77 protein-coding genes, 1 other RNA gene and 1 pseudogene (1 of these 79 running past the window's edge) are annotated in these 115343 nt (G+C 59.6%); 45 read left to right on the top strand and 34 right to left on the bottom strand.

Annotated elements, in window-relative coordinates; translation table 11 throughout:
- Positions 1-132 precede the first annotated feature (132 nt).
- The 3 genes from NTD86_RS16960 to NTD86_RS16970 are packed head-to-tail and all read right to left on the bottom strand — an operon-like array spanning position 133 to position 23997.
- Complete coding sequence (locus NTD86_RS16960) at positions 133-1095, bottom strand: alpha/beta hydrolase (RefSeq protein WP_262203891.1); 963 nt, start codon at positions 1093-1095, stop codon at positions 133-135.
- Positions 1096-1147: 52 nt separating this feature from the next.
- Positions 1148-12940: a non-ribosomal peptide synthetase gene (locus tag NTD86_RS16965; protein WP_262203892.1), complete on the bottom strand. Its 11793-nt coding sequence runs from the start codon at positions 12938-12940 to the stop codon at positions 1148-1150.
- Positions 12940-23997: a non-ribosomal peptide synthase/polyketide synthase gene (locus NTD86_RS16970; protein ID WP_262203893.1), complete on the bottom strand. Its 11058-nt coding sequence runs from the start codon at positions 23995-23997 to the stop codon at positions 12940-12942. Before NTD86_RS16970 ends, NTD86_RS16965 begins: the two co-directional genes overlap by 1 nt.
- A gap of 182 nt (positions 23998-24179) precedes the next feature.
- Here NTD86_RS16970 and NTD86_RS16975 point away from each other — a divergent pair, with 182 nt between their 5' ends.
- The 9 genes from NTD86_RS16975 to NTD86_RS17015 all read left to right on the top strand — a co-directional run bounded on the left by NTD86_RS16975 (position 24180) and on the right by NTD86_RS17015 (position 31445).
- On the top strand, positions 24180-25127 hold the full coding sequence (locus tag NTD86_RS16975; RefSeq protein ID WP_262203895.1) for a siderophore-interacting protein: 948 nt from the start codon (positions 24180-24182) through the stop codon (positions 25125-25127).
- Positions 25128-25287: 160 nt separating this feature from the next.
- Positions 25288-26499, top strand: a complete 1212-nt coding sequence (locus NTD86_RS16980; RefSeq protein ID WP_262203896.1) for a PepSY-associated TM helix domain-containing protein — start codon at positions 25288-25290, stop codon at positions 26497-26499.
- Positions 26496-27038, top strand: a complete 543-nt coding sequence (locus tag NTD86_RS16985; protein ID WP_262203898.1) for a thiamine pyrophosphate-binding protein — start codon at positions 26496-26498, stop codon at positions 27036-27038. Before NTD86_RS16980 ends, NTD86_RS16985 begins: the two co-directional genes overlap by 4 nt.
- Positions 27035-27373, top strand: a complete 339-nt coding sequence (locus NTD86_RS16990; RefSeq protein WP_410016989.1) for a hypothetical protein — start codon at positions 27035-27037, stop codon at positions 27371-27373. The genes NTD86_RS16985 and NTD86_RS16990 overlap by 4 nt, the downstream gene beginning before the upstream one ends.
- Entirely contained in the window at positions 27370-27924 is a 555-nt protein-coding gene (locus NTD86_RS16995) for a DUF6162 family protein (RefSeq protein ID WP_262203900.1), read from the top strand. The genes NTD86_RS16990 and NTD86_RS16995 overlap by 4 nt, the downstream gene beginning before the upstream one ends.
- 34 nt (positions 27925-27958) lie before the next feature.
- The gene (locus NTD86_RS17000; protein ID WP_262203901.1) at positions 27959-28903 is read left to right on the top strand and encodes a metal ABC transporter substrate-binding protein; all 945 of its coding nucleotides are present in this window, start codon (positions 27959-27961) and stop codon (positions 28901-28903) included.
- The gene (locus NTD86_RS17005; RefSeq protein ID WP_262203902.1) at positions 28900-29655 is read left to right on the top strand and encodes a metal ABC transporter ATP-binding protein; all 756 of its coding nucleotides are present in this window, start codon (positions 28900-28902) and stop codon (positions 29653-29655) included. The genes NTD86_RS17000 and NTD86_RS17005 overlap by 4 nt, the downstream gene beginning before the upstream one ends.
- Positions 29652-30551 carry a metal ABC transporter permease gene (locus NTD86_RS17010; protein WP_262203903.1) on the top strand — a complete coding sequence of 300 codons (900 nt, stop codon included), beginning with the start codon at positions 29652-29654 and terminating at the stop codon, positions 30549-30551. The genes NTD86_RS17005 and NTD86_RS17010 overlap by 4 nt, the downstream gene beginning before the upstream one ends.
- Positions 30552-31445, top strand: a complete 894-nt coding sequence (locus tag NTD86_RS17015) for a metal ABC transporter solute-binding protein, Zn/Mn family (RefSeq protein WP_262203904.1) — start codon at positions 30552-30554, stop codon at positions 31443-31445.
- Between the two features lie 167 nt (positions 31446-31612).
- Here NTD86_RS17015 and NTD86_RS17020 read toward each other — a convergent pair whose 3' ends face one another.
- From NTD86_RS17020 to NTD86_RS17040, 5 genes are all read right to left on the bottom strand, one after another.
- Complete coding sequence (locus NTD86_RS17020; protein WP_048389352.1) at positions 31613-31834, bottom strand: MbtH family protein; 222 nt, start codon at positions 31832-31834, stop codon at positions 31613-31615.
- Positions 31835-31890: 56 nt separating this feature from the next.
- On the bottom strand, positions 31891-33282 hold the full coding sequence (locus tag NTD86_RS17025; protein WP_262203905.1) for an aspartate aminotransferase family protein: 1392 nt from the start codon (positions 33280-33282) through the stop codon (positions 31891-31893).
- A gap of 109 nt (positions 33283-33391) precedes the next feature.
- On the bottom strand, positions 33392-34807 hold the full coding sequence (gene cycA / locus NTD86_RS17030) for a D-serine/D-alanine/glycine transporter (RefSeq protein WP_262203906.1): 1416 nt from the start codon (positions 34805-34807) through the stop codon (positions 33392-33394).
- 262 nt (positions 34808-35069) lie between these two features.
- Complete coding sequence (locus NTD86_RS17035) at positions 35070-36395, bottom strand: ATP-binding protein (protein WP_262203908.1); 1326 nt, start codon at positions 36393-36395, stop codon at positions 35070-35072.
- Positions 36392-37069 (bottom strand): response regulator, encoded by a 678-nt coding sequence (locus NTD86_RS17040; RefSeq protein ID WP_262203909.1) that lies wholly within the window; start codon positions 37067-37069, stop codon positions 36392-36394. Before NTD86_RS17040 ends, NTD86_RS17035 begins: the two co-directional genes overlap by 4 nt.
- Positions 37070-37269: 200 nt before the next feature.
- Here NTD86_RS17040 and dsbD point away from each other — a divergent pair, with 200 nt between their 5' ends.
- The 3 genes from dsbD to dsbG are packed head-to-tail and all read left to right on the top strand — an operon-like array spanning position 37270 to position 40637.
- Positions 37270-39012, top strand: a complete 1743-nt coding sequence (gene dsbD, locus NTD86_RS17045; RefSeq protein WP_262203910.1) for a protein-disulfide reductase DsbD — start codon at positions 37270-37272, stop codon at positions 39010-39012.
- Positions 39013-39885 carry a TlpA family protein disulfide reductase gene (locus tag NTD86_RS17050; RefSeq protein ID WP_262203912.1) on the top strand — a complete coding sequence of 291 codons (873 nt, stop codon included), beginning with the start codon at positions 39013-39015 and terminating at the stop codon, positions 39883-39885.
- A complete protein-coding gene (gene dsbG / locus NTD86_RS17055) occupies positions 39864-40637 on the top strand; it encodes a thiol:disulfide interchange protein DsbG (RefSeq protein ID WP_262203913.1) in 774 nt (257 codons plus the stop codon). The genes NTD86_RS17050 and dsbG overlap by 22 nt, the downstream gene beginning before the upstream one ends.
- Before the next feature lie 277 nt (positions 40638-40914).
- Here the strand turns inward: dsbG and NTD86_RS17060 are convergent, their stop codons facing one another.
- Together NTD86_RS17060 and NTD86_RS17065 are read right to left on the bottom strand one after the other, a co-directional pair.
- On the bottom strand, positions 40915-53895 hold the full coding sequence (locus tag NTD86_RS17060; RefSeq protein ID WP_262203915.1) for a non-ribosomal peptide synthetase: 12981 nt from the start codon (positions 53893-53895) through the stop codon (positions 40915-40917).
- A 69-nt stretch (positions 53896-53964) separates the two neighbouring features.
- A complete protein-coding gene (locus tag NTD86_RS17065) occupies positions 53965-54714 on the bottom strand; it encodes a thioesterase II family protein (RefSeq protein WP_262203916.1) in 750 nt (249 codons plus the stop codon).
- A 322-nt stretch (positions 54715-55036) separates the two neighbouring features.
- Between NTD86_RS17065 and NTD86_RS17070 the strand changes: the two genes are divergently transcribed.
- Positions 55037-55585, top strand: coding sequence for an RNA polymerase factor sigma-70 (locus NTD86_RS17070; protein ID WP_262203917.1), 549 nt, complete (start codon positions 55037-55039; stop codon positions 55583-55585).
- 45 nt (positions 55586-55630) lie between these two features.
- Here NTD86_RS17070 and NTD86_RS17075 read toward each other — a convergent pair.
- Both NTD86_RS17075 and NTD86_RS17080 read right to left on the bottom strand, forming a co-directional pair.
- Positions 55631-56197, bottom strand: a pseudogene (locus tag NTD86_RS17075) (GNAT family N-acetyltransferase); the annotation flags it as partial.
- Positions 56198-56275: 78 nt separating this feature from the next.
- Positions 56276-57052, bottom strand: a complete 777-nt coding sequence (locus NTD86_RS17080) for a substrate-binding periplasmic protein (protein ID WP_262203918.1) — start codon at positions 57050-57052, stop codon at positions 56276-56278.
- Between the two features lie 210 nt (positions 57053-57262).
- Between NTD86_RS17080 and NTD86_RS17085 the strand changes: the two genes are divergently transcribed.
- Together NTD86_RS17085 and NTD86_RS17090 are read left to right on the top strand one after the other, a co-directional pair.
- Entirely contained in the window at positions 57263-57805 is a 543-nt protein-coding gene (locus NTD86_RS17085; RefSeq protein WP_262203919.1) for an exonuclease domain-containing protein, read from the top strand.
- A gap of 90 nt (positions 57806-57895) precedes the next feature.
- The gene (locus NTD86_RS17090; protein ID WP_048368843.1) at positions 57896-58177 is read left to right on the top strand and encodes a pyrimidine/purine nucleoside phosphorylase; all 282 of its coding nucleotides are present in this window, start codon (positions 57896-57898) and stop codon (positions 58175-58177) included.
- A 74-nt stretch (positions 58178-58251) separates the two neighbouring features.
- On the opposite strand, the gene NTD86_RS17095 is transcribed toward NTD86_RS17090, so the two are convergent.
- The gene (locus NTD86_RS17095; protein WP_262203921.1) at positions 58252-60009 is read right to left on the bottom strand and encodes an ABC transporter transmembrane domain-containing protein; all 1758 of its coding nucleotides are present in this window, start codon (positions 60007-60009) and stop codon (positions 58252-58254) included.
- 263 nt (positions 60010-60272) lie between these two features.
- Here NTD86_RS17095 and NTD86_RS17100 point away from each other — a divergent pair, with 263 nt between their 5' ends.
- The gene (locus NTD86_RS17100; protein WP_262203923.1) at positions 60273-60443 is read left to right on the top strand and encodes a PA1571 family protein; all 171 of its coding nucleotides are present in this window, start codon (positions 60273-60275) and stop codon (positions 60441-60443) included.
- A 67-nt stretch (positions 60444-60510) separates the two neighbouring features.
- Here NTD86_RS17100 and pdxB read toward each other — a convergent pair whose 3' ends face one another.
- Genes pdxB through rlmM form a run of 3 tightly spaced genes read right to left on the bottom strand, consistent with a single transcriptional unit; the run spans position 60511 to position 63050 of the window.
- Positions 60511-61653: a 4-phosphoerythronate dehydrogenase PdxB gene (gene pdxB, locus NTD86_RS17105; protein ID WP_262203924.1), complete on the bottom strand. Its 1143-nt coding sequence runs from the start codon at positions 61651-61653 to the stop codon at positions 60511-60513.
- 57 nt (positions 61654-61710) lie between these two features.
- Entirely contained in the window at positions 61711-61959 is a 249-nt protein-coding gene (gene tusA / locus NTD86_RS17110; protein WP_262203925.1) for a sulfurtransferase TusA, read from the bottom strand.
- Between the two features lie 14 nt (positions 61960-61973).
- Entirely contained in the window at positions 61974-63050 is a 1077-nt protein-coding gene (rlmM, locus tag NTD86_RS17115; protein WP_262203926.1) for a 23S rRNA (cytidine(2498)-2'-O)-methyltransferase RlmM, read from the bottom strand.
- A 215-nt stretch (positions 63051-63265) separates the two neighbouring features.
- On the opposite strand from rlmM, the gene acnA reads away from it, so the two are divergent.
- From acnA to NTD86_RS17130, 3 genes are all read left to right on the top strand, one after another.
- Complete coding sequence (gene acnA, locus NTD86_RS17120; RefSeq protein ID WP_262203928.1) at positions 63266-66007, top strand: aconitate hydratase AcnA; 2742 nt, start codon at positions 63266-63268, stop codon at positions 66005-66007.
- Positions 66008-66135: 128 nt separating this feature from the next.
- Positions 66136-66927 carry a CPBP family intramembrane glutamic endopeptidase gene (locus tag NTD86_RS17125; RefSeq protein WP_262203929.1) on the top strand — a complete coding sequence of 264 codons (792 nt, stop codon included), beginning with the start codon at positions 66136-66138 and terminating at the stop codon, positions 66925-66927.
- A 114-nt stretch (positions 66928-67041) separates the two neighbouring features.
- Complete coding sequence (locus NTD86_RS17130) at positions 67042-68607, top strand: methyl-accepting chemotaxis protein (RefSeq protein ID WP_262203930.1); 1566 nt, start codon at positions 67042-67044, stop codon at positions 68605-68607.
- 63 nt (positions 68608-68670) lie between these two features.
- Here the strand turns inward: NTD86_RS17130 and NTD86_RS17135 are convergent, their stop codons facing one another.
- Positions 68671-69357, bottom strand: coding sequence for an alpha/beta family hydrolase (locus tag NTD86_RS17135; protein ID WP_262203932.1), 687 nt, complete (start codon positions 69355-69357; stop codon positions 68671-68673).
- A 72-nt stretch (positions 69358-69429) separates the two neighbouring features.
- Between NTD86_RS17135 and ccoN (NTD86_RS17140) the strand changes: the two genes are divergently transcribed.
- From ccoN (NTD86_RS17140) to hemN, 16 genes are all read left to right on the top strand, one after another.
- Positions 69430-70854 (top strand): cytochrome-c oxidase, cbb3-type subunit I, encoded by a 1425-nt coding sequence (gene ccoN, locus NTD86_RS17140; protein WP_262203933.1) that lies wholly within the window; start codon positions 69430-69432, stop codon positions 70852-70854.
- A gap of 10 nt (positions 70855-70864) precedes the next feature.
- The gene (ccoO, locus tag NTD86_RS17145; protein ID WP_262203934.1) at positions 70865-71473 is read left to right on the top strand and encodes a cytochrome-c oxidase, cbb3-type subunit II; all 609 of its coding nucleotides are present in this window, start codon (positions 70865-70867) and stop codon (positions 71471-71473) included.
- Positions 71474-71488: 15 nt separating this feature from the next.
- Entirely contained in the window at positions 71489-71683 is a 195-nt protein-coding gene (locus tag NTD86_RS17150) for a cbb3-type cytochrome oxidase subunit 3 (RefSeq protein WP_262204117.1), read from the top strand.
- Positions 71676-72614 (top strand): cytochrome-c oxidase, cbb3-type subunit III, encoded by a 939-nt coding sequence (gene ccoP, locus NTD86_RS17155; protein WP_262203935.1) that lies wholly within the window; start codon positions 71676-71678, stop codon positions 72612-72614. Before NTD86_RS17150 ends, ccoP (NTD86_RS17155) begins: the two co-directional genes overlap by 8 nt.
- Positions 72615-72911: 297 nt before the next feature.
- Positions 72912-74354, top strand: a complete 1443-nt coding sequence (gene ccoN, locus NTD86_RS17160) for a cytochrome-c oxidase, cbb3-type subunit I (protein WP_262203937.1) — start codon at positions 72912-72914, stop codon at positions 74352-74354.
- A 2-nt stretch (positions 74355-74356) separates the two neighbouring features.
- Entirely contained in the window at positions 74357-74965 is a 609-nt protein-coding gene (gene ccoO, locus NTD86_RS17165; RefSeq protein WP_410016990.1) for a cytochrome-c oxidase, cbb3-type subunit II, read from the top strand.
- Between the two features lie 5 nt (positions 74966-74970).
- A complete protein-coding gene (locus NTD86_RS17170) occupies positions 74971-75162 on the top strand; it encodes a cbb3-type cytochrome oxidase subunit 3 (protein WP_262203940.1) in 192 nt (63 codons plus the stop codon).
- Positions 75159-76136, top strand: a complete 978-nt coding sequence (gene ccoP / locus NTD86_RS17175; protein ID WP_262203941.1) for a cytochrome-c oxidase, cbb3-type subunit III — start codon at positions 75159-75161, stop codon at positions 76134-76136. Before NTD86_RS17170 ends, ccoP (NTD86_RS17175) begins: the two co-directional genes overlap by 4 nt.
- A gap of 116 nt (positions 76137-76252) precedes the next feature.
- On the top strand, positions 76253-76504 hold the full coding sequence (locus tag NTD86_RS17180) for a type II toxin-antitoxin system Phd/YefM family antitoxin (RefSeq protein ID WP_262203942.1): 252 nt from the start codon (positions 76253-76255) through the stop codon (positions 76502-76504).
- Positions 76504-76914, top strand: coding sequence for a type II toxin-antitoxin system VapC family toxin (locus tag NTD86_RS17185; protein WP_262203943.1), 411 nt, complete (start codon positions 76504-76506; stop codon positions 76912-76914). Before NTD86_RS17180 ends, NTD86_RS17185 begins: the two co-directional genes overlap by 1 nt.
- A 213-nt stretch (positions 76915-77127) precedes the next feature.
- A complete protein-coding gene (gene ccoG, locus NTD86_RS17190; RefSeq protein WP_262203944.1) occupies positions 77128-78543 on the top strand; it encodes a cytochrome c oxidase accessory protein CcoG in 1416 nt (471 codons plus the stop codon).
- A gap of 12 nt (positions 78544-78555) precedes the next feature.
- Positions 78556-79095 (top strand): FixH family protein, encoded by a 540-nt coding sequence (locus NTD86_RS17195; RefSeq protein ID WP_262203945.1) that lies wholly within the window; start codon positions 78556-78558, stop codon positions 79093-79095.
- A gap of 65 nt (positions 79096-79160) precedes the next feature.
- Positions 79161-81611 carry a heavy metal translocating P-type ATPase gene (locus tag NTD86_RS17200; RefSeq protein WP_262203947.1) on the top strand — a complete coding sequence of 817 codons (2451 nt, stop codon included), beginning with the start codon at positions 79161-79163 and terminating at the stop codon, positions 81609-81611.
- 19 nt (positions 81612-81630) lie between these two features.
- Complete coding sequence (gene ccoS, locus NTD86_RS17205) at positions 81631-81861, top strand: cbb3-type cytochrome oxidase assembly protein CcoS (protein ID WP_262203949.1); 231 nt, start codon at positions 81631-81633, stop codon at positions 81859-81861.
- Entirely contained in the window at positions 81854-82537 is a 684-nt protein-coding gene (locus NTD86_RS17210; RefSeq protein WP_262203950.1) for a sulfite exporter TauE/SafE family protein, read from the top strand. Before ccoS ends, NTD86_RS17210 begins: the two co-directional genes overlap by 8 nt.
- Before the next feature lie 118 nt (positions 82538-82655).
- A complete protein-coding gene (hemN, locus tag NTD86_RS17215) occupies positions 82656-84038 on the top strand; it encodes an oxygen-independent coproporphyrinogen III oxidase (protein ID WP_262203951.1) in 1383 nt (460 codons plus the stop codon).
- A gap of 6 nt (positions 84039-84044) precedes the next feature.
- Here the strand turns inward: hemN and NTD86_RS17220 are convergent, their stop codons facing one another.
- Positions 84045-84530 carry a hypothetical protein gene (locus NTD86_RS17220; RefSeq protein WP_262203953.1) on the bottom strand — a complete coding sequence of 162 codons (486 nt, stop codon included), beginning with the start codon at positions 84528-84530 and terminating at the stop codon, positions 84045-84047.
- 150 nt (positions 84531-84680) lie between these two features.
- Between NTD86_RS17220 and fnr the strand changes: the two genes are divergently transcribed.
- Together fnr and NTD86_RS17230 are read left to right on the top strand one after the other, a co-directional pair.
- Positions 84681-85415 (top strand): fumarate/nitrate reduction transcriptional regulator Fnr, encoded by a 735-nt coding sequence (gene fnr / locus NTD86_RS17225; protein ID WP_262203955.1) that lies wholly within the window; start codon positions 84681-84683, stop codon positions 85413-85415.
- A 56-nt stretch (positions 85416-85471) separates the two neighbouring features.
- Complete coding sequence (locus NTD86_RS17230; protein WP_262203956.1) at positions 85472-86014, top strand: adenine phosphoribosyltransferase; 543 nt, start codon at positions 85472-85474, stop codon at positions 86012-86014.
- A gap of 78 nt (positions 86015-86092) precedes the next feature.
- Here the strand turns inward: NTD86_RS17230 and recR are convergent, their stop codons facing one another.
- The 8 genes from recR to NTD86_RS17270 all read right to left on the bottom strand — a co-directional run bounded on the left by recR (position 86093) and on the right by NTD86_RS17270 (position 97586).
- Positions 86093-86695: a recombination mediator RecR gene (gene recR / locus NTD86_RS17235; protein ID WP_055101314.1), complete on the bottom strand. Its 603-nt coding sequence runs from the start codon at positions 86693-86695 to the stop codon at positions 86093-86095.
- A 118-nt stretch (positions 86696-86813) separates the two neighbouring features.
- A complete protein-coding gene (locus NTD86_RS17240; RefSeq protein ID WP_262203957.1) occupies positions 86814-87152 on the bottom strand; it encodes a YbaB/EbfC family nucleoid-associated protein in 339 nt (112 codons plus the stop codon).
- A 75-nt stretch (positions 87153-87227) separates the two neighbouring features.
- On the bottom strand, positions 87228-89288 hold the full coding sequence (dnaX, locus tag NTD86_RS17245) for a DNA polymerase III subunit gamma/tau (protein ID WP_262203958.1): 2061 nt from the start codon (positions 89286-89288) through the stop codon (positions 87228-87230).
- Between the two features lie 225 nt (positions 89289-89513).
- An RNA gene (ffs, locus tag NTD86_RS17250) (signal recognition particle sRNA small type) lies at positions 89514-89610 on the bottom strand.
- A gap of 238 nt (positions 89611-89848) precedes the next feature.
- Positions 89849-92206: an NAD-dependent DNA ligase LigA gene (gene ligA / locus NTD86_RS17255; protein WP_262203959.1), complete on the bottom strand. Its 2358-nt coding sequence runs from the start codon at positions 92204-92206 to the stop codon at positions 89849-89851.
- 95 nt (positions 92207-92301) lie between these two features.
- Positions 92302-93177: a cell division protein ZipA gene (zipA, locus tag NTD86_RS17260; RefSeq protein WP_262203961.1), complete on the bottom strand. Its 876-nt coding sequence runs from the start codon at positions 93175-93177 to the stop codon at positions 92302-92304.
- A 258-nt stretch (positions 93178-93435) separates the two neighbouring features.
- On the bottom strand, positions 93436-96924 hold the full coding sequence (gene smc, locus NTD86_RS17265; protein WP_262203963.1) for a chromosome segregation protein SMC: 3489 nt from the start codon (positions 96922-96924) through the stop codon (positions 93436-93438).
- A 2-nt stretch (positions 96925-96926) separates the two neighbouring features.
- A complete protein-coding gene (locus tag NTD86_RS17270) occupies positions 96927-97586 on the bottom strand; it encodes a GntR family transcriptional regulator (RefSeq protein ID WP_262203964.1) in 660 nt (219 codons plus the stop codon).
- A gap of 219 nt (positions 97587-97805) precedes the next feature.
- On the opposite strand from NTD86_RS17270, the gene xdhA reads away from it, so the two are divergent.
- Genes xdhA through guaD form a run of 4 tightly spaced genes read left to right on the top strand, consistent with a single transcriptional unit; the run spans position 97806 to position 103860 of the window.
- Positions 97806-99260, top strand: a complete 1455-nt coding sequence (gene xdhA, locus NTD86_RS17275) for a xanthine dehydrogenase small subunit (protein ID WP_262203966.1) — start codon at positions 97806-97808, stop codon at positions 99258-99260.
- On the top strand, positions 99253-101694 hold the full coding sequence (xdhB, locus tag NTD86_RS17280) for a xanthine dehydrogenase molybdopterin binding subunit (protein ID WP_262203968.1): 2442 nt from the start codon (positions 99253-99255) through the stop codon (positions 101692-101694). The genes xdhA and xdhB overlap by 8 nt, the downstream gene beginning before the upstream one ends.
- Entirely contained in the window at positions 101687-102541 is an 855-nt protein-coding gene (gene xdhC / locus NTD86_RS17285) for a xanthine dehydrogenase accessory protein XdhC (RefSeq protein WP_262203969.1), read from the top strand. The genes xdhB and xdhC overlap by 8 nt, the downstream gene beginning before the upstream one ends.
- A gap of 8 nt (positions 102542-102549) precedes the next feature.
- On the top strand, positions 102550-103860 hold the full coding sequence (gene guaD / locus NTD86_RS17290; protein ID WP_262203971.1) for a guanine deaminase: 1311 nt from the start codon (positions 102550-102552) through the stop codon (positions 103858-103860).
- A gap of 87 nt (positions 103861-103947) precedes the next feature.
- On the opposite strand, the gene NTD86_RS17295 is transcribed toward guaD, so the two are convergent.
- A complete protein-coding gene (locus NTD86_RS17295; protein WP_262203973.1) occupies positions 103948-104700 on the bottom strand; it encodes a GntR family transcriptional regulator in 753 nt (250 codons plus the stop codon).
- Between the two features lie 256 nt (positions 104701-104956).
- Here NTD86_RS17295 and NTD86_RS17300 point away from each other — a divergent pair, with 256 nt between their 5' ends.
- On the top strand, positions 104957-106147 hold the full coding sequence (locus tag NTD86_RS17300; protein ID WP_262203974.1) for a benzoate/H(+) symporter BenE family transporter: 1191 nt from the start codon (positions 104957-104959) through the stop codon (positions 106145-106147).
- A 65-nt stretch (positions 106148-106212) separates the two neighbouring features.
- Here NTD86_RS17300 and NTD86_RS17305 read toward each other — a convergent pair whose 3' ends face one another.
- On the bottom strand, positions 106213-106974 hold the full coding sequence (locus tag NTD86_RS17305) for an SDR family oxidoreductase (RefSeq protein WP_262203976.1): 762 nt from the start codon (positions 106972-106974) through the stop codon (positions 106213-106215).
- A gap of 193 nt (positions 106975-107167) precedes the next feature.
- On the opposite strand from NTD86_RS17305, the gene NTD86_RS17310 reads away from it, so the two are divergent.
- Positions 107168-108172 carry an NADP-dependent oxidoreductase gene (locus tag NTD86_RS17310; protein ID WP_262203978.1) on the top strand — a complete coding sequence of 335 codons (1005 nt, stop codon included), beginning with the start codon at positions 107168-107170 and terminating at the stop codon, positions 108170-108172.
- A gap of 46 nt (positions 108173-108218) precedes the next feature.
- Here NTD86_RS17310 and pyrF read toward each other — a convergent pair whose 3' ends face one another.
- On the bottom strand, positions 108219-108917 hold the full coding sequence (pyrF, locus tag NTD86_RS17315; RefSeq protein WP_262204118.1) for an orotidine-5'-phosphate decarboxylase: 699 nt from the start codon (positions 108915-108917) through the stop codon (positions 108219-108221).
- Between the two features lie 231 nt (positions 108918-109148).
- Between pyrF and NTD86_RS17320 the strand changes: the two genes are divergently transcribed.
- Positions 109149-109316: a DUF2897 family protein gene (locus NTD86_RS17320; protein WP_262203980.1), complete on the top strand. Its 168-nt coding sequence runs from the start codon at positions 109149-109151 to the stop codon at positions 109314-109316.
- 135 nt (positions 109317-109451) lie between these two features.
- Complete coding sequence (locus NTD86_RS17325; RefSeq protein WP_262203982.1) at positions 109452-110009, top strand: TetR/AcrR family transcriptional regulator; 558 nt, start codon at positions 109452-109454, stop codon at positions 110007-110009.
- A gap of 60 nt (positions 110010-110069) precedes the next feature.
- Here the strand turns inward: NTD86_RS17325 and NTD86_RS17330 are convergent, their stop codons facing one another.
- From NTD86_RS17330 to NTD86_RS17350, 5 genes are all read right to left on the bottom strand, one after another.
- Positions 110070-110399: a ComEA family DNA-binding protein gene (locus tag NTD86_RS17330; protein WP_262203983.1), complete on the bottom strand. Its 330-nt coding sequence runs from the start codon at positions 110397-110399 to the stop codon at positions 110070-110072.
- A gap of 112 nt (positions 110400-110511) precedes the next feature.
- On the bottom strand, positions 110512-112506 hold the full coding sequence (locus NTD86_RS17335) for a nucleoside-diphosphate sugar epimerase/dehydratase (protein WP_262203985.1): 1995 nt from the start codon (positions 112504-112506) through the stop codon (positions 110512-110514).
- 94 nt (positions 112507-112600) lie between these two features.
- Positions 112601-113611, bottom strand: a complete 1011-nt coding sequence (locus NTD86_RS17340) for an MraY family glycosyltransferase (RefSeq protein ID WP_262203987.1) — start codon at positions 113609-113611, stop codon at positions 112601-112603.
- 45 nt (positions 113612-113656) lie between these two features.
- Entirely contained in the window at positions 113657-114616 is a 960-nt protein-coding gene (locus NTD86_RS17345; RefSeq protein ID WP_262203988.1) for an NAD-dependent epimerase/dehydratase family protein, read from the bottom strand.
- Positions 114613-115343, bottom strand: the 3' portion of a protein-coding gene (locus NTD86_RS17350; protein ID WP_262203989.1) for a glycosyltransferase family 4 protein. The gene runs 385 nt beyond the window's last position; only the last 731 of its 1116 coding nucleotides appear in the window; its start codon lies beyond the right edge, outside the window — the gene reads right to left on this strand; its stop codon occupies positions 114613-114615. The genes NTD86_RS17345 and NTD86_RS17350 overlap by 4 nt, the downstream gene beginning before the upstream one ends.

Here is a 115343-nt window from a genome sequence, read left to right on the forward strand (position 1 = left end):
GCGTCGGGTAGCAAACGGATATCTTCAGCATCCCCCAATCAGTTCCCTCTCCCTCGGGAGAGGGCTAGGGTGAGGGGGCTCTTGGCACACAACCCAGATCAAAAGATCGCAGCCTGCGTCAGTACCAACTGGTTATTCTCCCAGCCGTTCATTCAACCACCCCGCCACCTGCGCATGTATACGCGGCACTTGCTCCAGCAAGCCGCTCATGCGCATGAAGTCATGGGTCATGCCCGGCTCTTTGAGTAACAGCACCTCGTTACCCGCCTGTTCCAGCTTTTGGGCATACGCCAAACCTTCGTCAAACAACGGATCGTAGCCGGCCAGGTACACCAGCGCCGGGGCCAATCCGCTGACATCGGTTGCCAGCATCGGTGAAATCCGCCAGTCACGCAGTGTCTCTTCGTTCTGGGCGTAATGCCGGTAAAACCAATCCATGGTGGCGGTTTCGAGCAGGTAGCCCTCGGCATACCGCTGATGGGAATCGCGCTTGCAACTGCCATCCGTTACCGGGTACAGCAACACTTGCGCACGCGGCACGATGGCGACTTCCTGCGGCTCGCGTACCGCCAGAATCGACAGCACCGTGCTTAACGTTCCGCCCGCACTGTCCCCGGCAAACGCGACCCGCGTTGCATCCAGACCATGCACGTTGCCCGCGTGCAACACCCAGTTCACGGCATCGCAGGCGTCATGCACAGCCGTGGGAAACACCCACTCAGGGGCCAGTCGATAACTCACTGCCAACACCGCAAAATCCCCGGCAGCGGCCAAGCGGCGGCACAGCGAGTCATGGCTGTCGAGACTGCCGATCACATAGCCCCCGCCATGCAAATACACCACCACAGGCAGCGGCCCGACCTCCAGCCCGGGGCGACGATAAAGCCGCCCCGACAGACTGAAGCCATCACGCGCCGGAATCCGCACCCCGTAACTGTCCACCGTCACCCCTGGCTCATCCAGCACGCTGGCGCTTTGCTCGAACTCAATGCGGGCCTGGGCCGGGGTCAAGGTATGCATCGGCTGGCTCTTGCCGGTCAGGCGGCTGAATTCAGCCAGTTCTAAAAATGCTTCCAGTTCAGGTAATACCGACATTTCCATTTCCCTCAAAACCACTATCACCGCGCGCTCTTGACCAGCCGACCGATCAGGCCAGATCAAGTTGCACAGCCAGGATTTCATCCAGTTGCGCCAGCCATGCCGGGTGACGCAACACTTCATAATGACCGCCACTCAACACCGTATGGCTGGCACCTGCACCCACCTGCGCCGCATGCACGCGGCGCTCATCGTCACGCCCATCCACCCACCAGTGATGCGCCTGCACCCAGGTGCGCGGCAAGCTGTGCTGGGCCAACGCCAAGTGCTTGAGACGTGCACCCACGGCGAAGATCTGGCTCAGTTCTGCCGCCCCCAACACGCCATGCTCATTGCTAACCAATGCCGCTTCAATCACCTGCTCGGCGCTGTGCTGTTCATCCGCCATCAGCATTTGCGCCTCGGCCTGCGTCACACCCAACACAAAACGCAAAAAATCCTGCAGATCTTCGCGCCCGTCACTGGCTTGCGCCGTGCCTGCCACATAACTGTCCACCAGGCCAGCAAAGGCCACTTCTTGCCCCTGGGCCTCCAGCTCTTGCGCCACCAGCAAGGTCAACGCACCGCCCAACGACCAGCCGAGCAGGTGATACGGGCCGTGCGCCTGTTGCTGGCGAATGCGCTGGGCGTAGGCCAGGGCCATGGCCTGCAATGAATCGTCCTGCCAGCTCGGCTCCAGCAACATCCGGCACTGCAGGCCAAACACGCTGCGCCGCCCGTCCCATCGGCGGGCCAGCGGCTCATAGTCGAAGACCGTGCCAAAGCCCGCGTGCAGGCAGAACAGCGGCGGTACGTCATGGACCCGGCTGTTCAGCGCCAGCAGTGGGTCGGGCGCATGGGCCTTGTCTTGCGCCTCATAACCGCTCAGCTCGGCAATGCACGGCTTTTGCATCAGGTCGCGCAGTTTGAGGTTGAACCCCAGTTGCGGCTGGTTGCGCACCTGCGAGATGACTTTCAACACCTGCAATGAATCGCCGCCCAATTCAAAGAAGTTATCGTCGATACCCACCTGCTCCAGCCCCAGCACGTTTTGCCAGATGCTCACCAAGGCGTGTTCCAGCGCGTTGCGCGGCGCCCGATAGTGCCCCTGGGCGAGTTGTGGCTCAGGTAATGCCCGACGATCCAGCTTGCCGTTGGCCGACAACGGCAAGCACGGCATTGCCACGATGTGTGTGGGCACCATGTAATCAGGCAGTTGCGCCTGCAACTGCGCTTTCAACTCACGCTCCAGCCCTTGATTGACCGCAACCACCACGTAACCCACCAACTGCTTGCCACTGGCGCATTCGATCACCGTGACAACCGCTTCCTGCACGCCTTCGCACTGGCGTAGCCGCGCTTCGATTTCCCCCAGTTCGATGCGGAAACCGCGGATTTTCACTTGCTGGTCCAGGCGGCCCAGGTAGTCGATCACACCGTCTTCGCGTTGGCGCACCAGATCGCCGGTGCGGTACATCCGGCCGCCCCCGGCAACGAACGGGTCCGGCACGAAGCGCTCGGCACTCAAGCCGGGCTGCTGATGGTAGCCGCGCGCCAGACACTCGCCTCCCAGGTACAACTCGCCACTGACGCCCACCGGCAACGGGTTCATGTCTGCATCCAGCACATACACCCCGCGCCCGGCCACGCTGCGGCCAATCGGTGCGTAGGCGGCGTCACAGCACTGGGAAGCCTCGGCACGCCAGAGTAAAGGCGTGACCACGGTTTCCGTCGGGCCGTAGCCATTGACCAGACGCTGCGGCTGCAAGGCACGCTTGACCAGTTCAAAGCTGGCATCCGGCACCGCATCGCCGCCAAAACAGTAGGTGTGCACCGCGGGTGGCGGCCCTTGGGTCAACGCCACTTCGGCCAGTTGTTGCAGATAAGCCGGCGGGAAGCACGCCACATTCACCTGTTGCTGATGCAAGACCTGCAAGGTCTGCTCGGGTGTCCACAACTGATCGCCACGAATCACCAGGCTGCCGCCGGCCAACAACACGCTGAGCCAGCGCTCTTGCGCACCGTCGAAAGCGAACGACATGAAGTGCAATTCACGGCTCTGCGGGCCCAGTTCATACAGCTCAATAATGCCCTGACAATGCCGCGCAATCGGCTCGCGGGCCACAGCAACGCCTTTAGGCTGCCCGGTCGAGCCCGAGGTATAGATCACATACGCCAGATGTCCGGGCAACACAGGCACTTCACGGGGTACGCCTGGGTCCTGCGCCCATTGGTCCAGTAGCAAGCGCGGTGTGGATGCCGTAAACGCCACGCGCTGATCCACATCGCTGTGGCACACCAACAGGCTCGCACCCGAATCAGCCAGCATAAAGTTCAGCCGTTGCGCCGGATAATCCAGGTCCAACGGTAAGTACGCCGCGCCCGTTTTGAGCACCGCTAAAAACGTCACAATCGTTTGTTCAGAGCGCGGCAGCGCCACCGCCACAATCTGTTCCGGGCCAATGCCGCGCGCCTGCAACTGGCACGCCAGCGCATTGGCCAAATGTTCCAGCCCGCCATAGGTCAACTCACGACCCTCACAGCTCAGCGCCCTGGCCTGGGGTTGACGCTGCACCTGTTGGTTAAAGCGCTGGAGCAAATCAAGCATCGGCCGTGGCGCCTGCGCCCGCTCCACATGGGCTGTCGGCAAGCCGATCTCACCGATCAAGCGCTCAGCAGCCTCAGGCAAATGCGCCAGCAAGCCTTCAAGCTGGGCGCGGATACGCTCAACCGAGACGGCGTCAAAGCGTTCGCGCAAGTACAAATACTCCACTTCCAGCCCGTGCTCGGTGGCGCTGACCATCAAGTCCATCGGGAAGTTGGTCACCCCGCCGCTGCCAACCTCGGCAAACTTCAACTCGCCCTCCTGTTCGCCACGCAAGGCGCGGTCTACCGGATGGTTTTCAAACACGATGATGCTGTCGAACAAGCCTTGCCCGCCCTGCCCGGCCCAGCGTTGAATGTCCGCCAGCGGGGTGTGCTCAAAGTCGCGGATCGCCAGGTTGTAGTCCTGTAACTGACGCAGCCAGTCACCCAGCGATTGGCAGGAATCAAGAGTCTGGATCACCGGCAAGGTATTGATGAACAGCCCCAGCATGTCCTGTGCCCCGGCCAATTGCGTTGGCCGCCCCGCCACGGTGGCGCCGAAGGCCACGCTGCGCTGCCCCGTGTGGCGCTGCAACAGCAGCAACCAGGCCGCTTGAATCAGCGTGTTCAACGTCACGCGCTGGGCGCTGGCAAACCGCTGCAGACGCAAGGTCGCCTCGCTGTCCAGATAGCTGTAGAGCACACCATGGCCGTGGCCCTGGGTGTTGGCGGCATTGGCCAAAATCGTCGGTGCCTGCAACGCTTGCAAGCGCTCGCGCCAGAACCCCTGCGCCGCCGCCGCGTCCTGACGCTGCAACCAACTGACATAGTCGGCATAGCGACCGTTCAACGCGGGCAGCGCTTGATACCCGTACACGCGCAGCATTTCACCCAGTAGGCGCGAGGCACTCCAGCCATCGAGCAGCAAGTGGTGGTAAGTCCAGATCATCTGGAACCGGGACTCGCTCAGGCGCACCAGGGTAAAACGCATCAGCGGCGGGCTGCTCAGATCAAAACCACGCGCCTGATCCTGCGCCGCCAGCGCTTGCAAGGCGGCCTCAGGGGCGACCTGCTCACGCCAGTCCAGCTCGACAATCGGCAGCTCGACCTGCCGATACACGGCCTGCAACGGGTCGGCCAGACCGTCGCGCCACATAAAGGCGGTTCGCAGCACTTCATGGCGTTCCAGCAAGGTTTGCCAAGCCGCACGAAAGCGCTCGACCTGCAAACCGTCGACCGCCACGCTCAATTGGTTGACGTACAGATTGAGCTCCGGCGACTCGACACAATGGAACAACATGCCCTGTTGCATCGGTGACAGCGGGTACAGATCCTCCAGCGCAGTGCGATCAACGCTGAGCGAGCCAGGCACGTGAGCAAAGGCCGGGGTGTTGAGCGGCGCCGCTGCTGGCGCTTCAGCGCTGGTGGCCAGCGCCGCCAGGGCGCGTATGGTTTGCGCAGTGAACAATTGCTTGGGCGTAAAGGCCAAGCCACTCGCCCCCGCCCGGCTCACCGCCTGCAACGAGATGATCGAATCGCCGCCCAATTCAAAGAAGTTTTCGGTGACGCCAATCGCCTCAAGCCCCAGCAACTCTTGCCAGATAGCCACCAGCAACTGCTCCGCCGGGGTGCTGGGAGGCACTCGCTCTGCAACGTGCCGGCTCGCCTCAGGTGCGGGCAGCGCCCGACGGTCCAGCTTGCCGTTCGGGGTCAACGGCAACGCCGCCAGACACAGCACATGGGCGGGCAGCATATGCGCTGGCAAGCGGCTGCGCAGATGGGCCATCAATGCTTCGCGCAGCGCCGCCTCATTCGCCAACGGATCGCGGGCCACCACATAGCCCACCAACTGACGGCTGGCCGGGCCTTCGCGGTCCACCACCCAGGCCTCGCGCACGCTGTCGTGCTCAAGCAAACAAGCTTCAATCTCGCCCAATTCGATGCGGAAACCGCGAATCTTCACTTGCTGGTCGATCCGCCCCAGGTACTCAACCACGCCGTCTTCGCGCAATCGCGCCAGATCGCCACTGCGATACAGCCGCGCGCCCGGAACAAACGGGTCGGGCACAAAGCGTTCAGCGGTCAGGGCCGGGCGCTGGTGATAACCGCGGGCAATGCCTTCGCCGCCCAGGTACAACTCCCCCGCCACGCCCACCGGCAGTGGCTGCAAACTGGCATCCAGCACATAGGCGGTGCGCGCCCCCACCGGGCGCCCGATCGGCAGGAACGCCGAGTCGAACTCGGTGCCAGGGTACGCACACCAGATCAGCGGGGTGATCACGGTTTCGGTCGGGCCGTAACCGTTGATAATGCGCGGCGGTTGCAGCACCCGCTGCACTTCATCAAAGGCATGTTTGGGCATGCCTTCGCCGCCTACGGTATAGGAGCGAATCGGCAAGAGGCGCCCGGCTTCACCGATAAAGTCAGCGATCTGCAGCAAATAGCTCGGGGTAAAGCAGGCGATGGTAATGCCGTGTCGCTTGATCTCTTCACACGTGCGCTGCGCGCTCCAGACCTCATCGTCACGGGGCATCAGTGCCGAACCGAACACCAGCGGGGTGAGCCAGCGCTCGTGGGCCCCGTCAAAACTGATCGAGGCGAATTGCAGCTCGCGGTCGTCCGGGGTCATACCGTACAGCGCACCAATGGCCAGACAATGCATGGCCAACGGGCCGTGGGCCACACTCACGCCCTTGGGCTGCCCGGTCGAGCCCGAGGTGTAAATCAGGTACGCGAGGTTATGTGCATCGGTCAGATTGACCGGGTTGCTGACGGGCTGATAACTGACGTCTTCGCGGTCCAGTTCCAGCACCGGCAAGCCGTCTAAGTGCGGCACGCGTTGGCGCAGCCACGACTGGCAGAGCAACAGCTCAATACCGCTGTCGTGCATCAAATAGCTCAAACGCTCGGCCGGGTAAGCCGGGTCCAGCGGCACGTAGGCGCCCCCGGCCTTGAGGATCGCCAGCAGGCCGATAATCATCTGCGCCGAGCGCTCCACGGCCAGGCCGACCCGTACTTCGGGGCCGATCCCCAGCGCCCGCAAGCGATGGGCCAGACGGTTGGCGCGCTGGTTGAGGTCTGCGTAGGTGAAGGTGCTGGTGTCAAAGATCAGCGCGGTGGCGTCCGGGCGAGTGGCCGCCTGCGCTTCGATCAACTGATGCACACCCTGTTGCGTCGCCGCACACGGCGGCGGATTCCAGTCGTGCAAGAGCTGTGTGTGCTCGGCCGCGCTCAACAACGGCAGCTCGCCCAGTGCGCGGTGCGGTGCGGCAACCATGGCTTGCAGCAACACCGCCAGATGCTCACCCATGCGCGCAATGGCGGCCGGAGCGAAATGGCTGAGCATAAAGCTCCAGGTCAGGCTCAGTTGGCCTTCGCTGACCGCCGCCAGCGTGAGCGGGTAGTTTGTACGCTCGTGGTTATCTGGCACGGCGAAGCTCAAACCCTCGGGCGCCCCTTGCTGCAAGGCCTCGCTGATCGGGAAGTTTTCAAACACCAGCAAGCTGTCGAACAACGGCTCACCGGGCCGTCCGGCCCAGCGTTGTATGTCACTCAGGGCAGTGAACTCATGCTCGCGCAGCGCCAGGTTGTGTGCCTGCAACCGGCGCAACCACTGTGCAACGCTCTCTGCCGCCTGGGGCTGGGTAATCACCGGCAAGGTATTGATAAACAACCCGAGCTGGTGCTCTGCCCCCGGTAAATCCACCGGCCGCCCGGCCACGGTAGCGCCAAACACCACCGTCGACTGCCCGCTGTAACGCTGCAGCAACAGCGCCCAGGCGCCCTGCACCAGGGTGTTGAGGGTCACCCCCTGCTGACGGGCAAATGCGTTGAATGCCTGGCTGCTGGCGGCATCGAACACCTGTCGATGGTCGGCGTAATCACAGCTGCTTGAAGGCCCGTGCGCCAGGCTCTGCGCCAGCAAGGTCGGGTTGTCCAGTGTCGCCAGTTGGGCACGCCAAAAGGCTTCATCGGCCTGGCTATCCTGGGCGTACAACCAGCCGATGTAGTCCGCAAAGCGGCCCTGCACCGGGGCCACTTCATCACCGGCATAGCGCTGCAAGACCTCGCCGAGCAGCAATGCATTGCTCCAGCCATCCAGTAATAAATGATGATGGGTGTAGATCAGTTGCTGGCGTTGCTCATCCAGGCGCACCAGCGCCAAACGCAGCAACGGCGGTTGTGCAGGGTCGAACTGCAAGCGCTCGCTGCGAGCCAGCAACTCAAGTTCGACCGCCTGGTCGGCACGCCCACGCCAGTCGAGCACGGTCAGCGGTAATTGCAGCGAGCGTTGCACCCACTGCACCGGCTCACGGGCGTCCTGCGGCCAGGCAAAGCCCGTGCGTAAAATCGGGTGGGCATCCAGCGTTGCCTGCCAGGCTTGGGCCAGTCGGGCCGCATCAAGCCCGCAGGCCTGCACGCTGAGTTGGTTGACGTAAGCCCCGGCCTGCGGCTCATACAGACTGTGGAACAGCAAACCGCTTTGCATCGGTGACAACGGGTACAGGTCTTCGATCTGGCGTGGCGGCACCGGCAGTTGGTCGAGCTGAGCCTGGGTCAGGCGCGCCAGCGGGAAATCCGCCGGGGTCACGCCGCTGTGCTGGGGGTTCAGGCAATGCTCAATCAGCGCCTGCAACTGCGCTTGGATCCCCGCAGCCAGCGCTTCAATATCGGCGTTATCGAAACATTCCTGGCTAAAGCTCAAGTCCAGCTTCAATTCGCCACCAAACACCTGCCCGTCCACCGACAGCCAGTTGGCCAAGGGCGAGTCCAGGCTCTGTGCCGCGCCGCTGGCCTCTTCGGCCGGCGCGAACAGCGACTCTTCGCTGAAGCTCTGATCAAACTGCCCCAGGTAGTTGAACGTCACCCGCGCAGGCGGCAGCGCTGCGAAACGAGCCTGAGTGTCAGCATCGCCTTGATAACGCAACAGGCCAAAACCCAGTCCCTTACCCGGCACTTCGCGCAATTGCTGCTTGATGGCCTTGATCGACTCGGCCATGTCCGCTGCCGGGGTCAACTTGACCGGGAACAGGCTGGTGAACCAACCCACAGTGCGGGTCAGATCGATGCCCTCGAACAGTTCTTCACGGCCGTGGCCTTCCAACTGAATCAATGCCGCAGCTTCGCCGGTCCAATTGCACAGGGCACGCGCCAAGGCGGTCAGCAACAGGTCGTTGATCTGCGTGCGATACGCCGCAGGGGCCTGTTGCAGCAATTGCCGGGTGGTATCACGATCCAGCCCCAGGCTGACCACCTGGCGATGACGCAATGCCTGGCTGGCTGCAACTCGCGCCAGTGGCAACTGGCCGCTGGCACCTTGCAAATGTTCCAGCCACCAGTCGCGCTCTGTCGCCAGCGTGTCACTGCGGGCATAGCTCGCCAGCTGTTGGGCCCAGTCCTGCAACGGGCTGGTTTTTTCCGCCAGGGCTTGCCCCGCATACGCCGCCTGCAAGTCCTCAAGCAATACCCGCCACGACACGCCATCGACCACCAAATGGTGAATCACCAGCAACACACGCTGCAGCCCATCCGCGTGGTCGATCAACACCGCACGCATCAAAGGCCCGTCATGCAGCGACAGACTGCGCTGCGCTTCATCGCACAAGGCTTGCAGCGCCTGGTCGCTATGCACTTGGGCAGTCCACAGCAGATCAGTGGCTGCGGCGCTGTCCAGAGGGACATAACGCGCAGTCCAGTGCCCGGCCTGCTCACGGAACTGCAACCGCAGCGCGTCATGCTGTGCCAGCACCTGCTGCACCGCGCTTTGCAGGCGCCATAACTCCAGCGGTTGGCGCACCTTGAGCAACACCGACTGGTTCCAGTGATCGCGCTGCTCGGTCTGATGGGCAAAAAAACATTGCTGGATCGGCGTCAGGCTTTGTGTCCCGAGCACCGGCCCCTGGTCGATCTGCAACGCCTGTTGCTGGCTGGCCACTGCCGCCAGCGCCTGCAGGGTCGGTTGCTGGAACACATCACGCGGCTGCAGGCACAGCCCGGCACGCCGTGCCCGGCTGACCAGCTGGATGGAGATAATTGAGTCGCCGCCCAGCTCAAAGAAGTTGTCCTGGCGCCCCACCTGCTCCAGCCCCAGTACGTCTTGCCAAATGGCCGCCAATTGCTGCTCGCTGACACTACGCGGTGCTTCATAGGCACGCCCGCGGTCACTCAGTTGTGGCGCAGGCAACTGCTTGCGATCCAGCTTGCCGTTGGGGCTCAGCGGCATGCGCTCGATCAACAGCAACTGCGTCGGCACCATGTAATCGGGCAGGCTCAGCAGTACATGGGCTTTCAGGGTGTCACGCCAGGCGGTTTGCGCTTCGGGGTGTTTCAGCAGCGCCACGTCGCTGGGCACCAGATACGCCACCAACTGGTTATCCAGCGCCAGCACCACCGCTTCCTGAACCTGCGGGTGTTCTTGCAGGCGCGCTTCGATCTCGCCCAGCTCAATGCGCAGGCCGCGAATTTTCACCTGATGGTCGATCCGGCCGCAGTATTCGATAGCACCGTCAGCGCGATAGCGCGCCAGGTCGCCGGTACGGTACAGCCGTTCGCCACTGCCAAAAGGGTCGACCACAAAACGCTCGGCCGTCAATGCCGGGCGCGCATGGTAGCCCCGGGCCAAACCCGCGCCCGCCAGGTACAACTCACCAATGGCGCCGGTCGGCAAGGGCAACAGTTCCGGGCTGAGGACGTAGGTACGCAGGTTAGCAATAGGCCACCCGATCGGCACGCTGTCGCGGTGTTCTTCAAGGCACGTCCAGTGGGTTACGTCGATGGCCGCTTCGGTCGGCCCGTACAAGTTGTACAACTGCGCCTGAGGCAGGTCGCGCATGGTTTGACGTTGCAACTCGATCGGCAGCGCCTCGCCGCTGCACACAATCCGCCGCAGCGAGCGGCACTGCGCGGCCTCGTCGCTGTTAATGAAGGCTTGCAGCATCGACGGCACAAAATGCAGGGTGGTAATACCCTGTTCGACGATCAGTTGCGCCAGTTGCTGCGGGTCGCGGTGCGCGCCGGGGGCGGCGACTACCAGAGTCGCGCCATGCATCAGCGGCCAGAAAAACTCCCACACCGACACGTCAAAACTGAACGGGGTTTTCTGCAAGACCCGGTCGGCAGCGCTCAGGCCATAAGCCTGTTGCATCCACGCCAGTCGGTTGTACAGCGCGCCATGGCTGTTGCCTGCGCCTTTGGGGCGACCGGTGGAGCCCGAGGTGTAGATCACATAAGCCAAATGCTCTGGATGCGCCAGGTTAATCAGGTTTTCAGCGCGCTCATGATCGCCTGAAAGATCGCGAGGCAAGCTCGCTCCTACAGTGGGGGCCAGGATCATGACGGGGATGTGTGGCGGCAACGCCACCTGCACGTGCGCCTGGGTCAGCAGCAAACTGATGCCGCTGTCTTCAAACATGTAGGCGAGGCGTTCAGCCGGGTATTCGGGGTCGAGCGGCACGTAAGCGCCCCCGGCCTTGAGAATCGCCAGCAAGCCAATCACCAGTTCCAGTGAACGCTCGCACGCCACGCCCACGCGCACTTCCGGACCCACTCCGCTCTCGCGCAGTTGATGCGCCAGACGGTTGGCGCGCTGATTGAGTTCGCGATAACTCAACGACTGCCCGGCAAACACCAACGCACAAGCGTCCGGTGTGGCAGCCGCTTGCGCTTCGATGTGCTGGTGCACGCAGGCGGGGCCGGGATAGTGCTGCTGCGTGGCATTCAGGCCATACAGCGTGGCTTCGACTTCATGGGCGGCGAGCATCGGCAGCTCGCTGATCGCGCACTCAGGATCCGCCACCACGCCTGCCAGCAGGGTGCGCCAATGCGCAGCCATGGCTTGGATGCGCGGCGCATCAAACAGGTCGGTGGCATAGGTCAGGCTGGCCAGCAGGTGCTCGCCTTCTTCATGGGTATCGAGTTGCAGATCAAACTGAGCAGTGCGGCCCGCCCATTCCAGGCTCTCGACCTGCAAGCCGGCGAGCATCCCGCGCAGTGCGCCGGGGCGGCTTTGCTGGTGGTTGAACATCACTTGAAACAACGGGCTGTGGCTCAGGCTGCGTTCGCCTTGCAGCGCATTGACCAATCGCTCGAAGGGCAGGTCCTGATAGCCCTGGGCATCCAGCGAACGGTCACGGGTCTGGGTCAGCAACTGGCTGAACGGCAGGCGCCCATCCAGCTCGGCCCGCAGCACTTGGGTGTTGACGAAAAAACCGATCAGGCCACGGGTTTCTACGCGTTGACGGTTCGCCACGGGCACACCGATGCGCAGATCGGTCTGGCCGCTGTAGCGGTGCAGCAAGACTTGAAAACTGGCCAACAGCAACATGAACGGGGTGACACCGCGCTGCCGGGCCAAAGCGAGCAAACCCTTGGCTAGCGTCGGTTGCAAGGTGATATCCAGGCGCGCCCCGCGATACGACGGCTGCGCCGGGCGTGAGCGATCCGCCGGTAGTTCCAGCACCGGTTGCTCGCTGCCCAACTGTTCGCGCCACCAGTCCAGTTGCCGCTCCAGTTCACCGGCTTCCATCCAGCGCCGCTGCCACAGCGCATAGTCAGCGTACTGAATCGGCAAGGCGGGCAGTTCCAGGGCGTGGCCCTGTGCATGGGCCGCGTACAACTGCGAGAACTCATCCACCAGCACACCCATCGACCAGCCGTCGGCGACGATGTGGTGCAAGGTCAGCACCAGCACATGATCGTTCGTGTCCAGTTGCAACAGACTTACCCGCAACAACGGCCCGTGCTGCAGATCAAATGGTTGCGCGATGTCCTGCTCGACTTGCTGCAGTGCCAAGCCAAGACGTTCGGATTGCGGCTGGTCGCGCAGGTCGTGGCGGGCAATCAATACGCTGTAGTCACTGCCGCAGGCGGCAAGGGGGTGCGCAACAACCCTGCTTTGAGTTCTTCGGTCCTTATCGCAGCCTTGGGCAGCGCCAACTGGCTCGCTATCTTCTTCAATAAACACGCTGCGCAAGCTGTGATGACGCTCCAGCAGGGCATCGAAACTGAGCTGCAAGGCAGGCACATTCAGCTCGCCGCGCAAACGCAACGCAGCCGGAATGTGGTACGCCGCGCTCTGTGGGTCAAGTTGCCAGAGGAACCATTGCCGCTGCTGCGCATAAGACAGCTCGCAGGGTGCGTCTTGAGGTGCAGTCGCCGGGATCGGCAATTGGCCGAAACTGACGCCCTGCTCGTGCATCTTCTGCAAGAATTCGCGGCGCTGGTGCGGGGCGAGGCTGGCGAAACGGTTGGCAATGCGCCAGGCGGTCGAGTGTTCCATCAGTTGATCTCCATCTCGTCGAGCAACGACTCAAGCGCGCTCAGACGTACATCGTTATCCGCAGGCGTGTGTGCCTGTGCCAGGGCGGCGTAGGCTTGCAGGTCAGCGGCCTCGAACAGCGCACGCAGCGCCACTTCGATGCCCAGTTCCAGTTCAACCCGGGCGTTGGCCTGGGCGGCGAGCAACGAATGCCCGCCCAATTCAAAGAAGTTGTCGTGACGCCCGACGCGCTCGACGCCCAACACCTGTGCCCAGATCGACGCCAGCCGGGTTTCCAGCTCTCCCTCGGGCGCGCGGTAAGGGCGCTGCCACTGTTCGCTGTCCGGTAGCGGCAACGCGCGGCGATCCAACTTGCCGTTGCCGGTCAGTGGCAGCGCTTCGAGCAGCAGCCAATAGCTGGGCACCATGTAATCCGGCAGTTCCGCCTTGAGCGCGGCGCGCAACTGCTCGCGCCAGGCCAATGGCTCAGCAGGCGTTTCATCAGCCACCACATAGGCGCACAGCTGGCCTTGGTGCAGGCTCAACACTGCATCCCTGACATTCACCTGCTGCTTGAGGCACGTCTCGATTTCGCCCAGTTCAATGCGCAACCCGCGGATCTTCACTTGCTGGTCAATACGCCCCAGGTACTCGATGTTGCCGTCAGCCCGCTGGCGGGCCAGATCGCCGCTGCGATACAACCGCGCACCCGCCTCGAACGGGCTCGGCACAAAGCGCTCGGCACTCAACCCCGCGCGGCCGTGATACCCCCGCGCCAGGCCCGCCCCGGCGATGTACAGCTCACCCGCGCAGCCCGGCGCCACCGGCTGCAACTGGCTGTCTAGCAAATACCAGCTCAGGTCACTGATCGGCCGCCCGATCGGGCTTAGAACCCTGCCCTGCAGGTCCGCCGGGCTCAGGGCACGGTAGGTCACATGCACCGTGGTTTCGGTAATGCCATACATGTTGACCAAGGTGGTCTGGCTGTCGCCAAAGCGCTCGTACCAGGGATGCAGACTGGTGACGTCCAGCGCCTCACCGCCAAAGATGACCCAGCGCAACGCCAGAGATTGCGGGCTGTTGCAGGCAATCGGCAGCCATTGCCGGAAGGCTGTTGGGGTCTGGTTGAGCACAGTGACTTGCTCATCGCACAGCAACTGATGAAACGCTTTTGGCTCGCGACTGATGTAGTACGGCACGATCACCAGGCGCCCGCCGGTACACAACGCGCCAAAGATTTCCCAGACCGAGAAATCGAAGGCGTAGGAGTGAAACAGCGTCCACACATCGCTGGGTCCAAAGCCGAACTCAGCGGCCGTGGCGCTGAGCAGTCGGCTGACGTTGGCGTGGGTCAGCAACGCCCCTTTCGGGCGGCCGGTGGAGCCCGAGGTGTAGATCACATACGCCAGGTTGTCGGGCTGCGTCAGGTGGCTCAGGTTGTCGGCGCTCAAAGCATCCCCGGGCAGGTTGTCCAGGCACAGCGCCTGAACGCCGACCCGTGCGGGCAACTGCTCCAGCAGGTGTTGCTGGGTCAGCAACAAGCGAATCGCACTGTCTTCGATCAGGTAGTTCAAGCGTTCCGCCGGGTAATGCGGGTCCAGCGGCACGTAGGCGCCACCGGCCTTGAGCACCGCCAGTACCGCCACCACCAGCGCCAGCCCCCGTTCAGTGGCGATGCCAACCCGCACCTCCGGGCCAACGTTCATTTCGCGCAGCTTGTGCGCCAGACGATTTGCCTGCGCATTGAGCTCGCCGTAGGTCAGTTGATCAGTACCACAGCGCAGTGCCACCGCGTGTGGCTGCGAGGCGGCTTGAACCTCGAACAATTGATGCAGGGTAAGCCTGGCGGGCTGCACTTCAACGTGCGGGTTCCAGTGTTGCAGCAGGGCCTGTTGTTCGATCGGGGTCAGCAAGGGCAACTCGGCAATCCGCTGATGCGGCTCAGCCACCACAGCCCGCAGCAGGTTCAGCCAATGCCCGGCCAGGCGTTGCATGGTCGCGCTGTCATACACGTCACAGGCATACGTCAGGCTGGCGTGCAAGTGCTCGCCCTGCTCTTCGGTGTCCAGCGCCAGATCGAACTGCGCGGTGTGTTGCTGCCAGCCCATGCGTTCCACACTCAGGCCCGGCAAGCGCCGTTCAACGCTTTCGCCAATCTGCCGTTGATGGTTGAACAGCACCTGGAACAGCGGGCTGTGGCTCAGGCTGCGCTGCGGTTGCAAGGCCTCGACCAGTTGCTCGAACGGCAAGTCCTGATGGGCCTGCGCCCATAAGGCATCGCGCTTGACCTGTTGCAACAGGCTGGCAAAGGTCTGCTGGCCATCGATCTGCGCACGCAGCACTTGGGTGTTGATGAAGAAGCCGATCAGGCCTTCGGTTTCGAGGCGCCCGCGCCCGGCGTTCGGCACCCCGACATTGATCGCTGGCTGCCCGCTGTAGCGATGCAACAGCGTCTGGAAACTGGCTAACAGCAACATGAACAGCGTCACGCCCTGCTGCTGGGCCGATGCCCGCAAGGCGCTCGCCAGCGCCGGATCAATGGTCAGTTCAAGCCGCGCCCCACGCTCACTGCGAATCGCCGGGCGAACCCGTTCGCAGGGTAATTCCAGTGGCGCATGCTCACTGCCGAGCTTGTCCCGCCAGGCGTTCAACTGGCGCTCGCCCTCACCGGCTTGCAACCCGTCACGCTGCCACGCGGCGTAATCGGCATAACTAATGGGCAACGGCGGCAGGTTTGCAGGCTTGCCCTGCACATGGCCCACATACAGCGCACTGAACTCTTCGACCATCACCTGCATCGACCAGCCGTCAGCGGCAATGTGATGCACGGTCAGCACCAGCACATGTTCATCCGCCGCCACATTGAGCAGCAGCACTCGCAGCAGCGGCCCGTTGCGCAGGTCAAACGGCTGACGGATTTCCTCGGTGACCCGCGCGTCGATCTGCTCGGGCGACGGCAGGTCGAGGGTCAATTCACGCAGTGCCAGCGGCAAATGAGGGTGCAACACGCCACGGGCCTGATCGCCGTCCTGGACAAAGGTGGTGCGCAAGGTCTGATGACGGGCCTGCAGGTCGTTGAAACTGCGCAACAACGCCTCGCGATCCAGCGAGCCTTTAAGCCGCAGCGCCGCCGGAATGTTGTAGGCGGCGCTGTGCGGCTCCAGTTGCCAGACAATCCACTGGCGCTGCTGCGCATAGGACAACACCCGTGGCTGGTCGGCGGCTTGGGCACGCAACGGGGGCAGGCTGACGTTGGCTGGCTGCGCCGCACAATGCGCCGCAAAGTCGCTGAGTACGCTGTGTTCAAACAGGCTACTGAGCGCCAGCTCGATGTTCAGCTGCTGGCGCACCCGCGACACCACTTGCGCCACCAGGAGGGAATGCCCACCCAGCTCAAAAAAGTTGTCATCGCGCCCGACTGTCTCACGCGAGAGCACCCCCTGCCAGATGGCGGCGACCCGGGTTTCGATCCCGGCATGCGGGGCAATCACTTCGCGCTGGCAGTCACCTGCCTCAGCCTTGGGCAGCGCCTTGCGATCGACCTTGCCATTGGCATTGAGCGGCAAGCCCTGCAATTGAACCCAGTGCAGCGGCACCATGTACTCCGGCAATTGCGCCTTGAGCCCGGCCTTTAGCGTTGCACGCAATTCACTCCAGCCGGGCGCCTCGTCCTGCGCTACCACAAAGGCCACCAACGCCTTGCCGGTCGGGCTGTCCTGCACCAACACGGCCGCATCACGAACGCCCGCCAGTTCACGCAGACGCAACTCGATCTCGCCCAGTTCGATACGAAAACCACGCACTTTGACTTGATGATCGCTGCGGCCCACGTACTCCAGTTGGCCATCGCTGCGGCGGCGGGCCAGGTCGCCGGTGCGGTACAGACGCTCACCCGCCTGCAGCGCATACGGGTTGGGTAAAAATACCGCGGCGCTGCGCAGCGGGTCACTGAAATAGCCACGACCCACGCCGGTCCCGGCGACGTACAACTCACCGACCACCCCGTTTGGCACGGGCTGCAAATCGCCGTTCAGCACATACAGCCGGTTATTGTCCGTGGCCAGGCCAATGGGCAGATACGTGCCTTGCGCCGACGCTGCGTCCACCCGGAACAGCGCCACGTCATCCGAGCATTCTGCCGGGCCGTAGGCGTTGACCAGGCCTACCTGCGGATAACGCTGCAACCAGCGACGCGCCAGCTCCGGCGGCATCGCTTCGCCGGTGGGCAGCAACCAGCGCAGCTTTGCCAGCGAACCCTGCGGCTCATCGAGCAAGCTCTGGATCAACGACGGTACGCTTTCGAGCACGCTGATCCCGCGCACGGCAACATGCGCCAACAACGCGGCCGGGTCATGGGCAATGGCGTTGGGCACGATGTCGACTTGCGCACCCAGCAACGGCGCTGCAAGGAACTGCCACACCGAAATATCAAAGCTCTGGGACGCAGTCTGCGCGATCACATCCGCGCAGGTCAGGTCCAGATACGGTTGTTTGCTCAGTTGGTTGTTCAGCATCCCGGCCTGCTCGACCATCACCCCTTTCGGTGTGCCGGTGGAGCCTGAGGTGAAGATCACATAGGCCAGGTTATTGGGCCCGGTGTAGATCCCCGGCTGATCACTGGCATGCCCGGCCATTTGCACGTCGTCCCACACCAGCAACTGCGGACGCTGCGATGGGTCGAGTTGCGCCAGTATATTGATTGCCAGCTCCCGGCAGCCCGCACTGGCCACCAGCACCGGCACCTGGCCCAGTTGCAATAAATCCAGCAGGCGCTGACCCGGCAATTGCGGGTCGAGCGGCAGATAGGCGGCGCCAGCCTTGAAGCTGCCGAGCATCATGCCCAGCAACTCCAGGCTGCGCTCAGCCAGCAGTGCCACCGGTTGGTCAATGCTCACGCCCGCCGCCAGCAACCCATGCCCCAGCCGGTTGGCGTACTGATCGAGATCACGGTAGGTCCAGCGCTGCTCCAGACACGTGGCGACCACCTGCTCCGGGTGCGCCGCCAATTGCGCTTCAAACAGCCGCACATAACCCTGCGCCAACGGGTAGTCGCGGGCCGTCTGGTTACCGACGTGCAACAGTTGCTCGCGCTCGCCCGCCTCCAGCCGCGGCAGGTCGGCAACATTGCCTTCGGCGTGTTCGCCAATGGCCAGCAGCAAGCGTTTGAAATCGGCCAGCAAGCGCTCGACCGTGGCCTCGTCAAAAAAGCGTTTGTCATAGGACAAATGCAGGCCCAGCGCATCGCCGGGGTACACCACCACGGTTATCGGGTAGTTGGTGTGGGTCCGCGCGCTGTCGGACTTGGCACTGATCTGCTGGGCGCCGCTGACCACTGCGCTTTCCACCGGCGCGTTTTCATAGACAAACAAGCTGTCAAAAATTGGCTGGCCTTGGTCCAGCGCACTGCACGCCTGAATGCTCAACAGCGGCAAATGTTCGTACTCGCGCAGCGCCAGGTTATGGGCGAACAGCGCTTGCAGCCACTCACGTACGCTGACGGTGTGCCCGGCCTTCGGCAATCGCATGCGCAGCGGGATGCTGTTGATGAACAGGCCCACGGTGTCTTGCATTTCCGGGCGATTGACCGGGCGCCCGGCCACGGTCACGCCAAACAACACGTCGTCCAGCCCGCTGTAACGCTGCAACACCAGTGCCCAGGCGGCTTGGGTCAGGGTGTTGACGGTCACTTGATATCGCTGCGCCAACTCACGCAATGCGCGGCCCTGGTTGACCTCCAGGTCGGCATAGCAGTCGCCGACCTCCGAAAAACCACCCTGACGGCGCACGGCACGGTCAAACGGCAACGGCGTCGGCTGTTCAAACCCGGCCAGTTCAGCGGTCCAGGCCCTTAGCGCTTCACCCTCGCCCTGAACTTGAAGCCACTCAATGAAGTCGCGATACCGCGCAGCGGGCGGCAGGCTGCGCTGGCCGCTGTACAGCGCAAAGAAGTCTTGCAGCAGCAGCGAGCGGCACCAGGCGTCAATCAGAATGTGGTGATTGCTGAGGATGAACCAATAGTGCCCTGGGCGGCGGCGAATCAGGCGCAAGCTGAACGGCGGCGTGTTGAGCAGATCGAAGCCCTGGGCCCGCTCTTCGGCCAGCAGCGCTTGCAGTGCCGCCTCGTGTTCGGGCTCGGGGCGATCTGTCCAGTCGTGCACTTGCACGCTGGGTGCGGCATCGCGGTGGATGATTTGCAGCATCTGGCCGTCTTCATCGAGGCTGAACGAGGCGCGCAGTGCGTCATGCCGCTTGACCACCGCGTGCCAGGCGGCGCTAAAGCGCGGCAGGTCGATCTCGCTGTCGATGATGTAACGGTCTTGCATGAAATAAATGCCCGAGCCCGGTTCGAGCAAGGTGTGTACCAGCAAGCCTTGCTGCATCGGCGACAGCGGGTAGATGTCTTCGATGGCACTGGCCGGGACCTTGAGGGCGTCCAGCTGCGCCTGTGTCAGTTGCGCCAGCGGGAAGTCCGACGGGGTCATGCCGCCCCGCTCACTGTTCACACAATGGTTTATCAGCGCCGTCAACTCACCCCGGTAATCGTCCACCAGCGCCTGCACGGTGGCGTCATCAAACATCTCGTGGCTGTAGGTCCATTGCAGGTTGAGTTCGCTGCCATAGACCTGCCCCTCGATGCTCAACCAATTGGCCAGCGGGGCGTTTTGGTCTTGTGCCAGCCCGGCTCTCTCCGTCGCCGGGGCAAACATCGCGGTGTCATCAAACTGGCGGTCAAACTGGCCCAGGTAGTTGAAGGTAATGCGCGGCGTCGCCAGGCTGGCCAGTTGCTCAGCCACGGCCTCGCCTGCCAGATAACGCAGCAGGCCATAGCCCACGCCTTTGTCCGGCACGCTGCGCAGTTGCTCCTTGATCGACTTGATGGATTCACCTGGCCCGGCACACGGGGTCAGTTGCACCGCAAACAGGCTGGTAAACCAGCCCACAGTGCGCGACAGGTCGAGATCGGCAAACAGGTCTTCGCGACCATGACCTTCCAGTTGAATCAAGCAACTGGGCTGCCCGCTCCACCGGCAGATGACCCGCGCCAAGGCGCTCAGCAGCAAGTCGTTGACTTGAGTGCGATAGGTGGCCGGGGCGACTTGCAACAACTGACGGGTCAACTCGGCATCGAGGGTAAGTGACACGGTGCGGGCATGGCGGTTTTGCAACCCGGCATCAGGCCGATCACACGGTAACTCGCCAGAGGCCCCGGCCAATTGACGTTGCCACAGTGCCAGCTCACCCAGACGCGCCTGGGCTTCATCGACCAAGCGCGCGGTCCAGGCCTGATAGGTGCTGGTTTTGGCCGGCGGGGCCTGTTCGGGCTGGGTGTAGAACTGCTGCAAGTCTTCGAGGAGCACGCGCCACGACACGCCGTCCACCACCAGGTGATGAATCACCAGCAACAGGCGCTGGCTGTGATCGGCCATGTCCACCAGCAAAGCCCGCAGCAGCGGGCCGTTGTGCAAATCCAGGCTGCATTGGGTCTGCTCGCACAAGGTATGGAGTTCGTCTATTGATGCGCCATGGCGCTGCCACAGCAGAGGCTCGCTCGGCAACTCGGCATAGGCTTGCTGCCATTGGCCGTTTTGCTGAACAAAGCGCATGCGTAGCGCATCGTGATGACTCACCAGCGCGTTCAGCGCCCGCTCCAGCAACCCGGCATCCACCGGCTGACGTGGGTGCAGCAGCAGTGACTGGTTCCAGTGCTGACGCTGGGGCATGTCCTGGCTGAAAAACCACTGTTGCACAGGCGCCAGCGCCACCCCGCCGCTGGCCAATCCCTGATCGACAAGGTTCTGGCCGCTCAGCGCGGCCACCCGGGCCAGGCTGCGGAGGGTCTGGTGCTGGAACACGTCTCGGGGGCTGAAGGCAATCCCGGCCTGACGGGCGCGGCTGACCACTTGAATCGAGATGATCGAGTCACCGCCCAGGGTAAAGAAGTTGTCGTCGACACCGACCTGCGGCACGCCCAGTACCTGTTGCCAGATCTCGGCCAAACGCTGTTCCAGCTCAGAGGCGGGTGCGACATAGCCTGGCTGTACCGCGCTGATATCGGGGCGCGGCAAGGCTTTGCGGTCCAGCTTGCCATTGGCCGACAGCGGCAAGCACTCGAGGCTGACCCAGTGGCTGGGCACCATGTAATCCGGCAGCCCAAGTTTAAGTTGACTGGCCAAAGCCGCTTGCCAGGCAGCGTTGGCAGGCGGTGATTGCAACACCACGTAGGCCACCAGAAGCCTGCCGTCGAGCACTTGCACCACGGCTTCGCGCACAGCGGGCAGCTCGGCCAGACGCGCCTCGATTTCCCCCAGCTCGATACGCAACCCGCGCAATTTAACCTGATGATCGAGTCGCCCCAGGTATTCAATTACCCCGTCGACGCGTTGGCGCACCAGGTCGCCGGTGCGGTACAGGCGCTCGCTTGCATTAAAAGGACAGGGCACAAAACGCTCAGCAGTCAGCGCCGCACGCCGGTGGTAATTGCGCGCCAACCCGGCACCGCCCAGATACAGTTCACCGGCCACCCCCAAGGCCACAGGCGAGAGATTGGCATCCAGCACCAGGGTGCGCAGATTGGCGATGGGCAAGCCAATCGGCACACTGGCCGCGCCTTCATCGATGCAGGTCCAGTGCGTGACGTCGATGGCCGCTTCGGTCGGTCCATATAAGTTATACAGCTCGGCATCGGGCAGTTTGCTGAACACGTGTTGCTGGGCGTCCACCGGCAAGGCTTCGCCGCTGCACACGATCCGCCGCAGGCTGGTGCATTGCTCGACGCCCACTTCATGAATAAACGCCTGCAACATCGACGGCACGAAATGCACGGTGCTGATCTGCTGCTGGACAATGGTCTGGATCAAGCGCAGCGGCTCGCGGTGCTCACCCGGTTGCGCCACCACCAGACGCGCGCCGGTCATCAAGGGCCAGAAAAACTCCCACACCGACACGTCAAAACTGAAGGGCGTCTTTTGCAGCACGGCGTCGTCGGCCGTCAGGCGATACGCCTGCTGCATCCAGCTCAGGCGGTTGACCAGCGCCGCGTGGGTGTTACCCGCGCCCTTGGGCTTGCCGGTGGAGCCGGAGGTATAGATCACATAGGCGAGGTTTTGCGGCCGGGTCAGATCAACCAGATTCTCAACGCTGTAGGAGCAAGCTTGCCTCGCGATCTGTTGATCGTTTAAAGAATCAAGGCACATGACCGGGATGTGTTGCGGTAACGCTGCCTGCAGATGTTTCTGCGTCAACAGCAACTGGATCGCGCTGTCGTCGATCATGTAGCTCAAGCGTTCGCCGGGGTACTCCGGGTCGAGCGGCACATAGGCGCCGCCCGCCTTGAGAATCGCCAGCAGGCCAATCACCATCTCTATTGAACGCTCAACGGCAATCCCCACCAGCACATCCGGGCCCACGCCCCGCTCACGCAACTCATGGGCCAGTTGATTGGCACGGGCATTGAGCTGCGCATACGTCAGGGCCTGCGCACCAAACACCAGCGCCGTAGCATCGGGGGTGCGCTCAACCTGAGCCTCAATCAACACATGCAGGCTGGTGTGAATCGGGTATTGGACGTGGGTGCGGTTCCAGTCATGCACCTGGGTCTGCACTTCGCCGGGATCGAGCATCGGCAAATCAGCGACTCGCCCTTCGGGGTTGTCCACCAGCGCTCGCAGCAGGTTGCACCAGTGCCGCGCCATACGGCTGATGGTGGCGCCGTCAAACAGGTCGTTGGCATAGGTCAGCGCCGCGTACAGGCGGCCGGACTTTTCGTAGGTGTCCAGGCTCAAGTCAAACTGTGTGGTGCGCCCTTCCCACTCGATCAGGCCCAGCGTCAGCCCCGAAGCCGTTTTGATCGCCTCAATGTCGGCCACCTGCGGCTGGTGGTTGTACATCACTTGAAACAGCGGGTTGTGGCTCAGGTTGCGTTCCAGCTTGAGTGCTTCTACCAACTGCTCGAACGGCAGCTCCTGATGCGCCTGCGCTCCGAGCGCAGTCTCTTTGACCGCACTCAACAACTCGGCCACGGTGGTGTCTGCTGTCAGTTGGGTGCGCAGTACCTGAGTGTTCACAAAGAAGCCGATCAAGCCTTCGACTTCGCGGCGGTTGCGGTTGGCAATCGGCACGCCGACACGCAGATCGTTCTGCCCGCTGTAGCGCTGCAGCAAGAGGTTGAACGCGCCCAACAGCAGCATAAACAGCGTGACCTGGTGTTGCTGCGCCAAGGCTCTCAACTGCTCGACCAACGCCGGGGCCAGCGCGAACTCATGCCGCGTGCCGCGATAGCTGGGCACGGCCGGGCGCGGGTGATCGGTGGGCAAGGTCATGACCGGGTGTTCATCACCCAGTGTGGCTTGCCAGTACGCCAGTTGCCGCGCTTGCTCACCCGCCTCCAGCCAGCGGCGCTGCCACAGCGCGTAATCGCTGTACTGGATCGCCAGCGGAGCCAGTTGCGGGAGTTCTTTGCGCTCAAAGGCGTCGTAGCTGCGGATAAATTCGTCGATGAGCACGTTCATCGACCAGCCATCCGAGACGATGTGGTGCAAGGTCAGCAGCAGCACGTGCTCGTCAGCGGCGAGCTTGAGCAACTTGATCCGCAGCAGCGGGCCGTTGGCCAGATCAAAGGGTTGCAGCGATTCTTGCTGCGCTTGCGTGGCCACCGCCTGCTCGCGCTCAAGGGCCGGCAACAGGGTGAAATCCATGTGCTCGACAGTGATCGGCGCCCCGCGCTCGACCTGCTCCAGGGTATCGTCGGCGTTGTGCTGAAAGACCGTGTGCAACGTATGGTGGCGTTGCACCACGTAAGCGAAAGCCTGCTCCAGCGCATCAAGCTCAAGTGCCCCCGTCAGGCGCACGGCACCGGGCAGGTTGTAAGCGCCGCTGTGCGGGTCCAGTTGCCACAAAAACCACATGCGCCGTTGTGCGTAAGACAACACCTGGCGGTCCGCCTCAGGGACATCGGCGGGAATCGGAAACTGCGAGAAGTCGATCCCCTCTGCGCGCAGACCGTCGAGGAATAACCGGCGTTTTTCAAGCGGCAATTCGATGAACCGGCGGGCAAGTTTGAGGGACTTTTCAGCATTCATCTGACTTCTTCCGTACACGTTGGCAATCGAGCAAAGGCTCGGCTATCCCTACGGAACGGATGACGTGACGGGAAAATTAAAAGGCCCGCGAGCTCGACACATGCCCTGTGGGAGCCGGGCTTAAATTCAGTCTCGAGCAGCTCGTTCTATAGATATCTCCAACACTTTGATGGGTGCTCTTTATGTCTCCTGCAGCCTTGGTGCAACAGTTGCGCAAACGGCTCAGCAAACCGGCCGGCTATCAACTGTTCGACATTCATCTCAAGCAGCGCATTATCTTGAGCCCTTCACTGGCGCGGTTTGTGTTTACCGGCAAGGACATCGCACTGATGCGCACGCTGGCCCCTGATCAGCGGGTCAAACTGTTCTTTCCCTGTGCCAGTGGTGCCGCCCCCGCCCTGCCCACCCACGGCGACTGGCAAGCTGCCCGACGCGATCTGAAGCCCGAACACACACCGCCGATGCGCACTTACACCATCCGGGATTTACGTCCCGACAGGTACGAGCTGGACATCGACTTTGTGCTGCATGGTGAAACCGGGCCCGCCTCGCGCTGGGCGGTACAGGCCAAGCCTGGTGACCCGCTGCAAATCGTCGCCCCCAATGCCGACTACCCAGGTGACCCGGGCGGCTATGAATGGATGCCGCCGCAAGGCGTGCGCAAAATCCTGCTGATCGGCGACGAAACCGCCCTGCCCGCCATTGCCGGCATCCTCGAACAATTGGCCAAACACCCTGACACCCCACAGGTGCAGGTGTTTATCGAAGTCCCGGATGAGTCCGACTGCCTGGCGCTGACAGCCGGTGCCAATACCAGTGTTCACTGGCTACCGCGGGTCTCGCCGCACACACAACACGGCGAAGGCATGCTCTTGGCTGCCCGCGAACTGGCGAGCCTGCCCCCCACACGCGGCAACCTTCAAGACAGCGCAACGCTCGATGAACTGGACGCAGATAGCCAGCGCCTGTGGGACCTGGCCAGCGCCAAGCAGAGTGAGTTCTATGCCTGGGTAGCCGGTGAGTCCGGGGCGGTCATGAATATTCGACGGTTTTTCGTCAATGAATGCGGGCTTGATCGCAAGTCGCTGACGTTGATGGGGTATTGGAAACAGGGTCGTTCGTTGGAGTAATCCAACAGGCAAAAAGCAAGCGGGACGCGCCAAGCAATCCTGCAACATTTTTTTACAACTCAAGCTTCGGGTTTTGCACATCTCATACGTCCTACATGGATAGCAATCGCATTATCACCTGCGATTACACACATGCTCAGCCGTGAGTCTGCCGTTCCCCATGTCGAAAAAATCTCGTTCCAAGGCCTGGTTCCTGGTCCACAGCTGGTTAACGCTGCCGATCTGGTTCTTTGTATTAATTGTTTGTGTCACCGGCACGCTGGCCGTGGTCAGCCAGGAGATCGTCTGGCTGGCGACGCCTGAAGCCCGGGCTACACAGCCGTCCAGTGACGCGCCGTTGCTCACCTATGAGCAGGTGCTCACTACCATTCATAAAGCCGAACCGGCATTGGCCGTGCAGTCGATCAGCCGTCCGGACGAGTCGCACTTTGCGCTGGTGGCCCGGGTGGTGTACCCGGATGGCCGCTCGCCGTCGCTGTATATCAACCCGTACACCGGGGCCATTCAGGGCGAGAGTTCGAGCTTTGATTTCCGTCAGTTCACCCGCGCCCTGCACGGTTGGTGGCTGGTGCCGTTCACCAATGGTTACAGCTGGGGCTGGTACCTGGTGTCGTTGCTCGGCCTGCCGTTGTTGGGCTCGTTGATTACCGGGCTGGTGGTGTACAAAAAATTCTGGAAAGGCTTCCTCAAGCCCACCCTGCGCTTGAAGCACGGCGCGCGGATTTTCTGGGGGGATTTCCATCGGCTGTGCGGGATCTGGTCGATCTGGTTTATCGCAGTGATATCCATCACCGGCCTGTGGTTTCTGATTGAAGCCTTTATGTTCGATAACCAGATTTCAATTTCAACGGCGGGCAACCCGCCCGTCGTGGCGCGCCAGGATGTGCCGATCACGGCGGACGGCCAGCCAGCGCCACGCATCAACCTTGATCAGGCCGTACAAATTGCCGCCGAGAGTATTCCAGGCCTGGAAGCCAGTTTTATCAGCCTGCCAAGCAATGCCTACGGTCATATCGAAGTAGGCGGGCCGGGCTGGTATCCGCTGTTGTTCCAGACCGCTGATATCAACCCGTACAACGGCGCGATCGAAGGCTCGCGGATGATTGCCGACCGCTCCGGGCTGGAGTTGGTGACCGAGTCCATGCGCCCGCTTCACACCGGGGATTTTGGCGGGCTGTGGGTCAAGCTGATCTGGTTCTTCTTCGGCCTGGTGCTGAGCATGATGGTGCTGAGCGGCCTGCTGATCTGGACCAAACGCACCGCCCTGGCCACCGCCAATGCGCTCAAACGCAGCCATAAACCTGCCCGTGTGCCCGTTGGCACGCAGACTGTGACAGCGCGCAGCGCTCAGCCTGAGGAGGCCAACGTATGAGTAAGGCAGCGGCAGTAGCGCCCTCTTCCGCACTGGGACGCTGGTGGCTCAAATGGCGTTTTCACATCAACATTCTGTTGTTGCTGATCCCGCTGGGCTTTATGCCCAAATACTTTCACGAAATGTCGCTGTTTCGCGGCGACAGCGGTCTGGGTGAGCGTGAAGTCGGCACGGTACAGGTCGGCCCCTGGAGCCTGAAACTGGCGGAATTGCGCAACGAAGGCCCCCGCCCCGACGGCCCGGCGGGCTATATGAAGATCTTTACCGCGGCGCTCTGCGACACCTGCGCCGAGCAGGTCAAGGCCGGGTACTTGCGCATCGGCAAACCCCGCAGTTTGCGCGCTGCCGGGGTGATTTTCTTCGGCACGCCTTACCGTATGGGGGCCAGCCTGCCGATTCCGGAACGCACCAAAGCCGATGCCGAGCTGTGGATCACCCTCGAGGGGTGGGACGGCTCGATGCATCAGGCATCCATCCCCCTGAGCGAGGCTTCACCGGCAACCATGGCCTGGCTGGCTCAACAAGGAGGTAAACGATGAGTTCGCACCTGTTCAAACACCCCGCGCGCCGCGCCATGGCAGCGGGTTTTCTGGCCTTGCTGGGGTTCAGCGGCCAGGCGCTGGCACACAACCCGATGTGTGAGTGCAAAAGCCTGGGCGACGACCAGATTCGCTGCACCGGCGGGTTTTCCGATGGCAGCGGTGCCCCGGGCGTCACCCTGGATGTGATCGGCTACGACGAAACCATTCTGGTGCCCGGCAAACTGGGCCAGGACTCGACCCTGACCTTCAAGCGCCCGGAAGGCGAGTTCTACGTGCTGTTTGACGCAGGCCCCGGCCACATTGTTGAAATCGACCAAGCCGATATCGAATGAATACTCACGTCGTTCGCCCGGCCGGTGCCGGGCATGAAACCTTGTATGTGTTGCTGTTGTGCCTGTTGATTCTGTGCGTGGCCGGCTCGGTCGTGGCCTGGCGTCATGAGTCCCATGAAGCAACGTCAGTAGAGGCCCATCAACTCGATGCCCGGCTCGATCTGAATGCCGCCGAGCAGGGTATTTACGCCGATCTGCGCGTCACGCTGGATGAAATCAATCTGTTGCGTGAAGAAACCCGTGCCCTGCCCCAGCCCGAAGAGCTGGCCGAAGAAGGCTTCGCACCCTTTGCCAGCGACGCCAGCTCGGTGAGCCGCGGCAATCATGCCTGGCAGTTGCTGGGCGAACAGGCCTACCTGGGCGTGAGCCCCGACCCCGAAGTGGCGGGCTCGTTCTTGATGCGCATCAGCGAGCAGCCCGATGTGTGGCTCAACCGCAACAGCAACGTCAGCGCCCCCACCGACTTCAGCGATGCCGCCTTGCTCCAGAACGGCTGGAAGCAAGTGATCGCCCAATTCGATGCCGGGGTCACTCGCCAGCATCGGCACTGAACCCACCGCTTCACCTGAGAGAAGACTGCGCGCCATGTCCATTTCATCTGTGTTTCGACGCCGCACCTTGTTGCTGGCCGGCCTCCTGGCCTTTTGCCTTTCCCCCATGGCGCAGGCCGACACGGCCGCCCCGGCCCCGCCGGCCAAACCGCTGCGCATTGGCATCACCCTGCACCCGTATTACAGCTACGTGAAAAACATCGTCGGCGACAAGGCTGAAGTGGTGCCGCTGATTCCGGCCGGTTTCAACCCGCACGCCTATGAACCCCGCGCTGAAGACATCAAGCGCATCGGTACGCTGGACGTGATCGTGCTCAATGGCGTAGGCCATGACGACTTTGCCGACAAGATGATCGAAGCCAGTGAAAAACCGGACATCGCGGTAATCGAAGCCAACGAAAACGTGCCGCTGCTGGCCGCCACCGGCACCGCTGCACGTGGCGCTGGCAAGGTGGTCAACCCGCACACCTTCCTGTCGATCAGCGCCTCCATTGCGCAGGTCAACAACATTGCCCGTGAACTGGGCAAGCTCGATCCGGCCAATGCCAAGACCTACACCGCCAACGCCCGCGCCTACGGCAAGCGCCTGCGCCAGATGCGTGCCGAGGCCTTGGCCAAGCTGACTGAAGCCCCCAACGCTGACTTGCGCGTCGCCACAGTGCACGCCGCCTATGACTACCTGTTGCGTGAGTTTGGCCTCGAAGTGACCGCCGTGGTCGAGCCTGCCCACGGCATTGAGCCGAGCCCCAGCCAGTTGAAAAAGACCATCGACCAACTGCGCGATCTGGATGTGAAAGTCATCTTCTCGGAGATGGACTTCCCGTCGACGTACGTGGAGACCATCCAGCGTGAGTCCGGGGTCAAACTGTACCCGCTGTCGCACATTTCGTACGGCGACTACACCGCCGACAAGTACGAAAAAGAGATGAACAACAATCTCAACACCGTGGTCAAGGCGATCCAGGAGTCCGGGGCATGACGGTGGCTGAATCCCTTGCAGTCAAGCCCTGCGGGCCGGGCGTGACGTTTGATCAGGTGTCGCTGACCCTGGGCCGCACCACGATCCTGGACCGAGTGAGTTTCGACATCCGCGCGGGCAGCGTGCATGCCCTGGTCGGACCCAATGGCGGCGGCAAAAGCTCGCTGATCAAAACCCTGCTCGGGCAAATGCCGCACCAGGGCGAGTTGCGCATGACCTGGACAGATGAACCGGGATTGATCGGCTATGTTCCTCAGGCACTGGAGTTCGACCGTGGCTTGCCTATGACGGTAGACGACTTCATGGCTGCCATGTGCCAGCGACGTCCGGCCTTTATGGGGTTGTCGAAGAAGGTCGCCCCGGCCATCGGCCAAGCGTTGGAGCGCGTGGGTATGCAGCACAAGCGCAAGCGCCGCATGGGCGCGTTATCCGGCGGCGAGCGCCAGCGCGTATTGCTGGCTCAGGGGCTGATTCCAGCCCCGCAATTGCTGGTGCTGGACGAGCCGATGTCGGCGCTGGACGAGGCCGGGGCGCAGGTATTTGAACGCTTGCTCAAAGACTGGCAGCAGTCTGGCGTCACCGTGGTGTGGATCGAGCACGACCTGGAGGCCGTCAAGCGTTTGGCCGACCGCGTCACCGGGCTGAACCGACAAGTGCTGTTCGATGGCCCGCCTGCCCAAACCCTCAGCCCCGAACGTTTGTTGAGCCTGTTTTCCACCCACCCCAAAATCAGCGGGAGCGCCCAGTCATGACCTATGAAGCGTTCCGCCTGATGGTTCAAGGCTGGGCCACGGCCGGGTATCTGCCTGAAGTGCTGGCCTATGGGTTTGTGGTCAATGCCCTGCTGGCCGGTTTGTTGATCGGCCCGGTACTGGGCGGGCTCGGCACGCTGGTGGTGGTCAAGCGCTTCGCGTTCTTTTCCGAGGCCGTGGGCCATGCAGCGCTGACCGGGGTGGCCATCGGCATCCTGCTCGGCGAGCCCTACACCGGCCCTTATGGCAGCCTGTTCGGCTACTGCCTGTTGTTCGGCATCCTGCTCAATTACCTGCGTAACCGTACCGGCCTTGCGCCAGACACCTTGATCGGCGTCTTCCTCTCGGTGTCGCTGGCCCTGGGCGCCAGCCTGCTGCTGATCCTGGCGGGCAAGATCAACATCCATATCCTCGAAAACGTCCTGTTCGGCTCGGTGCTGACCGTCAATGGCAACGACCTGCTGGTGTTGGCGATTGTCGGCGCACTGGTACTGGGGCTGAGCTTGCCGCTGTACAACCGCATCATGCTCGCCAGCTTCAACCCGCAACTGGCCGCTGTGCGCGGCGTGGCCGTGAAGTCGCTGGACTACCTGTTCGTGATTCTGGTGACGCTGATCACCGTGGCGGCGGTCAAGGTGATCGGGGCGATTCTGGTGGGTGCTCTGCTGGTGATTCCGGCCGCTGCGGCGCGCTTGCTCAGCCAGTCACTGAAGGGCTTTTTCTGGATTTCGGTGTTGATCGCCACGATCAGCACCTTGTGCGGGATCTTGCTGCCTATCGTCTTTGACCTACCGATTCCGTCCGGCGCCGCGATCATCCTGGTGGCCGGTGTCGCCTTCGCCCTGGCCGCCATTGCTCGTGGCGTGGTGCCGGGCCTCAAAGGGAATATTGGATAAATGTTCACACTGCGCAAATTGACACTGGCCATCGCCATCACCGGCCTGCTCAGCACCCCGCTGCTGGCCGCCACCCCGCCACCGGTGCGCATCCTCGCCAGCCTGCCGATTACCTATGGCTTGAGCGAGTTGCTGCTCAAGGACAGCGGTGTGATCCTTGAGCGTGCGGCGGCGGCCAACCTGCCCGGCAGTCGACAAAGCGCCTACTTCAGCGGTCGCGGCGCCCCGGCCTTGCAAAAACTCGCTGAAAACGCGGACGCCGTGGTTGGCCTGCGCTCGTTGTGGAATGACGACCCGTTGTACCCGATGGCCCGTCGCAGCAATATCCGCATCGTCGAAGTCGACGCCGCCCGCCCTGTGGACGGCAGCTTGCCGGGCATTGCCGTGCAGCCGGGCGTTCACAGCGACGGTCTGAACAGCCAGCCGTGGCTAGCCAGCAACAACATGGGACGCATGGCCGACGTGATCGCGGCTGACTTGGTGCGATTGGCCCCTGCCGCCAAGCCGAAGATCGAAGCCAACCTGGCCGAGCTGAAACAACGCCTGCTCAAACTCAGCGCCGAGAGCGAGTCCCGGCTGGCCAAGGCGGACAATTTAAGCGTGGTCAGTGTGTCGGATCGGCTGGACTATTTGATCAGCGGACTGAACCTTGAGCGGGTTGACGTGGCGCACAAGAGTGAAGACCCGTGGACACCGCAAGCCCTCAAGGCTTTGACACACACCCTCAAGGAAAACGATGTGGCGCTGGTGCTGGACCATCGCGAACCTTCGCCAGAGTTGAAGGCCGCGATTGCTGAGGGCGGCAGCCAGTGGGTAGTGATCGGCGCTGACGGTGCAGATCCGGTGGCGCAGTTGCAGAGCAACATTGATGAGATTGTGGCGCAGTTGCCCTAGCCCTCTCCCGCAGGGAGAGGGAACTGATCGGGATGTCTATAGATATTCATCGACCGGACCTACCGTGTCGATTGTGGATTCAACACAGCACTCTCTGAGTAAAGCCTGCCTTCAATATCCCACAATCAGCCCCCTCTCCTTCCGGGAGAGGGTTGGGGTGAGGGAAATCAGTGGGTGGCCACGGCATCCATTTTCTGGCGCAGGCTCAAGGGCCGCATATCGGTCCAGACTTCTTCGATATACGCCAGGCACTCAGGCTTGAGGCCGCTTTTGCCCACCGCGCGCCAGCCGTTGGGGATGGCCTTGTAATCCGGCCAGATCGAATACTGCTCTTCATGGTTCACCACCACTTGGAAGAGGATGTCATCGCGGTCAAATACTGAACTCATGTACGGGTCTCCGTCGCTGTAAAGATATGAATCTAACGAGTGATCACGGGCAGAAATTAGAGCCGGGTGATCGCTGCCGCCATGGCATTGCCAAAGATGGCCGCGACGTGGTCGATTTCGCTGGCGGTGATGATCAGTGGCGGCAAGAAGCGCACTACGCTGCCCTGGCGCCCACCCAATTCCAGAATCAGGCCGCGCTTCAAGCATTCGCGCTGCACCAGCGGCGCCAGCCGGGCAAAGACCGGCGGATGCCCCTGGGCATCCAGCTTGCCGGCAGGGTCTACCAGCTCGACCCCGAGCATCAGGCCGCGACCGCGAATGTCCCCCATTTGCGGGAAGTCACGCTGCAGGACGTGCAGGTGTTCGCTGAGGCGCTCGCCCATGGCAGCCGCATGCGCAGCCACGTTGTGCTGCTTGAGATAGCGCATCACCGCCGAACCTGCCGCCATGGCCATCTGATTACCACGGAACGTCCCGGCATGGGCGCCGGGCAGCCAGGTGTCGAGCCACTCGCGATACACCACCACCGCCAACGGCAAGCTGCCGCCGATGGCTTTGGACAGCACCACCACGTCCGGGATGATTCCGGCGTGCTCAAAAGCAAACATTTTTCCGGTACGGGCAAAGCCGCTCTGGATCTCGTCGACGATCAACGCCACACCCGCTTGCTCGGTGATCCGGCGCAATCCGCGCAGCCAATCGAGGTCGGCGGCAATAACGCCGCCCTCGCCCTGCACCACTTCGACAATCACCGCGGCCGGCAACTGCACACCGGCTTCAGGGTCGCTGAAGAGGTTTTCCAGGTAGTGCAAATTGGCCTGCAGGCCCTGCTTACCGCCCAGCCCGAATGGGCAGCGGTACTCGTAGGGATACGGCATGAATTGCACGCCATTGCTGAGCAAGGCGGCCAACGGCTTTTTCGGTCCCAGGCTGCCCATCAGGCTCAAGGCCCCCTGGCTCATGCCGTGATACCCACCGGTAAACGACACCACGGTGCTGCGGCCTGTTGCGGTGCGAACCAGTTTCAGCGCGGCTTCGACAGCATCGGTGCCGGTGGGGCCGCAGAACTGGATTTTCGCTTCACAGGCCAAAGGGCCAGGCAATAAGCCGAACAGGTCCTGAACAAACTGGTCTTTGACCGGCGTGGTGAGGTCCAGGGTATGCAGGGGCAGTTCATCACTGAGCACCTGCTGGATCGCTTCGATCACTACCGGGTGGTTGTGCCCCAGGGCCAAGGTCCCGGCACCGGCCAGGCAGTCAATGAAACGGCGGCCTTCGACGTCTTCAAGGTACAAACCCTTGGCGCGCTTGAGGGCCAGTGGCAGGCGCCGGGGGTAACTGCGCGCGTTAGACTCCTGTCGGCTCTGGCGCGCCAGCAGCGGGGATTCTTCAAACTCGTACAGTGGTTCAACCGGGTGATCTTCAACAAGGCTGGTTGCAACTGACATTCCTGGGACCCTCAATACGCCGATGGGATTGACCAAAACTTTCCTGTTCTGGAAACGCATCAGCGCACTGAGGATTTAGCGGGCAGGCGCAAATCGCCTGCGCAGCCGATCAGTCAGCTTTGTTGGCGGCCTGCTGCAGCTTGTTGCGCAGCACAGAGCGATAGGCCACGCCCAACACCACAAACCAGCCCGGTACCAGGTACAACGCGGCACGGGTGTCATCTTCAAGGGCCAGCAGCACCAGGATGAACACAAAAAAGGCCAGGCAAACCCAGACCATGGCCTTGCCTCCCGGCATTTTGAAAATCGATGCCTGGTGCAGGTGATCGCTGCGCTTGCGGTACGCCAGGTAGGACAACAGGATCATGGTCCAGACGAACATGAACAGGGTTGCCGAGACCGTGGTGATCAGGGTGAACGCGTCCATCAGGTTCGGCACCAGATAAATCACCAGCGCGCCCGCTAACAGGCAGGTGCAGGAGAAGATCAACCCATTGGACGGTACAGCCCGCTTCGACAGGTTCTTGAACTTGCTCGGCGCATCGCCATCCAGCGCCAGGCCGTAGAGCATGCGGCTGGTGGAAAATACCCCGCTGTTGGCCGAGGACGCAGCCGAGGTCAGCACCACAAAGTTGATGATCCCCGCAGCTGCAGGCAGACCGGCCAGCACGAACAATTCAACAAACGGGCTCTTGTCGGCCACCACGTCACGCCATGGCGTGACGGCCAGAATGGCGATCAGGGCACAGACATAGAACATGATGATGCGCAGCGGGATCGAGTTGATGGCCCGCGGCAGGTTGCGTTCCGGGTTCTTGGTTTCGGCAGCGGTGGTGCCGACCAGTTCGATCCCGACAAAGGCAAAGACGGCAATCTGGAAACCGGCGAAGAAGCCCATCAGACCGTGGGGGAACATGCCGCCGTCGGTCCACAGGTTGCTCAGGGCAGCGGTGTTGCCGGCAGGTGACTGGTATGCGGTGATCACCATGTACAGGCCGGTGCAGACCAGCGAGCAGATCGCCACGATCTTGATCATGGCAAACCAGAACTCGATCTCACCGAACATCTTCACGGTAATCAGGTTCAGCGACAGCAGCACTGCCACGCAGCCGATTGCCGGTAGCCACAGCGGGATGTTCGGGAACCAGAATTGGGTATAGCCGGAGATCGCGATCACGTCGGCGATGCCGGTGACCACCCAGCAAAACCAGTAGGTCCAGCCAGTGAAATAACCGGCCATCGGCCCCAGCAGGTCCGTGGCGAAGTCGATAAACGACTTGTACTTGAGGTTGGATAACAGCAGTTCGCCCATGGCACGCATGACGAAGAACAGCATGAAACCGATGATCATGTAGACGAAGATGATCGAAGGACCGGCCAGACTGATGGTTTTTCCGGAGCCCATGAACAGGCCGGTGCCAATGGCACCACCAATGGCGATCAACTGAATATGGCGGTTGGACAAATTTCGTTTGAGCTCAGGCTCTTCACCGTCAGGACGGTGATCCAGCGTGGAGTGCGTCATGGTGCTTCCTCTTCTTGTTCTTGCGCGGGCATCCTCAAGGGTTTAATGCTTGCGACAAGGGATACCCGTCTATTTCGGGTCTGACCAGCAAACCCGCCAGGGCAGCGGTGTTTACATCACAAGCATGCATGCTAGCGGAATGAAATCACCGCAGAAAAGCGCTTTTTTCAAGAAGATTCAGCGAGATACGCGGCCAGTCGGCCTGAGCGTTGCGCTCCATGACATGCAACTTTGCCAGTGGAGCGCCAGTGGTTATTGGGGTTCAGGCGCTTTGCAACGGCATGCGCAGTTCCACGCGCAAGCCATCGGCCTGGCTGTCGAAGGCCAGTTCGCCGGCGCAGCGTTCGACAATCGCCTGCACAATCGCCAGGCCCAGGCCACACCCGTTGCTGTTGCCATTGCGCCAGAAACGCTGGGTCATGTGCTGCAGGGTCTCGGGCGACAGGCCCGGGCCGTGGTCTCGCACCACAAACACCACGTGCTCACCCTCGGCGCGCACCTTCAATTGCACCCGAGTGTCCGCCGAGGTATGCCGCAGGGCGTTGTCGAGCAAATTGCGCAAAGCAGCAATCGCCAATACCGAAGGCACCTGCAACCGGGTATCCGGAAGGTCATCAGCCAGTTGCAGTTGCACGCGATCTGCTGCGCCACTGGCCGCATCGTTAATGGCCAGACGCGCCACTTGTTCAGCCGAGCACTGCACGCCGTCATCAAATGACAGGCTGCCTTCAACCCGCGCCAGCAACAGCAACTGCTCCAGGGTGCGGTGCAAACGATCTGCCCCGGCTTCGGCGTGGGCCAGCGATTGTTCGCGGGCGGCGCCGTCAGTCATGCGCGCCACCTGCAAGTGGGTCTTGATGGCGGTCAACGGGCTGCGCAGCTCATGTGCCGCGTCGCCGGTAAGGCGGCGCTCACGCTCAATGGCCTTGGCAATACGCGCCAGCAGCTGGTTTTGAGAGTCGAGCAACGGTTTCAACTCGCTGGGCAACGGGCTGATCTGCAAGGGTTGCAGCGAGTCGGCATCGCGGCGCATCAAGGCATCACGCATGCGGTTGAGCGGCGCCAGCCCCTGGCCAAGGCCCAGCCACAGCAGCAACAGGCACACGATCAACGCCATGCCCACCGGCACCGAGGCGGCGAGCAGCACAGAGAGGTTCAGGGCTTCACGCTCGACCTGCCGGTCGGCGGTGGTAATGCGAATATCGCCACGGTCCAGAGTGAAAGTGCGCCAGGCCGCGCCGTCGATCATCTGGTCATGAAAACCCGCCGATTCGGCGTGCATCGGCTGGTCCGGGTTGTTGTGGCTGCGGGCCAGGACTTCACCGCGCAACGAACTGACCTGACACGCCATCCCCCCAGGAATAGTCAGTTGTTCGGCACTGAAGTGGGTCCCCTCGCCCTTGACCGGCAATTGTGGCAACTGCTCCAGCAGCCCGGCCACCATGCGTGCAGACGCTACCAGCCGCTGATCAAGCGAGAACATCATTTGCTGGCGCAGGTCGCTGAGCATCCAGGCCGCTGCCAGCGCCCAGACCAGCACAAACGCCGAGCCGATGGTCAGGCTCAAACGCAGACGCATGCTCATCATGACGGCTCGGCACCGTCGGCAGTGCCCAGGCGATAGCCCAGACCGCGCACGGTTTCGACGATGCCTTTGCCCAGCTTGGAGCGCAGGTGATGGATATGAACGTTCAGGGCATTGCTCTCCAGTTCGTCGCCAAAGCCGTAAATGCTGTCTTTTAGTTGCTCGGCCGACAATACACGCCCGCGGTTATGCAGCAGGGCTTGCAGCAACGCCTGCTCACGGCGCGACAAATCCACCGGCTGACCCGCCAGCAACGTCACGCGGCTGCTCGGGTCGTAGCTCAATTGCCCGTGTTCGATCAGGTTGACGCTGCGCCCGGCCACCCGGCGCAACAGGGTGTGCAGGCGTGCGGCCAGCTCGCGCAGGTCGAAGGGTTTGAGCAGGTAGTCATCGGCTCCAGCCTGCAGACCATCGACCCGGTCGGTCACCGAATCACGGGCGGTGAGCACCAGCACTGGCAATTCAAAGCCCTGATGACGCAACTGATGCAGCAACTTGAGGCCGTCTTCGTCAGGCAACCCCAGGTCGAGCACCATCACATCGAACTCGGCCGCCTTGAGCATGGCCTTGGCGGCACTGGCGGTGCCGACGTGTTCAACCGTCAGCCCCTGCGCCGTCAGCCCGGCCACAATGCCGCTGGCAATCAGTTCATCGTCTTCGCAAACCAGTACGTGCATGCTCATACCCGCGTTAAATGTGCCGATTAAAAAATCATGGGATTAAGGGCGGATTATCCCGAAGGTGCCAACCATATCCGCCCCCTCAATGTAGTGCACCCACTTTGATTAAAGCGGTTGTCAGTTTCGCTTCACAATTAACACTCGGTTAATCAACAAACGCCAAGGTGGCGGGTATTCATAAGACCAAGGCTGGGCGTATGCACCGTTTGTTCATTTTCATGTTTCTTCTACTGACGGGCTTGAGCCAGGCACAAGCCAGTGATGACCCTTTTGCTCGACAAGCCGACTTCTTGCCGGTGGCCAAGGCGTTTGCCTTCACCAGTGAGGCGCTGCCGTCGGGCGAAACGCGTCTGAGCTGGAAAATCGCCGATAACTACTACCTGTACCAAAAACGCTTCAAGTTCGAGGGCCTGGACCCCACCCACACACCCGCCTTGCCCCAGGGCGAGGAACACAGTGACGAGTTTTTCGGCGCCAGCCAGGTCTATCGCCAATACGTTGAAATGCTGATCCCGGCCGGGGCCAGCGGCCAAGTCAAAGTGAGCTGGCAAGGCTGCGCCGATGCCGGCCTGTGCTATCCGCCACAAAGCCAAGTGGTTGATCTGGGCGGCACCCAGCCCGTTGCGGCTCAAGGCCAAGCCCAGGACCAGTCCCTGGCCGCCAGTTTGCAGCAGCGTTCGCTGGGCTGGAGCTTGTTGCTGTTCTTCGGACTGGGCCTGCTGCTGGCCTTTACCCCATGTTCCCTGCCCATGCTGCCGATCCTGGCGGGGCTGGTGGTGGGCAGCGGCGCCAGTGCCGGACGCGGCTTTGCCGTGGCCAGCAGCTATGTGCTGAGCATGGCGCTGGTGTATGCCGGTCTGGGCGTCCTGGCGGCCATGCTCGGCGCCAATCTGCAGGCGCTGTTGCAACAACCCTGGCTGCTTGGCAGCTTTGCCGCACTGTTCGTGGTGCTGGCGTTGCCGATGTTTGGCTTCTTTGAATTACAACTGCCGGCCGCCCTGCGCGACCGCCTCGAAAACGCCGGGCGCGGTCGCAAAGGTGGCAGCCTGCTGGGGGCTGGCATTCTGGGCGCCCTGTCCGGTTTGCTGGTAGGCCCGTGCATGACCGCCCCGCTGGCCGGCGCCCTGCTGTACATCGCACAAAGCGGCAATGCGGTGGAAGGTGGGCTGGTGCTGTTTGTGATGGGCGTCGGGATTGGCATGCCGTTGTTGCTGCTGGTCACCGTGGGCAGCCGCTTCCTGCCCAAGCCGGGTGCCTGGATGGACCTGACCAAGGGCCTGTTCGGCTTCCTGTTCCTGGGCACGGCCTTGCTGTTGTTACGCCCGGTGGTGAGTGAAACCCTGTGGCTCGGTCTGTGGGGCGTGTTGCTGATTATTTTTGCCAGCAGCCTGTGGCAGCAAGCTCAGCACTTTGCCCGCGCCAAACCGTTTTTTAACCCGCTGAGCCTGTTGGCCGGAATCTGGGGGGGCTTGATGCTTATTGGCGCCGCAGGAGGTGGCACCGACCTGGGGCAGCCGTTGCAGGTCTACACTGCGAAAACCGTAATCGGCAGCCCGGTGAGCACCGGCCATGGCGACTTCATTACCCTCAGCGATCCGGCCAGCCTGGATCGCGAATTGGCCAGCGCCAAGGCCGAAGGGCAATGGGTGCTGCTCGATTACTACGCTGACTGGTGTGTGTCGTGCAAAGTCATGGAAAAGCAGGTGTTCGCCAAGCCCCAAGTGCAAGCGGCCCTGCAAGGTGTCCGCCTGTTGCGTCTTGATGTGACCGCCGATAATGTCGCCAGCCGCGAATTGCTCAGCCGTTATCAAGTGCCAGGCCCACCCAGTTTCATCTGGATTGGTCCTAACGGGGTTGAGCGTCGTGGGCAACGGATTACCGGCGAAGTCAACGCCGAGACTTTTTTGAACAACTGGAACGCCACTCGGGAAACCCCTTAAATGCTCACCCTGACCATCGGTTCGTTTGCCTTGGCAATTAACCACCTGCTGCTGATTCTGGCTCTCGCCCTGGCGACGCTGGTCGGTTGGCGGGTGGCCAAACGAGGCGGCGAGAACCCTGAGTCAGTGTTGTTTGCCCTGTTTTTGCTGGGTTTGCTGGTGGCGCGGATCGGTTTTGTCATCGCTTTTTGGCCGCACTTTCAAAACAGCCCGCTGAAAATGCTCGATCTGCGCGACGGCGGTTTCATGGTCTGGCCAGGATTGTTCGCGGTGGTCGCTGGCGCAGTGTTCTGGGGCTGGCGCCGCGCCGGCTTGCGTCGCCCCCTGGCCTGGGGCCTGAGCACCGGGCTGACCTTCTGGATACTGGCCAGCCTGTCCTCCAGCCTCTATGAGCAAGGCTCGCGGCTGCCTGAACTGACCCTGCGCAATGCCAACGGCGAGTCCGTGCAGTTGAGCAGTTACCAGGGCGGGCCGCTGGTCATCAATTTGTGGGCCACCTGGTGCCCACCGTGCCGCCGAGAAATGCCGGTGCTGCAAAACGCACAGAAACTTCATCAGGATGTGACGTTCCTATTCGTCAACCAGGGCGAAAGCATGCAGAGCGTCAGCACGTTTCTTGAAACCCAGGGCCTCAGCCTGAGCAACATCCTGTTCGACAGCAGTGGGCAACTCGCTCAGAAAGTCGGCTCCATGGCCTTGCCCACCACCCTCTTCTACAGCGCTGACGGGCGATTGCAGCGCAGCCATTTGGGCGAACTGTCCGATGCCAGCCTGGCACAGGCAATGGAAGGCTTTAATAAAGAACACTCAAAGTCGGCTCAGCAGGTCGACCCAGCAAGGAATACGCACACATGCTTAACCGCAAACTGTTAAACCTCGGCCTGACCACTCTGCTCGGCGCTGCTGTGCTTCAGTCGCCCCTGCTGCAGGCCGAAGAACTGCCACCCGCGATCAAGAAAATCGAAGCCAAAGGCGCAAAGATCGTCGGCAGCTTTGATGCCCCCAGCGGTTTGAAAGGCTATGCCGCTCAGTACCAGAACCGTGGCATGGCCTTGTACCTGACGGCAGACGGCAATGTGCTGGTCGGCAATCTGTATGACGCTGACGGCAAAGACCTGAGCCTGGCCCCGTTGCAAAAGCTGGTGTATGCGCCGATGGCCAAAGAGGTCTGGGCCAACATGGAAAAGAGCAACTGGATCCAGGATGGCAAAAAGGATGCGCCGCGCATCGTTTACCTGTTCAGCGACCCGAACTGCCCGTATTGCAACATGTTCTGGGAGCAAGCTCGCCCATGGGTTGATTCAGGCAAAGTGCAATTGCGCCACATCATGGTCGGCATTATTCGCGAAGACAGCCCAGGCAAGTCTGCCGCTCTGTTGTCCGCCAAAGACCCGCAACAGGCCCTGCAGGATCACGAAAAGGCCGGCAAGACCAGCACCCTCAAGGCCTTGAGCAAAATCCCGGCAGATGTCCAGGCCAAGCTCGATGCCAACGCCCAACTCATGAGCGACCTGGAACTGTCGGCGACCCCGGCGATTTTCTACCTGGACGACCAGGGCAACCTGCAACAGCAGCAAGGTGCGCCTTCGCCAGACAAACTGGTGAAGATCCTGGGGCCCAAGTAACTATCGCAGCCTCGTACCTCGACAGCGACTACGGGGTTAATGGCGTCAAACACCACCAACGTGGTCGGATGTCCTCGAACGAGTTGTACAACGGCGCCAGCGCGGCGCCGTTAATGATTGTGTTCCATGCACAATCCCGTTGGCTTGCTGTCGAGATGCCAAGCGTAGCGAGCAACTTGCAACATACAGTTCACCCTGGAGCTGCCGCAGGCTGCGATCTGTTGATGTTTAAGATCAACAGATCGCGAGGCAAGCTCGGCTCCTACAGGGGGTGTTGTCACAGCCCTTCGAGTTCGGCCATCAGGTCGCTCAGGCGGTCGACTTTTTCCTCGTTGATTTCGCTGCTTTCTAGCCCTTCGATGTACACCGCCAACTCGGCCACGCAACTGCATTCAAACATCGCCCGTAACGGCACGTTGCGTTGCAGTACTTTCTGTACCCGCGAGGCGATTTGTGTCGCCAGCAAGGAGTGGCCGCCCAGCTCGAAGAAGTTGTCGTTGACCCCCACCCGCTCGACGCTCAGCACTTCACTCCAGAGGTTGGCCAAGGTCTGTTCCAGTTCGGTGCGTGGTGCCACGTAGTCATCGCACTGTACCTGGCCTATGTCCAGCGCTGGCAGCGCCTTGCGGTCGAGCTTGCCATTGGCGTTGCGCGGCAATTGGTCGAGCCACAACCAATGCAACGGCACCATGTATTCCGGCAGTTCACCACGCAGCCGCTGTTTGATGAGCTCCAGTGGCTCGCTCCGGCTCTGGTCCGGTTGTGCTGCCACCAGATAGCCCACCAAGTACTTGCCGTTCGGACCTTCCTGCACGCTGACCGCCGCGTCGCGCACCGATGGTTGCTCGTGCAGCCGTGCTTCAATCTCCCCCAGTTCGATCCGGTACCCGCGAATTTTCACCTGGTGATCGATACGCCCCACGTACTCCAGCACGCCATCGGTGCGTCGCCGCGCCAGGTCGCCGGTTCGGTATAAGCGCTCGCCCGGTGCGCCGAACGGGTTCGGCACAAAGGCTGTTGCGGTGCGCAGTGGATCAGCGACATAGCCACGGCCCACCCCTGTGCCCGCCACACATAGCTCACCCACCGCACCCAGCGGCACCAATTGCAGTGCGCCATCGAGCAGATACAGGCGGTTGTTGTCGGTGGGCGTGCCAATGGGCAAGTAGCTGCCTTGGGTCGCCGCATGATCGACACGGAAAAACGCCACATCATCCGAACACTCGGCCGGGCCATAGGCATTCACCAGGCCGATCGCCGGGTAACGCAGCAGCCATTGCTGCGCCAACTCCGGGGGCATGGCCTCGCCGGTGGGCAGCATCCAGCGCAACCCGTTCAGCTCAATCCGTTCTTCGGCCAACATGCCTTGAATCAACGAAGGCACGCTTTCCAGCACACTGATGCCCTGTGTGTTAACCAACGCCAGCAAGGCTTGCGGGTCATGGGCGATGGCGTTGGGGACGATCTCGACCCGCGCCCCGAACAAGGGCGCTGCAAGGAACTGCCACACCGATATGTCAAAGCTTTGGGACGCGGTCTGCGCGATGACGTCGTGCTCACTCAGTTGCAGATACGGCACTTTGCTCAACTGATTGTTGAGCATGCCGCGCTGCTCGACCATGACGCCTTTGGGCAACCCAGTAGAACCCGAGGTGTAGATAACGTAGGCCAGGTTATCCGGCCCACTGTAGACCTGCGGGTTGTGCTCGGCCTGCGCTTGCGTTTGCACTTCCTCCCACACCAGCAAGCGCGGGCGTATGGCGCACCCCGACGCGTCCAGCAACGCTTCGGCCTGGGCCAGGCAGCTTTGGCTGCACACCAGCACTGGCGCGCGGCTCAGTTCCAGGATACGGCTCAGGCGCGAGTTCGGCAGCGCCGGGTCCAGCGGCAAGTAACCTGCCCCGGCCTTGAAGCTGCCAATGATCATGCCCAGCAAATCCAGCCCGCGTTCGGCCAGCAAGGCCACCGGCTGATCGACCCTCACACCGGCGGCAATCAGCGCGTGGCCCAAACGGTTGCTGCGCTGGTTCAACTTGCGGTAGCTCCACTGCTGCTCAGCGCAACGGGCCGCGATGCGCTGTGGGTGCGCCGCCACCTGAGCCTCGAACAACTCGGCATAGCTGTGCTGCAACGGGTAGTCACGCTGGCTTTGGTTGCAGCCCTCCGTCAGCAATTGCTGCTCGGCCTCGCCCAGCAAGGGCAAGTCGGCCATGTCACCATGAAAGCCGTCCATCAAGGCCAGCAGCAAGCGTTTGAACTCGCTCAGCAGGCGCTCAACGCTGCTGCGCTCAAAGAAGCGCTGATCGTAAGACAGGTGCAAGCCCAGATCATCGCCGGGGTAGCACACGGCGGTGAGCGGGAAGTTGGTGTGGGTGCGGCCCGAATCCGACGTTGCGTTGAGGCCTTGCGCGCGGTCCAGCACCGACAGGTCCACCGGGGCGTTTTCAAACACAAACAGGCTGTCGAACAGCGGCTGGCCCTTGGGTAGCTCGCTGCACTCCTGAATCGTGACCAGCGGCAGGTACTCGTACTCGCGCAGTTCCATGTTGTGTTCGAGTAATGTGTGCAACCACTGGCGCACGCTCAGCGCCTGACCGTCAGCGGGCATCTGCACGCGCAGGGCCACGCTGTTGATGAACAAGCCAACGGTTTGCTGCATCTGCGGCAGCGCTACCGGCCGCCCGGCCACGGTCACGCCAAAGACCACGTCGCGCTCACCGCTGAACCGTCGCAAGACCAGCGCCCACGCAGCCTGAGTGAATGTATTGAGGGTCAGTTGGTGACGCTGAGCCAGTTCACGCAGCCGCGCGCCATCGCTAGCCTGCAGCCGGGTGTAGCAATCGCCCACCCGCATGCCGCCGCTGTCTCCGGCATGTTCACGCAGGAACGGCCGGTCGCTCGGAATGTACGTGGTCTGCTCAAAGCCCTGCAGATTGCGTTGCCACCAGGCATTGGCCTGCTGCAGATCCTGTTGCTGGAGCCAACTGATGTAGTCGCGATAACGTGGGGGCGTGGCCAGTTGCGGCGCGCGCTGCTCGCCCAGCGCGCTGTAGATTTCAAAGAAATCGCTCATCAGCAGCGAGCGGCACCAGGCATCGATCAGGATGTGGTGGTTGCTCATCATGAACCAATAACGCGCCTCGCCCAGACAGATCAGCCGCAGATGGAACGGCGCCTGGTTGAGCAGATCGAAACCAGCCTCGCGCTCGCGCTTGAGCAGCGCTTGCAAGCGCTCTTCGTGCCCGTCCTGCGGCTCGTTGCTCCAATCAAGGTAGTCAACGCCGGTAGTCCCCGGGCGATGGATGATTTGCAGCATGCCCTCGCCCGCGTTCCAGCAGAACGATGCACGCAAGGCTTCATGCCGCGCCACCACCGCCTGCCAGGCCTGGGCAAAACGCTGCGGGTCGAGGGCGCTGTTAATCCGATAGCGGTCCTGCATGTAGTAGAGGCCGGTGCCCGGTTCCAGCAACGTGTGCAGCAACATGCCTTCTTGCATCGGCGTCATGGGGTAGACGTCTTCGATCAGGCTCGCCGCCACCGGCAGGTTGTCGAGTTGCGCCTGGCTGAGCTTGGCCAAGGGGAAGTCCGACGGTGTCAGGCCACCGGCATCGGCGCTCAGGCAATGGCCGATCAGGCTTTCAAGCTCTGCCACATAAGCGCGAGCCAGCGCGTCGATGGTGTGCGGTTGATAACGCTCGGCGCTGAAGGTCCAGCGCAACACCAACTCGCCGCCATAGATCTGGCTGTCGATGCTCAGCTCATTGGGCAACGGTGCCCGCGGGTCATGGGCAGTGCCTGTGGCCTCGTCCAGCGGGCGGAACACGGCATCGCTGGCAAAACTCTGATCGAACTGGCCGAGGTAGTTGAAGGTAATCGGCGCTTCGGGCAACGCGGTCAGCGCCTGCTGCGTGGCCGGGTCGGTCAGGTAGCGCAGCACGCCGTAGCCCAGGCCTTTATGCGGCACCTGACGCAATTGCTCCTTGATAGCCTTGATCGAATCGCCATGCCCAGCGTCAAGATGGGGCGTGAGGCGTACCGGGTATGCGCTGGTGAACCAGCCCACGGTGCGGCTCAGGTCGATGTCGTCGAACAGGGTTTCACGGCCATGGCCTTCCAGCTGCACCACGATCGAGGACTGGCCCGTCCAGCGGCAGGTCACGCGCGCCAATGCGGTCAGGAGCAGGTCGTTGATGTGGGTGCGATAGGCGCTCGGCGCCTGTTGCAGCAACTGACGGGTGCGCGATGCATCCAGACGTACGCTGAGGGTGTGGCCATGCCGGTGTTGCCGACCGCCCTGCGGGTTGTCGCACGGCAACGCGACGTGCGCCCCCGCAAGCTGCTGTTGCCACAAGCCCAGCTCTTCGCGCAGCGAATCGCTCGCAGCATAGGCGTGCAAGCGATTGGCCCAGGCCCGGAACGCGCTGGTCTTGGCAGGCAGTGATTGCTGGCGATACAGCGTTTGCAGATCTTCCAGCAGCACGCGCCAGGACACACCATCGACCGCCAAGTGATGGATCACCAGCAATAAACGTTGCTCGCCCTGGGGACCGTCCACCAGCACCGCGCGCAGCAGTGGCCCGGCTTGCAGGTCGAGGCTGCGCTGAGCCTGGTCGAACAGCCCTTGGCATTGGCTCAGTTCCGCCACCTCGGCCTGCCACAACAAGGGTTGAGGCACCGCGCCGGCGTACTGGGCACGCCAGTGTCCGTTGTGCGGCTCAAAGCTCAGGCGCAAGGCGTCGTGATGCATCACCAGGGCGGTCAGTGCCTGCTCCAGACGGGCAGGCACCAGCGGCCGGGCCGGTTGCAGCAGCAATGATTGGTTCCAGTGCCCGCGCTCCGGCATTTGCGTATCAAAGAACCAGTGCTGAATGGGCGTCAGGGGCGATTCGCCGCTGAGCGCACCCTGTTCGGCAGACCGCTGTTCGGTCCGGGTCGCGACACTGGCCAGTGCCTGCACCGTTTGGTGCTGGAACAGGTCCCGCGGGCTGAAATGAATACCCAATTGGCGGGCGCGGCTGACTACCTGGATCGACAGAATCGAATCACCGCCCAATTCAAAGAAGTTGTCATCAAGACCGACCTGCTCAAGGTTCAGCACCTCTCCCCACACACTCGCCAGACTGATTTCCAGTGCATTGGCGGGGGCCACGTAGCGTTGGCGATTGAGCTCAACATCCGGCGCGGGCAAAGCACGACGGTCGAGCTTGCCATTGGCGGTCAGCGGCATGCTGCCCAGCAGCGTCAGGTGCGCTGGCACCATATAGTCCGGCAGCTGCGCCTTGAGCCGAGCCTTGAGCGCTTCGCGCAGCGCTCCCGCCTCGGCCTGTTGATCACATACCAGCCAGGCCGCCAATTGTTTGCCGCCGGGCATGTCCAGCGCCAGCACCACGGCTTCACGCACCGCCGGATGCTCTAGCAACTGGCTTTCGATCTCGCCCAACTCGATACGGAAACCCCGGATTTTGACTTGGTGATCCACCCGGCCCAGGTACTCCACCAGCCCGTCAGCACGCTGACGCACCAGGTCGCCGGTGCGGTACAGGCGCCCGCCATTGCGGGCAAACGGGTCGGCCACAAAGCGTTCGGCGGTGAGCCCGGCACGCTGGTGATAGCCCAGAGCCAACCCTGCGCCGCCGATATAGAGTTCGCCGGTGGCGCCCGGCGGCACCAGCGCCAGATCACTGTCGAGAATGTACGCCACCCGCGCGCCGATGACCTGACCGATCGGCACACTTGCTGCGCCGTCAGCCAGTTGTTCCGCCGCCAGGCTGGCCAGCGGCATGACCACGGTTTCGGTGGGGCCGTAGGCGTTGAAAAATTGGCTGGGCTGGAACACTGAACGAATCCTCTGCAGGTGCTCGCCGGTCAGCGCTTCGCCGCCGGTGATGCACATGCGTACCGGCAACGTCTGCCCGTGGGTTGCCAGCCATTGCGCCAACTGGCTGCCATAGCTGGGGGTGAAGCCCAGGATGGTGACCTGCTGCTCACGAATCAGTTGGCAGATGTGCTCAGCGTCCCACTGCCCTTGCGCCCGCACCACCAGCCGCGCGCCACTGAGCAGCGGCACCAGCAAACGCTCGGTGGCGGCGTCAAAGTTGATCGAATAGAAATGCAGCTCGCAATCATCGGCACGCATCCCGAAGCGCTCGATCACCGCCTGGCAATGCATGGCGATTTCGCCGTGGTTCACCACCACGCCTTTGGGCTGGCCGGTGGAGCCGGAGGTGTAAATCAGGTACGCCTGATGCTGCGCCAGGCTGATAAACGGCAGCTCACTGGACGGGTACGCCGCCAGTGCCGGGGTGTCGTCTTCAAGGCTCCAGCAACCTACGCTCGGGGGCAGTTCACCCAGTGCGGCAATCAAGGCGCGGTGGCTCAACAGCACGCTGATGCCGCTGTCTTCAATCATGTATTGCAAGCGCTCCAGCGGGTATTCCGGGTCCAGCGGCACGTAGGCCCCGCCTGCCTTGAGAATCGCCAGCAGGCCGATGACCATTTCCAGCGAGCGCTCCAGCGCAAGGCCCACCCGTACCTGCGGGCCAACACCCAGCTCGCGCAGCTTCCAGGCCAGTTGATTGGCCCGGCGATCGAGATCGGCGTAACTCAAGTGTTGCCCGGCAAAAGTCAGGGCAATGGCCTCGGGGCGGGCCTTCGCCTGCTCAGCAAACAAGGTGTGCACGCACTGATCGAGGCGATACTCACGTGTGCTGGGCGCCAGCGCGACGAGCAAGCGTTGTTGTTCTTCTACGCCCAAAAGCGGCAGTTCACTCAGGCGTTGTTGCGGGTCAGCCAACAGCGCGTGCAGCAGATTGCGCCAATGTTCGGCCATTTGGGCGATTCGCGGCTCGTCGAACAGGTCCGTGCTGTAGGTCAGACAGCAACCCAAACGATGATCAAGGTCGGTGACTTCCAGGTTGAGATCAAACTTGGTCGCTCGCGCATCGTTGGCCAGGAACTCCACCGTCAGCCCCGCCAACTGGCGGCTTTGCTGGAACTCCCAGCGCTGCACGTTGCACATCACTTGAAACAGCGGGTTATAGGCGGCACTGCGCGGCGGCTGCAGGGCTTCCACCAGATGGTCGAAGGGCAAGTCCTGGTGCGACTGGCCCTCGATCACGGTCTGACGCACCTGCTCCAGCAATTCGTCGACGCGCATCTGCCCGTGCAGTTCGCAGCGCAGCACCTGGGTATTGAGGAAGGCGCCAATCAGCCCTTCGCTTTCCGGACGGATGCGGTTGGCCACTGGTGCGCCGATGCGCAGATCAGTCTGCCCGCTGTAGCGATAAAGCAGCACCGCCAGGGTGGCAGTCATGGTCATGAACAGGGTCAGGCCGTGCTCGGCATTGAATACGCGAACCCGTTCGGCCAGCTCATCACTGAGGTCAAACCGATACAACCCGCCCTTGTAGCTTTGCACCGCAGGCCGTGGCCGGTCGCCGGGCAGTTCGAGCAAAGGGTGTTCGGTGCCGAGCTTGGCGATCCAGTAATCGAGTTGGCGCTGGCGTTCGCCCGACTCCAGCCACTGGCGCTGCCACACGCTGTAGTCCAGGTACTGCACCGCCAGCGGCAGCAAAGGCGAGGCGCGATCGTCGAGAAACGCTTCGTACAATTCGCCCAGTTCGCGGGCAAAGATATCCATTGCCCAACCTTCGGTGACGATGTGGTGCAGGGTCAGTACAAAATAGTGTTCACGCGCGCCGGCCTTGACCATATGCGCCCGCAATAACGGCCCGTGCTCCAGATCGAATGGCTGATGCGCCTCGCTGTCGGCCAGTGCCTGCAAACGCTGCTGGCGGCTGGCCGCATCAAACGTGCTGAGGTCGAGCCAGCCCAAGTGCAAGCCGCTGTCGCGATGCACCTGCTGGCAAGGCACGCCGTCATCGCTGGGGAACGTGGTCCGCAGGGTTTCATGGCGCATAACCAGGGCCTGCAGCGCCGCCTCGAATCGCTCGACATCCAGCAAGCCGGTCAGGCGTGCCATGCCGCCGACGTTGTAGGCCGGGCTGTGCGGCTCCATCTGCCAAAGGAACCACATGCGCTGCTGAGAATACGACAGCGGTACCCGCTGACGACGGTCCACCCACTGAATCGGCCGTTGGGTATTACGCTGGCCCGCGCCTTGAATCTGTTCGACCTGTTCGACAAACGCACCCAGCTCGCTGGCTTCAAACAGAGTGCGCAGCGCCAATTCGACATCGCACGCCTGGCGCACCCGCGAGACAATTTGCGTGGCCAGCAACGAATGCCCGCCCAGGGCGAAGAAATCATCACCCAGACCAATGCGGCTATGCCCCAGCACTTCGCGCCAGATCGCCGCAATCTGCTGTTGCAGCGCGGTGTGCGGCTCGATGTGTTCACGCACCTGCCACACGGGCTCCGGCAAGGCCCGACGATCCAGCTTGCCGCTTGGGCTCAGCGGCATGGCGTCAAGGCGCAGTAATTGCGCGGGCACCATGTACTCCGGCAGTTGCGCCGCCAGAGCGGCCTTGAGCTGTGTGCTGTGTTCATCCTCGGGCAGCGTTGCGCCAAGCGCGCAGTAATAGCCGATCAGTTGCGGCCCGCCCTGGGTTTGACGGACAAGCACCGCGGCTTGCGCCACGTCGGGCTGCGCCAGCAGGCGTGCTTCGATCTCCTGCGGCTCGACGCGAAAGCCGCGCAATTTGATTTGTTGGTCGAGGCGGCCCAGGTATTCAAGTACGCCGTCACGGGCCCAGCGCACCTGATCGCCGGTGCGATACAGTCGCGCACCCGGCTCGCCCAACGGGTCGGCTACAAAACGCTCTGCGGTCAGCCCCGGGCGCCCCAGATAACCCCGCGCCAGACCAATGCCGCCAATGCACAACTCGCCCGGCACGCCGACCGGCAGCGGATTCAATTGACTATCAAGCACCCGGCAGACCACGTTGCCCAACGGGTGGCCAATTGGCGAACGCTGGCCGTCTTCGCGCGCGCAGTGCCAATGGGTGACGTTGATGGCGGTTTCCGTCGGCCCGTAGCGATTGTGCAGTTGCACACCGGGCCAGTGTTGCAGCACGCGATCGCGCAGGTCGGCGGGCAAGGCTTCGCCGCCAGAGAACACCCGGCGCAAGCTGTTGCATTGCGCGGCCTGCGGCTCATCGACAAACAGGTGCAACAGTGGCGGCACAAAGTGCAAGGTGGTGACCCCAAACTGCTGCACCATCTGCGCAATGCGCTTTGGATCGCGATGCTCACCCGGCCCGGCGAGCACCAGACGGCAGCCGGTGATCAGCGGCCAGAAGCATTCCCACACCGAGACGTCGAAACTGATGGGGGCCTTTTGCATCAGCACATCATCGGCATCCAGGCCGTAGGTGGCCTGCATCCACTGCAAACGTTCGCTGAGCGCCGCGTGGGTGTTGCCAACGCCTTTGGGCAGGCCGGTCGAGCCGGAGGTGTAAATCACATAGGCGAGGTTGTCGCCGTGCAGGTGCAAGCCCGGCGCATGGCTGGGCCAACTGTCTAGCTTGAGGCCGTCCATGGCGATCACACTGAGCGCGTCGACACTCGGCAAACGCGCCAGCAGTGGGCTCTGGGTCAGCAGCAAAGACGCCCCGCAGTCTTGCAGCATGTAGGCCAGGCGCTCGGGCGGATAGTCCGGGTCCAGCGGCACATAGGCGCCACCCGCCTTGAGAATCGCCAGCAGGCCGATCAGCAGTTGCGGCGAGCGTTCGGCGGCAATCGCCACCGGTACATCGGGGCCTACGCCCTTGTCCCGCAGGTAGTTGGCCAGGCGATTGGCCTGGGCATGCAGGCTGGCAAAGTCCAGGCTGCCATCGCTCCATTGCACGGCAACCCGCTCGGGCGTCTGCTGCACCTGTTGTTCCAGCAGGTACGGGAGCCAATGCTGGGCAGGCACACATGGGGCTGAGCCCCAGTGTTGTTGTTCAAGCAGGTGCGCCGGGCTGAGCACGTGCAAGTCCGCCACGGCCTGGCGAGGGTCGGCGCACACTTGGCGCAACAGGTCGACAAAATGCTCGGCCAGTTGCGCAATGGTGCGGGCATCAAACAGTTCATCGGCGTAGTCGAACGACAGCTTGAGGCGCCCCTGATGGTCCTCTTCGCTGTGCAATTGCAGGTCGAACTTGGCTTCGCGGCTGTGCCACTCCAGCTCCTCGGCCAACAGACCGGGCAAACGCCGCAACGCGCTCAAATCTCGCTGTTGATGGTTAAACAGCACTTGGAACAGCCCGTGTTCGCGGGCCTGGGGGAAGGCTTCAAGCAGTTGCTCGAATGGCAAGTCCTGATGCGCCTGGGCATCAAGGGTGGCGCTGCGGGCCTGCTGCAACACATCACTAAACGGCAGACGCCCGTCCAGTTGTGCGCGCAGCACCAGGGTGTTGATAAAAAAGCCGATCAGACCGTGGGTTTCCTGACGCGGGCGGTTGGCACTCGGCACGCCAATACGAATATCCCGTTGCCCGGTATAGCGATAAAGCAAGGTCTGGAATGCCGCCAGCAACAGCATGAACAACGTGCTGTCGTGGGCCTCGGCGGTCTGCTTCAGCGCCTGACTGAGCGGCACCTCCAGGCTCAAGCTGTAGCGCGCAGCGCTGTGTTGCTGCGCGGCCGAACGCGGGTGATCGGTGGCCAGTTGCAGAACCGGATGCTCGTCCCCCAGTTGCTGCTTCCAGTAATTGAGCTGGCGCTCGGCCTCGCCCTGGGCCAGCCATTGACGCTGCCAACTGCCGTAGTCAGCGTATTGCAGCGCCAGTGGCGCCAATTGCAGCGGTTGCTCCAGGCAGGCGGCCGCATACAGCCGAGAAAACTCGTCGATGAGCAGGTTCAGCGACCAGCCGTCAGCAATGATGTGGTGCAAGGTCAGCAACAATTGATGCGCTTGGTCATCGAGCTTGACCAAGGTGACCCAGAACAGCGGGCCATTACGCAGATCGAACTGGGTGCGGGCGTCGTCTTCGCGTATCTGCCGGGCTCGCGCCTCACGCTCATGTGCGGGCAAGTCGCTGATGTCGATGACTTGCAGGTTGAAGTCCGCCGCCTCGTCAACCTGCTGCCAGGCCTGGCCATCGCGCTCGTAAAAACGTGTGCGCAGGGCTTCGTGGCGCTCGACCAATTGGGCAAAGCTGCTGCACAGCGCGGTTTGGTTCAGCTCACCACGCAAACGCAAGGCTGCGGGGATGGTATAGGCGCTGCTCTGCGGGTCCAGTTGCCACATAAACCACAAACGGTTTTGCGCCAGCGATTGCGGCAGTGCTTCGTCACGGCTCAAGCCGGCAATGCTGCCTTGGGCCAGACCGCCGTCCTGCTGCAACGCCGCGACCCGGGCCGTGAAGGCGCTCAAGGTCGGCGCCTCGAACAATAGGCGCAGGTTGAGTTCCAGTTTCAGTTCTTCACGCAGGCGGGCGATCGTTTGCGTGGCCAGGATCGAGTTACCGCCCAGCAAGAAGAAATGATCATCTGCGGCCACTTGCTCGACCTGCAAATGCTCGCACCAGATCCACGCAATCAGTGCTTCCAATGCTTGGGCTGGCTGCGCCTGATCATTGTCGGCTGGCTGGGTGTCGTCAGACGGAAACTGCGCGTAGCTGTCCAGGCTGCCCTCCGCCAGACGGCTGCGGCAGGCCGATCGTTGCAATTTACCGCTGGAGGTTTTTGGCAGCGCCCCCGGATTGAGCAGCACGACCACGCTGGGTGCCTGCTGGCAGGCGTCGGCCACGGCCTGGCGAATGGCAGTGATCAGGGCCGGCGCCGGCAGGATTTTCTGCACGCTGCGGCTGATTTCGGCAGCGATGCCGATGCCCTCTTCACCCTTGTCATTGACCGCGAAGACCGCCACCCGGCCCTTGCGCACCACTTCGACTTCGCGCTCGATGGTTCTTTCGAGATCTTGCGGGTACAGGTTGTGGCCGCGCACGATCAGCAAGTCTTTTAGGCGCCCGGTAATGTACAGCTGCCCTTCATGCATAAAACCCAGGTCGCCAGTGCGCAGCCAGGTGCCGCCCTGGTGCCGGACAAACGTGTGAGCCGTGGCTTCGGGGTTGCGCCAGTAACCATGGGCGATGCTCGGACCGCTGGCCCAGACTTCACCGACACGGTTGTCAGCCAGGGGCTCGAACGAGAGCGGATCGACGATTTGCAGCGCATGTTCAGGCTGCTGAGTACCACAGCTCATCACCGGGCTGCCGTCACCCGGCACGATGCGGTTGTTGGCCAGTTCCAGCTCATTCAGGTTCAGGGCCGCAATGCCCTGCCCGCGTTGCCCGCCAGCCACAAACAACGTGGCTTCGGCCAGCCCGTAGGAAGCGAAAAAGCTGGCGGGGTCAAAGCCGCAGGCGGCAAATTTCTCGGCGAACTGTACGAGGGTGTCCTGGCGGATCGGCTCAGAGCCCGAATAAGCCACACGCCAGCGACTCAAATCCAGCCCGATCAACGCGCTTTCGCTGACCCGCTCGCTGCACAGCCGATAGGCAAAATCCGGCCCGCCGCTGATGGTCCCGCCGTATTCGCTGATGGCCTCGAGCCAACGCAACGGGCGGGCCAAAAAGTACCCGGGGGACATCAGGATGCACGGCACACCACTGTAAATCGGCTGCAACAAGCCGCCGATCAAGCCCATGTCGTGATACAGCGGCAACCAGCTGACAATCACATCGTCGGGGTTGAGGTCGATACCGAATCCGCGACGGATCAAGCGTTCGTTGGCCACCAGGTTGCCGTGGGTCACTTGCACGCCCTTGGGCAAAGCCGTCGACCCCGAAGTGTATTGCAGGAAGGCAATGTCATCGGCCTGCGACGCCACCGGCTGCCAGGCTTGTGCCAGGCTCGACGCTACCGTGTCGACGCACAGCAACGGTGGCGCATCGGCACTCGCCAGCTCCGGCAGAGCCAGCAAGGACGCGCGCAAATGGCTGCTGGTCAGCACGATACGCGGCTGGGCATCACTCAAGATCGACAGCAAGCGCTCCTGATGATGACGCCGCGCCGACTCGGGTGGATACGCTGGCACGGCGATCACCCCGGCGTACAGGCAGGCGAAAAAGGCCGCCACATAATCCGGGCCACTGGGGAACAACAGGACGGCACGATCCCCTCTGGACGTATTGGCCTGCAAGGCGGCGGCGAGGGTGCGCGCGCGCAGGTCCAGGTCACGATAGGTCAACACCTGACTGGCGCTCTGCTGCTCATCAAGAAAGCGCAAGGCCAATCGATCCGGGGTCTGGGCTGCACGTTGCTGCAGGGCTTGAGCCAATGTGCCAGGGAGTTCGAACGCGTCCATCATGGGATTTCCTGCCTGAAGTCGGCTTTACATAAATTCGGTGTTTGAGAGACGAGAAGCCGGGGCCTCGCTTTAGCCGTGCGCCTGACGCACCTGTTGCTGGCGCCAGCGTGTGAGGTGCTGCTCGGCGTAGCGACGCAGGCACCGCAGCAGCGGGGCTTCTTGCTGGTGCAGAAAAAAGTGGTGACCGTCGAACATGTCCAGGGAAAACGCGCGACTGGTGTCCGCCTGCCAGTCCAGCAATTGCTCGGCGCGTATGCTGTCCTGCTTGCCACCAAACACGTGGATGGGCAGCGGCAAGGGCGCACGCCGGTCATGACTGAAACTGCCGCACAGCAGGAAGTCAGCCCGCAGGATCGGCAGCATCATGTCCATCAACTCGGCATTGGCCAGTACGGCTTCAGAAGTGCCGTTGAGTTCGCGCAAGCGTTCGATTAACTGCTCGTTGGTCTTGGCCACGGCGTATTCACTGACATCCCGGCGGGCCGGACCGGCGGTGCCCGACGCGAACAAAGCCAACGGCTCGGGCAGCCCGCGCTCACGCAGGGCGTGGGCCAGCTCAAACGCCAGCAGGCCGCCCAGGCTGTGGCCAAACAGCGCGTAGGGCCCGTCCAGTTCGGCACTGATTTCATCCGCCAACTGCCGGGCCAGCGGGCGAATATCACTTTGCAGGGGCTCGCCCATGCGCATGCCGCGACCTGGCAACTCCAGTGGCCGCACCTGCAACCAGGCAGGCAGCGAACGCCGCCAGCGGCTGTAGGTCATGGCACTGGCGCCCGAGTAAGGCAGGCAAAACAGTCGCAACGCGCGCCCCTCACGCATGGCCCGAGCCACCGATGTGAAATACCGCCTGTACACATGCAACGGCCATATCGCCCTCCTCCGTCAACGCTCATCAGAGGCCTGAAACTCAGGCCTTCGCCCCTGTTGAACGGTTGTCTGCGGCAAATAATTAGCCCCAAAAATAGTGGCCCTTTGCAGTCAAATACGCGGGATGTGAGGCTTTTCGCAAACTCTGGACTTAATCGGTATTAATTACCTTTCTCAATTGACAATCATTATCATTAAGCCTAGTTTGTTGCGAACTGTGACGGCGCCAGCCGAGCAATGGCCCGCACTTTTTCACTCGCTACAGGTGATCTCCATGACGGAACAAATGTCCACAAGCAGGTGCGACTCACCCTTACTTCAGGCCTTTGTCGACAACCGATTAATCCTGGTCAAAATCGCAGCACGGATCACCGGCTGCCGGTCCCGCGCCGAAGATGTGGTGCAGGACGCTTTCTTCCGCTTGCAGTCAGCACCGCAGATCACCTCGTCGTTCAAGGCGCAGTTGAGCTATCTGTTCCAGATCGTGCGCAATCTGGCGATTGATCACTACCGCAAACAAGCGCTGGAGCAAAAGTACTCCGGCACCGAAGAGGAAGGCTTGAATGTGGTGATCAATGGTGCTTCGCCAGAAACCTCGCACATCAATTTTTCCACCCTGGAAAACATCGCCGACGCCCTGACCGAACTGCCCAGCCGGACGCGTTATGCCTTTGAGATGTACCGCCTGCACGGTGTGCAGCAAAAGGACATTGCCAAGGAACTGGGAGTGTCGCCGACACTGGTCAACTTCATGATTCGTGACGCACTGGTGCACTGCCGAAAGGTCTCGGGCAGCCAGGCAGACACCTCCATCCGTCGCTGAATGCGACGCGCATCGCAGCCTGGGTGCGCGTCGGCGACTGCTCTCTTACACCCGCTCTCGCATCATTAAGGCGGCCCGCTTGTGGGGGAAATCGAACTCCTTGATGCGCTGGTACCCCCGGGCTTGCAGGTAGCCAATCATTTTGCTGTTGTCGGCGCGTGGTTCGGCCACGATGCGCTGAGTACGCGGGTCATCTTCAAACAGGTAGTCGGTCAAGGCTGACAGCCAACTGGCAACCTTGTGTGGCCCCCGATGGGCCTGCTCGCCCACCAGCATGTGAATGCCACGATCATAGTCACCCGCGTCGTAGAAGGGCGCGATTCGGTCTTCCTTGGCCCAATAGGCTTCGAAGTAGGCGAACGGCTGGTCGTCAAAGCAACCGATCAGGGTCAGGGTGTGCGGGTCGGCCGCCAGTTTCTCCAGGTACTGGCGATGGTCGGCCAGGCTGCCGCCTTCATCCCAAAACGCCAGAACTCGCGGGGTGTTTTGCCAGCGATTGAAGCGTTCCAGGTCCAGGTCAATGTCCAACGTGCGCAGTGAAATCCAGGCATCGATCTGCGGGTCGAAGCGGCGATAGACTTCGCCGTGGGGTTTGGCTGGGCGCTGCGGGTGCGGAGCAGTTGCAGTCATTTTCGGGCTCACGATTTTCGTCTACTGATAGGCAGTGTGACGTTGACCGTGGCACAAAATTTAAGACTCGCCAGCGACCATTTCGATGTTGTAGGGCGCGAAGATCGCCTTTAACTGGCCATTGTCGCGAAGCGTTTTGATCAGTTGGGCCACTTCTTCGGTCTTGATCGGCCCGTTCGGGCGGACGAACGCATAGTGGTGGTAGCTCTGGTCGAGACGTTTAGAGACCAGAATCCGAGGTTTGTACTGCGGGTTGTGCTTGAACAGGTCTGTCAGGAAGGAGCACGTCATCAGGGTCATGTCTACGCGACCACGCAACACCATCTGCAGGTTGCTTTCATGGGAATAGGTCAGGGTCGCGTCAAAGTTGCTGGCCAGATAGGCCGGTGAAGGGTTGAAGTTGGCAAAGGCGTAGTGGTAACCGGTGAAGAGTGCCAGTCGCTTGCCCTTCAGATCGTCAAAGTAGGACTGGTCGCGACCCGGCTGCTGCTTGGCGACAAACACTTCGGAGTCTGCCAGGCCAAGGTCGACAGATTCATAATCTATGCCCTTCCAGCCCCAGTTCGAGCTCTCGAAAAGCATCAAATCGACCCGCCCCTGATCGAAGTCACGTACACGCCGCGCCATGGAGGTGGGCACAAGGGTGAAGTGGTAGTCGTTTTGCAACTGATTCATTGCCGTCAACAACTGTTGCAACAGCCCCGTATCGGACCCGCGCTCGGGGCGCACGATATACGGCGGGAAATGCGCCGCTCCGACCCGGACTTCCTGCGCGGCCCAGGCAGACGGGATCAAGGTCAAACCCAGCGTCAACAACACACTGCGGGCCATCCACATCGGCAAACACTTTAACGCTGCGCACATCTGGGAGGCCCAAGACTGGAACTTATTAATGAATAGACGTACAGACTTTATTACGACCGTAATTTAAGCGTGCCTAGACTAGCAAGCAAGCGCGGTGCAGGCCCATTACAAATTAAGTGCCCCGTGGCTGCACTTTAGCTACGCTGCATCCTCGACACCGATGTTGTTTAAGGAACGCTGCACATGCCTCACTGGCTGGTAATTGATCTGGAGGCCACCACCGATGACGGCGGCTGGCCTCTGGAAGAAATGGAAGTCATCGAAATCGGTGCCAGCGTGGTCACGCGTGCAGGACGCGAAATAGACCATTTCCAGCGCTTTGTTCGCCCGCAACGGCGGCCACTGCTCACCGCTTTTTGTCGTCAGTTAACCCATATCACCCAGGCCAATATCGACAATGCCAGCCCCACCGGGCAGGTCTGGGAACAGTTCGAGCGCTGGCTGGGCCAGCATTTGCCCAAACTGGAAGGCTGGGCCAGCTGGGGTGAGTACGATCGCAAGCAACTGGAACAGGAATGGCAACAAAAGCAGCTCAACAGCGCACTGGCACAGTTGCCGCATATGAATCTCAAGCAGCAATTTGCCCAGGTCCGCCAGCTCAAGCAGCCGCTGGGTCTCAATAGCGCACTGCAACTGGCTGGCATGCAGTTCAACGGCCAGCAACATCGCGCCCTCGAAGATGCTCGCAATACCGCACGTTTGCTGCCATTGGTGTTCAAGGTTTAGTGTGGCGTAAAGCCTTCATAAAAGGGCGTGACGGGATAAAACGGCTTCTGCATACTGGCCAGCCTTTTTAACCCATTCCGAGGAATCGCCATGTTTAAAGTCAACGAATACTTCGACGGCACCGTCAAGTCGATTGCGTTCACACAAGCTGAAGGCAAAGCCACTATTGGCGTCATGGCCCCGGGTAAATACGAATTCGGCACCGCCGAGCGTGAAATCATGCACGTGGTCTCGGGCGAGCTGAAGGTCAAGCTGCCGGGCAGCAGCGAGTTTGAAACCTTCAAGACAGGCAGCCAGTTCAACGTACCGGCCAACAGCAAGTTTCAGCTTGAGGTCGCAGTAGATACCGCTTACCTGTGCGAGTACCGCTGAGTTAGAACGCCCTGTAGGCGCGAGCTTGTCTTGTGATCTTTTAAAAAGATCAAAACAAGCCCGCTCCTGCAGGTTTAGTCCGCTGTGTTGAACTGCAACGCCGCCAAGCGCGCATACAGCGGGTTACTGGCAATCAACTGGGCATGCGTGCCTACCGCTACCAGCTTGCCCTGATCCATCACGGCAATGCGATCGGCATTTTGCACCGTGGCCAGACGATGGGCGATCACCAGCGTGGTACGGCCTTCCATCAAGCTTGGCAACGCCTCCTGGATCAAGTGTTCACTCTGCGCATCCAGCGCACTGGTCGCCTCGTCCAACAGTAAAATCGGCGCATCTACCAATAACGCCCGGGCAATGGCCAAGCGTTGACGCTGCCCGCCCGACAACCCCTGACCGCCATCGCCCAAGTGGGTTTTGTAGCCCTGGGGCATCTGCAAAATGAACTCATGTGCATGGGCGATGCGCGCTGCTGCCTCTACCTGGGCATCGCTCGCTTGCGGGTTGCCATAACGAATGTTGTCTTCGACCGAACCAAAGAACAGCGCCGGGGTTTGCGAGACCAGGGCAAAGCAATGCCGCAAGTCGTGCGGGTCCAGTTGCTGGATAGGTCGCCCTTCCAGCAGGATTTGCCCTTGCTGCGGGTCATAAAATCGCAGCAGCAAGTCGAACAAGGTCGATTTACCGGCCCCCGACGGCCCGACCAACGCTAGGGTTTCGCCTGCGTTGATCGTCAGGCTCAGGCCCGCAATCGCGTAGCTTTCGGGACGCGATGGGTAAGAAAAAAGCACATCCTCAAGGCGCAAATTGCCTTCGACCCGTTCCGGCAGCACCTGCAGTCCCGTTTCGGGCACTCCAATCTGGCTCTTGGACTGCAGCAGTTCGCTGATCCGCTGTGCCGCGCCCGCCGCCTGTTGCAGTTCGCCGATGACTTCACTCAGAGTGCCGACGGCACTGCCGACCACAAGGCTGTAAAACACAAACGCAGCCAGTTCGCCACCGGTGATGCGCCCGGCGATGACATCCATGCCGCCCACCCAAAGCATCACCCCGACTGCGCCCAGTACCAGTGAGATCACCAGGGTAATCAGCCACGCACGCTGCAGAATACGCTTACGCGCGGTGGTAAATGCGCCTTCAACCGTTTGTGCAAAGCGCTGCTGGTCCTGCTGTTCATGGTTGTAGGCCTGCACGGTCTTGATCTGGGTCAGCGCCTCGGCCACGTAGCTGCCCACATCGGCGATGCGATCCTGACTTTGCCGTGACAGGCTGCGCACGCGGCGGCCAAAGAGCAAAATCGGCGAGAGCACCAGCGGCAAAGCGACCACCACGATACTGGTGAGCTTGGGGTTGGTGATAAACAGGAGCACCACGCCGCCGATGACCATCAGGCTGTTGCGCAGAAACAGTGACAGGGAAGAACCAATCACCGATTGCAACAAGGTGGTGTCGGTGGTCAGCCGGGACTGGATTTCAGAGCTGCGATTGTTCTCATAGAAACCGGGGTGCAAACCGATCAGGTGGTTGAAGACCTGACGGCGAATATCAGCCACTACCCGCTCACCCATCCACGAAACCAGATAGAAACGCACGAAGGTGCCCACTGCCAAACCCAGCACCAGCAGCAAAAACAGGCCAATGGACTGGTTAAGCATGTGCGGCGACTGAGTCATGAACCCTTTGTCGACCAGCATGCGAATGCCCTGCCCCATCGACAGCGTGATGCCCGCAGTGACGATCAAGGCCAGCAAGGCACCGAGGGCATGCCAGCGATAAGGAGAGACAAAATGGGTAACCAGACGAATGGCGCGGCGTTGACGGGAAGAAAGCATCGAAGGGTTCCGGAAGGTAATCTCTGAGGGGGCATGTGCAAAAGCCTTGCACAGCCTACAACGAACCGGCCCTGGGACTGGTAAACCTTTCTCACTCGTTTTGATTATGACCGGGTGCCGCAAGCCCTAGGCGTTAAAGTTCTAAAGTGAGGGTGGAAGTTTCCAGGTATTTCTGTTGGACTGGGTTACTCCACCAAGTGATGTAACAGCTTGGTCATTTAACGGATCTAAAGTAGCGCTACACCCTGATGAGGAGACAGGCCATGGAATCAATCAACACTCAAGCATTACCGGTAATTCGCACCCACCAGCAACTGTCTGGGTGCGCCTTTATCGACGCTGAAGGTAATGAAGTTCTCATCACTGAAGAGATGATTCAGAACGCCTGCCAAGAACTGGAACAGCGTTTGGTCAAACCTGCTAGCAAAGACTGAAGCTGACAACACCTGACTTGCCCGCGATCTTTTAAAAAGGTCAAAAGATCGCGAGGCAAGCTTGCTGCTACGCCAACTCTGCACCTAACGCTTTAACCATCTGCGTCAACTCTTGCGACTGCCCCACTATCCGCACCGGCAAGCCTTCGATTTCACGGCGTACCGGGTAGTGTTTGCGCAACGCGTCAAATGCCAGTTTCTGCTCCTGCACCGTGCCCACCAGGCTGCGGCGAAAGTCCGCATCGTCGCGGCGCGGGTCGTAGACGCCCCGGCACAACATGGCCAGCGCCCAGGCCGGATCACTCTCGGCGCTCAGCTCGACTTTGGCCAGCCAAGGTGCTGGCAGCAGGTCCGCCAGCTTGATGACCGCTTCCTGACCAAGAAAATCGCAGAACGCCTGGTAAATCTGCGCTGTACCGCGCTGCTTGCCGTCCAGGCTGTAGCCCGCGATATGCGGCGTTGCCAGCACGCACAGGTCGGCCAGTTCCACATCCACCTGCGGCTCGGCTTCCCAGACATCCAGCACCGCTTGCAGGTCTTCGCGCTGAGTCAGCACGTCACGCAAGGCGTTGTTATCAATCACCGGCCCCCGGCTGGCATTGATCAGCCAAGTGCCTTGCTTGAGCTGGTTCAGCCGCTGATGATCGAACAAGTGCCAGGTCGGATGTTCACCGGATTTATCCAGCGGGGTGTGCAAGCTGATGACATCGCAACGTTCGATGATCTGCTCAAGGCTCACGTAGCCATCGCCCTCGACTGCCTGACGCGGCGGATCGCAGACCAGCACGTTGAAGCCCAAGCCTTTCAGGACACTCACCAGCCGCCCGCCCACTTCACCGGCCCCCACTACACCATAGGTGCGCTGGTGCAGGGCGGCACCTTCGATCTCGGCCAGGGTCAGCAAGCTGCCAAGCACGTAATCCACTACCCCACGGGCATTGCAGCCCGGTGCGCTGGACCACTGAATGCCCTCTTGCTGAAAATAATCGAGTGCCAAATGATCAGTGCCGATGGTGCAAGTGCCGACAAAGCGCACGGCGCTGCCTTCAAGCAGGTCTCGGTCGACCTTGGTCACCGAGCGCACCAGCAACACATCGGCATCGTGCACGTCGGCCCGAGTGATCTGGCGCCCCGGCAAACGGCGTATCTCACCGAATTGGGCGAAGAATGCATCGATCAACGGAATATTTTCATCAGCAACAATCAGCATGGCAGGCTCCTTTCAAGGAGTGGCAGTGTAGGCGTTGTTGACACATTTTGGCGCGTATCAATCCAGCTTCTTGCGGATCCAGTACAGGTACTTGCCCGCCTCTTCTGTCTGCCCCACCAGTTCGTGGTCCAGAAACACGCAGAACTTGGGGATATCGCGCCGGGTCGACGGGTCGGTGGCAATGACTTTCAGCAAGCCCCCCGCCGGCAGGTCGCGAATGTGTTGGTGCAACATCATGACGGGCTCAGGGCAGTTCAGGCCGCTGGCGTCCAGGGTGCCGTCAACCGGCAGTTCAGCAACATTCATCAGAGACTCCTGAATCAACGAGATTTCGGCTTTTTCACGTCCAGTCGACGCAGATGGCAGGTCACTTCTTCTCGATCGTGGTACAGCTGCTTGCAGCCGATGTCGACCTGAATACCGCGCGCCTTGAAGCCGTCGGCAATGCGGTCGAGCAAACGGCGCACTTCGGCGTAGCGTTGTTTCATCGGCAGCTTCAAGTTGACCACGGCTTCGCGGCAATGCCCTTCGCCGATCCACTCTTCAAGCATCGCCGCATTGCGGGCAGGCTTTTCGACGATATCGCAGACCATCCAGTCCACCGGCTGCTTGGGCTTGAAGGTAAAACCATCGGCCATGAGGTGCTGCACCAGGCCGGTGTCCATCAGGCTTTCGGCCATCGGGCCATTGTCGACGGCGGTTACGAGCATGCCGCGATTGACCAGTTGCCAGGTCCAGCCACCGGGGGCAGCGCCCAGGTCAACGCCAGTCATGTCGCTGTGCAGGCGCTCATCCCATTGATCACGCGGGATGAAATGATGCCAGGCCTCTTCCAGCTTCAGAGTCGAACGGCTCGGGGCCTCACGCGGGAACTTGAGGCGCGGAATGCCCATCGGCCACATGGCCGAATTGTTGGACTCAGCCAGCCCCAGGAACACTTCACGGCCACTTTTGAAGGTCAGCAACAAGCGCGGTTTGTGATCGGCGTTTTCGACCAGCTTGCCCGCCTTGAGCAACGCCTTGCGCAGATGCACCTCGAACTTCTTGCAGAAGTTGGAGAGTTCCTTGCCGTCGTTGGTGTCGACCACTTCCAGCCACAGGCTGCCACACACCGGAAAATCGGCCATGTGCTCGAGAATCACGCTGATCCGGTCGGTTTCCGGCAGGTCAACAAAACCGCCACGCGCCCATTGCCGAGGGAAAATCAGTTCGCGAAAACGCACGTGCTGCATGAGGCGTTCAGCGCCGCCTGCTTCGGTGCAGACAAATTCGGCACAGGCCGCGCCCGGCTTGGCTTTGGCATAGCCAGACACATCATGACGGGCGGCCAGCTCAGAGATTTCAGAGCAGACCTCGCCTTCAAAACCGGGTCGGCAATGCATAAAAACGGTGTTCATTGAATTACTCCTGGGCAGCGGCAAGACATTAGACCGCTGCGCAACCTTGCCCCAGAGCAAGGTCTGTCACGAAAAGGCGGGCATCATAACTGAGTTCGGAACCTTGAAGCCGTATAGACAGTCCAGTTATTAGCCAGATCATTGAATCAGGGCTAGGTTAATAGCTCTGTTCGTACCCCACGATCCGTGCCGTGCGGATCAAAAGGAGTCATTTCATGTCCTCCCTCGATAGCCTGAAAAGCCTCGCCACACTAAAAGTCGCCGATAAGACTTATCACTACTTCAGCTTGCCGCTCGCCGCCAAAACCCTTGGCGATTTGAGCAAGTTACCGATGTCTCTCAAAGTGCTGCTGGAAAACCTGCTGCGCTGGGAAGACGGTAAAACCGTCACTGAACCCGACCTCAAGGCCCTCGCGGCGTGGCTCAAGGAGCGCCGCAGTGACCGCGAGATCCAGTACCGCCCGGCCCGGGTGTTGATGCAGGATTTTACCGGCGTACCCGCCGTGGTCGACCTGGCCGCCATGCGCGCCGCGATGGCCAAGGCCGGTGGCGACCCGCAGCGGATCAACCCGCTGTCGCCGGTTGACCTGGTGATCGACCACTCGGTGATGGTCGACAAGTTCGGCAGTACCAGCGCCTTTGAGCAAAACGTCGACATCGAAATGCAGCGTAACGGCGAGCGTTATGCGTTTTTGCGCTGGGGCCAGGATGCCTTTGATAATTTCAGTGTCGTGCCGCCCGGCACCGGGATTTGCCACCAGGTGAACCTGGAATACCTGGGCCGCACGGTCTGGACCAAAGACGAAGACGGCCGCACCTATGCCTTCCCCGATACGCTGGTCGGCACGGACTCGCACACCACCATGATCAACGGCCTGGGCGTGCTGGGCTGGGGCGTGGGCGGGATCGAGGCCGAAGCCGCCATGCTCGGCCAACCGGTGTCGATGCTGATCCCGGAAGTGGTGGGCTTCAAGCTCAGCGGCAAACTTAAAGAAGGCATCACCGCCACCGACCTGGTACTGACTGTCACGCAAATGCTGCGCAGCAAAGGCGTGGTCGGCAAGTTTGTCGAATTCTATGGCGACGGCCTGGCCGATTTGCCGTTGGCCGACCGCGCCACCATTGCCAACATGGCCCCGGAATACGGTGCGACCTGCGGCTTCTTTCCGGTAGACGAGATCACTCTGGACTACCTGCGGCTTTCGGGCCGCCCGGCCGACACGGTCAATTTGGTCGAGGCCTACTGCAAAGCCCAGGGCCTGTGGCGCGAAGCCGGGCAAGAGCCAGTGTTCACTGACACTCTGGCGCTCGACATGGGCACCGTCGAAGCCAGTCTGGCCGGGCCCAAGCGCCCACAAGACCGGGTTGCCCTGCCGAATGTCGCTCAGGCGTTCAGCGACTTTTTGAACTTGCAGTTCAAACCAGCCAGCAAAGAAGAAGGCCGCCTGGAAAGTGAAGGCGGCGGTGGCGTGGCCGTGGGCAACGCCGATCTGGTCGGCGAAGCGGATTACAGTCTGGACGGCAAAACCTATCGCCTGAAAAACGGCGCCGTGGTGATTGCCGCCATTACCTCGTGCACCAACACCTCCAACCCGAGCGTCATGATGGCGGCAGGCCTGGTGGCCAAAAAAGCCGTCGAGAAAGGCCTGAAAAGTCAGCCTTGGGTAAAAACCTCGCTGGCGCCCGGCTCCAAGGTGGTCACCGACTACTACAAAGCGGCAGGGCTGACACCCTACCTCGACCAACTGGGCTTCGACCTGGTGGGCTATGGCTGCACCACGTGTATCGGCAACTCCGGGCCGCTGCCCGAGCCGATTGAAAAAGCCATCACCCAGTCCGACCTGACCGTGGCGTCGGTACTGTCAGGCAACCGCAACTTTGAAGGCCGCGTTCACCCGCTGGTCAAGACCAACTGGCTGGCCTCGCCACCGCTGGTGGTCGCCTATGCTCTGGCCGGTACTGTGCGCATCGACATCAGCAGCGAGCCGCTGGGCGTGGGCAAAGACGGCAAACCGGTGTACCTGCGCGATATCTGGCCCAGCCAGAAAGAAATCGCCGACGCCGTGGCGCAAGTCAGCACCGGCATGTTCCACAAGGAATACGCCGAGGTGTTTGCCGGTGACGAACAATGGCAAGCCATCGAAGTGCCGCAAGCGGCGACCTATGTGTGGCAGGACAGCTCCACCTACATCCAGCACCCGCCATTCTTCGAAGACATTGACGGGCCATTGCCGGTGATTGAAGACGTCAAAGGCGCGAACATCCTGGCGCTGCTCGGAGACTCGGTGACCACCGACCACATCTCCCCTGCCGGTAACATCAAGGTCGACAGTCCGGCCGGGCGTTACCTGCGCGAAAAAGGCGTCGAGCCACGTGACTTCAACTCCTACGGTTCGCGCCGTGGCAACCATGAAGTGATGATGCGCGGCACATTCGCCAATATCCGCATTCGCAACGAAATGCTTGGTGGCGAAGAAGGGGGCAATACGCTGTACATCCCGACCGGCGAAAAACTGGCGATCTATGATGCCGCCATGCGTTATCAAGCCTCGGGAACGCCGCTGGTGGTGATTGCCGGCCAGGAATACGGCACCGGTTCAAGCCGAGACTGGGCGGCCAAGGGCACCAATCTGCTGGGCGTCAAAGCGGTGATTGCCGAAAGCTTCGAGCGTATCCACCGCTCCAATCTGGTGGGCATGGGCGTATTGCCCTTGCAGTTCAAGCAGGGCCAGAACCGCAAGAGCCTGAAACTGACCGGCAAGGAGACCTTGGACATTCTCGGGCTGACCGGGGCCGAGTTGCAGCCACGCATGAACCTGACCCTGGTGATCACTCGTGAAGATGGCCAACAGGAACAGGTTGAAGTCTTGTGCCGGATCGACACCCTCAATGAAGTGGAATACTTCAAGGCGGGCGGCATCTTGCACTACGTGCTACGCCAGTTGATTGCGTCGTAAACACTGAATAACCGCAGGAGTGAGCTTGCCTCGCGATCTTTTGACCTTTGAAAGATCGCGGGGCAAGCTCGCTCCTACGGGTTTGTGTCTGTAATAATCGTGCGCCCTTCTCCCCCCCAAGGATTCGCATGATCGCCCTGCCCTGGCCTTATCTCGCCCTCTTGACCCTCGGCTACGGCATTGCCCTGAGCTATGGCCAATTAGGCGTTCAAGCTGTTATTGCCCTGGCCGCCCTGGTGGTGAGCGGGCTTGCTGCCCACCAAACCCAACGATCATGGCTGCGCTATGCCGGGCACGCAGTGTTTGTGTTGTTGGCGCTGGCCTTGGCCCTGCACTGGTTGCCCGGCTTTCATAACGGTCGCGCGATCGACCCCGAGCGTCTGACCCCGGATGCCGTGCCTTTTTCGATGTACCTGAATCTGGACAAATCCCTGATCGGCTTTTGGCTGTTGCTGGTGTGCCCGTGGATTGCACCGCGGTTTGACTGGAGGGCCTCGGTGGGCGCCACGTTATTGGGGCTGGTGCTGGCTGCGATCACCGCGCTGGGCGGTGCGCTGCTACTGGGCATCATTAGCTGGGCGCCCAAATGGCCGGCTCAAGGCACCCTCTGGCTGGTGAATAACCTGCTACTGGTCACGCTGGTCGAAGAAGCGCTGTTTCGTGGCTATCTCCAGGGCGGGTTGAGCCGCTGGTTCAAGCAATTGCCTTACGGGCAAACCCTGGCTCTGGTCATCGCCTCGCTGTTGTTCGGCCTGGCACACATCGGCGCTGGCTGGCAGTGGGTGCTGCTGGCGGGGATTGCCGGGCTTTGCTATGGCCTGGCCTATCGCTTTGGTGGGCTAAGTGCGGCGATCGCAACGCACTTTGGGCTCAACGTGCTGCACTTGGCATTTTTTACCTATCCGATGCTGGCGCCTTAGTTATCGGCGCTACGGTAGCCACCGCGTTCACCGACGCGGTGGCTACCGAAATATTAATTAAACAATTCCCTACGCATGCCGACAGCCTTTCAAAGTCTTGCGGATTGAAACGACATGCGTAACAACCAGCCCATCACCCAGCGCGAGCGTACATTCCCCGCGCAGCAACGGTTGATTTCCACTACCGATACCAAAGGCGTGATCACCTACTGCAACGACGCGTTCGTCGAGATCAGCGGATTCTCGCGTGATGAGCTGGTGCGTGCGCCGCATAACCTGGTACGCCATCCGGATGTACCTTCAGCGGTGTTCGAGCACATGTGGAGCACCCTTAAAAAGGGCATGCCGTGGATGGGCATCGTCAAGAACCGCTGCAAGTCCGGCGATCACTATTGGGTAAATGCCTACGTGACCCCGGTGTTTGAAAACGAACGCGTGGTGGGCTATGAGTCTGTGCGAGTCAAGCCGACGGCCGAACAGATCCGCCGCGCCGAAGCGCTGTACCAGCGCCTGAATCGTGGCAAACCCGCCGTGCCCCGCCGTGACAAGTGGCTGCCGGTCTTGCAGGACTGGTTGCCGTTTATTCTGGTCAGCCAACTGAGCTTTCTCATTGGCGCGGCGCTCAACTCCAGTTGGGGCTTTGCCTTGGCGGCGTTACTGTCGATTCCATTGGGCCTGCTTGGCCTGACCTGGCAGCAACGCGGCATCAAGCGTTTGCTGCGTCTGGCCGAGCAGACCACCTCGGACCCACTGATTGCCCAGATGTACACCGACAGCCGCGGCCCGCAAGCGCGTCTGGAAATGTCCATCCTGAGCCAGGAAGCACGCCTCAAGACCTGTCTGACCCGTCTGCAAGACACGGCTGAACATTTGAGCGAGCAAGCACGTCAATCGGATGCGCTGGCCCACAAGAGTTCCAGCGGGCTGGAGCGCCAGCGGGTTGAAACCGAACAGGTGGCCACCGCCGTCAACCAGATGGCGGCGACCACTCAAGAAGTCGCCAACCATGTGCAGCGCACTGCGGATGCCACCCAGGAAGCCAATCGGCTGACCCACCAGGGCCGAAACATCGCCGGCGAAACCCGCGATGCCATTGAGCGCTTGTCGGTGGTGGTGGGTGAAACGGGCGCCACGGTGACCCAGCTAGCCAAAGACAGCGACGAAATCGGCGGTGTCGTCGACGTGATCAAGAGCATTGCCGACCAGACCAACCTGCTGGCCTTGAACGCCGCCATTGAAGCGGCACGTGCCGGTGAAATGGGCCGCGGCTTTGCCGTAGTGGCCGATGAAGTGCGGCAACTGGCGCAACGCACCAGCACCTCGACAGGCCAGATTCACGGCTTGATTGCCAAGCTGCAACAGACCGCTGCCACCGCCGTAAACACCATGGACGCCGGGCATCGCCAGGCACAAGAAGGCGTAGCACGGGTACTGGAAGCTGACGCGGCGCTGGTCGGGATCAGTGAAGCAGTGGCCAATATCACCGACATGACCGCCCAGATTGCTGCCGCCACCGAAGAGCAAAGTGCCGTGGCCGAAGAAGTCAGCCGCAACATCAGCACCATTGCCGACTTGGCTGACCAGACCTCGGAACAGGCGCAGCACTCAGCGCTTTTGAGTGAAGAACTGGCGCAGACCGTGAATATCCAATATTCGCTGGTGGAGCGGTTTAACCGCTGACGAGGCGCGAAGCCGGCGATCTTTTGATCTTCTATGGCAAAAGATCGCTCGGCACGCTCACGCCTACAAGGCCAACTTCAACCCGCTGGCTATCTTGTCTGCTGCACTGTCCAGATGCTGCTCGTGGGTGAAGCCTGACGCTTTGAGCGGCTTCAAATCGTGATCCGCCGCCGCTAACCACGCCACTTCAATGCTCGGCGACAGCGAGTAGGTTTGCACGGCTTCGCGATTGCCCAGCGCGTCGCGCTCGCCTTGCACGATCAGGGTCGGCGTGTGCAGTTCGGCCAAGTGCGCAACCCGGGGTTTTTCCGGCTTGCCCACGGCATAGAACGGATACCCCAGGCACACCAGCCGATCCACAGCCAAATCATCCGCCACCAGGCTGGCCATGCGCCCGCCCATGGACTTGCCGCCGATGGCTAATTGCCCAGCGACATGCCGTCGCACCTCGCTGTACACCTCGCGCCAGCTTTCCAGCAATTTAGCCTGAGGGTTGGGCGGCCGTTTGCCACCCTCGAGGCGACGTTGCGCCATATACGGGAACTCGAAGCGCAGCACGTTGACCCCGCGTGCAGCAAGGCGCTGCGCCATCCCGGTCATCCAGGCGCTGTCCATCGGCGCGCCTGCGCCGTGAGCCAGGATCAGTGTGGTCGCTGACGCGGTGTGCGCTGCGTCCCACAGCCAGCCCCGTGTCTGCACGCAGTTCGCCCATTGATCCTCGTCAATACCCACTTTGCTGCCTACGCCCATGCTTGCCTCGCTTTTAGTCTGCCTATAACTCCAGGCGTGCATTGCACTCGCCTGATCCGTGGATGGGGAACCATGAACACTTCTATCAGTACCGCCTACAACTATAGGGTGGTCCGCCAATTTGCCATTATGACGGTGGTTTGGGGCATCGTCGGTATGGGGCTCGGCGTTTTGCTCGCTGCGCAGTTGGTCTGGCCCGAACTGAACTTCGATTTGCCCTGGACCAGTTTCGGGCGGTTGCGCCCACTGCACACCAACGCGGTGATCTTCGCGTTCGGCGGTTGTGCACTGTTTGCCTCCTCGTTTTACTCGGTGCAACGCACCTGCCAAACCACGCTGTTCGCCCCCAGGATCGCGACATTTACCTTTTGGGGCTGGCAACTGGTGATTCTGCTGGCGGCCATCAGCCTGCCATTGGGTTACACCAGCTCCAAGGAATACGCCGAGCTGGAGTGGCCGATCGATATCCTGATCACCATCGTCTGGGTCGCCTACGCCATCGTGTTCTTCGGCACGATCATGCAGCGCAAGACCAGGCATATCTACGTGGGCAACTGGTTTTTCGGCGCGTTTATCGTCACCGTGGCGATTTTGCACATCGTCAACAATCTGGAAATCCCGGTCAGTTTCACCAAGTCTTACTCGCTGTACGGTGGCGCTACTGACGCCATGGTTCAGTGGTGGTACGGCCATAACGCCGTGGGCTTTTTCCTGACGGCGGGCTTTTTGGGGATGATGTATTACTTCGTGCCCAAACAGGCTGAGCGACCGATCTATTCGTATCGCTTGTCCATCGTGCACTTCTGGGCGCTGATTACCCTGTACATCTGGGCTGGGCCGCACCACTTGCACTACACCGCATTGCCAGACTGGGCGCAGTCGCTGGGCATGGTGATGTCGCTGATTCTGTTGGCACCCAGCTGGGGCGGCATGATCAACGGCATGATGACCCTCTCGGGCGCCTGGCATAAGTTGCGCAGCGACCCCATCCTGCGCTTTCTGGTGGTCTCGCTGGCGTTCTACGGCATGTCGACCTTTGAAGGCCCGATGATGGCCATCAAGACCGTCAACGCCCTCTCCCATTACACCGACTGGACCATCGGCCATGTGCACGCCGGGGCGCTGGGCTGGGTGGCGATGATTTCCATCGGTGCGATGTACCACATGATCCCCAAAGTCTTCGGCCGCCCACAGATGTACAGCATCGGCCTGATCAATGCGCACTTCTGGCTGGCCACCATCGGCACCGTGCTCTACATCGCCTCGATGTGGGTCAACGGTATCGCCCAGGGCCTGATGTGGCGAGCCGTCAACGCCGACGGCACGTTGACCTACTCCTTCGTCGAAACCCTGGTGGCCAGCCATCCGGGCTACGTCGTGCGGTTGATCGGCGGAGCGATTTTCCTGAGTGGCATGTTGCTGATGGCCTACAACACCTGGCGCACCGTGCGTCATGCCGAGCCTGCTGAAGTTGTCGCTGCAGCGCAGATGGCCTGAGGAGTCCGCCATGAAACACGAAGTGATTGAAAAGAATATCGGTCTGATGCTGTTGCTGATGATCCTGTGCGTGAGTGTCGGCGGCCTGACGCAGATCGTGCCGCTGTTTTTCGAGGACGTGACCAACACGCCCGTAGAAGGCATGAAGCCCTACACCGCGCTGCAACTCGAAGGCCGTGACGTGTACATCCGTGAAGGCTGTGTGGGCTGCCACTCGCAGATGATCCGCCCGTTCCGTGCCGAGACCGAGCGTTATGGCCACTACTCGGTGGCCGGCGAAAGCGTGTGGGATCACCCGTTCCTGTGGGGTTCCAAGCGCACCGGGCCGGACCTGGCGCGGGTGGGTGGTCGCTACTCGGATGACTGGCACCGTGCGCACTTGTACAACCCGCGCAACGTCGTGCCCGAATCGAAAATGCCGGCTTACCCGTGGCTGGTATCGACGCCAGTGGACAGCAGCCATACCGCGAAAAAACTCGAAGTGATGCGCACCCTCGGCGTGCCTTACACCGATGAAGACATTGCCAATGCCAAACAGTCGGTCAAAGGCAAAACCGAAATGGACGCGCTGGTCGCCTACCTGCAAGTGCTCGGCACTGCGATCAAGAGCAAGAGGTAAGCCATGGTGTTTGAGATCAATAGCGCAATGATTCGCGGGTTAGGCACGGTGGTGGTTGCAGTGGCATTTATCGGTCTGGCGCTGTGGGTGTTCAGCCCGCGACGCAAGGCAGAGTTCGATGACGCGACCCTGCTGCCATTCAAGGACGATCCCGAGGCCATCAAACACGTCAAGCAGGAACAAGCGGCCAGGAGTAACAAAAATGTCTGAGTTCTGGAGTCTCTATGTCAGCGTATTGACCATTGGCACGCTGATCGGTCTGACCTGGCTGCTGTTCGGTACACGCAAGGGCGAGAAAAAGAGCGAGACCCACGAAACCATGGGTCACAGCTTTGATGGCATCGAGGAGTACGACAACCCGCTGCCACGCTGGTGGTTCCTGTTGTTCATCGGCACGCTGGTGTTCGGGGTCGGCTATTTGATCCTCTACCCGGGCCTCGGTAACTGGAAAGGCCTGCTGCCGGGTTATGAGGATGGCTGGACCGGCGCCCACGAGTGGGAAAAGGAGATGGACAAGGCCGATGCCCGGTTCGGACCAATTTTTGCCAAGTACGCGGCGATGCCCGTCGCGCAGGTGGCACAGGACCCTGCCGCGCTGAAAATGGGCGGCCGCCTGTTTGCGTCCAACTGCTCGGTGTGCCACGGCTCGGATGCCAAGGGCGCGTTCGGCTTTCCTGATCTGACGGACGCATCCTGGCGCTGGGGCGGCGATGCCGACACCATCAAGGCCACAATCATGGGCGGACGTATCGCAATGATGCCGGCCTGGGGTGAAGTGCTGGGTGAAGACGGGGTCAAGAATGTCTCGGCCTATGTTCGCCACGACCTGGCAGGCCTGCCGTTGCCGCAAGGTGCGTCGTTCAATCTGGACGCGGGCAAGCAAGCGTATGACACCACCTGCGTGGCGTGTCATGGCGCTGGCGGCAAAGGTAACCCGCTGCTCGGCGCCCCGGACCTGACCACACCCGCTGCCTTTATCTACGGTACCGGCCTGGCGCAATTGCAGCAGACCATCCGCCATGGTCGTCAGGGCCATATGCCTGCGCAAAACGAACTGTTGGGCAACGACAAGGTGCAATTGGTAGCCGCCTATGTGTACAGCTTGTCGCGAGGTGACTCAGAGGAAAAAACCATGGAATAACGTCTGACACGGCAGGAGCGACGGCGAGTCGCCCCCACAAAGATGTATACAACATTGTGAACAAAATCTGGACTTTCCGTCTTTCCTCTTTTACTTTCTCCCTCAGGGCTGGCTCGCCAGCCCCCTCGCCACACCCTTCCACGCAGCGTTAATCAATCCATGGATTTTTGCAGGAAGGCCGCAGAACAAGGGCTGCAAGGCAGATGCCGGGGTCAGGCTGCGTTGCAATAGCCCTATGCTTTATCCATACTTGCGACCATTTTGCCCCTAATAACTATAAAACCGTGGAACCTTGCGATGAGCACAGCAATCAATCCGACTGCTTATAACTATAAGGTCGTCCGCCAGTTCGCCATCATGACGGTGGTCTGGGGGATCCTGGGCATGGGGCTTGGGGTCTTTATTGCGTCACAGTTGGTGTGGCCTGAACTCAACCTGGATCTTGAGTGGACAACCTTCGGTCGTCTGCGCCCCTTGCACACCAACCTGGTGATTTTTGCCTTTGGTGGCTGCGCGTTGTTCGGGACGTCTTTTTACGTGGTGCAGCGCACCTGCCAGACGCGGCTGATCTCTGACCGCCTGGCCGCGTTCACCTTCTGGGGCTGGCAAGCGGTCATCCTCGGGGCAATCATCACCTTGCCGCTGGGCTACACCACCACCAAAGAATACGCTGAGCTGGAGTGGCCGTTGGCTATCCTGCTGGCCATCGTCTGGGTGGCCTACGGTATTGTCTTTTTCGGCACCATAACCCGGCGTAAAACCAAGCACATCTATGTGGGCAACTGGTTCTATGGTGCGTTCATTGTGGTGACGGCCATGCTGCACGTGGTCAACCACGCGTCGCTGCCAGTGAGTTTCTTCAAGTCTTACTCGGCCTATGCAGGCGCCACCGATGCCATGATCCAGTGGTGGTATGGCCACAACGCAGTCGGGTTTTTCCTGACCACCGGCTTTCTGGGCATGATGTATTACTTCGTGCCCAAGCAGGCCGAACGGCCGATTTACTCGTATCGGCTGTCGATCGTGCACTTCTGGGCGCTGATCACCCTGTACATCTGGGCCGGCCCGCATCACTTGCACTACACCGCCTTGCCGGACTGGGCACAGTCACTGGGCATGGCCATGTCGATCATTCTGCTGGCCCCCAGCTGGGGCGGCATGATCAACGGCATGATGACCCTCTCGGGCGCCTGGCATAAGTTGCGTACCGACCCGATCCTGCGCTTTCTGGTGGTCTCGCTGGCGTTCTACGGCATGTCGACTTTCGAGGGCCCGATGATGGCCATCAAGACCGTCAACGCCCTCTCCCACTACACCGACTGGACCATCGGCCACGTTCACGCCGGTGCGTTGGGCTGGGTGGCGATGATTACCATCGGCTCGATGTACCACATGATCCCGCGCCTCTACGGCCAGACGCAGATGTACAGCATTCGCCTGATCAACATCCACTTCTGGCTGGCCACCATCGGCACCGTGCTGTACATCGCCTCCATGTGGGTCAACGGCATCACCCAGGGCTTGATGTGGCGAGCGATCAACGATGACGGCACGCTGACCTACTCGTTCGTGGAAGCCCTGCAAGCCAGTCACCCCGGCTTTATCGTTCGCGCCATCGGCGGAGCCATTTTCGCCAGCGGCATGCTGTTCATGGCCTACAACGTGTTCCGCACCATCCGTGCCTCGAACCCGGCGCAAGCCGAAGCCGCGAGCACGATTGCCGTTGTGGGAGCCCACTGATGATCAAGCACGACACTATCGAGAAGAACCTTGGCCTGATGGCCTTGCTCATGGTCATTGCCGTGAGTATCGGCGGGCTGACACAAATCGTTCCCTTGTTTTTCGAGGACGTGACCAACAACCCGGTGGAAGGCATGAAGCCTCGCAGCGCGCTGGAGCTAGAAGGCCGCGACATCTATATCGCCAACGGCTGCGTGGGCTGCCATTCGCAAATGATCCGCCCGTTCCGTGCCGAGACCGAGCGCTACGGCCATTACTCGGTTGCCGGTGAAAGCGTATGGGACCACCCGTTCCTGTGGGGTTCCAAACGCACCGGCCCGGACCTGGCCCGGGTGGGCGGACGTTACTCCGATGACTGGCACCACGCGCACTTGTACAACCCTCGCAACGTGGTGCCAGAGTCGATCATGCCGGCTTATCCCTTCCTGGTTGAGCGCACGCTGGACGGCAAGGATACGGCCAAGAAGATGGAAGTCTTGCGCACCCTGGGCGTGCCTTACACCGATGCCGACATTGCCGGTGCCAAGGACGCAGTGAAGGGCAAGACTGAAATGGACGCCCTGGTGGCTTACCTCCAGGGCCTGGGCACACTCATCAAGAGCAAACGGTGATCTGAATGGATATCGGGATGATTCGTGGCCTGGGCACGCTGGTGGTGATGGTGGCTTTTATTGGTCTGGCCTTGTGGGTGTTCAGCCCCAAGCGCAAGTCCGAGTTTGACGACGCAACGCTGTTGCCGTTCAAGGACGACCCCGAAGCCATCAAGCACGTCGAGCAAGAACAAGCGTCCAGGAGCAAAAACAAATGACCGAGTTCTGGAGTGTGTACGTCACTGTCCTCACCCTGGGCACCCTCTTCGCCTTGACCTGGCTGCTGTTTGCCACGCGCAAGGGCCAGCGCAGCGAGCAGACCGAAGAAAAAGTCGGGCACGCCTACGATGGGATCGAGGAATATGACAATCCGCTGCCTAAATGGTGGTTCATGCTGTTTGTGGGCACCATCATCTTCGCCCTGGGTTACCTGGTGCTGTACCCGGGCCTGGGTAACTGGAAAGGCCTGCTGCCGGGTTACCAGTATTTGGACACCAAAGAACAGACCCCGTTTGCCAATGGCCAGACCGGCTGGACCGGCGTGCATGAATGGGAAAAGGAAATGGCCAGGTCGGACGCCCGATTTGGGCCGATCTTTGCCAAGTTCGCCGCCATGCCCATCGAAGAAGTAGCCAAAGACCCGCAAGCGCTGAAAATGGGCGGTCGCCTGTTTGCCTCCAATTGCGCGGTGTGCCATGGCTCTGATGCCAAAGGCGCGTTCGGCTTTCCAAACCTGACTGACTCCTCCTGGCGCTGGGGCGGCGATGCCAACACCATCAAGGCCACGATCATGGCAGGGCGTGTCGGGGTGATGCCAGCCTGGGGTGAAGTGCTGGGTGAAGATGGGGTCAAGAATGTATCGGCCTATGTTCGTCATGACCTCGCAGGCCTGCCGCTGCCGCAAGACGCCTCGTTCAATCTGGACGCGGGCAAGCAAGCCTTCAACACCACTTGCGTGGCCTGTCATGGCGCCAACGGCAAAGGTAACCCGCTGCTCGGCGCACCGGACCTGACCACACCCACAGCCTTTATCTACGGCACCAGCCTGGCACAGTTGCAACAGACCATTCGCCACGGGCGCAAGGGCCAGATGCCGGCGCAAGCCGAATTTCAAGGCAACGACAGGGTGCACCTGTTGGCGGCCTACGTGTACAGCCTGTCCCATGGCGATGAGGCCAAACCTGCGGAGTAAGCCCGATTGCATCGCCCCGGGTTGAGGGGCGCTTTGTTTCATCATGTTTTCGAGATTGTTGGGGGTCGCCAAAAGTAGTAACGTTTCTACATTAGCTTTTTGGAGAGGATCACGCCATGACCATCACCACGATTTCGAGCCGTGAATTCAATCAAGACACAAGCGGTGCCAAAAAAGCATCGCAACAAGGGCCTGTTTACATCACCGACCGTGGCCGCCCCGCGCATGTACTGCTATGCATGGAGGAGTACCAACGACTGACCGGCCAGCACGCAAGCATCGTCGACCTGCTCGTCATGCCTGAAACGCCTCCGGTTGAATTCGAACCCGAACGAGCAATCATCGCGCCGCGCCCCGTGGACCTCTAATGTTCCTGCTCGATACCAACGTGGTTTCAGAACTCCGCAAGCCCCAGGCTCACCCATGCGTGGTGGCCTGGGCCAGCAGTGTGCCCGCCTACAAGCTGTATATTTCGGCCATTACCTTGCTGGAAATTGAAACGGGCATCCTGCGTCTGGAACGCCAGGACCCACAGCAGGCTGCGCCGTTGCGAAACTGGCTCGAAGCCCACGTGATACCGGCGTTTGCCGGGCGCGTATTGTCGATTGACAGCATGGTTGCCAGACGCTGCGCCCGCCTGCATGTACCTGACCGCAGCAATGAATGTGACGCCCTGATCGCGGCAACGGCCCTGGTCCACGGCATGACAGTCGTGACCCGCAACACTCAGGATTTCGCCCTCAGTGGAGCACCGCTACTCAACCCGTGGGAGCCCTGAACCAGGGTTTTGACCCTGTACTCGGCGCCTTAAGTCAATTGATCCACGTCATGATTTACAGCAACTCCTATACCAAGTTAAGGCGCTTCGGAACGCGACCAAAGGTCGCACCCTTGAGCTAGAGTCCCAGGGGTATCATTGCGCCATCGCAACACCTTCTGACCGCGGTTGGCACGTACTGGCCGTGGCACTTAACTGCCGTGGTAAGTACTCATGAGCGATAAGATTCAGGTCCACAACGTTACGCCGCCTGCCGATAAAAACGCTGACAGTATCGACCTGTACGCAGCTCGAGAAAAAATCTACACCCGCGCCTTTCAAGGTTTCTTCCGCCACGTTCGCATGGTCGGTGGCACCCTGCTGTTTTTGCTGTTTTTTGGCACCGTCTGGCTCAACTGGGGCGGCCATCAGGCCGTGTGGTGGAACCTGCCCGAGCGCAAATTCTTTATTTTCGGCGCCACGTTCTGGCCACAGGACTTCATCCTGCTTTCGGGTCTGCTGATTGTCGCCGCCTTTGGCCTGTTCTTCATAACCGTATACGCGGGTCGCGTCTGGTGCGGCTACACCTGTCCGCAAAGCGTGTGGACGTGGGTGTACATGTGGTGCGAAAAAATCACCGAAGGTGATCGCAACCAGCGCATCAAACTCGACAAAGCGCCAATGAGCGCCAACAAGTTCGTGCGCAAATTCAGCAAGCACACTTTGTGGTTGCTCATCGGCCTTGTCACCGGCTTGACCTTTGTCGGCTACTTCGCCCCGATACGCGAGCTGGTTGTCGATTTCTTTACCGGCCAGGCCGATGGCTGGGCTTATTTCTGGGTCGGTTTTTTCACCCTCGCCACTTACGGCAACGCCGGCTGGCTGCGCGAGCAGGTGTGCATCTATATGTGCCCGTATGCGCGTTTCCAGAGCGTGATGTTCGACAAGGACACATTGATTGTGTCTTACGATCCGCGTCGCGGTGAGGTACGCGGCCCGCGGAAAAAAGACGCTGATTACAAGGCAAAGGGCCTGGGGGACTGTATCGACTGCACGATATGCGTTCAGGTGTGCCCTACCGGTATCGACATTCGCGACGGCCTGCAGATCGAATGCATCGGCTGCGCAGCCTGCATCGATGCCTGCGACGAAGTTATGGACAAGATGCACTATCCGCGCGGCCTGATCAGCTACACCACCGAGCACAACCTGTCTGGCCAGAAAACCCATATGTTGCGCCCGCGCCTGATTGGCTACGCACTGGTGTTGCTGACCATGATCGGCCTGCTCGCTGCGGCTTTCTACACCCGCTCGCTGGTAGGCCTGGATGTCAGCAAGGACCGCGTGCTCTATCGCGAAAACGCCGAAGGGCGGATCGAAAACGTCTACAGCCTGAAAATCATGAACAAGGACCAGCGCGACCACACTTATGTGCTGCAAGCCAGCGGTCTGCCGGACCTGAAGCTGCAAGGCAAGCGCGAAATCAGCGTCGCGGCAGGCGATATTGTCAGCCTGCCAGTCGAATTGTCGGTGGCCCCCGAGCAGTTGCCATCCAGCACCAACGAGGTGTTTTTCATCCTCAAGGATGCCGATAACAGCGACATCACTATCAAAGCCAAGAGCCGATTCATCGGCCCGCATATCCGTTAAGAGAAACTGTCCATGCCCGCCACAAATTCCTACAGCCCTTGGTACAAGCACATTTGGCCATGGATCATCATTGCCATTCTCACCTGCTCGGTGACGCTCACCCTGTCGATGGTCACCATTGCCGTTAACAACCCGGACAACCTGGTCAACGACAACTACTACGAGGCCGGCAAAGGCATCAACCGCTCACTGGACCGCGAACTGCTGGCGCAAGCCCTGCACATGAAGGCCAAGCTGCGCCTCGACGAACTGACCGGCGAAGTGGTGCTGCTGCTAGAGGGCAACAGCCACCCCAAGACCCTGGAGCTGAACCTGATCTCGCCCACACAACCGGAAAAGGACCGTGGACTCATCCTGAACCAAAGCCCGTCTGAGCCGGGGCGCTATACCAGCCAACTGGATGACAAGGTTGAAGGCCGTCGCTTTGTCGAACTGCTGGGGGTGGAAAATGGCAAGACCTGGCGCCTGTTTGAAGAAGAACTTGTGGATCATGACAAAGACCTGATGCTCGGCGATGAACCGATCCAGGGCGCAGAAGAGCGCAGTCACTAAATGGATTACACCGTAGGTGCAGCCTTGAGCACGATGTTGCCCAGCCCGAACGTGCCCGTCACCTCATGACTGCCCTCACGCCTTGCTACCACTGTGCCCTGCCCGTTCCCCACGGCAGCCGGTTTACCGCCGAGGTGCTGGGCCAGGACCGTGAATTCTGCTGCCTGGGGTGCCAGGCGGTAGCGCAAGCGATCGTGGCGGGCGGGCTGCAAAGCTACTATCAGCACCGCAGCGAAGCCTCTGCCAACCCCCAGGCCCTGCCGGTGCAACTGGTAGAAGAACTGGTCTTGTATGACCGCCCCGACGTGCAGAAGCCTTTTGTCCGGCACGAGGGCGAGCAAGCCGAAACCACGCTGCTGATCGAAGGCATCAGTTGTGCCGCGTGCGGCTGGTTGATTGAAAAGCACTTGCTTCACCTGCCCGCCGTGAGTGAAGCCCGGCTCAACCTGTCCAACCATCGTCTGCACCTGCGCTGGGCTGACGGCCAGTTACCCTTGAGCGATGTCCTGCGCGAGTTGCGCCAGATCGGTTATGCCGCCCACCCTTATCAGGCGGACCGCGCGACCGAGCAACTGGCCCGTGAAAACCGTCTGGCCTTGCGCCAGCTTGGTGTTGCCGGCCTGTTGTGGTTTCAGGCAATGATGGCAACCATGGCCACCTGGCCCGAGTTCAATATCGATCTCAGCCTCGAGATGCACACCATCCTGCGCTGGGTCGCGCTTTTTCTGACAACCCCAATCGTGTTTTACAGCTGTGCGCCGTTCTTTAAAGGGGCCATGCGTGATCTGCGCACCCGCCATCTGACCATGGATGTCTCGGTGTCACTGGCCATCGGTGGCGCGTATGTGGCGGGTATCTGGACCGCCATGACCGGGGATGGCGAGCTGTACTTCGACGCCGTCGGGATGTTCGCCCTGTTCCTGCTCGCCGGGCGTTACCTTGAACGTCGCGCCCGTGAGCGCACGGCGTCAGCCACCGCGCAGTTGGTCAACCTGCTGCCCGCTTCGTGCTTGCGCCTGCAGGCTAACGGCCAGAGCGAACGGATTCTGCTGAACGAGTTGAACGTGGGCGACCAGGTATTGGTCCACCCCGGCGCCGTACTGCCGGCCGACGGCAGGATTGTCGACGGTCAATCGAGTATCGATGAATCCCTGTTGACCGGCGAATACCTGCCGCAACCGCACAACGTGGGCGATGCGGTCACCGCTGGCACCTTGAATGTCGAGAGCGCCTTGACGGTCGAGGTACTGGCCCTGGGCCAGGACACCCGCCTGTCAGCCATCGTACGCTTGCTGGACCGGGCGCAAAACGAAAAGCCGCGGCTGGCTGAAATCGCCGACAAGGCTGCGCAATGGTTTCTGCTGTTCTCGTTGATCGCAGCAGCAGTGATCGGCCTGCTGTGGTGGCAGCTCGACCCGGCCCGCGCGTTCTGGATTGTACTGGCGATGCTGGTGGCCACCTGCCCATGCGCATTGTCACTGGCGACCCCGACTGCCTTGACCGCCGCCACTGGCACCTTGCACTCACTTGGCTTGCTGCTGACCCGCGGCCATGTGATCGAAGGGTTGAATCAGATCGACACTGTGATTTTCGATAAAACCGGCACCCTGACCGAAGGCCGTCTGACCTTGCGCGCCATTCGGCCCTTGCGCGATCTGGGTAACGATCAGTGCCTGGCCCTCGCGGCCGCGCTCGAAAATCGCTCCGAGCACCCGATTGCCCGCGCTTTTGGCCGTGCCCCACACGCTGCTCAAGACGTGCACAGCACTCCGGGGCTGGGCCTTGAAGGCTGGGTTGGCGGGCAGCGCTTGCGAATCGGCCAGCCAAGGTTTGTATGCCAGCTGAGTGGCTGTGCAGAGCCGGTCATGCCAAGCGAACCCGGCCAATGGCTACTGCTGGGAGACACCGAGGGTGTGTTGGCCTGGCTGGTACTCGACGATCGCCTTCGCACCGATGCTGCGGCGTTAGTGGCCGCCTGCAAGGCGCGTGGCTGGCGTACGGTGCTGCTGTCGGGGGACAGTTCGCCCATGGTTGCCAGTGTGGCGGCTGAACTGGAACTGGATGAAGCCCGGGGCGGATTGCGCCCGGACGACAAGCTGCACGTCCTGCAAGCGCTGCATAGCCAAGGCCGCAAAGTGTTGATGCTCGGTGACGGCGTCAATGACGTACCCGTGTTGGCCGCAGCCGATATCAGCGTGGCGATGGGCTCGGCCACGGACCTGGCCAAGACCAGTGCCGACGCGGTGTTGTTGTGCAACCGACTGCAGGTTCTGGTACAGGCATTTGACCTGGCACGACGGACCCGTCGAGTCATCATCGAGAACCTGCTGTGGGCCGGTTTGTACAATGGCCTTATGTTGCCCTTTGCAGCGCTGGGCTGGATTACACCGATCTGGGCCGCAGTCGGCATGTCGGTCAGTTCCTTGATCGTGGTGCTCAACGCCTTGCGCCTGACCCGCATCCCACGAGCGGCGCATACTCAGCCCACGTCAGACACTCGCCCGCTACCGGCCTGATCGGTCGCCTGGAGCCTTTATGCCTGCGCTTTACATCATGATTCCTGCGGCCTTGCTGATTGTCGCAATTGCCATTTTCATCTTCTTCTGGGCCGTGGACAGCGGCCAGTACGACGATCTGGACAGCCCGGCGCACAGCATTCTGTTTGACGACCAGGACCCGCAACACACGGCGGCAGTGGAAGAGGCCAAAGGCACACAGCGGGCGGCGATCGACAAATCCGACCAGCAGGCGCCACCCCATGCTTGAGTTGGCCCCGCTGCTGGTGTCTGCGGTCATTCTGGGCCTGCTGGGTGGCGGGCATTGCCTGGGCATGTGTGGCGGTCTGATGGGCGCGCTGACCTTCGCCATTCCCAAAGAGCAACGCAGCCGACGCTTCAAACTGCTATTGGCTTACAACCTGGGACGAATTCTCAGCTACGCCACGGCGGGTTTACTGCTGGGCCTGGCAGGCTGGGCTGTCGCCAATAGCCCGGCGGCGATGCTGATGCGTGTGCTGGCCGGGCTGCTGCTGATTGTCATGGGCTTGTACCTGGCGGGCTGGTGGAGCGGCCTGACGCGCATAGAAGGCCTGGGGCGCGGCCTGTGGCGGCATATCCAGCCGCTGGCAAACCGCCTGCTGCCGGTGTCGAGCATTCCCCGCGCCCTGTTGCTTGGCGCCTTGTGGGGCTGGCTGCCGTGCGGATTGGTGTACAGCACACTGCTCTGGTCCGCCAGCCAGGGCAGTGCCCTGAACAGTGCCTTGCTGATGCTGGGCTTTGGCCTCGGGACATGGCCAGTGCTATTGGCAACGGGCCTTGCAGCCGAACGCATGACCGCCCTGCTGCGCCAGCGCAGTGCCCGTATGGCCGGCGGAGTGCTGGTGATGTTGTTCGGCCTCTGGACCTTGCCCGGCCCGCACCAGCACTGGTTGATGGGGCATTGAACAAGCCCGTGTTCACAAAGCCCACGGGCCAGAGCTGGCGTTGATGCAAATCAAGGTGTTACCTATTCGCAGCCCATAGACTCCTGAGCATTGCCAGCCAGCCCAGGGGAATGCCCGCATGCTCGACGCCATTCGTTGGGACTCCGATTTGATTCGTCGATACGACCTCGCCGGGCCACGTTATACCTCGTACCCCACGGCGATGCAGTTTCATGAGCAGATCAGTCCATTCGACTTTCTGCACGCCCTGCGTGAGAGTCGCAAAGCCCTGCGCCCACTGTCGCTCTACGTGCATGTGCCGTTTTGCGCAAACATTTGCTACTACTGCGCATGCAACAAGGTCATCACTAAAGATCGTGGTCGCGCCCAGCCTTACTTGAAGCGACTGGAACAGGAAATCGGCCTGGTCGCCTGCCACCTCGACCCCGGGCAAACCGTCGAGCAACTGCATTTTGGCGGCGGCACCCCGACCTTTTTGAGCCACGATGAATTGCGCCAACTCATGGGCCAGTTGCGCGAGCATTTCAACCTGCTGGATGGCGACTCGGGGGATTACGGTATTGAAATCGACCCGCGCGAAGCTGACTGGTCGACGATGGGCCTGCTGCGCGAACTGGGGTTCAACCGCGTCAGTATTGGCCTGCAAGACCTCGATCCGGCAGTGCAACGTGCCGTCAACCGCCTGCAGAGCCTGGACGAAACCCGTGCAGTGATTGATGCCGCACGTACCCTGCAGTTTCGCTCGATCAACATCGATCTCATCTACGGGTTGCCCAAGCAAACTCCGCTGGGTTTCGCCCGCACGGTCGAGGAAGTGATCAACCTGCAACCGGATCGTTTATCGGTGTTCAACTACGCGCACTTGCCGGACCGATTCAAGCCGCAGCGACGCATTAACCCCAGCGACCTGCCCTCGCCCGCCGATAAACTGCACATGCTCGAACACACCATTGAGCAACTGACCGGCGCCGGGTATCGCTATATCGGCATGGATCATTTTGCATTGCCCGATGATGAGCTGGCAATTGCCCAGGAAGAATCCAGGTTGCAACGCAACTTTCAGGGCTACACCACCCACGGCCATTGCGACCTGATTGGCCTGGGCGTGTCAGCCATCAGCCAGATCGGCGAGCTGTATTGCCAGAACAACGGCGACATCACCAAATACCAGCACACCCTGGCCAGTGAGCAACTGGCCACGAGCCGGGGCTTGCTGTGCAATCTGGACGATCGCATCCGCCGCGAGGTCATTCAGCACATCATCTGCAACTTGCACTTGCCATTCGCGCGCATAGAGCAGGCGTTCAATATCGATTTCAGAGGGTATTTTTCAGCGCAGTGGCCGGCACTCAAGACGATGGCCGAAGATGGTCTGATTGCATTGGACAATGAGCAATTGACGGTTTTGCCCGCCGGGCGGCTGCTGGTGCGTTCGGTGTGCATGGTGTTCGATGCCTATCTGGCCCAGCAAACCCGACAACGCTTTTCACGGGTTATTTGAACGTGCTCACTTCATGGCCAGGGACGTAGCCTTGATCACGCTATCGCTGCTCAATGCCGCGTCCTTCATGGCTTTGTTCAAACTGTTGCTGGCCGTGGTCAATGCCGCGTTCAGACTTGCCAGTTCCGATTGCAAAGCCCTGGCCTGTGACCTGGCCTGCTCCGGGCTGAGACTACGGTTGGTCATGACCGCTTGCAGCTTGGCCATTTGCTCAGCGATCTTTTTCTTGAGCTCGCGGATCATCTTCAAAATGTTCTGGATGGATTCCGGTAGACCACTGTCTTCAATATCGCTGTATTCACTCTTTTCGGCGCGAGCCGCTTTCATGGCCGCCCCGGAGATAGTGACTTTGACACCTTGGGCAGGCGGCGCGTCCTCTTTGTCCGGCGCCGATTGCTGGCTTTTCGAGGAGGCTGCTTGAGTGTTTTTAGCCGGTTCAATACTGGCCGGCATGCCACTTTGAGCCAAGCTGATCGCACTTATCGACGACATGGAGTCAATCATCCTTCATAGCTGTTCCCCCTGTATCGACCGCTTGATTAATGACTTGAGGCCGATTGCGTCTCCGGTGCGCGCTGGCCTCACTTACCTCGCTGGGTTACCCTTGCATCTTATGTGTGTTTTCCTACAAGGATTTAAGAAATGTCCGAGCCAGTAAAAGTGCGCGCTCACAGCCAGGCTCACTGCAAGGACTGCAGTCTTGCTCCACTCTGCTTACCACTTTCGTTGAATTTGGAAGACATGGATGCGTTGGAAGAAATCGTCAAACGTGGTCGCCCGTTGAAAAAGGGCGAATTCCTGTTTCGCCAAGGCGACACCTTCGGCTCGGTTTATGCCGTCCGCTCCGGGGCGCTTAAAACATTCAGCCTGAGTGACAGCGGCGAAGAACAAATTACCGGTTTTCACTTGCCAAGCGAGCTGGTCGGCTTGTCGGGCATGGACACCGAAACCTACCCAGTGTCCGCCCAAGCCCTGGAAACCACGCCTGTGTGCGAAATTCCTTTCGAGCGCCTGGACGAACTGTCGGTCCAATTGCCGCAATTGCGCCGCCAACTGATGCGCATCATGAGCCGCGAGATTCGCGACGATCAGCAAATGATGTTGCTGCTGTCGAAAAAGACCGCAGACGAACGCATCGCGACGTTCCTGGTCAACCTGTCGGCGCGGTTCCGTGCTCGCGGCTTCTCGGCCAATCAGTTCCGCCTGAGCATGTCGCGCAACGAAATCGGTAACTACCTGGGCCTGGCCGTAGAAACAGTCTCCCGCGTGTTTACCCGCCTGCAAGAAAACCAACTCATCACCGCCGAAGGCAAAGAAGTGCACATCCTTGACCCGATCAAGCTCTGCGCATTGGCTGGCGGTTCGCTGGAAGCCTAAACACCCCGCATGAGGGCTATACTGGCGGCTCCGAAGCTCGCCAGGAAACGCGCCCCATGGTCAACGACTTCAGCCTCAAAGCCCTGATCCGCCCGGTGCTTGATTTCCCCAAGCCCGGCGTGATCTTTCGCGACATCACCCCGCTTTACCAGTCCCCCCGGGCCATGCGAGTACTCGCCGACGCCTTTATCGAACGTTACGTCGAAGTGGATTTCAGCCACATCGGCGCCATGGACGCGCGTGGCTTTCTGATCGGCTCGGTGCTTGCACACCAACTCAACAAACCGCTCATTCTGTTTCGCAAGCAAGGCAAGTTACCCGCCGACGTGCTGGCTGAAGGCTACCAGACAGAATACGGCCAAGCGTTTCTGGAGGTGCATGCCGACAGCTTGTGCGAAGGTGATTCGTTATTGCTGGTCGATGACTTGATCGCCACTGGCGGTACGCTGGTCGCTGCAGTCAACCTGGTACGCCGTATGGGCGCACAGGTGTTTGAAGCCGCGTCGATTATTGACCTGCCCGAATTGGGCGGCTCAACGCGTTTGCATGAAGTGGGTGTGCCGACGTTTTGCCTGACTGAATTTTCGTTGACCGAATAACCCGCAGGAGCTGTCGAGGTACGAAGGCTGCGATCTTTACAGATCGCAGCCCAGGCCGTTCCTACAGGGTGTTTGCCATCACAAAGCGATTGGTTTACGTCCGGCAAACGAATGCGCCAGGGTGCCACCGTCAACCAATTCCAGCTCGCCGCCCAACGGCACACCGTGGGCGATGCGTGAAGCAATCAGACCTTTGCTGTTGAGCAATTGCGCTATGTAATGCGCGGTGGCTTCACCTTCTACCGTCGGGTTGGTCGCCAGAATCACTTCCTTGAAAGTGCCCTGCTCGGCAATTCGGGTCATCAACTGCGGAATCCCGATTGCTTCCGGCCCCAGGCCATCGAGCGGCGATAAATGGCCCTTGAGCACAAAGTAGCGCCCGCGATAGCCGGTCTGCTCGATGGCGTAGACATCCATCGGCCCTTCAACCACACAGAGCAAGGTGTCATCGCGACGCACATCGGCGCATTGCGGGCACAGGTCATCTTCGGTCAGGGTCCTGCACAGGCGGCAATGACCCACGCCATCCATCGCCTGACTCAAGGCTAGCGCCAGTCGCGAACCGCCACTGCGATCACGCTCAAGCAATTGCAGGGCCATGCGCTGCGCGGTCTTTTGACCGACACCCGGCAACGTGCGCAAGGCATCGATCAGTTGGCGAATAAGGGGGCTGAAGCTCATAGAGAAAGGTCCGACAAAACAACGAGAGGCGGTTTATACCCGCGGGCCGGGCCAGCGTCAAATACCAGCCGACCAGGCAAAAAAATGCCGGGCACATGGCCCGGCATGGGTGAGCGCCTTAGAACGGCAGCTTCATGCCCGGTGGCAGTTGCATGCCAGCGGTTACGCCGGACATTTTGTCCTGGCTGTTGGCTTCGATCTTGCGCACAGCGTCGTTAACGGCTGCGGCGAACAAGTCTTCCAGGACTTCGCGGTCATCGTCGCTCACGCCTTCGAGCAGGCTTGGGTCAATGTTTACGCGCTTGACGTCATGACGGCCGGTCATGACCACAGTCACCATGTCGCCACCTGCCTTACCGGTGACTTCAGCATTGGCCAGTTCTTCCTGCATCTTGGCCATTTTTTCCTGCATCTGCTGCGCCTGCTTCATCAGGCCGGCCATGCCACCTTTCATCATGGGAATCACCTCAAACGTTATTTGCACAATGCACCCGCACTCATCATGACTGCGGGCTGTAAGTTTTATCCGGCGTTACGAAGCCTGAGCCTGCACAACGTCGACAGGTTGAATCGTATCGTCTCGCACGGCTGCTCCGAACTGTTCCATCATTTGCTGGACCAACGGGTCTGCGTAGATCGACTCTTCAGCCAGGCGCTGGCGTTCGGCCCGCAAGCGCGATGCCGCCTGGGCCGGAGTTTCCTGCTCTGGGCGTACCAACTCAATGGTCACTTTGAGTGTGCGCTGATGAAACTGGTTCAACGCATCATTCAGGCGACGCTGCTGGGTCGAGTTAAACAGAGCGCTATGGGCCGGGTCCAGGTGCAGCAGCCAGTCATCACCGTCAACAGCAATCAAGGTGCAGTTGGCGCCAATGCTCGCCGTCATGCCCGATACCGGTAGTTGGGGGAACATGTTCAGCCATTCAAGGGCCAGGCCAGTGGCCGGCATTGACGCCGGTAACGGCTCAGGCTCGGGTTGTGGCTCGAACGCATGCTCGCTGGCCAACTCGTCCAAGTAACTATAGGCCGCCGAATCCATGTCCGGTTCGATGTAGTCTTCGTCCAGGGGCGGTTCGTCGTCACGGTCCATACCAGGCACCGCAGCATCAACCTGTTCGGCGGTTGGTTCCTGGATCGGCGCGGCAACCCACTCCGGCGCGTCCGGCACCACGCTGTCCGGGGTCGGCAGCGGCATGGGCGGTAAATCCGGCTGCTCACTGACGGTCTCAAGCACGGGTTCTGGCTTGATCTCGTCGTCGATTACCGGCGCCGGTCGATCATTCCAGGGCAAGTCGATTTCGGCGACAGGCGGCGCTTCAGGAGCCGCTACAGGCGCCACCACTTCTGGCGCAGGAGCCACGACCGGTGCGACCGGAACCTGGACAGGCTCAGCACGGGGCGCAACGATTGGCGCAACAGCGGTCTGGCCCGCCACGGATTGAGCGGAATCAACTGTGGCCTGGCTGATCCCCACTGGCTTTAGCGGCTGACTCGGCGCATCGCCGGTGTCTGCCGGTCGGAACGCCAGCATCCTCAGCAAGACCATCTCAAAGCCGCCACGCGGGTCGGGTGCCAGCGGCAGATCGCGCCGACCGATCAGGCCCATCTGGTAATAAAACTGCACGTCTTCGGCAGGCATCGCTTGCGCCAGCGCCAGCACTCGGTCGCGGTCGCCGTGACCGTTGTCGACGCCTTCAGGCAACGCCTGGGCAATCGCCACGCGGTGGAAAACGTTAAGGATCTCGGAGAGCACGCCGTTCCAGTCCGGCCCTTGCTCAGCCAAATGCCGCACGGCTTCCAGCAGTGCCCGCGCATCGCCCTGGATCAAGGCATGCAGCAGATCAAACACCTGACCGTGATCCAGCGTACCGAGCATCGCCCGTACGTCAGTGGCAAGCACCTTGCCTTCACCGAAGGCAATTGCCTGATCAGTCAAGCTCATGGCGTCACGCATCGAACCGTCAGCGGCGCGGCCCAGCAGCCACAGCGCATCGTCTTCGAACGGCACGTTTTCGACACTCAACACATGGGTCAAATGCTCGACTACACGTTCCGGCGTCATGTTTTTAAGCGAGAACTGAAGGCAGCGAGACAGAATCGTCGCCGGCAGTTTTTGCGGATCGGTGGTCGCCAAAATGAATTTGACGTAGGGCGGCGGCTCTTCGAGGGTTTTCAACAGCGCATTGAAGGAATGGCTGGAAAGCATGTGCACTTCGTCGATCAGGTAGACCTTGAAGCGCCCGCGACTCGGGGCGTACTGCACGTTGTCGAGCAGCTCGCGCGTGTCCTCGACCTTGGTCCGGCTCGCGGCGTCGATCTCGATCAGGTCGACAAACCGCCCCTCATCGATCTCGCGGCACACCGAACACGCCCCACACGGTGTCGAGGTGATACCTGTTTCACAGTTCAGGCATTTGGCGATGATCCGCGCAATAGTGGTCTTGCCGACGCCGCGCGTACCGGTAAACAGATAGGCATGGTGCAGGCGCTGACTGTCCAGAGCGTTGATCAGAGCCTTGAGCACATGGGTCTGGCCGACCATTTCGCGGAACGAGCGCGGACGCCATTTACGTGCAAGAACCTGATAACTCATTGATAACCGTCGCGTAAGAAAAGCGGAGGGGGCTAATGCTAGCGGAGCAGGGGCAAAATTGCATCCGGTGTGCGCTTTTAACTGCTCAGGCGCCCATGGTCGGGCATTTCGGGCAGACGTGAAAAAACGTCGACAGAGCAATCGGCAGTCGAGAGATATAAGAGCAGAAGATGTAGTTTCTGGACTAAAAACCCTGCGAATTGAGGATTTTTAAAATGGAGGCAACCCCACCAGCCACACCCCGGCACACAATGTTCCCGCTGTGGCTGCTGCCTTCCGGCTCTGACCAGGTTCACGGGTAATCGTTGCGGAGGGACCGATAGGGTCACCATAACAACATTCGCCTAGCAGCGAACGGCGCCATTGTACCTATCTGAGGAAAACTTACAACCGCTGGTGCAAGAATAAAAAAATGAATGGGGTCAAGCACTTGGATTCGGGCACACATTTGGCTCAGTAGTCGTTGCCGAAGGCTGCAATGAAGCCGCGCAGGCTTCAAGGGAACGGTTTGCTGCGCCCCCCTTCGCAACCCGCGCCAGCGACTACAGTTTTTGCTGCCTTTAGAGGCTGATGCCCTGCTCTTTGAGGAACGCCACAAAGGCTTCTTCGTCCAGCACCTTGAGACCCAGCTCATTGGCCTTGGTCAATTTGGAGCCCGCCCCCGGCCCTGCCACGACGCAATGGGTTTTGCCGGACACAGAACCCGAAACTTTGGCACCCAGGCTTTCCAGTTTTTCTTTGGCCACGTCGCGGCTCATCAATTCCAGCGAGCCGGTCAGTACCCAGGTCTGCCCAGCCAACGGCAAGCCTTCTACGGTTTTCTTCTCGCTCTGCCAGTGCATACCGAAGGCGCGTAGCTGTGCTTCAACGTCCAGCGCCAAACGCGCATTGCCCGGGTTGTCAAAGAAGTCGCGCACGGCCTTGGCTTGCTTTTCAGGCAAGGCCTGACGCATGTCCAACCAGTCGGCGTTGATCACACGCTCGAGGGTGTCAAATTTGTCCGCCAGTTTTTGCGCCCCGCCCGGCCCGACAAACGGGATGTGCAGCTTGTCGATCAACCCGCCCAAGGTCGCGCTAGCTGCAAACTCGGCTGCCAACTCGCCTTGATCCTGCAATTGCAGGCCACGCTCGAGCAATTGAGCAATCACTTGCCGGTTGTGCTCGTCGCTGAAGAAGCTATGGATCTCGTGAGCCACTTCCAGCCCTACATCCGGCAAGTACGTCAGCACTTGCGGCAAAGCGCTCTGTACGCGCTCCAGAGAGCCCAATGAGCGCGCCAACACCTTGGCTGTCTCCTCGCCTACATCAGGAATGCCCAAGGCGTAGATAAAACGTGCCAATGTCGGACGCTTGCTCTGGGCAATGGCTGATAGCAGGTTGTTGCTCGACAATTCGGCAAAGCCTTCCAGATCGACAATTTGCTCGAAAGACAGGGTGTACAGATCGGCCGGGGAGCTTACCAACCCCTCATCAACCAATTGCTCGACGCTCTTTTCACCAAGACCTTCAATGTCCATGGCGCGGCGCGAGACGAAATGGATAATCGCCTGCTTCAATTGCGCACCGCAGGCCAACCGCCCGACGCAGCGGTACACCGCACCTTCGCTGATGGTTTCGCGGCCCTTGCTGCGCTTGATCAATTGCGTGCGCTCGACGTGGGAGCCGCACACCGGGCAGTTTTCCGGAATATGTACCGGGCGTGCATTGTCGGGGCGCCGCTCGAGCACCACTTGCACCACCTGGGGGATCACATCACCGGCACGACGCACGATCACGGTGTCGCCAATCATCAGGCCCAAGCGTGCCACTTCGTCCATGTTGTGCAACGTGGCATTGGATACGGTCACGCCCGCCACCTTGACCGGCTTCAAGCGTGCCACTGGGGTGACTGCGCCGGTACGGCCGACCTGGAATTCAACATCCAGCAATTCGGTCAGTTCTTCCATCGCCGGAAATTTATGGGCGATTGCCCAGCGCGGCTCGCGGGCACGAAAACCCAATTCGCGTTGCGAGGCCAGGCTGTTGACCTTGAACACTACGCCATCGATTTCATAGGCCAATGAGGCACGACGCTCACCAATGTCACGGTAGTAATCCAGGCACTCGGCAATGCCTTTGGCCAGTTTCAACTCGTGACTGATGGGCATGCCCCACTGCTGCAACTGCTTGAGGTTGCCAATGTGCGTGTCGGCAAACTCTTCGGAAACCTGCCCCAGACCGTAACAGCAAAATTCCAACGGACGGCTGGCAGTGATTTTCGAATCCAACTGACGCAAGCTGCCCGCCGCCGCGTTACGCGGGTTGGCAAAGGTCTTGCCGCCCACCGCCATCTGCGCTTCATTGAGGCGATCGAACCCCGCCTTGGACATAAACACTTCACCACGCACTTCCAGGACCGACGGCCAACCACTGCCCTGCAATTTGAGCGGAATGTTGCGCACGGTGCGCACGTTGACGCTGATGTCTTCACCTGTGGTGCCATCACCACGGGTCGCGCCACGCACCAGCACACCGTCCTGATACAACAAACTGACTGCCAGGCCATCCAGCTTGGGCTCGCAGCTGTATTCAACTTCAGCACCACCGCCAAACAGGTCGCCCGCCGGCAAGTCCAGGCCTTCACTGACACGACGGTCGAACTCACGCATGTCTGTTTCATCAAAGGCGTTGCCCAGGCTCAACATCGGCACTTCGTGACGCACTTGAGTGAAGGCAGACAAGGCCGCACTGCCCACACGCTGGGTGGGCGAATCCGGGGTCACCAGTTCAGGATGCTCCGCTTCCAGCGCCTTGAGTTCGCGAAACAGACGGTCGTACTCGGCGTCCGGGATGCTCGGCTCGTCGAGTACGTGGTAGCGGTAATTATGCTGATCCAGTTCAGCGCGCAGCTCTAGAATTCGGGTATTGGCGGCGGTCATGGGGTGTTCTCTCACAAAGCAAATGAGCAGCCGAGGCTGCTCATGTGTTGATTCATTTAACACTCAGCGGGAGCAAGTACGTTGCCCCCACCGTTTCAGCGTTTTTGTGTCAGGGCGCGACGTTCAAATTCAACGATGCGCTGGCGGTAGTGCTCAATGGTCTGAGCGGTCAGCACACTGCGCTGATCATCCTTGAGCTCGCCGTTGAGCTCCTGGGACAGCTTGCGGGCAGCCGCCACCATCACGTCAAACGCCTGCTTGGGATGTCGCGGCCCCGGCAAGCCCAGGAAGAAGCTCACGGCTGGCGTGCTGAACAGATCAATGTCGTCCAGATCGAAGACGCCTGGCTTCACGGCATTAGCCATCGAGAAGAGCACTTCGCCATTACCGGCCATGCTTTCGTGGCGGTGGAAAATATCCATTTCGCCGAAGCGCAGCCCACTTTCAAGGATGTTCTGCAGCAGCGCAGGGCCTTTGAAGCCGGCTGGGTCGCGGCTGATCACACTGATGACCAGCACTTCTTCAGCGGCCTGTGCAGGCTCCTTGCTTTCGACTGCCGCAACCGCCGGCGCCTGACGCCCGCGAGGCTTGGTTTCAACAGGGGCATCATCGTCGCGCGCGCTGAAGCTTGGACCGTCATCATCAAGATCGAGATTGAGGTTCAAGTCTCCTTGGCTCGGCTCGCTCGCGCGCTTGCCGCGCTTGGAGGACTTCTCGCGGGGCGGCATGCTCACGGACGGCAGGTCCTGCTCATCGAGCTGAGGCTCTTTGTGAGTCGGTGTGTCCAGAACCCGCGACGGGCCTAACAGCTCAGCGCTGTTTTCGTCGTCAGGCACATTGGAAAAACTGCGATCAAGACGAAACTTGAGTTTCCCTTTGCCGCCACGCATACGGCGCCAGCCATCAAAAAGAATACCGGCGATGACCACTATGCCGATGACTATCAGCCACTCGCGCAGACCGATTTCCATGTAATCCCGTGCCCCTAAAAAAATGATTCTATGAAGAAGAGCCTAAAGCCCTTTAAAACGTGGCGCCAACTCTATGTTCTGAATGACGTTTTTCCACGTACAAAAAAATTAGACGCTAAATTAACACGACCAAAGATAACTTTACACCGTCTGTCACCTTGAGTTAGGCCTATGTAGCCACTGACCTACAAGCCTCATCGGTCAAATCCTTAGGGATTTTCTTACGTGAAGAAAATTTTATCCCTACTTGCTTATAGCTCATGCATCGACCATTGCCATTGCTTCCTCAACATCAACCGCAACAAGACGTGAACAACCGGGCTCATGCATCGTCACCCCCATCAACTGATCAGCCATCTCCATGGCGATTTTGTTGTGCGTGATATAGATGAACTGCACGGTCTGCGACATCTCTTTAACCAACCGTGCATAGCGCCCCACGTTTGCGTCATCAAGCGGTGCATCGACTTCGTCGAGCATGCAGAACGGCGCCGGGTTGAGTTTGAAAATAGCAAACACCAACGCCAAAGCCGTCAATGCCTTCTCGCCACCGGACAGCAAATGAATCGTGCTGTTCTTCTTACCCGGCGGCCTCGCCATGATCGTTACCCCTGTATCGAGTAAATCTTCGCCCGTCAGTTCCAAATAAGCGCTGCCGCCACCGAAAACTTTTGGAAAAAGTGCCTGTAATCCACCATTTATCTGATCAAAGGTGTCTTTGAAGCGGCTCCGGGTTTCTTTATCAATCTTGCGAATAACGTTTTCCAGCGTCTCCAGCGCTTCGACCAGATCGGCATCCTGGGCATCCAGATAACGCTTGCGCTCGGACTGTTGCTGGTATTCATCAATTGCCGCGAGGTTAATCGCGCCCAGACGTTGAATACGCGCAGCAATTCGCTCCAGTTCTTCTTCTGCTTGCTGTTCAGTAAGTTCATTACTTAATGTTGCCAATACACCGTGTAAGTCATAACCGTCAGCCAGTAATTGATCTTGCAGGGCCGTACGACGCACCGTCAGGGCTTGCCATTCCATGCGCTGTTGTTCAAGTTGGCCACGGATCAGTTGGGACTGTTGCTCAGCCTGGTTACGGCGTTTTTCGGCGTCCCGCAGTTCACGGTCAGCGTCTTCGAGCGCGAGTTGCGCAACTTTAAGCTCCTCATCGACCGTCAGGCGCTTGTCGAGCAACTCTTCAAGTTTGAGGCGCAACTCCTCGAGTGGAGCCTCGCTCTCTTCCAGATTAAGGGTGAGCTGCTCGCGCTTTTCGGCAAGCCGTTCAGACTGCAGTTCCAGACGCTCGAGCGCCTGACGGGTGGAGTCATGCTGGGCCCTGAGCGAGCCCAGGCGTACGGCCAGTTGATGGGCGTGATCCTTGTGCTGACGTGCCTCCTGACGCACCTGGTCCAGACGCTCGCGCAGGCTGTCGCGCTGCGCCAGCAGCAACTCACGCTGTTCCGTGTCAGTGGCCATGGCGTCCAGCGCTTCCTGCAAGTGCAGGCGCGCCTCGCCGACGTGCTCATGCTCCAGGGCCCGCTGCTCGCTCAGTTCGGCCAGCTCTTCATCAAGACGTCGACGGCGCAAGGTCAATTGCTCGACCTTGGCTTTGCTCGCAGACAGCTTGGCTTTGATCTCACCCTGTTGACGGGCTTCGTCCTGCAAGCGGCGGCGCACCTGCTCACGCGCGTCTTCTTGGGCGACTTGCTGCTCTCGCAAGCGTTGCAGTTGCTCTTCAAGGCTTGCCAGCGTGGCTTCACGCTCGTCGCGCTCATGACCCAGGCGCTGGATTTCCTGACCTCGGGCCAGTACGCCGCTTTCGGCTTCGCTGGCACGACGTACACGTAAAAAGTTGCGCCCTACCCAATAGCCATCACGGCTGATCAGGCTTTGACCGTCGAGCAGTTGTGCGCGCGCTGCCAATGCTTGTTCAAGGGTTTCAACCGGCTTGACCTGCCCCAGCCAAGGGGAAAGGTCAAAGTCGGCCTGGACTTTTTCCAGCAAGCTGCCCGCCATGCGACTCGCCTGGGCGTCGGCACTGAACAAACGCAGGTCACCTTGGCTAAACCCCGCCAGGTCAATCTGGGCAAAATCATCCACCAGGACCGCTTGCAAGTCCGCGCCCAACACGGTTTCGACTGCCAGTTCCCAACCTGCGTCGACCCGCAGACCTTCTGCCAGACGTGGGCGCTCAGCCAATTGCTGTTCACGCAGCCATTCACCAGCCCCAACACCGGGGTCCAGCGCGGCCTGCTGCAACGCTTCGAGGGAGGCCAGACGACCGTTCAGCCGCTGCAATTCGCCCTGCGCCTGCTGCTGGTTCTGTGTAGCTTGCTGCAAGTCATGGCGCACTTGCTCAAGACGCTCGATAACCTGTTCTTCGCTGCCCTGTAACTCTTCTTGCGTCAACTCACTGGTCGCCAGCAACTCGCTCAGCTCAAGGATCGCCGCGTCTTCAGGGTCGGCGGCCAACAAGGCGCGCTCTTCGGCCAAACGTCGCTGACGTTCGGCCACGCGTTCCATGCTGGTTTCGAGCTGCTGAATACGCGCTTGAAGCACTTCAGATTGCCGCTGCGGCTCGGCTGAGCGCAGGTTGAAGGCATCCCATTGCTCTTGCCAGGCATGCATGGTGACTTCGGATTCTTCGAGCGCAGCGGCCGACTCTTCGGCGGCGGCGCTGGTCATCTCCTGCTCAGGTACCAGCATGTCGAGTTCTTCACCCAAGGTCGCCAGCATCGTGCGGTCGTGCCCCAGGTGCGATTCGGTTTCGAGGCGCGAGCGCTCGGCCTCACGCAGATCGTCCTGCAACTGACGCAAACGCTGCTGGCCGTGCTGAATGCTTTGCTCGACGCGAGCGATGTCGCCGCCCACCGAATAGAAGCGTCCCTGCACCAGGTTGAAGCGCTCTGACAGGTCGTGATGCCCGTCGCGCAGGCGCTCAATGCTGGCATCCGCGTTACGCTGCTCGGCAACCAAGGCCTCAAAGCTGACCTCCTGGTTGCCGATGACCAGTTCACGCTGCCCCACCTGCTCGTTCAGGTCCTGCCAGCGCAACGCCGACAGCTGGGCCTTGAGCTGACGCTCTTCGGCCTTGTATTCCTGATATTTCTCGGCGGCCTGGGCCTGACGATGCAAACGCTCAAGCTGACGCCCAAGCTCCTCACGCAAGTCGGTCAGGCGTGCCAGGTTTTCGTGGGTGCGGCGAATCCGGTTTTCGGTCTCTCGGCGACGCTCCTTGTACTTGGAGATGCCCGCCGCTTCTTCGATAAAGTTTCGCAGGTCTTCGGGCTTGGATTCGATCAGCTTCGAGATCATGCCCTGTTCAATGATCGAGTAACTGCGCGGCCCCAGGCCGGTGCCCAGGAAAATATCCGTAATGTCACGACGACGGCATTTGGTGCCGTTGAGGTAATACGTGGTCTGGCTGTCGCGCGTCACCTTACGGCGGATCGATATTTCGGCGTAAGCGGCGTACTCGCCCAGCAGCGTGCCGTCGGAGTTATCGAATACCAGCTCGATACTGGCCTGACTCACGGGTTTGCGGCTGGTAGAGCCGTTGAAGATGACGTCGGTCATTGACTCGCCGCGCAAGTTCTTGGCCGAACTTTCGCCCATTACCCAGCGCACGGCGTCAATGATGTTGGACTTGCCGCAACCGTTGGGGCCGACCACGGCCGCCATATTGCTCGGGAAGTTGACCGTAGTCGGGTCAACGAAGGACTTGAAGCCCGCCAGCTTGATGCACTTGAGCCGCACGCTTAGGCAACCGTCAAGGCTGACAACACCAAGTCACAACTGCGCTGAGCATAACGGCTCAGGACGACACGAATGAGCGGATAATCACGCGCCAGTACCGCCTCGAGCAATTCGGCAAACAGCGCCAGGAATTCGCTCATTTCCGCCTTGCGCTGCTCCAGTGCCAAGTAATAGGCGCGGCTCATGGCCGGGTGCAGGTTTTCGACGGTTTCTTGCAAATACGGGTTATCGGCAAAGGGGTAAGCCGCACGCATCACGTTGAAACTGTCGTCAACGAAGGCGCTGATGTCCTGACGTTCGTAGCTGTCGGTCAAACGCTGTTGTATCTGCAGGAAAGGCCCGAGGTCAGCCGGAGTTGTCCAGCGCTGAGCCACGGCATTGCCAAGCAGAATATACATTTCACTCATCAGGGTGCACAGGCTCTGCACCTTGTGTGCGGTGAGCTCGGTGACATGGGCGCCACGTCTGGGAAGAATCGCGATCAAGTGTCGACGCTCAAGGATCAACAACGCCTCGCGTACAGAGCCGCGGCTGACATTGAGCGCCAGCGTCACCTTCTGTTCTTGAATGCGTTCTCCAGGCTTGAGCTCGCCACGAATAATCCGCTCGGCGAGGTGGTGAGCAATTTGCTCGGCGAGGCTGTCCGGCGCCTTGAACGTCATGTTTTACCTTCAAAATCTTTGATCAGTGCAGGCGGCGAAGTGTAACGCAATTGCGTGGTGCAAGCAGAGTGCCCAGGGCGCCGAAATTGGGATGTAAACAGCAAATAAACCGGGAAGCGATCAATCAGGCGTAGGACCACGCCACATTTCTTGACCGAAAAGTCAGCAATGACTAAATTCAAGTCATCCCGCCCGATAAAAAGCAGTGCGAGGCTTACCGTGATCCAGTTTCTAGTCAATCAGACACTCCGTACTGAGCACACACTGGACCCGAATCTCACGGTGCTCAACTATCTGCGCCAACACTTGCATAAAACCGGCACCAAGGAAGGCTGCGCCAGCGGTGACTGCGGCGCCTGCACAGTGGTTGTGGGCGAACTGATCACCGATGCCCAAGGCACTGAAACCCTGCACTACAGCAGCCTCAATGCCTGTCTGACATTCATCTGCGCCCTGCATGGCAAACAACTGATCAGCGTCGAGGACCTCAAACACCAAGGCCAACTCCACAGCGTGCAGCAGGCCATGGTCGACTGCCACGGCTCGCAATGCGGCTTTTGCACCCCAGGCTTTGTGATGTCGCTGTTTGCACTGCAAAAAAACAGCATAGACGGCAATCGCCATCAAGCCCAGGAAGCGCTGGCCGGTAATCTCTGCCGCTGCACCGGCTACCGGCCGATTCTGGCGGCCGCCGCCCAAGCCTGCCACTCAGCGCCCAAGGATCAATTTGATACCCAACGCGCCGCGACCATCGCCAAGCTCAAGGCCATCACGCCAGCGCGAACCGCCGAACTCAACAACGGCGAAAACCGCTGCCTGATGCCTCTAAACATCAATGATCTGGCCCACCTGTATGCCGCGCATCCGCAGGCGCGCCTGATGGCAGGCGGGACGGATCTGGCGCTGGAAGTCACGCAGTTGCATCGCACCTTGCCGGTAATGATTCATCTCGGCCATGTTGCGGAACTCAAACGAATTGAACGCTTCAACGATCGCCTCGAAATTGGCGCGGCGGTGACCTTGACAGAGGTGTATCAGACGCTCAACGCCGATTACCCGGACTTTGGTGAACTGTTGCAACGTTTTGCCTCATTGCAGATTCGCAACCAGGGCACCTTGGGCGGCAACATTGGCAACGCCTCGCCGATTGGTGATTCACCGCCGCTGCTGATTGCCCTCGGCGCACAGTTGGTGCTGCGCCAAGGGGTAACACGTCGAATGCTAGCCCTTGAAGACTACTTTCTTGACTATCGGCTGACCGCCCGCGCTGAAGGCGAATTCATTGAAAAAATTGTCATCCCGCGCCCCAAGGCCAATCATCTGTTTCGCGCCTATAAAATCTCCAAGCGCCTGGAGGATGACATCAGTGCCGTGTGCGCCGCGTTCAATATGTGCATCGAAGACGGCACGGTGCTCCAAGCCCGGGTAGCCTTCGGAGGCATGGCGGCTACGCCCAAACGCGCCAGAGCCTGTGAAGCGATCTTATCCAACGCGCCCTGGACCAGCGCAACCGTAGAACAGGCCTGTCGTGCCCTGACGCAAGATTTCAACCCGCTCTCAGACTTTCGCGCAAGCAAGGAGTACCGTTTGCTGTGTGCGCAAAACCTGCTGCGTAAATACTTCATCGAGCAGCAAAACCCGGCATTGCAAACGAGGGTGACGGCTTATGTCTGATCCTCTCAAAGTCGAGCGGTCCCTGGCCGAACTGAGCGCCCAGTTTGCCAGCGACCTGCAAACCGGGGCCGGGCGCAGCGTCAAACATGACAGCGCAGACAAACATGTGTCGGGCGAAGCCCAGTACATCGATGACCGACTGGAATTCCCCAACCAGTTGCACCTGTATGCACGCCTGTCAGATCGCGCCCACGCGCGAATCCTGCGCATCGATACCACACCCTGCCGTGCCTTTGCGGGCGTAAGCCTGATCATTACCCACGAAGATATTCCCGGCCTCAAGGACATTGGCCCATTGCTGCCTGGCGATCCGCTACTGGCCATCGATACCGTGGAGTTTGTCGGGCAACCGGTGCTCGCAGTGGCCGCCTGTGATCTGGAGACCGCACGCAATGCAGCAATGGCCGCGATAATCGAATATCAGGACCTTGAGCCGGTACTGGATGTAGTTGAGGCGCTGCGTAAGCAACACTTCGTACTCGACAGCCACACTCACCAGCGCGGTGACTCCTCTACTGCGCAGGCCCGGGCGCCCCATCGGCTGCAAGGCCACCTGCGCATCGGCGGGCAAGAACACTTTTACCTTGAAACCCAGATCGCGTCGGTCATGCCCACTGAAGACGGCGGCATGATCGTTTACAGCTCAACCCAACACCCGACCGAAATCCAGAAGCTGGTGTCCGAGGTGCTCGGCATCACGATGAACAAGGTGGTGGTCGACATGCGTCGCATGGGCGGTGGTTTTGGCGGCAAGGAAACGCAAGCTGCCAGCCCCGCGTGCTTGTGCGCGGTGGTCGCGCACCTGACCGGGCAACCGACCAAGATGCGCCTGCCGCGGGTCGAAGACATGCAGATGACCGGCAAGCGCCACCCGTTTTACATCGAATATGACGTCGGCTTTGACGACGACGGTCGGCTGCAAGGCATTCAACTCGATCTGGCGGCCAACTGCGGTTACTCACCCGACCTGTCTGGCTCCATTGTCGATCGGGCCATGTTTCACGCTGACAACGCCTACTACCTGGGCGATGCCACAATCCATGGCCACCGCTGCAAGACCAACACCGTGTCCAATACGGCGTATCGAGGTTTTGGCGGCCCGCAAGGCATGGTGGCCATTGAAGAAATCATGGATCGGATCGCTCGTCATTTGCACTTGGACCCGCTGGCCGTACGCAAGGTCAATTACTACGGCAAGACCGAGCGTAACGTGACTCACTATTACCAGACCGTGGAGCACAATTTACTCCATGAAATGACTGCAGAACTCGAAGCCAGCAGCCAATACGCGGAGCGTCGTGCAGCGATCAAGCGCTTCAACGACAGCAGCCCGATTCTGAAAAAGGGGCTGGCGCTCACGCCGGTCAAATTCGGCATTTCGTTCACCGCCAGCTTTCTGAACCAGGCCGGAGCACTGATCCACATCTACACCGATGGCAGCATTCACTTGAACCACGGCGGCACCGAAATGGGCCAAGGCCTGAATATCAAGGTGGCGCAAGTGGTGGCCGAGGTGTTTCAGGTGGAGGTCAATCGCATACATATCACGGCCACCAACACCGAAAAAGTCCCCAACACCTCACCCACCGCCGCCTCTAGCGGGGCCGACCTGAATGGCAAGGCGGCGCTCAATGCCGCCACGACCATCAAACAACGACTGATCGAGTTTGCCGCAGGCAAATATCAGGTGAACGCCCGAGAGGTGGAGTTCCGTAACGGTCTGGTGCGCATCGGCAAAAAAATCCTGAGCTTTGAAGCCCTGATACAGCAGGCGTACGTCGGGCAAGTTTCATTGTCCAGTACCGGCTATTACAAGACCCCAAAGATCTTTTACGACCGTAATCAGGCACGTGGGCGGCCCTTTTACTATTACGCCTTTGGCGTGGCGTGCGCAGAGGTGATCGTCGACACCCTGACGGGCGAATACAAAATGTTGCGCACCGACATCCTGCATGACGTGGGCGACTCGCTGAACCCGGCGATCGACACAGGGCAAGTTGAAGGCGGCTACGTTCAAGGCGTGGGCTGGCTGACCAGCGAAGAATTGGTATGGGATGCCAAAGGCAAACTGCTGACCAGCGGCCCGGCCAGTTACAAGATTCCCGCAGTGGGCGATATGCCCCTGGACCTGCGAGTTAAATTGGTCGAAAACCGCAAAAACCCGGAAGACACGGTGTTTCATTCCAAAGCCGTGGGCGAGCCGCCGTTCATGCTCGGCATCGCGGCGTGGTGCGCCATCAAGGACGCGGTCGCAAGCCTGGCCGATTATCGTGTACAACCTGATATCGACACGCCCGCCACACCGGAGCGCGTATTGTGGGGCTGTGAGCAGATGCGTAACGCTATAGCCGCCGAAAGCTGCGATGGGTTGCGTAGCAACCTTGAAGAACTCAAGGCCGCGATTACAAAGGCGCGAGGAACAAGCCATGAATGACTGGATCTGCGCACTGGCTGACTTACAGCAACAAGGCGAACCGAGCGTATTGGTGACGATTATCCAGGAGCAAGGCTCTACCCCGCGCAATGCGGGCTCGAAAATGCTCATCAGTGCCAGCCAGATTTTCGACACCATCGGTGGCGGGCATTTGGAGCTCGAGGCGATGCACATTGCCCGCGACATGCTCGCGGCCCGCTCGTTGGGTCCGCATGTGCAGCGCTTCAGCCTCGGTGCCAGCCTTGGTCAATGCTGTGGCGGCGTTGCCGTCTTGTTGTTTGAGCCAATGGGCCAGTTTCAGGCGCAAATCGCCGTATTCGGCGCCGGGCATGTCGCCCGCGCCTTGGTGCCTCTGTTGGCCAGCTTGCCGTGTCGTGTGCGCTGGATCGACTCACGCGAGCAAGAGTTCCCCACGCAGATCCCACACGGGGTGCAGAAAATCATCTGCGAAGACCCTGCCGATGAAATCAATACGCTGCCTGTGGGTTGCTACTGCATCGTCATGACGCATAATCACGCCCTGGACCTGGAACTTAGCGCGGCCTTGCTCAAACGCAACGACTTCAGCTACTTCGGCTTGATTGGCTCAAAAACCAAACGCCTGAAGTTTGAACATCGCCTGCACGAGCGAGGCTTCAGCGCCGATCAGCTGCAGCGCATGCGCTGCCCGATCGGCTTAAATGAAGTGAAAGGCAAGCTACCGATTGAAATCGCGATCTCTATCGCTGGCGAAATCATCGCCACTTATAACGCCCACTTCGGCCAGCAAAGCGCCTGCGCCGAACCGATCGCTGACCCCACCAAACAATTGCTGGCGTCTCCACGACGCAGCCATGCCACGCACTGAGAGTTGTTATGACCTGTAAAGCCTATCGCGCCGCCATTTTGCACAGCATCGCCGACCCCGCCGAAGTCGGGGTCGAGGCCTCCTACGAATATTTTGAAGATGGCTTGCTGGTGGTCGAAGACGGCAAAATCACAGCACTGGGCAACGCCGCCGATCTGCTCACAACGCTGGCAACCGACACCGACATCACCTTTTACAGCGATGCACTGATCACCCCGGGATTTATCGACACCCATATCCACTTCCCGCAAACCGGGATGATTGGTGCTTACGGCGAGCAGCTACTCGATTGGTTGAATACCTACACGTTCCCGTGCGAAAACCAATTCGCCGACCAGGCTCATGCCGAAAAAGTGGCCGATATTTTTCTTAAGGAACTGCTGCGTAACGGAACCACGACTGCCCTGGTTTTCGGCAGTGTGCACCCACAATCTGTAGAGGCATTGTTCGAAGCCGCGCAACGTCTGGACCTGCGCCTGATCGCCGGCAAAGTCATGATGGACCGCAATGCACCGGACTATCTGACAGATACCGCGGAATCTGGCTACAACGACAGCAAGGCGCTGATTGAACGCTGGCACGGGCAGGGCCGCCTGCACTACGCCGTGACGCCACGTTTCGCGCCGACCAGTACGCCAGAGCAATTAACCTTGGCGGGCAAGCTATTAAGCGAATACCCGGATGTGTATCTGCATACCCACATCAGCGAGAACCTTCAGGAAATCGAGTGGGTCAAGTCGCTGTTCCCGGAGCGTAAAGGCTATTTGGATGTGTACGACCATTACCAACTGCTGGGTGAGCGCTCGGTATTTGCCCATGGCGTACATTTGTGTGATGAAGAATGCGCTCGCCTGGCTGAAACAGGCTCGGCCGTGGCTTTCTGCCCGACGTCCAACCTGTTCCTGGGCAGCGGCCTGTTCAATCTGCCGATGGCGGAAAAGCACAAACTCAATGTTGGATTGGGCACCGACGTAGGCGCAGGGACAAGCTTCTCGCTGCTCAACACCTTGAACGAAGCCTACAAAGTCATGCAATTGCAGGGCGCGCGCCTCAACCCGTTCAAATCGCTGTATCTGGCTACGCTGGGCGGGGCACGGGCGCTGCGTCTGGAAGACAAGATCGGCACGCTGAAACCGGGGACCGACGCAGATTTTGTCGTGCTCGACTACAACGCCACACCATTGATGAGCTATCGCTTGCAGCAATCAAAAGACATTGCTGAAACGTTGTTCGTGTTGATGACGCTGGGGGATGACCGCACGGTTGAGCAGACGTATGCAGCAGGGAACCTGGTGCATCAGCGTTTAGAGCGTGGGTAAAACTGTGTAGGAGCAGCCGGTCGACGCTCGATTGCCTCGCGATCTTTTGATCTTGAAAAGATCGCAGCCTGCGGCAGCTCCTACGGGTTAACGATGGCTTTTGGCCTTGGTCTGCAATAGGTGTGAGAACACTGCGTGCAGATCGTCAGAAGCGCCTTCTTCATCGAGGTTGAGCTTGCTGTCGATGTGGTCCATGTGATGCATCATCAAGTCAACGGCCATCGCGCCATCGCGGGCTTCAATGGCATCGATCAGTTGCATGTGTTCGTCGTAGGAGCAATGTGAGCGATTGCCGCTTTCGTACTGGGCAATGATCAACGACGTTTGTGACACCAGACTACGCTGGAAGCTGATAAGGGGCGCGTTCTTGGCCGCTTCTGCCAGCTTGAGGTGAAACTCTCCCGACAAGCGAATGCCCGCGCCGCGATCACCGCGCGAAAAGCTGTCGCGCTCGTCCTGAACCATTTTGCGCAACACAGCCAGATCATCCGCCGTGGCATGCACGACTGCCAGTTCGGTAATGGCCTTTTCCACCAGCCGCCGCGCTAGAAATACCTGGCGTGCCTCTTCAACGCTCGGGCTGGCAACCACGGCGCCACGATTAGGGCGCAGCAATACAACCCCTTCATGGGCCAGGCGCGAGAGTGCGCGACGAATGATGGTCCGGCTCACACCAAAGATTTCACCCAGCGCTTCTTCGCTCAACTTAGTGCCCGGCGCCAGTCGCTGTTCGAGAATCGCCTCGAAGATATGCGCGTAGACAATATCGTCCTGGGTTCCACTGCGGCTGGCCTTGCCTGCGCGGGAGGGTTTCTTGAGAGGCTGCAACTGTTCGTTCATGGGCACTCGAATGGGAAAGCGGCTGCGAATTGGGCGTTACGTTAATACGTTAACGGGCGTTGCTGACAATGGATTAATGCGAAAAAACTGGCCGTATTGTACACAAGCCCGAGTGCATACACACTGTACGGTCGTTTGATCCCCCGGCTGTATTGCAATGAAATGTTACTTTTGCGTTTAGGCTTACGCACTGTTCAAGGCTTATTAAAGAACAGTTTTTGCAGAGCACTCTGCCCAGTACAAGGAATTGCGTTTTATGACCGACGCCACTCAGCCGCGCTTGCACCCGCTGGCAGACACCTCGCCTTCTGCGGTGGTCGCGGGTTTCATCGCCATGATGACCGGCTATACCAGCTCATTGGTATTGATGTTTCAAGCGGGTCAGGCAGCAGGCTTGACCAGCGGACAAATCTCTTCATGGATTTGGGCACTGTCAATTGGCATGGCTATCTGCAGCATAGGCCTGTCCCTGCGCTATCGCACACCGATTACCATCGCTTGGTCGACGCCGGGGGCAGCGTTGCTGATTACCAGTTTGGGCGGCGTCAGTTACCACGAGGCCATCGGTGCCTACATCACCTGTGCCGTATTGGTGATCATCTGTGGCGTGACCGGCAGTTTTGAACGCCTGGTCAAGCGGATTCCAGGATCGCTGGCAGCGGCATTGCTGGCAGGTATCCTGTTCAAGATCGGCAGCGAAATCTTTGTCGCCGCGCAGCACCAGACCGGCCTGGTGATCGGTATGTTTTTCACCTATCTGATTGTCAAACGCCTGTTGCCGCGTTATGCAGTTTTGGCGGCGCTGGTGATCGGTATCTTGATCTCGAGCTTGCTGGGGTTACTGGACTTCAACGGTTTTGCACTGGAAGTGGCCGTCCCGGTGTGGACTTCGCCTTCATTTTCGCTGGCGGCCACCATCAGCATCGGCATACCGCTGTTCGTGGTTGCCATGACCTCGCAAAACATGCCCGGCATGGCTGTATTAAGGGCCGATGGCTACACCGTGCCCGCCTCGCCGCTCATTACTACCACGGGCGTGGCCTCGCTGCTGCTCGCCCCTTTTGGCTCACATGGGATTAACCTGGCGGCTATCAGCGCCGCCATCTGCACTGGCCCCCATGCCCACGAAGATCCAAAAAAACGTTACACGGCAGCGATGTGGTGCGGCATTTTCTATGGCATTGCGGGCATTTTTGGCGCGACATTGGCCGCCTTGTTTGCCGCATTCCCCAAAGAACTGGTGCTGTCGATTGCAGCCCTGGCACTGTTTGGTTCGATCATCAACGGCTTGACCATCGCCATGAACGAGTCGAAAGAGCGCGAGGCCGCGCTGGTGACGTTTATGGTCACCGCATCAGGGATGAGCCTGTTCTCCGTCGGCTCGGCATTCTGGGGCATCGTGGCAGGCGTGTTGACGCTGATGATTTCGAACTGGAAAACTCGCTGAGTAATGACTCAACGTGGGCTGTGATCTTTATCAACACCAAAAGATCACAGCCTTCAGCAGTGTCATTAAATCGCTAAAGCCCCGCCATCAATCGCCAAGGCATGGCCCGTGGTGAACGCGGCACCGTCCGAGCACAGGTACAGCACCGCACTCGCGATCTCTTCTACGGTCCCCACTCGTCCTACCGGGTGCATCGCCGCGGCAAACTCCGCCTTTCTCGGATCTGCTTCGTACGCGCGACGGAACATGTCGGTGTCAATCACTCCTGGACACACCGCATTGACGCGGATTTTTTTCTTCGCATATTCAATGGCCGCCGACTTTGTCAGGCCAATCACTGCGTGTTTCGAGGCCGAGTAAATACTCATTTTCGGCGCTGCGCCGAGGCCAGCCACTGATGCGGTATTGACGATCGCCCCGCCGCCCTGGCTAAGCAGCAGAGGCAGCTGATATTTCATGCACAACCACACACCTTTGACGTTAACGCCCATGATTGCGTCGAATTCGTCCTCGGTGCCGTCCGCCAAGCGTCCTTGCTCAATCTCGATGCCGGCATTGTTGAAGGCATAATCCAGACGACCGTAAATGCTGAGGGCCTGCTCCATCAAATGCCTGACGTCTGCCTCGATCGCGACATTGCAACGTACAAATACAGCATTGCCACCCGCAGCCTTGACCTGCTCGACAGTGCTCTCCCCGCTCTCGGCATCCAGATCGGCCACCACGACATTCAAGCCCTCGGCCGCAAATGCCAGTGCCGTGGCTCGCCCTATACCTGCTCCGGCCCCGGTCACCACAGCCACTCGCCCGGAAAATGTCATGCTCATTATTCTTATCCTCATAGGGGGAAGTTCTGTTTTCAGTGTAGGCACACCCAAACAACTTATTTATCGAAGTGATATAAGTCCGCCTACCAAAATCACCCCAATTGATGAAAAAGCATTCGTAAGATCATGTTCGCTTGCCCCCATGGCCCGGAACGTCTATCAACATCTTTTGCCTTAATAATGAGTGCCTACGATGACCGCCGAGACTAACCGTCAATTCCTTCTCGCCAAACGCCCCGTCGGCGCAGTAACCCGTGACATATTCACCTACCAACAAGTGCCTGTGGCTGAACCCGCCGACGGGCAAGTCGTGGTGAAAAACGAGTACTTGTCCCTCGATCCCGCCATGCGCGGCTGGATGAATGAAGGCAAGTCCTACATTCCCCCTGTCGTTCTGGGCGATGTGATGCGCGCTTTGGGCGTTGGCAAAGTCGTTGCTTCAAAGCATCCAGACTTTGCAGTGGGTGATTACGTCAACGGCGCGCTGGGGGTACAGGATTATTTCGTTGGAGAACCCCGCGGTTTCTACAAAGTTGATCCGAAACTGGTGCCCTTGCCAGTGTATTTGTCAGCGCTGGGCATGACCGGTATGACCGCCTACTTCGCATTGATCGACGTGGGAGCACCCAAAGCCGGAGATACCGTGGTGATCTCTGGCGCTGCAGGCGCCGTCGGCAGCATTGCCGGGCAAATTGCCAAGTTGAAGGGCTGTCGTGTGGTCGGTATCGCAGGCGGGAAAGACAAATGTGCGTACCTGCTCGAAGAACTGGGCTTTGACGGAGTCATTGACTACAAGAACGAGGACGTTCTCGCAGGCCTGAAACGTGAATGCCCTAAAGGCGTCGACGTGTATTTCGACAACGTCGGTGGCGATATTCTCGACGCTGTGCTCAGTCGCTTGCGCTTCAAGGCTCGCGTGATCATCTGCGGTGCGATCAGTCAGTACAACAACAAGGAAGCTGTCAAAGGGCCAGCGAACTATCTGTCATTGCTGGTCAATCGTGCGCGTATGGAAGGGTTTGTAGTGATGGACTATGCCGACCGTTACGGTGCGGCCGCACAAGAAATGGCTGCTTGGCTGGCCAAAGGCCAACTCAAAAGCAAGGAAGACATTGTTGAAGGTCTGGAGACTTTTCCCGAAACCCTGCTCAAGCTTTTCAGCGGCGAGAACTTCGGCAAATTGGTGCTGAAAGTTTAAAACCCATGTCGCCGCAGCCTGGGCTGCGGCGACATCACTGGAACGCTTAAGCTATTTCGGCAACAACGGCAGCCAAAGCTTTAGCCGGATCAGCCGCTTGGCTGATTGGGCGGCCAATGACCAGATAATCAGAACCCGCATCCAACGCCTGACGCGGAGTCAAAATGCGACGCTGATCATCCTGAGCACTGCCAGCAGGACGAATCCCTGGCGTCACCAACTGCAACGACGGGTGCGCGGCCTTCAGCGCTTGTGCTTCCAGAGCCGAACACACCAGCCCATCCATACCGGCCTTCTGTGCCAGTGCTGCCAAACGCAACACTTGCTCTTGTGGCTCGATGTCCAGGCCGATCGCGGCGAGGTCTTCACGCTCCATGCTGGTCAATACCGTGACACCGATCAACAACGGTTGCGGCCCGGTACGCTTGTCCAACTCCTCACGGCACGCAGCCATCATGCGTAAACCACCAGAGCAATGGACGTTAACCATCCATACACCCATCTCAGCCGCGGCCTTGACAGCCATCGCCGTAGTATTGGGAATATCGTGGAATTTAAGATCCAGGAACACCTCGAAACCTTTATCACGCAAAGTGCCGACAATTTCAGCTGCACAACTGGTGAACAGCTCTTTGCCCACTTTCACGCGGCACAGTTTAGGGTCCAACTGATCAGCCAATTTCAATGCGGCGTCACGCGTCGGGAAATCCAGGGCGACGATGATAGGAGTCTGGCAGTCGGACATTAGCGGGTTCTCAAGCTGGTCGAAATCGGCGCGCATTGTAGCGGAAGCCATCGCCTACCGGCACCCGATGATCGTATTTTCATGACTTTAATCATCTTGAAGCGAACATGCGCGCATGAATAAATAACCGGCCTACAATGAAATCACTGATTACTCACACACTTAACGGGATCGACAGCAACACGCTCTGCACATTTTTTGCTGAGTGACGTGCTATTCAAGGAGAAAACAATGCCCTGGTATGGTTGGATAATACTCATCGTAGTCATCGGCGCCATTGTAGGCGGCCTCATGACCCTGCGTGACACCGCTGACAAAGTTGAACTGACCGATGAGCAGCGTAAACGCATTGCAGAACGCAACGCCGAAATGGACGCTAAAGAATCAAAGGATTTGTAAAACAGTCATCGTCCTCAGGGCGCATCTGAAGATGCGCCCTGAGGACGAGAATTTTCACATACATGCATGAAGCGTCTGTGCAATGGCTGAAAACTCAAGGCTATGAAACGCTCATTGCACCAAGAGACGTCGAGCATGCGCTACTCACACAATCACAAAGCCTTGACGTATCAGCGCATCCTCAAAGAAGCCGCCGGCCTGTTCCGACGTGACGGGATTGGAGCAACTGGCCTGCAGCCCCTGATGAAATCTCTGGGCCTGACCCACGGCGGTTTTTACGCTCACTTCGCCTCGAAAAACGAACTGGTGGAAAAAGCCCTGCAACAGGCAGCATGCGAAGTCGATGGCCTGTGTGCCGACATATTCAGCCAGCCGCAGCCGCTGCATGCCTTCATCGATACCTACCTCTCGCAATGGCACGTGACCTCGCCCCATGAAGGCTGCCCATTGCCAACCATGTCTGCAGAAATGGCACAGCAAGGGCATGCCAGCCCGACGACCGACAGTGTTATCAACGCAAGGCTCGGACAAATTCAAAATACGCTACCGGGCGCAGATGCTGAAGAACAGAGCATCATGATATTCGCAAGCCTGGTAGGAGCACTGGTGCTTGCCCGTAGCACGGAGAGTGATGCGCTAAGAGAAAAAATCCTCGATGTAACACGCAATACGTTGAAGCAATCGGCCGAATAAAAGCGGCTGCAAACAAAAAAGGCCAGTCATTGACTGGCCTTCTGCATTCCATCGTTTTACTTAGTTAACGGCAACTCGATCCCGATTCTTGTCGAAAATGGCTTTGCCTATGCCTTTGACTTCCAGCAACTCATCGGCCGAAGCAAAAGCACCGTTTGCCTCACGGTAAGCAACGATTGCTTTAGCCTTGGCGGCACCAACACCGGACAGTTCGCGCTGAAGTGTCGCCTCATCTGCCGTATTGAGATTGATTGTCATCACTTGAACATCGGGTGAAGCCGCCGCAGCCACGACCGGTGCGCCTGCTTCTGCCAGAGGAGCAGCATGTGCCACGCTGGAAATACAGACCATCAAAGCCAAAAACATCGAAGGAAGAAAGGCAATACGCATAAGTGACACTCCAATACATCGTTAAGTGGAAACAGCTTTCCTGAGCTGTACTCCAAACTTAGGCGATGGCTGGAGGGTGTCAAAAATGTGTCAGTTGCAGGGTGTGTAGTGACTAGGGCTCTGCGCGATGTTGCAGATGAATCCAGTCAACAATTTCCCCCTCCGGTGAATATCCGCTGACGGTTTCACGTAACAACTGCCGGACACGTGGATAGTCATCGCGCTCTACAGCTTCGAGCAATTGCCCCAGTCTCTGCTTGAGGTCTTCCCAAGACAACATGTCCTCGTTGGCACACATGATCATCGGATGCTGTGTCGCGACCACGTTGTCGCCAATCAGCAATTCTTCGTAAAGTTTTTCTCCCGGGCGAAGTCCCGTGAACTCAATCTCTATGTCCCCATGCAGGTTCTTCTCGGAGCGAACACTGAGACCGGAGAGATGAATCATCTTCTCGGCCAGCTCGACAATGCGTACTGGCTCACCCATGTCGAGAACAAACACGTCGCCGCCCTGCCCCATGGAACCCGCTTGAATGACCAACTGGGCCGCTTCCGGAATGGTCATGAAGTAACGAGTAATCTTGGGATGAGTAACTGTAAGGGGCCCACCGGCCTTGATCTGCTTGTGGAACAAAGGAATCACTGAACCAGAGGACCCCAATACATTGCCAAAACGAACCATAGTGAATCGAGTTTTATTGACCCGCACCACGTTAGACCTATCACCCAGCAAGACGGGAGCGACCTCACGGCTGAGTGCCTGAAGTGTCATTTCGGCCAACCGCTTGGTGCTGCCCATCACATTGGTGGGACGCACCGCCTTGTCAGTGGAGATCAACACAAAGTTCTCGACTCCCGCCTGAAGAGCGGCCTGAGCAGTGTTGAGAGTCCCAATAACGTTGTTCAGCACCCCCTCTGCAATGTTGTGTTCAACCATGGGCACATGCTTGTACGCAGCCGCGTGGTAAACCGTATTTACGTGCCAGGTTTTCATCAGGTCGAGCAGCTTCTGGGAGTTACGCACAGAGCCCAAAATCGGTAACACTTTCACCGAGAGTGATTCGCGATTCACCTGCTGCTCAAGTTCAGACAGGATGTTGTAGAGGTTGAACTCACTGTGCTCGAGCAGCAATAAGGTTGTGGGGCCAAGTACCAAGATCTGGCGGCACAACTCGGAGCCAATTGAGCCGCCCGCGCCCGTTACCAAAACACACTGCCCCTTGATGCAATGCTCCAATAGCTCAGCCTGCGCCGGGACAGCATCACGCCCTAGCAGGTCGGCAATATCCACTTCCTGAATATCGTCGACTTTTACCCGACCACTGGCCAAATCCATAAAACCGGGAACACTGCGCACGTGCAGTGGAAAGCCTTCCAGCAATCCCAATATTTCGCGTCGACGGGCACGGGAAGATGACGGAATGGCCAATAGCAGTTCTTGAGCACCCGTTCGATCGATCATCTGCTGCATATTTTCCGGCTTGAAAACCTGCAAGCCGGAAATAACTCGATCAGCAATACTTTCATCATCATCAATGAAAGCCACTGGGCGCATCAGCCGGCCCATGCGCAATGCAGCAACCAACTGGTTACCCGCTGCCCCCGCACCGTAAATAGCGACTCGCGGCAGACCGTCATCACGACTGGTGAAAGGCACGTGTTGGGCAGCTGAAAACCAGTCTCCCAAAAAATACTGACGCATGGCCAGGCGCAAGCCGCCCAACATGATCAGGCTTAGCCACCAATAGTTGAAAATAATCGAACGCGGAACGACGTTATCGTGATTGCTGTACCAGTACACCACTACTGCAAGGATCAGCGAAGACAAGCTGACTGCTTTAATGATGGCGATGAGGGCATCGTTTCCGAAATAGCGCATCACCGCTCGGTACATACCAAAACGGATAAACAGGGGAATGGCTACTAAAGGAGCGGCGACAAATAACCAGACATGGGTTTTGACTGGGTTGATCATGTCGTCTATGCCCAGCCGTACAACGAAAGCTGACCACAAAGCAATCCAAACAAGCACGATGTCAGTGACTACCTGAATAGTCCTCTTTTGCCGTCGAGACATATTAAGCAAATATGATCGAATTATATCCATGGTATCTTCGGCCTCTTATTTAACATCGCATCGCACATTAATGCTTCACATGCTTGACACTGTTCAATCCTGCATATTTAAAAAAATAATTTTATTATTCCAAAGCACCTGCATTAAATTTAATGGCTACTAAAATCAAGGGCAAATAGGCCAGTATTAAAGCCGTGAAACCGTCCACCCCTAAAACGCCAACCGCAAAAGCCCAAGGCAGCAGCCAACAGATATTTATAGCAGCAACAGCTAAAGTGACCACTTTATGTGAACGAAAATGACGAGAAGCAAACTGATAGGCATGGCTCCTATGCGCTTCATAAACCTTATCGCCGCGCATCAATCGTCTGAACAGCGTGAAGGTCGCGTCAATGATGAATACGCCCAGAAGAATCAGCCAAACGTATAGAAAATTCGAGTTGACCCAAGAAGCCTGCAAAGAAAGAATCCCGAGGGTTATCCCTAAAAAACCACTACCGGCATCTCCCATAAAAATACGTGCTGGAGGAAAATTCCAGTACAAAAATCCCACAACAGTAGCAGCCAACAATAAGGGTGCCCAGATCAACTCATGAAAACCTGACAACCAGGCGACTAATGCAGCTCCAGTACAAACACAAACAGCTTCTATACTAGCCAGGCCATCAATACCATCCATGAAATTGTAAAGATTCAGCATCCAAACTAGATACAGGACCGCCAGTAAACTACCAAGCCACATCAAATTTAAAGAAAATCCAAAGACAACTAATTTAGGCAACCCCCCTAATAAAAATACTGCAAACAGAGCCGCAGAAAAGTGCCCTAATAGTCGCCAGCGAGCAGCAATGTGCCCGTGATCATCGAGGAACCCTAGTATTGCAACTCCGCCACCAGAGGCAATAAATATCCAGGTCAAATGCCAGTCGATTGCATCGATAGAGGCCAAGTAAAGAGTAGCCAACAAAAAAACGCAGACAATAGCAACTCCACCTCCTCGTGGAGTAGGGATAGAGTGCGAACTCCGCGCATTCGGAACATCCATCAGGTTACTTGCCAAAGCATATTTTCTAAGGCCAGCTGTGAAGCAAAGGCAGAGAATGCAGACTATCGGTAAAGCAAACCACAGAGCCATATGAAAACTCACCAATAAATTAAAGATTGCACTATGGAGTGACTATTAAGGTGTTTGGTTTTTTTTGAAGTCACCACCTGCATTTTTCAAAGCATCTTTAACCTGTAAAGGAGGTACCCACGATAATAAGGTCCGTGACTTACTGGAGTCTATTTCCAAGGAACCACATAATTGCTGATAAACGGATAACCTACCCGTCATCTTGGCACCTCCGTGCAATAACAAGTCAGGTACTGGAAATAGAGAAGCACGAGATTTCATACCTGAGGCCAAGGCCTTAATTATCTGCGGAGTTGAGACTGACTGCTCATCTGAGACTAAAAATAACTCGTTTGCAGCCAATGGATGAGTGACACAAGTTTTGACAAAATCAACCAGATTTTCTAGGGCAACCATTGTTCGTTTGTTTTTAATGCCCGCCAGTGGCAATGGTATGCCAGACGAAACCAATTTTAACAAACGTTTAAAATTTCCCGGTGCATTAGCACCATAAACCAAAGGAGGTCTTATGATGACTAATTCCATTGATTTGTAAGTACAAAGTTCTTCTAGCCCTTGCTCAGCCTCCCACTTTGATATGGCATATATCGCATGCGGAGCAGGGGCGCTAGACTCACTAAAAGCTTGTCCCGAAGTAAAATTACCGTTAACACCAATAGAGCTTAAAAAAATAAATCTTTTCACGCCAGCATTTATTGCTTGTTCAGCTAAACTTAAAGTCCCTTCAACATTAACCTTCCTAAACTCAGCCAAAGGATCACTACTGAGCTCGGATAAAATATGTGCACGGGCAGCTAAATGAATGACAACATCGACACCTTCAAGAAGGTTGCGCCATTCAACAGCAGTAGGGATAGCGGCTACTTTGGAAAACACAAAATTAGTAGCCGCTAGATCCATTGAGCTTCGACCTGAACCGACAATACTAACATCTGGAAGAGATATTAATGCTTTGCACAGAGATACGCCTATAAAACCAGTTGCACCCGTTACTAGTATTTTCATGATCTTTCTTCTAACACTAACTGATACACACCAAGAGTTTTACGCAACATCAAATCAAAAGTGAATTCTCGCTCAAATTTCTCACGTGCTTTCACTCCCATCGTCTCTCTCTCGCCTGGAGACTGTACCAATTGTACGAAAGCATTCCGCAAAGCAATTTTGTAATCACGAGAAACTAGAATGCCTGTAGCGTGGTCATCTATAGACTCCGATACTCCACCAACATCTGAGGCTATGACGGGTAAACCTGATCTCATGGCTTCCAAAATCGTTAACGGAAGACCTTCCCAATCAGAAATCAAAACAAAAATATCTGCATTAGCGAGACGTAGATCAACATCAGAACACGCGCCTGAAAATGTAACCTTATTAGCAATACTTAAATGCTCTGCAAGCAATACACATTTTGCTAATTCGGGGCCATCCCCTACTAATTCCAAGTGCCAGTTTTGGAACTCTATATCCGCTAAGGCTTGTAAAACAGCGCTCTGATTTTTAGGCCGTTCAAAACGAGCGACCATGATTATATTTACAACGGCGTCGCTAGACCGTCTAACTGCTCTTGAAGTGACCTCAGGGACACCATTGTGTATTTTAACTAGCGTTTTCTCTCGTGCTACTTTCTGAGAAATTGCCAACTGTCGATCATATTCAGAAACAGTTATTATTTTATTAGAAATCTTCGAAAGCTGGGTTTCTATCCATCGATAGAAAGACTGCCTCTTGG

It is taken from the genome of Pseudomonas sp. 7P_10.2_Bac1 (assembly GCF_025465935.1).
GTDB lineage: Bacteria > Pseudomonadota > Gammaproteobacteria > Pseudomonadales > Pseudomonadaceae > Aquipseudomonas.

What these genes read in the sequence shown, in the direction of transcription:
- NTD86_RS17010 (WP_262203903.1), top strand. Translation starts at nt 29,652, where the DNA reads ATGACCTATGAAGCGTTCCGCCTGATGGTTCAAGGCTGGGCCACGGCC.
- ccoP (WP_262203941.1), top strand. Translation starts at nt 75,159, where the DNA reads ATGACCGAGTTCTGGAGTGTGTACGTCACTGTCCTCACCCTGGGCACC.
- ccoG (WP_262203944.1), top strand. Translation starts at nt 77,128, where the DNA reads ATGAGCGATAAGATTCAGGTCCACAACGTTACGCCGCCTGCCGATAAA.
- hemN (WP_262203951.1), top strand. Translation starts at nt 82,656, where the DNA reads ATGCTCGACGCCATTCGTTGGGACTCCGATTTGATTCGTCGATACGAC.
- NTD86_RS17020 (WP_048389352.1), bottom strand. Translation starts at nt 31,834, where the DNA reads ATGAGTTCAGTATTTGACCGCGATGACATCCTCTTCCAAGTGGTGGTG.
- NTD86_RS17295 (WP_262203973.1), bottom strand. Translation starts at nt 104,700, where the DNA reads ATGAACGAACAGTTGCAGCCTCTCAAGAAACCCTCCCGCGCAGGCAAG.
- NTD86_RS17060 (WP_262203915.1), bottom strand. Translation starts at nt 53,895, where the DNA reads ATGATGGACGCGTTCGAACTCCCTGGCACATTGGCTCAAGCCCTGCAG.
- xdhC (WP_262203969.1), top strand. Translation starts at nt 101,687, where the DNA reads ATGAATGACTGGATCTGCGCACTGGCTGACTTACAGCAACAAGGCGAA.
- NTD86_RS17040 (WP_262203909.1), bottom strand. Translation starts at nt 37,069, where the DNA reads ATGCACGTACTGGTTTGCGAAGACGATGAACTGATTGCCAGCGGCATT.
- NTD86_RS16990 (WP_410016989.1), top strand. Translation starts at nt 27,035, where the DNA reads ATGAGTTCGCACCTGTTCAAACACCCCGCGCGCCGCGCCATGGCAGCG.
- NTD86_RS17100 (WP_262203923.1), top strand. Translation starts at nt 60,273, where the DNA reads ATGGAATCAATCAACACTCAAGCATTACCGGTAATTCGCACCCACCAG.
- NTD86_RS17180 (WP_262203942.1), top strand. Translation starts at nt 76,253, where the DNA reads ATGACCATCACCACGATTTCGAGCCGTGAATTCAATCAAGACACAAGC.
- NTD86_RS17220 (WP_262203953.1), bottom strand. Translation starts at nt 84,530, where the DNA reads ATGTCGTCGATAAGTGCGATCAGCTTGGCTCAAAGTGGCATGCCGGCC.
- NTD86_RS17070 (WP_262203917.1), top strand. Translation starts at nt 55,037, where the DNA reads ATGACGGAACAAATGTCCACAAGCAGGTGCGACTCACCCTTACTTCAG.
- zipA (WP_262203961.1), bottom strand. Translation starts at nt 93,177, where the DNA reads ATGGAAATCGGTCTGCGCGAGTGGCTGATAGTCATCGGCATAGTGGTC.
- NTD86_RS17240 (WP_262203957.1), bottom strand. Translation starts at nt 87,152, where the DNA reads ATGATGAAAGGTGGCATGGCCGGCCTGATGAAGCAGGCGCAGCAGATG.
- ccoS (WP_262203949.1), top strand. Translation starts at nt 81,631, where the DNA reads ATGCCTGCGCTTTACATCATGATTCCTGCGGCCTTGCTGATTGTCGCA.
- fnr (WP_262203955.1), top strand. Translation starts at nt 84,681, where the DNA reads ATGTCCGAGCCAGTAAAAGTGCGCGCTCACAGCCAGGCTCACTGCAAG.
- NTD86_RS17185 (WP_262203943.1), top strand. Translation starts at nt 76,504, where the DNA reads ATGTTCCTGCTCGATACCAACGTGGTTTCAGAACTCCGCAAGCCCCAG.
- NTD86_RS17335 (WP_262203985.1), bottom strand. Translation starts at nt 112,506, where the DNA reads ATGGATATAATTCGATCATATTTGCTTAATATGTCTCGACGGCAAAAG.
- NTD86_RS17015 (WP_262203904.1), top strand. Translation starts at nt 30,552, where the DNA reads ATGTTCACACTGCGCAAATTGACACTGGCCATCGCCATCACCGGCCTG.
- NTD86_RS17200 (WP_262203947.1), top strand. Translation starts at nt 79,161, where the DNA reads ATGACTGCCCTCACGCCTTGCTACCACTGTGCCCTGCCCGTTCCCCAC.
- NTD86_RS17325 (WP_262203982.1), top strand. Translation starts at nt 109,452, where the DNA reads ATGCGCTACTCACACAATCACAAAGCCTTGACGTATCAGCGCATCCTC.
- NTD86_RS16975 (WP_262203895.1), top strand. Translation starts at nt 24,180, where the DNA reads ATGTCTCCTGCAGCCTTGGTGCAACAGTTGCGCAAACGGCTCAGCAAA.
- NTD86_RS17270 (WP_262203964.1), bottom strand. Translation starts at nt 97,586, where the DNA reads ATGACGTTCAAGGCGCCGGACAGCCTCGCCGAGCAAATTGCTCACCAC.
- NTD86_RS17090 (WP_048368843.1), top strand. Translation starts at nt 57,896, where the DNA reads ATGTTTAAAGTCAACGAATACTTCGACGGCACCGTCAAGTCGATTGCG.
- NTD86_RS17320 (WP_262203980.1), top strand. Translation starts at nt 109,149, where the DNA reads ATGCCCTGGTATGGTTGGATAATACTCATCGTAGTCATCGGCGCCATT.
- tusA (WP_262203925.1), bottom strand. Translation starts at nt 61,959, where the DNA reads ATGAATGTTGCTGAACTGCCGGTTGACGGCACCCTGGACGCCAGCGGC.
- NTD86_RS17080 (WP_262203918.1), bottom strand. Translation starts at nt 57,052, where the DNA reads ATGTGGATGGCCCGCAGTGTGTTGTTGACGCTGGGTTTGACCTTGATC.
- NTD86_RS16960 (WP_262203891.1), bottom strand. Translation starts at nt 1,095, where the DNA reads ATGTCGGTATTACCTGAACTGGAAGCATTTTTAGAACTGGCTGAATTC.
- recR (WP_055101314.1), bottom strand. Translation starts at nt 86,695, where the DNA reads ATGAGCTTCAGCCCCCTTATTCGCCAACTGATCGATGCCTTGCGCACG.
- dnaX (WP_262203958.1), bottom strand. Translation starts at nt 89,288, where the DNA reads ATGAGTTATCAGGTTCTTGCACGTAAATGGCGTCCGCGCTCGTTCCGC.
- cycA (WP_262203906.1), bottom strand. Translation starts at nt 34,807, where the DNA reads ATGACGCACTCCACGCTGGATCACCGTCCTGACGGTGAAGAGCCTGAG.
- NTD86_RS17310 (WP_262203978.1), top strand. Translation starts at nt 107,168, where the DNA reads ATGACCGCCGAGACTAACCGTCAATTCCTTCTCGCCAAACGCCCCGTC.
- xdhB (WP_262203968.1), top strand. Translation starts at nt 99,253, where the DNA reads ATGTCTGATCCTCTCAAAGTCGAGCGGTCCCTGGCCGAACTGAGCGCC.
- NTD86_RS17035 (WP_262203908.1), bottom strand. Translation starts at nt 36,395, where the DNA reads ATGATGAGCATGCGTCTGCGTTTGAGCCTGACCATCGGCTCGGCGTTT.
- NTD86_RS17065 (WP_262203916.1), bottom strand. Translation starts at nt 54,714, where the DNA reads ATGCGTGAGGGGCGCGCGTTGCGACTGTTTTGCCTGCCTTACTCGGGC.
- NTD86_RS17025 (WP_262203905.1), bottom strand. Translation starts at nt 33,282, where the DNA reads ATGTCAGTTGCAACCAGCCTTGTTGAAGATCACCCGGTTGAACCACTG.
- NTD86_RS17230 (WP_262203956.1), top strand. Translation starts at nt 85,472, where the DNA reads ATGGTCAACGACTTCAGCCTCAAAGCCCTGATCCGCCCGGTGCTTGAT.
- NTD86_RS17085 (WP_262203919.1), top strand. Translation starts at nt 57,263, where the DNA reads ATGCCTCACTGGCTGGTAATTGATCTGGAGGCCACCACCGATGACGGC.
- dsbG (WP_262203913.1), top strand. Translation starts at nt 39,864, where the DNA reads ATGCTTAACCGCAAACTGTTAAACCTCGGCCTGACCACTCTGCTCGGC.
- NTD86_RS16985 (WP_262203898.1), top strand. Translation starts at nt 26,496, where the DNA reads ATGAGTAAGGCAGCGGCAGTAGCGCCCTCTTCCGCACTGGGACGCTGG.
- NTD86_RS17345 (WP_262203988.1), bottom strand. Translation starts at nt 114,616, where the DNA reads ATGAAAATACTAGTAACGGGTGCAACTGGTTTTATAGGCGTATCTCTG.
- NTD86_RS17130 (WP_262203930.1), top strand. Translation starts at nt 67,042, where the DNA reads ATGCGTAACAACCAGCCCATCACCCAGCGCGAGCGTACATTCCCCGCG.
- ccoO (WP_262203934.1), top strand. Translation starts at nt 70,865, where the DNA reads ATGAAACACGAAGTGATTGAAAAGAATATCGGTCTGATGCTGTTGCTG.
- guaD (WP_262203971.1), top strand. Translation starts at nt 102,550, where the DNA reads ATGACCTGTAAAGCCTATCGCGCCGCCATTTTGCACAGCATCGCCGAC.
- pdxB (WP_262203924.1), bottom strand. Translation starts at nt 61,653, where the DNA reads ATGCTGATTGTTGCTGATGAAAATATTCCGTTGATCGATGCATTCTTC.
- NTD86_RS17210 (WP_262203950.1), top strand. Translation starts at nt 81,854, where the DNA reads ATGCTTGAGTTGGCCCCGCTGCTGGTGTCTGCGGTCATTCTGGGCCTG.
- NTD86_RS17300 (WP_262203974.1), top strand. Translation starts at nt 104,957, where the DNA reads ATGACCGACGCCACTCAGCCGCGCTTGCACCCGCTGGCAGACACCTCG.
- ligA (WP_262203959.1), bottom strand. Translation starts at nt 92,206, where the DNA reads ATGACCGCCGCCAATACCCGAATTCTAGAGCTGCGCGCTGAACTGGAT.
- NTD86_RS17195 (WP_262203945.1), top strand. Translation starts at nt 78,556, where the DNA reads ATGCCCGCCACAAATTCCTACAGCCCTTGGTACAAGCACATTTGGCCA.
- NTD86_RS17340 (WP_262203987.1), bottom strand. Translation starts at nt 113,611, where the DNA reads ATGGCTCTGTGGTTTGCTTTACCGATAGTCTGCATTCTCTGCCTTTGC.
- dsbD (WP_262203910.1), top strand. Translation starts at nt 37,270, where the DNA reads ATGCACCGTTTGTTCATTTTCATGTTTCTTCTACTGACGGGCTTGAGC.
- NTD86_RS17005 (WP_262203902.1), top strand. Translation starts at nt 28,900, where the DNA reads ATGACGGTGGCTGAATCCCTTGCAGTCAAGCCCTGCGGGCCGGGCGTG.
- NTD86_RS17000 (WP_262203901.1), top strand. Translation starts at nt 27,959, where the DNA reads ATGTCCATTTCATCTGTGTTTCGACGCCGCACCTTGTTGCTGGCCGGC.
- NTD86_RS17050 (WP_262203912.1), top strand. Translation starts at nt 39,013, where the DNA reads ATGCTCACCCTGACCATCGGTTCGTTTGCCTTGGCAATTAACCACCTG.
- NTD86_RS16970 (WP_262203893.1), bottom strand. Translation starts at nt 23,997, where the DNA reads ATGAATGCTGAAAAGTCCCTCAAACTTGCCCGCCGGTTCATCGAATTG.
- NTD86_RS17095 (WP_262203921.1), bottom strand. Translation starts at nt 60,009, where the DNA reads ATGCTTTCTTCCCGTCAACGCCGCGCCATTCGTCTGGTTACCCATTTT.
- pyrF (WP_262204118.1), bottom strand. Translation starts at nt 108,917, where the DNA reads ATGTCCGACTGCCAGACTCCTATCATCGTCGCCCTGGATTTCCCGACG.
- NTD86_RS16965 (WP_262203892.1), bottom strand. Translation starts at nt 12,940, where the DNA reads ATGGAACACTCGACCGCCTGGCGCATTGCCAACCGTTTCGCCAGCCTC.
- NTD86_RS17135 (WP_262203932.1), bottom strand. Translation starts at nt 69,357, where the DNA reads ATGGGCGTAGGCAGCAAAGTGGGTATTGACGAGGATCAATGGGCGAAC.
- rlmM (WP_262203926.1), bottom strand. Translation starts at nt 63,050, where the DNA reads ATGAACACCGTTTTTATGCATTGCCGACCCGGTTTTGAAGGCGAGGTC.
- ccoP (WP_262203935.1), top strand. Translation starts at nt 71,676, where the DNA reads ATGTCTGAGTTCTGGAGTCTCTATGTCAGCGTATTGACCATTGGCACG.
- NTD86_RS17125 (WP_262203929.1), top strand. Translation starts at nt 66,136, where the DNA reads ATGATCGCCCTGCCCTGGCCTTATCTCGCCCTCTTGACCCTCGGCTAC.
- NTD86_RS16995 (WP_262203900.1), top strand. Translation starts at nt 27,370, where the DNA reads ATGAATACTCACGTCGTTCGCCCGGCCGGTGCCGGGCATGAAACCTTG.
- NTD86_RS17330 (WP_262203983.1), bottom strand. Translation starts at nt 110,399, where the DNA reads ATGCGTATTGCCTTTCTTCCTTCGATGTTTTTGGCTTTGATGGTCTGT.
- ccoN (WP_262203933.1), top strand. Translation starts at nt 69,430, where the DNA reads ATGAACACTTCTATCAGTACCGCCTACAACTATAGGGTGGTCCGCCAA.
- ccoN (WP_262203937.1), top strand. Translation starts at nt 72,912, where the DNA reads ATGAGCACAGCAATCAATCCGACTGCTTATAACTATAAGGTCGTCCGC.
- NTD86_RS16980 (WP_262203896.1), top strand. Translation starts at nt 25,288, where the DNA reads ATGTCGAAAAAATCTCGTTCCAAGGCCTGGTTCCTGGTCCACAGCTGG.
- NTD86_RS17305 (WP_262203976.1), bottom strand. Translation starts at nt 106,974, where the DNA reads ATGAGCATGACATTTTCCGGGCGAGTGGCTGTGGTGACCGGGGCCGGA.
- acnA (WP_262203928.1), top strand. Translation starts at nt 63,266, where the DNA reads ATGTCCTCCCTCGATAGCCTGAAAAGCCTCGCCACACTAAAAGTCGCC.
- NTD86_RS17170 (WP_262203940.1), top strand. Translation starts at nt 74,971, where the DNA reads ATGGATATCGGGATGATTCGTGGCCTGGGCACGCTGGTGGTGATGGTG.